Below are 111608 nucleotides of genomic sequence, written 5' to 3'. Positions count from 1 at the left end.
CCCACATGCCGCGCCCCGCGCGCAAGGTGTACCCCGTGGAGAAGGTCGCGTCGTGGGGGGGGGGGGGGGGGGGGGGCCCCCCCCCCCCCCCCCCCCCCCCCCCCCCCCCGCCCCGGGGCCAGGATTTTTACTGCCGGGAGTCTGGCAGTGGTTGCCCGGTCGGGGGGGCGCCCGTCAGTCGACCTGGTACCTGCCTATTTCCAGGAAGTGCCGCAGAACTTCGGGGGTGTTGTCGTCGAGAGCAGCATTGGCCGCCGTACGCAGCGCCGGGCTGATGGACGGGTCGGCGAGGATGCGCATGATGGTGACGCGGTCGTCCTCAGCCTGGGCAATCCGGTAGCCGGTCTCCAGCCAGGCGCGCATGGCATCGGTGTCGTTGGTGTCCAGGAGGGCGTTGACCTCGGCGATGACGCGCCGACCGCTGTCGGGGTCGGCCAGCAGACGCATGAGGGCGACGCGGTCGTCCTCACCCTGAGCGATCCGGTAGCCGGTCTCCAGCCAGGCGCGCATGGCTGCGGGGTCATTGGCGTCCAGGAGTGCGTTGGCCTCTCGTGTCACACGCCGGCCGCTGTCGGGGTCGGCGAGGATCCGGAGTATGGCCATCCTCAGGTCGTCGGCGTCCTGCAGGTCCGCGGACGAGGCCACAGCCACTGTCGTCGGCGCCGCCGTGGCGGCGACAGACGGGGTGGCGAGCAGGAGGGCCGGGACGAGGACGCCCACGGCGATCCCGGGTACTACGCGATGCAGTCGCAAGAGAGAATGCTCCTCTTCCGTTGATGCAGGGATGAGTTGAGGACGCCGGAGGGGCGCCCACACCGATGATGGTGTCATCAGGGTCTGACAATGGCGGTACCTCGCTGCTCACGAGCTCGTGCGCGGTTGGCGGCGGGATGCCGAAGGGTTTGGCGGCATCGGCGCTCACCTCTGTTGTCGACGGCCCAGGTCCGCGGTCTGCTGGTAGGAGCAGGCCGGCGAAGGTCTGGCCATGCCGCTTACTGGCTTCGGCTTGCCAGGGTGACACTGAGCCGCCCAGGGTCACCCTGGCAAGCCGAAGCCAGTGACAATGCACGAGCTCGTTTGCAGAGAAGGAGACGATGCCGAACGCCTGCGGGTGCGCAACCGTGTTGAGCACGCGTACGCCCATACGGAGCATTGCAAGATCCTCTGCGAGCGCCACTGGCGCGATGACGGCCTCCACCACGCGATCCAGACCGTCGCCCTCATGCGCGACCTCCCCCCCCCCGCATGGGCAGATCTGCCGTAACCCGGCTCTGACCTGCTCGGACAAGGACTTCTACGGTGTGCTGTACGGCTTCGTCGGGGGCAGGGGCGTCCGGTCGTGGTCGCCCGTTCTACGCTGGGGTTCAAACGTCCGCGATCTTCGTGGACGCCTTCGCCGGGGGTGGGTGGTCGTGAGTCTTTCGCTACGGAGTCGTTTGGTCCCGATAGGGATAGCCACGGGAGTGGTCTCAGCGGTTGCCGCGTTCGTGTGCTTCAACCTTTCGCGGGAGGGCTACCTGCCGGGTGATGGCATGTCTCGCGTCTGGGAAGCGCCGCGTGACCGGGACGTTCCGGCTCATGGCAATGCGAGCTGGCTGCACGGTGATGTCGTCGTCCGTGCCCGCTTCGACGCCCTTACTGGTTTCGACGTCTCCACCGGCCGCGAACGGTGGGAGTACACCGTCCCGGATGTGGCGGAGATCTGTGCCACCAGCGCCACGGCCGACCACGACGGCATCGCTGTCATCGCCTTCGGGTCCGAAAGCGGGGCGGGTACTGCGGCCGGCGGCTGTGCCACGGTGGCGGCGATCGACCTGGACACAGGCGAGGAGCTCTGGCGCGCCTCAGCCCCTTCCGCCTCCTCGCTGGGGGGCAACCACGATGTGGTGGCCGTCGGCGGGGGAGTGGCAGTCGTACACGAGACCCGTTCCGACGGGGGCACCGTGATCCGCGCCTTCGACGCGACCGCAGGCACGCCGCGATGGATCGCACAGGTGCCACCTGCGTGCGGCCCGCAGCAGGTGGGAGCGAGTGAACGCCGGGTCGTCGCGGTGCTGGAGTGCGAGGGGAGCGGTCTGCGGCTCGCCGCGTTCGGTATCACGGACGGCGCGCCTCAGTGGTCTGTCCCTCTCGACGCGCGTCGGCCGCTCGCACCGGACGCGAGGGTGTCGCTGCGCTCGGTCGATCCGCTGGTCGTCCAGGCCGAGGCGCCTCAAGAGCGGGGGACTCACGCTTTCCTGGCGTTCGCATCCGACGGCAAGCCGCGGGGGCGGATCGACTTCACGGGAGAGTACGGGGAGATCCAGAAGGACGATGCCGCGAAGGCCGTCGTCGCCGACGACCGGCTCATCGCCGTCGCCGAGTACCCCTACGAGTCCTACACCCGCGAACAGATCGTCGCGTTCGACCTGGCCACCGGACAGCCGGTCTGGCGCCATGGCCTCGAGCTGGACGAAGCCGCCGCGCTCCATGAGGGTGCCGGGAGGATCACGGCGGTCGTTGAACCGGCGGGCAAGCGGCGGGACGAGGACCTGTATGTCTTCGACACCCGTACCGGCGAGAAGAGGGATGTTCGCAGCTTCCGCGAAGACGTCGACCGCTCCTGGCTGCAGGCCCTGTACGTCCACGAGAACGGACTGGTGATAGCCGTCCGCTGGGGCTCCACGACCAACCCCTTCACGGCATACAGAACGTGGTGAATGGTGGCGCCGGCCATCGGAAGACGGCGGTCGGCCGGTAGGGGCGTACCGTCGGGCGGACTGGACCATGACGTAAGAAAGCACGGAGCCAGTGCAGCGCTGAAGGCAGTCCGCCCGACGTTCCAGGACCAATGACCTGATATGCGCTCTCAGGCCGAGACGGGCGTACGGGACAGGGCGGTGCGCAGCGCGAAGAAGCCGAGCAGGCCGCCGGCCGCGAACCGCTGGACGGCCGTCACGCGTGGCCGGGTGGCCAGGAATCCTGATACCCGTGCCGCGCCCAGCATGATCAAGCCGTTCACGGTGATCCCCACGATGATCTGTACGCCGCCGAGCTGGAGCAGCTGCGCCCAGTCCGGGCCCGCCTGGGGATCCATGAACTGCGGCAGGAGAGCGGCATACATCAGAGCGATCTTGGGGTTGAGCAGGTTGGTCAGAAGTCCCGTCGAGAACAGGCGGGCATCGGAGACAGGAGGCAGGTCCCCAGCCGGCGCGAAAGGCGAGCGGCCGCCGGGCTTGAGCATCTCCCAGGCCAGGTAGGCCAGGTAGGCGGCCCCAGCGAGCTTGACCACGGTGAACGCCAGCGGCACGGCAGCGAACAGCGCGGACAGTCCCGCGGCCGCAGCCACCAGGTAGCACAGGAATCCCACCGCGGTCCCGCTCAGGCTGACTAGACCGGCCCTGCGGCCCTGGGTGATCGCGCGGGAGGCGAGATGGATCATGTTCGGACCCGGAGTCAGCGCCATGCCCAGTTCGATCAGGGCCACTCCCCCCGCTGCGGCCAGGCTGATCACCGGTCAACTCCCGATCATTCGCCGTATACCCCGAAGAGGGGCAGCGCCCGTCTGCGACAAGCGGCTGCGACGCCTCGGCTGTGCCTGCGTCGCCGCCTAGAGAATACGACCCTGCCGTTCCGCGCCTTCGCGCCCCCCTCACTCTTGGTGTGCCGTGAGACAGCCGGGTGGCCCGGCCCGTCGATGAATCCGGCTGACGGCCCTTCACCTTGTGAGCGGGATCGCCTAGGATCATGGACACGGCATCGCGTGTCGGTCACCGTCTGGGTGAGGCATGGAGGCGCCCGTGAGATTGCCTTGCGGAGGCATTCCACACATGTCAGTCGAGTTCAATCACACCATCATCCACGCCCGGGACAGCCGGGAGTCGGCCGAGTTCCTTGCACACGTTCTGGGACTCGAAGTCGGTACGGAGTCGTTTCCGTTCATCCCCGTGGCCACCGACAACGGGGTCACTCTGGACTTCGCCACCATCCCGGCCGAGTCGATCGTCGTGCAGCACTACGCCTTCCTCGTCTCGGACGAGAAGTTCGACGCGGCCTTCACCCGTATCCAGCAGGCCGGGATCACGTACTACGCCGACCCGCAGCTGAAGCAGCCAGGACAGATCAACCACCACTACGGTGGGCGGGGCCTGTATTTCACGGATCCGGCCGGGCACGGCATGGAGATCATCACGCGGCCCTACGACAGCCACGTGCACACGCCCACGACCTGAGGCCGCACCAGAGCACGACAGCGCCCTTGCCGTCCACTGCGCAAGGTGAGGACGCAGAGGAGCCTGAAGCCGGCAGCAGGTGACCGGCAGCGAAAACATCTCGGCGAACCGGCCGACAAAGGCAGGGGCCCCTTCCCGACGCACGTCTCCCTCCCCGAGGGCCTGGCCGGGGCCCCTGCCGTCGCTCACCAGCTCACGGACCCTGCCGACAGGACAACTCCCCAAGGTCAGTCAGGAACAGCGAGCGGCCCGATGCCCCGACCAGCGCGCCCTTGGCGATCTGCAGACAGATGGCGAACCCGCTCACGGCCGACCCCGAGACCGGTGATGCCTTGAAGCCCTTCTCAAGACCGGTAGGCGGCGCGCAAGGACATGGTCACCGACTCGGCGGTGACCACTTCGCCGGGCCGGTGCGGGGTCCTCTGAAAAGCATGGTCGTAAAGACAAGCACGCTTCATATTCGACTCATGGGAGTGATCACATGACCGTAAGTTCCCATACCGCAGCGGAGCCACCTCGCTCGCGCGACAGCACCGTAAAGAATCCGGAACCACAGGACGGGAGAGCTTCACCTGCACACCCGGTACCACAGCTCCTGTCGGCTGCCGGCGTCGCGGCAGGTCCATTCTTCCTCACAGCATCCCTGGCCCAGGGCCTGACCCGGGACGGATTCGACTTCACCCGCAACGCCTTCAGCCAGCTCAGTCTCGGCACCCTCGGCTGGATCCAGATCACCGTCTTCCTGTTGACCGGCCTGCTGATCATCGGCGGAGCGATCGCGCTGCACCAGATGCTGCGCGACACACCTGGCGGCACCTGGGCACCCCGGCTTCTGGCCGTCTTCGGTGCCTCATTCCTGATCGCCGGGTTGTTCTCCGCCGACCCCGGGGCCGGGTTTCCCGCCGGCGCCCCCGAGGACCGGGCCACCTCACTGAGCACCCATGGCACGGTCCATCTGCTGGCCGGAACGGTGGGCTACCTCGCTCTGTGCGCCGCGTTCCTGGTGTTTGCCCGGCACTTCGCTGCGAGCCGACAACGCCGCTGGGCACTCGCCGCCCGCCTCCTGCCCGCCGGAGTCCTTGCTGGATTCGTCGCATCCACCATCACCGTCATGGCCTTCACCGCAGGAGCAGCACTCGGCTTGCTCGCACTCAGTGCCCTCATTTCCCACCTGGCCCTGCGCAGACGATGCTGAGCCTTTTTATTCTGAACTCGCCGGAGTGAAGCCCCGGTGCGTTTCCACAGTTCAGTGAGCCGTTTTCATCCTGTCTCTGCGGGGTGAAGTGGCAGGTCAGCGTGGGTGTGTAACGAGGCGAGGCTCCTGGTCGTTGCGGTGGTGTTCTCTACGCACCACGCATCGTCCGAGGAGCCTCGCCTGGTCCCGTATCGTGCCACGGTCGACGTCCCGCATGAGCTGGTCGAGTACGTTTCCCGGCTCATCTACGTATGAAGGTGTGAACGCCGTTCGCGGTGGCGGAAGCTCGGCTGCTTTCGCCAGGCCCTGCTCGTCCTGGTGCACCTGCGCAAGAACGAGACGCTGCCCGTCCTGGCGGCCGGCTTCGGCGTCTCCACAGCCACAGCCTGGCGCTACGTCGACGAGACCCTCGGCATCCTCGCGGCGTGGGCGCCGGGCTTGCACGAGGCCCTGACCGGCCTGGGCGAGGGTGACCACGTGATCGTCGACGGCACGCTGATTCCCATCGACCGCATCACAGCCGACGAACCGTACTACTCCATGAAACACCGCAAGCACGGCATGAACGTGCAGGTCATCGCCTGTCCCGACGGCACACCTCTGTGGTTCTCCCGCGCGATGCCGGGTCGCACCCACGACCTGACCGCAGCCCGGGCCCATGGCATCGTCCAGGCCTGCCTCACCAGAGAGATCCTCGTTCTCGCCGACCGGGCCTACCAGGGCGCCGGCGCAACCGTCCGCACCCCCTACAAGAACCACCGCGAACAGCCCGAGCACTACCAGCAGTTCAACCGCGGCCACGCCCGCCTGAGAGCTCCTGGGGAACGCGCCTTCGCGCAGCTGAAGTCCTGGCGCATCCTCCGCCGAGCCCGATGCTCCACCCGCCGCATCGGCACCATCGTCCAAGCCGTCCACACGCTCCTGACCTGCAGCTACTCAGGATGAAAACGGCTCAATCGAACGATTTACAGTCCCGTCAGACGGGTAGTGCGCCGCTGATGACGCTCCAGCACCCCTGGCACCTGCTCGCGGAAGGTCTGGCAGCACCTGCGCGTGGGACGCACCAGCGGCCGCACACGCACGCGGAGCACCACCCGCCTACCGTCGACCGACACATCGGCCACTGTCCGCCAGTGATACCCACGTACCTGTCCCGACGGCACCCCGCACACCGGGCAGGGCGCCGGTTCTCTCGGAGTCGGCGCCCTCACCACGACCCGCACCCCCTCGTCGGCCACATCCTCGATGACCAGCGGCGATATCCCCGAAAGCGCCATCTGTACAAGCTCGTTGACATCCATCACATCAACGACAAAGACCTCCGCCACTCAGCGTTACCACCGAATGCGAGACAGAGTCGTTTCTTTTACAGCCCCGCCACCGGCAGCTGATCCATGACCGGGGTGAAGCACCCTGTTAGACGGTGTGTCCGTTGTCGTAGGCTGCTGGCAACATCGCCTGTATGAACGCCATCCGCACCACTCCGCCACGTCCGCTCGACGTCACCGCGATCTTTCCTCGACTGGCGCCGCTGGCACGCCCTGCTATGCGCCTGCATCCCCGCCCCGGAGTTCCTTCGGTGTATGAAAGCTCGGCCGGTGGGCCCCTGCTCTGGCCCGCCGACGAGCCCTGGCCCCACTGCGACAAGACGCATCAGGGCGGAGAGGAAGCATTGGCCAGGCTGCGTCTGGAGCAGCGCATCCGGGCGAACAAAGCGATGTACCCGGACGGCGATCACCCTGTGCCGCAGCACACACCGGAGGAGCAGGTGGTCCTGGATCGGCTCCACTCCGAAGAGACCTGGCTCGACGACTCATGGCTTGATGCCCCGGTCGCCCTCCTGCCTGTGGCCCAGCTCTATATGCGCGACATACCCATCTTGCGCCCGCCCGTGCAGACCGGAGCGGATCTTCTTCAAGTGCTGTGGTGTCCCCTGGAACACTTTCCGGAACAGCACATGCCCAAGACCGTTGCCGTGATCTGGCGGTCCGCAGCCGCCGTCACCGATATCCTTGTCACACCTCCGGAGGCGCCCGTAGTGACCAAGGGATATGTGCCGGAGCCATGCGTGCTCGCGCCGGAGCAGATAACCGAGTACCCCAACCTCATGGAGTTGAGCAAAGATCTGCAAAATCAGATCAGGGACGGAAGTATCTGGCAGGCGAAAATCGCCGCTGCCGACAGCTCTTACGCCCCCTACCCCGAATCGTTCTATCACGACCACCTGTCCGTAGCCCCAGGCTGGAAGGTAGGCGGCTGGCCCCAGTGGGGGTACACCGATCCTGTTCCCCGGGACTGCTCGACATGCGGGACACCGATGGAACCTTTGTTGTCCGTCGACAGCTGCGAATGGGACAGTAGCACCACCAGTTGGATCCCGGACGAAGAAAAGACCGACGCATCGTTGAACCTCTGCGATCCGGATTTGGCTAATCCGGCTGCCATCCAGATAGCCGACAACCATAAACTACAGATCTATTTCTGCCCAGCAGCTCCGGGGCACCCCCACATGGAGCTGATGCAATAGGATGTGGATTTCACTGAGTTGATGACCTAAGAACTTCGTGCAGGCGGGGCCGGATTCCGGCCTCGGTCTAAAGGGTGTTGTAGAAGGTCGGGCTTCGGCAGGCTGAAGTGGCGTCTGACGTGGTGGTTCACTGTGTCATGGCGAGGTTGTGCATGGTGGCGACGGCGTGGTGGAGGCCGTCTCCCTTCTGGCGGCAGTCGCGAAGGATCTTCCAGTTCTTCATCCGGGCGAAGGTGTGCTCGACACGGGCACGGACGCGTCGGTGTTCTGCGTTGTCCTCCTCCTGCCCGCGCAGGAGGGGTCGTCCGGCTCTCTTGCGGTGCGGGACGATCAGGCCGGTGCCGAAGTAGGCGCCGTCGGCGATCACTGTCGTGCCTGCCGCCGTGGCGGGCAGGTCGGACTCGCGCCAGACATGTGCGTCGGCCTTGTTGCCCGGTGCCGGACGGGCCACCGCGATGACCAGGCGGGTATCCGCATCGATGATGACCCGCACGTTCGCCGAGAACCGGTAGTTGCGGGACGAGGCGCCGACCTTCCGGTCGCGGACCGGGATTAAGGTTCCGTCCACGATCCACAGCCGGTCGACGTCGGCGACCGGCCGCGCAGCCGGCTCGAGCGCCAGCAGCGGGCGGAGCCGTTGGATCACCCTGCAGACCGTAGCGGGCGAGATGCCGAACAGCGGCACGAGCTGCCGCATGGTGAGGTTCGTGCGGTAGTACACGGCCACCAGCAGCATCCGGTCCGGCAGATGACCAACCTGCCCGCCACCACACCCGTCACCGACCTGGTCCGCTGGGCAAAGATGCGCTGGCGCATCGAACACGACTACCGCGAACTCAAACACGGCCTGGGCCTGGGCCACTTCGAAGGCCGCACCTGGCGCGACTGGCACCACCACGTCACCCTCGTCACCGCCGCCCAGGCCTTCCTCACCCTGCGGCGGCTCGACCCAAAAGCACACACGCCGGCCTGTCCCTCTACCAGGTCCTCGACGCCCTACAGGACCTGCGGCAGTGCTGGACCGGCACCTGCACCACCTGCGGCTGACGCCTGCCCCGCAACAGAACCAGACTGAGAACCTAACGAAGCACTACTGGAACACCTCCGCACTCGTGTTCCATGAAGATCTCAAACGCGGTCTGAGGACCGTCTGCCCATGATGGGGGAGGGCCATCTGAAAATAGCCTATATGGGGTAGTACCGGGTGTTGATTGTTGGGAGTGTCAAGTGCCGGTGGCAGGGTAACGGTGAGACGTCCCGCCGCAGTAGACGGCCGGGACGTCCCACAGATACGGAGTGCTTCACCCATGAACCGCAGCGAGCTGATCGTCGCCCTGGCCGACCGTGCCGAGGTGACCCGCAAGGACGCCGACGCCGTGCTGGCCGCTCTCGCCGAGACCGTCGGTGAGGTCGTCGCCAAGGGCGACGAGAAGGTCACCATCCCCGGCTTCCTGACCTTCGAGCGCACCCACCGTGCCGCTCGCACCGCTCGTAACCCGCAGACCGGCGACCCGATCAACATCCCGGCCGGCCACAGCGTGAAGGTCTCCGCGGGCTCGAAGCTCAAGGAAGCCGCCAAGGGCAAGTAGCACTCGCCCCTCGCACCACCCGTCCCGGTCATGTGCCGTGCTGTCGGTCCACCGAACCACGCACGGGCGGGACGGATCCTGAGTGCCTTCCCACTGAGGGAAGGCACTCCTCTCAACCCGGCCGGACCCCCGGCTCGATCGAAGGACAGCAGCATGGCCAGCGGCACCGTGAAGTGGTTCAACGCCGAGAAGGGCTTCGGTTTCATCGCCCAGGACGGCGGCCCGGACGTCTTCGCCCACTACTCCAACATCTCCGGCAACGGCTACCGCGAGCTGGCCGAGGGGGAGACCGTCACCTTCGACGTGACGCAGGGCCAGAAGGGCCCCCAGGCCGAGAACATCGTCCGCGCCTGATCCGCCGGCTTGCACGAGCTCTTCTCCGATCTACCTCGCACCGGTGGTCGTGTACGGTGGTGTCACCGACGCGGGGTGGAGCAGCTCGGTAGCTCGCTGGGCTCATAACCCAGAGGTCGCAGGTTCAAATCCTGTCCCCGCTACTGGAATGGCATGAGGCCCGGATCCTGTGGATCCGGGCCTCATGCGCGTCCCGGCAACTCAGGTGGCCCGCCCCGCCGTCGGCCCGAGCCGGTCCGCCCCCGAGTGGTCGCACGGGCTGCCCGGTGACCGGGGCCACCGAGCGAGCGCTCGGCTCCCGGACGGTGTCGACGCGCGCCGCTCAGCCGTTCCGGACGCACCGCACGTGCGTCCAGTCGTACGTGAAGGGCGTGGGCTCCGGCAGGACGACGGCCGGCACCTGGCCGTTCTGGCCGTAGAAGAACGCGGCGGCCCCTGTGGGCGGCCTTGTCGAGCGGCGGGTTCCGCCGCGGCGGATGCGGCCGTTCGCGCTCCCGCCCGTGAGCGTGGAGGCGAGCGGCCCGGCCCGGCCGCCCCGTGCGCCGGCGCGGGGGGACACCACCTGCCGTTCGGCCCCGGCCCGCCTGCCGCACCCGGCACCACGTACGCCTGGAACGACGCCTCGAGGGCGGTTCACACCAAACCTTCGCAGGGCGGAAGGCCCCGGCCTGCTCTTCGCGGCGGTCCCGCTGGACAGTGGCCGCAACACCTGCTCGGGCGCGTGGACCGTCGCCGTCCAGAAGGATCAGCCTCATCCGACGACCGCCGCACCATATGGGGCGTGGGCCTACGGGTCGAGCGGATCCGGGGTGGGGGCGTGGGGGGTGAGGGTGATGACGGCGTCCAGGCCGAGGCGGTGGAGCAGGTCGTAGATGTTGGTGTTGACCCCGGTCAGACTCAAGGTGCCTTCGAGCCGGTTCAGGCGCTGGTACCAGTTGATGAGCAGAGTGACGCCGCTGGAGTCGAGGAAACTGCTCCGGGAGGCGTCCAGGGTGAGGTGACGGCAGCCTTCGTCGATCATGCGGTTTCCCACGGCGCGCAGCAGGGGGACGGTGTGGAGATCGACGCTCTCGGGCAGCAGGGCGGTGACCCCGTTGCCGGTGCGCATGGTGACGTGGAGCACAGCGGGTCCCTCTGCCTGGTGGGCCGGTGAACCTGCGGTCAGGTATTCCCGGTGCTGCGTCCTCCACTGTAATCGCGCGGGACCGGCATGTGCGCCCACCTTGACGTTCGGGTGCGGATCCAGGAGGCAACTTGCATCGGATAGGTGGATGCGGGACGGTTGCTGGACGACAACTTGTTTTCCAGAGCAGGAAGGTGGTGGGACACGCGCCGCGTGTCCCCGCTTGTGACTGCTTCCCGTGGTTTTCCCACCCGCCCCCGCAGCGCCGGTGACACGGCCGACGATGCCTGGGGACACGCCCCCTACCCCGTTGTGGTGGCCGATCGGCACGGCGGCCTGGTGTACCTCAACAACGCCGCACGACTGCTGTGGCCGGAGGCGTCGAGCGGCGACTGGTTGCACGAGGTGATGCCCTCGTGGCTGTCGGACGCGCATACCCGCATCAACGACGGATTGCGCAGCATGGACGCCGACGTACTGAGCGGACCCGTCCAGGGCCGGTTCTTCGAGGCGCATTCGACTCCGGGCGCTGACGGCGACGTGGTGTGGTGGCTGATCGATGACACCGACCGCCGCCTGGCCGTAACGGCCCTGCGTGCCGCGCAGGACCGTTCCGAGGCGCTGTCCGAGGTGTCGGCCGCGTTGCTGTCCACGCTGAACGTGCCGCGCTGCATGGAGGCAGCCGCTTTCATGGCCGCACAGCACCTGGCGGAAGCCGCCGTTCTCATCGCCCCCGTCCAGGGCCGGCGCCATCCGGTGACCTACGCGGTGCGGGGCGGTCCTGTCCTGCAGGTCTCGCAGCGGATCGACCCGCACGGCGTGCCGGGCCTGGCCGAGGCCCTGCAGGGCTTTCCCCCGGTGCCCGCGCGCTGGATCGATCCCGCCCGCATCCCCGACTGGGTTCTCCCCGACGGGTTCACCAAGCCGCTGGGTTCGGTGATCGTCACTCCTCTGCCCGGTCACGGGGTCCCCGCGGGCGCGTTGATCCTGTTGCGTTCCAGTACCGAGCAGAGGTTCACCGAGGGCGAGGAGGTCTTCGCACGTCTCTTCGCCGCCCGTGCCGGAGCCGCCCTGTCGGCGGCCCGCCTGTACACCGAGCAGGCAGACATCACCGCCACGCTCATGCGTGAACTGATGCCCCCCTCCCTGACCCGGGTTCACGGAGTCGACTACGTCGGCAACTACCGGGCGGCCAAGGACCACGAGCACGTCGGCGGCGACTTCTACGACGTCCATCCTGGTGCCGACCGCTCCCAGGAAACCCTCGTCGTCCTCGGGGACGTCGCGGGCAAGGGCCTGGAGGCAGCGGTTCTGACGGGCAAGATCCGCAACACCCTGCACGCCCTCCTCCCGCTGGCCGGTGATCACCAGCGCGTCCTGGAACTGCTCAACGGAGCCCTGCTCTCCTTCCACCACACCCGCTTCGCCACCCTCGTCCTGGCCTCGGTGCGCCGTCGCGGCGGCAAGGCGCACCTGCGGCTGACCAGCGCCGGGCACATGCCACCGCTCATCGTCCGGGCCGACGGCGAGGTGGAGGCAGCGGCCACCCGGGGCACGGTGGTCGGCGCCCTGCCGAAGGTGACCTCCCACACGGTGGAGGTGGTCTTGAGGCCGGGTGAGACGTGCCTGTTGTACACCGACGGGATCACCGAGGCCCGTGGCGGACCCCTGGGTGACGAGATGTTCGGTGAGGAACGTTTGAAGCGCGCTCTGGCGGAGTGCGCGGGGATGCCCGTGGAGGCCCTGGTGGAGCGGGTGCAGATGCTGGCCGCCCAGTGGCTGGGCACCGGGCAGCACGACGACATGGCGGTCGTCGCCATCAGCGCGCCCAAGACGGCCACTCTGTCCGTGGTCGACGGCCACGTCTCGGGTGAGGGCAAGGAGGAAAGGTGAGCACGAACACATCGGCGGCGCAGGACCTTCTGTGGCGGGCCGTGGCCGATGCGGACGAGAACGCGGCCATCGCCGTTCTGTACCACGCCATGGACGAAGGGCTGGACGAGGAAACCCTGCTGCTGGACGTCATCGCCCCCGTGCAGGAGAGAGTCGGCGTCGAATGGGCCGCCGACCGCATCACCGTCGCCCAGGAACACGCCGCCACCGCCATCAACGAACGCGCCATGGCCGCGCTCGCCCACCGCCGGTCGACCCGCCCGCCACGGTCGGCCCGCCGCGGCCGGATCACGGTCGCGTGCATCGACGGCGAATGGCATTCCTTTCCCGCCCGCCTCATCTCCGAGACCCTGCGCCTGCGCGGCTGGCACGTCGACCACCTCGGTGCCCAGACCCCCACCCCGCACCTGGTGGCCCACCTGCACCGCACCGGCTCCGACGCCGTCCTGCTCTCCAGCTCCCTCCCCACCCGCCTGCCCACCGCCCACGCGGCGATCACCGCCTGCCAGGCCATCGGGGTTCCCGTCATGGTCGGCGGCCGTGCCTTCGGTCCCGGCGGCCGCTACGCTCACGCGCTCGGCGCCGATCAGTGGGCCCCCGACGCCCGCACCGCGGCCACCGTCCTCGAAGCAGGACTGGACCGGCCCGTACCCGCGGCGATGCGGTTGACCATCGACGACCTGCCGCACCTGGACGACCAGGAGTACACGCTCGTCATCCAGAACCGCGCGCAACTGATCAAGCAGACCCTCGCCGAACTCGAAGGCCTCTTCCCGGCCATGCGCACCTACAGCACCGCGCAGCGTGACCGCACCACCGAGGACCTCGCCCACATCGTCGACTTCCTCGCCACCGCCCTCTACGTCGACGACGCCGAGCTGTTCACCACCTTCACCGCCTGGACGGCCGGCATCCTCACCGCCCGTAATGTTCCCATCGCCGGCCTGCGCCTGGGGCTGGACGTGCTGACCGGACAACTACGGGACTTCCCCCGTGCTCTGACCTTCCTGACAGCGGCCACCGACGCGCTGCACACCACCTCCGATCACACCGGCCCGGGAATCACCGCATGACCTACCTGCCCACCGACCTCACCGTCACCGTCCGCAGCACCCACCCGCACGTGCTGCACCTGGCCGTCGCAGGAGACCTCGACTACGAGAGCGCCAGGCAGTTCGCCCACGAAACCAACCAGGCACTGGACGCCCACCGTCAGGAGCACGGACCGGTCCTGCAGGACCTGCACCTGGACTTCAGCAGCCTGACCGGCATCGACTCCAGCGCCCTGAGCGCCCTGCTCCTCCTACACCGCCGCACCCACCCGGCAGGCACCACCCTGCACCTGGACCAGCAGCCCGCCCACATGACGCGCATCCTCGAGCTCACCGGCATCGCCGACCACCTCACCCAGGACGCCCGCGGCCTCCGCACCTCCGGTGGCGAACCGGATGGGCAGACGGAAACGGCTTCCGCTCCCTGAACGACCCCGGTCCGCGGACCGCTTGCGCGGATGCGAGAGCCGGGTGGCGTACCAGGCGCCGCAGGGCGGGCCGGCATCGTGCCCTCGATCACCCGTCGGGGGACCGGGACGTCACCACGGCCCGGACGTCACCGGTGGGACGTCGAACGGACCACGTCCTGGCTGGCCGACCGCTGCCGGCTCCACCGCCCCTACGGGCGCAAACCGGAACGCTTCCTCGCCGTTCCCGTCGCCGCCACGGTTGACGGCGGCCGGCCGGCCCTGGCCCCTACGCCGCGTCGGCGTCGGCCTCGCTGTCCTCGTTCCTGTGCATGAGGCCGAAGTCGAGGACGTCGGTCGCCTCGAGCCGGGTCTGCTCCGCGACGCGCGCCGCGTCGGCGACGACGTCGCCCCGTTCTGCTATCAGCAGGTCGTAGATCGGTGCGGTGCTGGTGACGGTGGCGTCCACGTGGGGTGTCCGTTTCCTTGAGGTCGGAGCAAGCGGGGAAGGCCGGCGGATCAGCCGGTGTTCAGGGCCGAGTCGTCCAGGGGCCGGGCGTCGGGCAGCTGGTGACGGGCGGCGATCAGGGCCGTGTCGATGTCCCGGGTTCCGGTGGACACGCACAAGGTGTAGGCGATGTCGTCCATGCGCTGACGAACCTGTGCGCCGTCCCCGTCGGCTGTGCCCACGGCCGTGAGGGCCTCGTACTGGTCGATCAGATCCCGCAGCACCGCGGGGTGGGCCATCAACATCACAGAACCGTCCTTTCACACCGGCACACATCTGGCGCAAGACCGTGCACCCGGCTACCCCGGTTTCCCCCTCTCATTCCCCGCCCCCGTGCAACCGCTCGGGAGAACGATCCACATGCCGCTGAGCTGCAGCCGCTCAGGAGGGAAACGGCTCACCGGCATCAGTTCTCGGGCCGGCTTCGTGAGAGGAGCACTCCATGCGCGTCCGGCTGACCGGGAGGTCGCGGAGAACGAACGGACACGCGTGCAACGATGCGCCGCTTTCCGGGCCTCCGCCGGGACGCCTTGTCGGGAACGGGTACGTTGACCGACATGTGCTGATGCCGAACCGTGACGGGGCTGGTGCGGGCGGGTGGTCGTACGGCGGTGGGGTCACATCCCGGCCGCCTGCCGTTCTCTCCGGCCGGAAGCGGCTGTCAGCCGGTCGTGGCGAAGCATCCACACGAACACGACGAGTACGTTTCCGGCATCCGCTCCAGCCTGTGGGACACGGATCGAACCGACTCCTCTCCGTCCGACCTCCACGGCAGCCCTTGCCGCTTCTGCCGGGCCCTGGGGGAAACCGACGGCGAGACCGACTCCCGAGGGCCGGTGCGCGGTACCGCCGGGTCCGTAGCGGTGCAGCCCTGGCGAGCGGCGATCCGGGGTGCCGGGCCGAACGAACTGTCCGTCACGGTTTGCCGCCCTGCCTTGTCCGGAGGGACGAGTCAGGGGGCAGCCGTTGACCGGGGGCCGCCGCGGTGGTGGCGGGCATGGTGGGCGTCTGGATCCGGGCGTCCCCGCTGCACGGGTCCGCGATCCGCCGGCCGCGGCCGGCCGGTTCCCTGGGCACGCGGGCGGCCGAGCCGCTCCTGGAGGAGAGCGTCGAGCGGGTGGACGGCCGCCGCCGTGACCGGACGGTGTTCCGGCGGGAACCGGCCGCCCGCCGTTCGAGCCCGCCCCCGCGCCGACCTGACCCGACCCGCCGGTCCGGGAGCCCCGGCGTACATCCCGCTGACGAGTCGTCGGCAGCCGCGTAGCACTTGAGGACGATTCCGCGTCCGTAGGGAGACGGACTTCCCGGCCGGGAGGGAACCCCGGCACGCGGTTGCCGTCTTGGTTCCCGTGTCGACTTGATCGGCGAGTCGAGACGAGGAGGAGTGTGATGGCAGGTCAGGTGCGAGGGACGGGACGGGCCAAGGCATCGGCGCCGGAGTACCAGGGCGCTCTCGAATCGTTGTCGGTGAATGCCTCACTGCCCGAGGTGCTGGCCCGGGGCATGGAGGAGCTGCGAACGGCGGAACGGGCCGGGAACCGCCGGGAGGAGGCGCGCTGCGGGCTGGCCGTGGCGGAGGCCTGCCGCAGGCTCGGGCGCGTCGAGGAGGCCGACCGGGCGTGGAAGGCGAGCTACCGGGCGGCGCGTTCGGCCGGTCACGAGGGGGCCATGGCGTGGGCCCTGTGGAGCGGCGGCACGCTGGCCCGACAGCGGGGTGCGTTCAGGCTGGCGTACCGGTTGCTGAGGCTGGCCGCCGAGACGGGCGAGCGGGGCGGTGACGTCGTCGTGCGCGGCTACTCGCTGGCGGGGCTCGCCGAGACCGGACGCATCCAGGGCGATTACGCGGCGGTGCGGAGGCTGCACGAGCAACTGCTTGCCGAGGCCCGCCGCCGGGGCGAGGCCCGGCACACGGTGTGGGCACTGGAGGGCATCGCGCAGATGCACCGCAACACCGGCGAGTACGACGAGGCCCTGGCCCTGTTCGAAGAGGCGGCCGACACGGCGTCCCGGGCCGAGGACCGGCGCGGGTGGGCATGGGCGCTACGCGGCATCGCGGACGTGGTGTCCGTGCGCGACGCCGACGTGGAACGCGCCCTGTCGCTGCTGTCCCAGGCGGAGGAGGCCTGCCGGGAGATGCGGCTGTCCAGCGCGCTCGCCTACAACCACAAGATGCGCGGCAACGTCCTGTACCGGGCGGGCCGACATCACCAGGCCCGTGAGATGTACGCGCTGGCTCTCGAGGAGTTCCAGGAGATGGACGAGCCGCGCGGGACGGCGCTGTCACGACTGGGGCTGGTCAAGGCCTCCGCCCACCTGGGCCGCGACGCCGCGCACACTGCCGCGGACCTGGCCGAACTGCGCTCTACGCTGGACCGCATCGGGCTGCGGTACGCCCGGGACATGGTGGACAAGGCAGCCGCCGAACTGGGGGTCGGACCGCTGCCGGACCACGGCGGCCACGAGCGGGGCGCCGCGAGGCCCGTGTCGCCGGAGGCCGGGGCCGAGGCGCTTCGGACCGTCGATGTGGAGGGCCTGCGGTGAGCGCCGTTCCGACACCGCTCTCGTCCGTGTGCTCGCCGGGCGCTGCGGTTCTGGCCACGACGCGTTCCTCTCACGACCACGACCACGACCACGACCACGACCACGACTACGACTACGACGCAGCGCCGGCCCGTGTCCTGGAGCGCTGTCGCGCGCTCGTCCGGCCTGCGCTGGTGGAGGCGGTGGGCAGCCTCCACCCCTGGACCGGTGAGATGGCGGCGTACGCGCTGGGCTGGTCCGACACGACCGGTACTCCGGACCCCGGAGGATCCGAGGGCAAGGGAGTGCGCCAGGCGCTCGCCGTGCTCGGGGCGGAGGCGGTCGGGGCTGATGGCGCCAAGGCCGTTCCCGGCGCGGTGGCCGTCGAACTCGTGCACACCTTCTCGCTCCTCCACGACGACATCATGGACGGCGACGCCCTGCGCCGACAGAGGCCCGCGGCGTGGAAGGCGTACGGGACCGGCCCGGCCGTTCTCGCCGGCGACGCGCTTCTCGCCCGGGCCGTGACCACCCTGGCCGAGGCACAGGGCCGACACGCGGCGGCCGCGGTCCGCCGGCTCTGCCGGACCCTGAACGCGCTGGTGTCCGGCCAGGCGCAGGACCTGCGCTTCGAGCACCTTCCGTGGTACGGCCCCGGCGCGGTCGGATCGGATCAGTACCGGTCGATGGCCGAACACAAGACGGGCGCCCTGCTGGGCTGCGCCGTTGCGCTCGGCGCGATCCTCGGCGGCGCCCCCGACCGGACCGCGACCACGCTCGAACGGGCGGGCCGCCATCTCGGCCTCGCCTTCCAGGCGGTGGACGACATCCTCGGCATCTGGGGCGACCCCGCCGTGACCGGCAAACCCGTCCACGCCGACCTGCTCAGGGGCAAGAAGACCTTGCCGATGCTCGCCGCACTGGCCGGCGGAGGCAGGGCCGCGCGCGAACTGGCGGCGCTGCTCGACGGTCCCCAGCCGCTCGACCACGAGGCCGCCGCACATGTCGCGGCACTCGTGGAGGAACTGGGCGGGCGGACCGCGACCCGCGACGAAGCGCGTCGGCACCTGGACACCGCCCGCCGCACGCTGCGCGACGCGTCCCTCACGCACACCGCCGTACAGCGATTGGACGTGCTGTTCACGTACCTGCTCGACCGGACCAGGTGATCATCGTTCCGCCTTCGTGATCACCCCGTCGGTGACGGCTCGACGACGGGAGCGGGTACCCGCGGCCCGAGCGCCTTCGGGGCAAGATCGCCACCGGCCCGGAGAAGGAGAAGCACGACGCGGCGCTCGCCGCGTGGGAGGCCCGGGTGGCGCGACCCCCGTCGCCGTTCACCGCTCCCCGCGCCGGCGGGGGCGGGTGTGGGGCGAGGTCGTCCACCGTGCGCCTGCCGGGCTGTTCCTCCAGCTCTCGGTGGTGAGTCGTGATCGGGTGGGTGCCGGTGCGTGAGGAAAACCGTGGACGGACCCGTGATGGATCACTTACTGTGTGGATCCACGCCCTGAGACGGATGGAAGGAGGCGAGTGCCGTGCGGTTCACACCTTTCCAGCGCTCCCTCTTTCCGCTGTCCCGGCGTGGTTCGTGAAGTTCTGACCGGGAGCGCTCCGAGCAGCCCGTATCCCGGAGGAATCCATGACCGATCTGGTCATCCGCGCGCTTTCCGCGAGCGACACCCATCTCTTCGACACGCTCCCCGACCCCCTGGGCGCCCGTGAGGGCCATCGGCGTACCCGCTTCCGTCCTGACTGGAAGCGCGTCGCCCTGCGCGACGGCCAGGTCGTCGCGCGCGGCGCGTGGTGGGGCGGCCCCGACGACTCGGAGCCCGTCAACATCAACTGGTTCGACGTGGCCGAGGGAGAGGAGGAGGCCGGGGCCGAGCTTCTGCGCTCCGCTCCCCGGCAGGTCGAACTGGAGATCAACCTACCGGGAGGCTGGCGGGAAAGGACCGACCTGCGCGCCGCCGCCGAAGCGCGCTTCGCCGCCGCACGGGCTGCGGGGTACGAACTCCTGGTGGAACGCTTCCTGTACCGCTGGACCCCGCAGCGAGGTCTGCCCGAGCGGCCCGGACGCCTGCGCTTCAGCGCCGAACCCGACGACGCCGTCTTCTTCGACGCGTTGCGCCGCATCCACTCCGCCACCCTGGACGCCCACGCGCTCAGGGCCGTCGAGGAGGGCGGCCTCGACCGGGCCGCCCGGGAAGAACTCGACTTCTTCCACTGGTGCCCCTCTCCACGGGAGTGGTGGCAGATCGCGCACACGCCGGACGGCGACTTGGCCGGCATCCACATCCCGGCCCACAACCCCTCCGGCCCGACCGTCGGTTTCATCGGAGTCGTCCCGGAACAGCGCGGTCACGGCTACGCCTACGACCTCCTCGCGGAGTGCACCCACCTCCTCGTCGAGCAGGGCGCGGAATTCGTCAGCGGAGCAACAGACCGGGGCAACTTCCCCATGGCCGCGAACTTCGCCAAGGCCGGCTTCCCCGTCGTCCGTGAACGGATCAACTTCCACCCGACGGGCCAAGCGGACCGGTAAGGAGCGGCAGCGCCGACGGAGCCGGTCCAAGGACAGCTCCTGACTCCTCGTCGGCGACATTCGGGATCTGCGCCGCGGCCAACGGCCGCCACCTCTGCCCGACCTGTCCCGCAGCGGCGCCCGGTGTCTCCGGGCCCTGCCGGCGAGGTGCTCGTACGACGGGCCCGGACCCCGTGAGTCGGAGGTGCGGGCCCGTCGCGGCACGGCCGAAGGCGCTGTTCGACTCGGCCGTCCTCGCGTCACCGCTCCGGCGGTCGGCCGCCTCGCCCGCGCCGGCACGCTCGCCCGCCCCGGTGGCGAGGTGGCCACCTCGATCAGACCCCTCTCGAGTGCGGTCATCCGGTCAGTCTTGCTCGGCCGTCGGTGCGCAGAAAGAATCGAGGCATGACCGGCGACCGTCTCATGAACATCCGCAGTGACGAGTTCCGGGCCATGGCCGACAGGGTCCGGGAAGTCACGGAGCTCACTTCCCGCCTGAACGTCCTGCCCTTCGGGGACGAGGTGGGGAAGGCGGAACTGCTCGAGCGGATCCTCGGCAGGCCGCTGCCGCCCAGGGTCGCGATCTATCCGCCCTTCTACACGGACCACGGCCTGAAACTCGACCTCGCCGAGCGTGTCTTCATCAACCAGAACTGCACGTTCCTGGACTACGCCGGCATCCATATCGGCGAACGCGTGATGATCGGGCCGAAGGTCACGTTCATCACCAGCGGCCACCCTGTCGATCCCGGAGAACGACGGTTGTATCTCACCGGCGCGCCCATCGACGTGGCGGAGAACGTGTGGATCGGTGCCGGTGCGACGATCCTGCCCGGCGTCAGCATCGGTCGTGACGCCGTGGTCGCGGCCGGCGCGGTCGTGGCCGACGACGTCCCGCCGGCGAGTCTGGTGACCGGCGGGAAGGCGACCGTGCACCGGAAGTGGTGACGGGGACGTCGGGGGCCGGGCCGAACCCGGCCGCAGGCTCGCCCCGTACGCGGTGGACCGAAGTGATGTTCTGTGCAGCCGTCGGCGGCCGTGCTCCGTGCCACCCCTGCCTGACGGCCGGCCTGCTCGCCACCACGTTGCGGATGGTCGGGCTCGCCGGTCCCGCCGGTCCGGTGCTGCGGCCGCTGCGGCTCCTGACCGACGCCCTCGCGGACGACGTCTTCCCTCGCCCGGGCCGGGCGCGGACTCCGGCCGTACGGGGGTCCTGCGGATCACAGGGCCCCCTCCCGGAGGGCCCGGACCGGCGTTCTCCCGCCGCTCGGCGGAGCCCGGGAGGGCTCTGAGCGTGTCGCGGAAAGCTCAGTTCCATCCCGGAACGGGGGAGTCTCCCCGGTCCCGCCGGGCGGGCCCCGGGACCGTGGACGCCGCCCGATCCACCGCCGTCACCCGACCGGCCGTGACGGTCGTGCCGACCGCGGCGGCCGCGGGGCGCCGGCCGGCCATCCGGCACCCCAGGCAGTCGGGGTGGCCCCGACGCGCCCCGGGGTCCCGCACCCGCCAGGGCCACTCTTGCCGGGAACGGGGGCCGCTCGGCTTGCCCCGCCCGGCGAGGTGCAGCAGCCAGGTCGTGACGCCGGCCAGGAGGCCGAGACCGGTGCCGAGCAGGAGCAGCGGCGCGGAGACGGCGACGACCGAGACGCCGAGGACGCCCAGGCCGACGACCGCGAGTGCCGTGCCCGTCCAGCCGGCCAGTGTATGGCCGAGGTCCACGTCACCGTGCGTGCTCATGAAAGGTTCCTTCCTGACGGCAGGGATAGGCTGACTCAAGAGAAGATTTATCTCACGAGCTAAATTGCTTAGACTGTAAGGGAAGCTTGCGTTGGCCGACAAGGCACGTCCTCCTGCCACCCGGGAGCAGGCGCACGCCCAGATGGACCGGCTCATCGCGCTGGGCATCGTGGCGCAGCACCACATGGCGCAGCGCCTGGGCCTGAACGTCACCGACCTCACCTGCCTCGGCTTCGTCCTTGAGGCCGAGGGGGCCGGGGAACCCGTCAGCGCGGGAGATCTGGCACAGAGGGCGAACCTGACCACCGGGGCGATCACCGGTGTCATCAACCGGCTCGAACGCGCCGGATACGCCCGACGCGAGAACGATCCGAACGACCGCAGGCGGGTGTACGTCGTATCCGACGCCTCGGCCGCCGCCCGCCTCTTCGAAGCGTACGGAGGCAATCACCGCCGCATGACCGACCTCTTCGCCGACTACTCCCCTTCGGAGATCGCCGTCCTCTCGGACTGGCTCACCCGCGCCACCGCGGTCCTGGGGGTCTCGCTGGACGAGGCGCGCGAAGCCGACTGACGGCGGTGGTGGAGCCCCGGGAGGTCACGGGGACGACCCCTTCGCGACCTCCCTGGACGAGGAACCGGCGTCCCGCCGCTCTTCGCGTTCGCGGGGACGGGCCCATGGAGAACGGGCGCGTCACGGCACGGCCACATACGTGTACGGGGCTGCGCGCCTCCTGCCCGGGCGCGGTTGAGCACCTGTGCCCTGATGCGGGCCGGGGGACGACGGGAGGCCGGGGGCATGACGAACGAACCGCGCAATCCCGCCACCCCGTGGACGACGACCGTGTCGCTCGCCGGTGCTGCGGTGGCGACGTGGGCTGTCCGGCTGGGGTGGGACCAGCGCCATGACGTGTGTTCCGACGGCTCTACGACCGGCCCGTACGAGGCGTGGCGGGTGATCGGGCTGGGTCTGACTCCGTTGGTACCGGTGTGCGGGGCGGCGTTTCGGGGGCACGGGGCGGCCGCGGTGCCGGGTGCCCCGGGCGGTCCGACCCTGGCCGCCGGTTACGACTGGTCGGACGACGACAGTGATCCGTTCGCGATCGGCGCGGGGACGATCACGATCGGGAGCGCGGCCGCGACCGCTCCCGCCGCCCTGACCTCCACTCCGCACGAGTCGGTGTCCGGAGCCGACCGCCCCCCGGACACCGACCGCGCCCTCCGGCCGACCCGGGTGTCGAGTGATCACCACGAACCTTCCGAGCGCACCCGCGCGCCCGGCATGTCCGGGGGCTCGTGCGTGGTGGGCGCCGCAACGCTTGTCCTCGATGCCCGATCATGTTCGCGTGATGGGGAACGAGCCCCGCCGGTCACCCGGGCGACCGTGGAACGGTCGACGCTGAACCAGCAGGCCGGCCGTCGGGGGGAACACCGTGGCGAAGGTGCACAGGGGTCGCCGGGAGCCGGTCGATGGAGGCCGGCCGGTGCTTCGCGTCGGCGCCGACGGCCCGCTTCCGCGGCCTGGACTCCGGTCTCGCCCGGCTGCTCAGTCCTGTTCGGGCGGGATCTCCCGCCGGTGCCGACCGCGGTCGGCCACGCACTCCTTGGTCCACTCCCTCAGCAGGTGCGCCCCTTCCGGGGGCCCTGCCGGCGTCCTTCCCGCCGCCGTCGGTGAACCACTGGACGAGAAGGCCGGCGGCCGGGCGGTCGGCGTCGCCGGTGTCGCAGACCGCGCACAGTTCCAGGCGGACCGGACGCCCGTCCTCGTCGTCCTCCGGCACCACCGCGCTCACGATGAGTTCGCCCCCGCAGTGCGAGCACCGCGGCAGCCGGGCCGAACGCCTGACCCGCTCCCTGCCCGGCTCCCTTCGACGCGGACGTGCTCCTCCACCCAAACCCCGCCGGTCTGCGCCGTCAACCGCGCCGACGCGGGAGCAGCACTCGCCGGCCACGTTCTCCTCCGTTCCGGAGCCGCCGGAAGTCCGGGCCTGAGCGGGGACACTCCGTACGTCGCACACGCCGTCCTCGGCCTCCTCGTAGCCCTCGCGGGATTCGGCCGCCGACGGACTGTACGTGACCGCCGACTCCCGCGCGCGGTCGTCCTGCACCCGGAAGAGCTCCACGCCCCAGGCCGATCCTCATCGCCCCATCGCCTTCGGCACGTCGGCCGAACCCGCTCAGGATCACACCGGCACCGACGGTCCGGCTCCGACTTGCGCGGACGCTTGCTTCTGTCCACAGGGCGGCGTGTCTTGACCGGGGGCATGAGCAACGACGAGCAGTAGCCGACCCCGAGCGACGGCAGTGTCCTGGCGGCCCTCGAACGCAGGGAGCGGAAGGCGTTCACCCAATCCGCGCCGAAATCCGCGACTGCCCAGGTGGAATTCCTCCTCACTCCGGTGAAGGGGGGAGACGACCGGGGCCCTGGCCGAGCGTTCGGACGCCCCGCGCCGCACGGTGGGGCGCCACCGCGCCGAGACACCGGCAACTCCCCGGAAGCTGATGCGTGCCGCTCTGGTGGAGGAGGGCGCGTCGCGGTGAGAGCCACAGTCCAGAGCACGGATGCGGCAGCGGGCGAGTGCCTCGGACGGCATGATGGCGCACACCGTTGCCCGCTGTGGTTTCGCCGCCTCCAGGTCCTACGGCGACGGCCGCCGGCGGTACGTCACCATCGCGATCCGACTCACCTGCGCGAAGTGGAACCTTCAGTTTCAGAAGGCCGGAGCGACGTAGGGAGAGCCGCGTCCGATCGTGGCGCAGGCCGTCGCCGAGTCCCGTTCCCCCGGCTGGAGCTCTCTTGGACGGAGGCGAGCCAGTCGGTCAGCAGCCTGTTGACCTCGTCGGGGCGTTCCTGCTGGATCCAGTGGCCGCAGTCGTCCAGGAGGTGGGAGGCGGACAGGGCGGGGAGGGTGGTGGGGTAGGCGTCGATGGCGTCGGCCATCCAGGTGGTGGAGGCGTCCAGCGCGCCGCCGATGAACAGGGCGGGCTGTGTGATGGGGGCGCCGCGGTGGGGGGCGAGGTCTTCCCAGTCGCGGTCCACGTTGCGGTAGCGGTTGAGGGCGCCGGTCAGGCCGGTGCGCTCGAACTCCCCGGCGTAGACGTCGAGGTCGTCCTCGCTCAGCCATGCCGGGAGGGGGCCGGTGGGAAAGCGGTCGCGCAGCCGGCCGCCGCGGGCGACGAAGTGCGGGTCGGGCTCGCCCTCGGCGGGCATGGTGTCGGCGGACAGGGCCGCGTAGAAGCCCGCGAGCCAGCCTCGGACGTCGGGCTCGATCTCCGCCTCGGCGCGGCCGGGCTCCTGGAAGTAGGAGACGTAGAACTCCTGCTCGGGGCCGCCGATCCGGCCGAAGACGTCGGTGGGGCGAGGGCCGCCGGGCGGCGCGTACGGGACGCTCAGCAAACCGACCGCGCGGAAGACCCCGGGGTGGAGCAGGGCGGAGGTGGCGGCGATGGTGGAGCCCCAGTCGTGACCGATGACCACCGCCTCCTCCTCGCCGAGGGCGCGCACGACGGCGACGTTGTCCTCCACCAGGTCGAACATGCGGTAGGCGTCGGTCGTCTCCGGCTTGGAGGAGCGGCCGTAGCCGCGTACGTCGATCGCCGCTGCCCGGTACCCGGCTGCGGCGAGGGCCGGAAGCTGGCGGCGCCAGGAGTACCAGGACTCGGGGAAGCCGTGCACGAGCAGGACCAGCGGGCCGGTGCCCTGCTCGACCAGGTGCAGGCGCCCGGCCGGGGCCTCGACGGTGCGGTGGCGGAGTACGGCGTTCTGCTCGGATCGCATGGGGGATTTCTCCTCTGCTCGCGGGCGGTCGGCGTGCACCCGTCGATCATGCGGCGCTGCGGTCGGTCGGCGCGATCGGCGTTGCCGTTCTGGCAAGGTTGCGGGGCAGGGCGGTGAAGTGTGGGAGGGGAAGGAACGAGGACGGTGGCCGGTGGCGACGTGGCCCGGACCCTGGCGGCGATGGGGCCGCGGCTGCGGGGCGTGCGCGAGCGCCGTGGCGTCACGCTCGCCGATGTCAGCCGCGCCACCGGCATCTCGCCCAGCACGCTGTCGCGAATGGAGACCGGCCGTCGCAAGCCCACCCTGGAGGTGGTGCTGCGGCTGGCGAAGGAATACGGAGTCGCCCTGGACGAGCTGGCCGGCACCGCCCCCGTCCCTGCGCCCGAGCCCCGTAGCACTGTGCCGCGCGGCTTCGGCGACGACAAGGCGGTGTTGCCGCTGACCCGGTACGTCGGCGGCCTGCACGCCCACAAGCACGTCCTGCCCGCTGTCGAGAAGCCGTCCGGACGGCCCCGGCAGGTTTCCCACGAGGGCTACGAGTGGCTGTGCGTCCTGTACGGGCGGCTGTGGCTCGCACTCGGTGATCAGGACCTCGTCCTGGCTGCCGGGGAGGTCGTCGAGTTCGACACCCGCGTCCTCCACGGAGTCGCGAACGCCGGTTCCGATGGACCGGTCGAGTATCTGATCATGTTCGGGCCTCAGGGAGAACGTCTGCGCCCGCGCACCCGGCCGTCCGCTGGTCGCGGAGCCGGTGGCAGAAGGACGACCGAACGAGTGCCTGCTGCGGAGCGGACGCCTCGCCTGTGACGGCCGGGCTGCTTCGACCGCCCCTGTTCGCCTGCTCAGCGGATCCCGCTGGTGACGGATCCCGTGCTTCGGCCCCGTCCGGCGGGCCGTCACGGTGGCGCTCCGGCGGCGCCCGCCCCCGGGATCCGCACCACGAAGGCGAGCCCGAAGACGACGGGGACGTGGCCGCCGAATCGCCGCCGCCCCTTCGCCCCGCACGGCACCGCGCCCCGCGAGCAGGCCGATCCCGCCCGGAGTGGTCGGTGGGCCGCGGGCCTGGTTGCCACACTGGACAGATGAACGGGGACTGCCGATCGGTGGCCGACCGTGGCGCGGTTCGACGCCCGGATCGAGGAACTCCGTCCTGAGGCCGGGCGTCACGTGGCCGGCCGCGCGTGATCCCTCGAATGCCGCTCAAGCGCTTCGCCACCCCGTTCGGCAGTGAAGGGCCTCGAACCCGCGCCTTTCCACCTCGACCGCTCGCACGAGATGGCGAGTCCGCGCGAATGCGGCGGGGGCCAAGCACTTCGCACGCTTCGCTTTCCCCCTCCCCGGAACGGATACGGGGCGAGCCCGGGACCGGCTGCGGATCGAGGCAGCACGGGACCGGGTCCGCATCAGGCCCCATGGCAACCAGGAAGCCTTCGTCCACAGCTACCTGAACCAGAAGAGCCGCATGACCGGGAAGTGGAGACCGGCACGTTCTCAGCCCTCCCCCCCCCCGGCAGCACGGGGAGTCGGCCGTCGGGCCGCGCGATCCCGGTCGGCGCCCCCTGCTTATCGCGGAAGCGCCGAGGAACCGAAGTGAACGGCACCACGACGTGGAGGGGGCCTGAGCGGCTTCCTCCACGGGTGATCCCGGCACGGCCGCGCTCACCCGGGAAACGCCCGGCCCTCCGGTCGCCCCCGCCGTAGCCACCGCCCACCATCACGAGGCCGGCTGACGATCGCTCAACGGCGCGTACGGAGTCCGGAACGGCCCGTCGCCACGGGGCCCCGCCGCCTCGCCGGTGACGGCAAACCTGTGGGCACGTCGACCGCCCCGATTCGACTGGTCCTCCGATAAGGACAAGCCGGGTTCGAAAAGGGGGCGGTAAGGGAATGGTGAAGGATTGGCGCGCCCTGTGGGGAGGGATCGGATCACATCGCCGCTTTTGGGACGGTGAATTCCTCATAATCATCCGGTGGGTGTCTCGTCGTATCGCCCGAACCCGTCGGTAAATTGTGACAGGGGCCACTTTCCTGGGCCCGCGAACGATGCTGACCAGGTGAAACTTCGGTTCGGTACTTGAGTGAAGGTCCCACTCATGGATTCACGACGGCGGGGTATGGTCGATCTCGTCCGGGCGTCAGGACGTCCGTCGGGCATCAAGTGCTGTGCATAGCCGCCGGACTTGAAGAGACAGGGGACAAAGCGCCGGGGATTTTGACGGGAAGGGAAAACGGGGCACATGCGGGTCCCGAGCACGAAGGCCGACCAAAAGACGTTCGAGGCGAGGCGAACCGATGAATGCTCCGACCACCACGTCGGCCGACGGGGACAGGTCCGGCGACGGTGCCGACGGCAGTCGGGACGCGGGCTGGTTCGGCCGAAACCCCCGGCAGCACCAGGGGGAGGTGTCCCGGGAAACGGCGAGCCGTGCACCCGGCCGCCCGGTCACACCGGTACATCCGGTGGGAAGCGGTACCGGCCGGACTCGCACGGCACACGAGTCACCCGCCCGGCCCCGGACCCGGCCTTCCGGGTCGGCACCCGCCCCGGGGGACATGTCCGACGCCGCCCTCCTGCGCCGCACCATGGCCGAGATCGAGCCGATCGCCGACAAGGTCACCTCGCACTTCTACGCCCTGCTCTTCCTCCGCCACCCCGACCTGCGTGCCCTCTTCCCCGCGGCGATGGACGCGCAACGCGACCGCCTCTTCAGGGCGCTCCTCACCGCCGCGACCCATGCGGAGGACACCGAGACCCTGACGACGTACCTGTCCCACCTCGGCCGCGGGCACCGGAAGTACGGAACCCTTCCCGAGCACTACCCCGCCGTCGGTGAATGCCTCATCGGCGCCCTCTCCGGCCATGCCCCCAGGAGCTGGGGGCCGCGAACCGAGGCCGCCTGGGTCGGTGCCTACACCACGATCTCCCAGATCATGATCGACGCGGCGGCCGAGGACGAGCTGCGCGCCCCCGCCTGGTGGCAGGCGGAGGTCGTCGCGCACGAGATGCGCACACCGGACATAGCGATCGTGACCGTCCGCCCCGACCAGCCCTATCCCTTCCTCGCCGGCCAGTACACCGCCCTCGAGACGCCCTGGTGGCCGCGCGTCTGGCGGCACTACTCCTTCGCCTCCGCGCCACGCACCGACGGGCTGCTCTCGTTCCACGTCAAAGCCGTTCCGGCGGGCTGGGTCTCCAACGCCCTGGTGCACCGCGCCCGTCCGGGGGACGTGATCCGCCTCGGCGCCCCCACCGGATCGATGACCGTGGACCACCACACCGACAACGGGTTGCTGTGTCTCGGCGGCGGCACCGGCATCGCGCCCATCAAGGCCCTCGTCGAGGACGTGGCCCGGCACGGCCGCCGCCGTTCCGTCCAGGTGTTCTACGGAGCGCGCCGTGGCCACGACCTGTACGACATCGAAACCATGCTCCGCATGCAGCGGTCGCACCCGTGGCTCTCGGTGCGGCCGATCGTCGACGACGGCCACGGCGGCGCCCCCGGCCACCGGCTCCCTGAAGCCGTCCGTGAGTACGGCCCCTGGCACACCTACGACGCGTACCTGTCCGGTCCGCCCGGCATGATCCGCCGCGGCGTCGACACCCTGCTGGGCATCGGTGTTCCCACCCACCGCATACGGCACGACTCCATCGAGGAACTGGTCGGAGCAAGGAATTGAGCACATTCGAACAGACCGAGCGCCGGCAGGCGACGCCACCGCCACCGCGCACCACCCGTCCGGGGAGTGACGGCGAGCATCTCGTCCAGCAGCTCACGGGCACCACCGAGCGGGCCGACAAGTTCTACGCCGAGCAGGTTCTCGACCGGCTCAACACTCGGATGCAGGAGTTCGTGGCGCGCCAGGAGATGTTCTTCCTGGCGACCGCCGACCGTCGGGGCGAGTGCGACAACACCTTCCGCGCCGGTCCGCCCGGCTTCCTCCACGTCCTCGACGACCGGACCCTGGCCTATCCCGAGTACCGCGGTAACGGAGTCCAGGCCAGTCTCGGCAACATCGGGGAGAACCCCCACGTCGGCCTCCTGGTGATGGACTTCCTCCAGGACCGCATCGGGCTCCACGTCAACGGCACGGCCCGGGTCCTGGACGACGGGGAGATGCGCGACGCGCACGCCGGACTGACGTGCGACCCCGTGCCCGGACGTCGGGCCCGGGTGTGGGTGCTGGTCGCGGTGGAGGAGGCGTACGTCCACTGCGCCAAGCACATTCCGCACCTGCGGAAAGCACCTCGCCGCGACTCCGGCCGCGCGTGGGGAACGGACGACTTCAAGCGCAAGGGCGGGGACTTCTTCGGAGCCGCGGCGGAAGCACCGGAGCGAGGCTCGTTCCTGCCGCCACCGCGCGCGGACGCGGCGACGTGGCGAGCGCAGGCCGAGAAGGCCCTGGAGCGGGCGGAGCGGCGCTCGGCCGAGGCGGGGGAGCAGGTGTTCAGCGGCTGGTTCCGCCGAAGGGTGACCGCGTGACCGGCACGGGGGAAGGGGCCGGCCGAGACGCCCGGGTTCTTCCCCCGTCGACGACGTCAGCCCCACATCGCGCGCGGACGCTCCGGTGTTCGCCGGGGCCGCTGCATCATCGACGGGTGAACCCCGTGAGCTTCTGATCAAGAGAAGCGCGGTCTGCGGCAGCGTCAGGCGCCGGTTACGCCGGGTGTCCTCCGACTCGCCCAGGGCGGGGGCGCGGATCTCCGGCACGTCGATCTCGAACGCGGCGAGGATCCGGGAGTCGGGGTCAGCCGGAGCCGGAAGTCGGCGGGTACCCGGGCGTTGTCGTGGATCGTCGTCCGCGGAAGGCCGAGATGACCAGCGGTGCCGTACGCCTCGTCCGCGACCGAGAGGCCGAAGCCCGTCCACGCGCCGGCCGCGGAGCCGTCCCCGCCCGCCAGTGCGGCCTCCGGCGGGCCGCGAACCTTGAGCCGGCTCCTCGGGGAGGGGTGGTGTCCTCGAGGTCCACTGGCGAGGCGTACCCGGCGAGCACGACCACGGGCCCGTGCCCGACCCCCGGGGCGGATGGGATCGGGTTGGTGGTGGTCCGTCTCCCCAGCCCGTCGAGCACGGGATCGTCCTCCGGTGAACACACCGCGACCATCGGGCTCCGGCAGCCCACCGGGCGCCACCCCTGAGCGGTCCGCCCCGGCAGATCCGAAGTCGGGACCACGACGAGTACCCGGCCGTCCGCGAACGGCTCCAGCGCGTACGTGCCGGCCATGAGCGTCTCGCCTGACCCGGCCGTGGAGGGTCCGCCACCCGTGGTGAAACCCTGGGCCCGTACCTGAACCCCGAAGACCAGGCCGGCCAAACCCGACTGCCCGGCATCTCCCCATCAGCCTGTCCGCAGCAGAGGACCGAAGCAGAACCGCGGACACGGTCGGAAGGAGCCGCCAGGGCGGGGAGTGCGGCGGACCCGTCACCTGCGGGCCGGAGCACAGCGAAAGGCCCCGACCCCCGGGCAACGGTTCTACGGCTGCGGTGAGCGCAGCGGACGAAGCGTCACCCCATTGCCCACCACCTCCTCGGCCCGTGCTTGTTTCCGTTTCTCACTCCGGGGCATCCGGCGGTCATGGACACCTCAGCGCACGCCGAAGAAGTGGTCGAGACCCAGGGCGACGAGCACCATGTCGTCCTCAGCGCCGACACCAACGGTGACGGCAAGCCCGACGTGTGGATGACCGACACCACCGGTGACGGGAAGGCCGATCTCTATCAGTTCGACACCACCGGCGACGGACAGGTCGACGTCACCATCGTCGAACGCGCCCGACAGTCCGGCACCGACCGCCTGGTCGTCGAAGGCGATGCCGGCCACCCGCAACAGGTCTGACCCGTCCCCGCCTCCCGTGCCGCTCTCGCACCCGACGGAACACCGCGGACACGCGCGTACGGCACTCTCCCGAAAGGACCCGCACATGCTCGGCATGGCCGCCGCCGTACTGTTCTTCATCTCCTTCCTGATCAACGCAGCCGACATCGGCACCAACGACGTCTTCTCCTCCACCAACGTCATGCTCCTCGGCCTCACCGCCCTGGCCCTCCACCTCGCCGGCATCGGAACCGCCCGCACCACCCACACCACCACCGGTAGACGCCGACCCTGGTCCCGCTCCTGACCCTGCGCAGGACCGCAGGAGGAACGGTTCCGTCCTCCCTTCGGTGGTGGCGGCGAGCCATGACAGCAGCGGGCGGGTCGGCGGCCAGGCAACCTCGGGCCGGCACCTTCACCACCGCGTCGGACACGAGCGGGTCCCTTCCGAACTGCTGCCGAAAGGCTGGTCTACGACGTGAACGGGCCCTGACGCACCCTGCCGTACTCCGGGGTGGCACAGGCGGCACCGATCATCCTGACGATGGCCGTGACCACGGCCGCGGGGACGCCGCCGCTGGCCCGGCGGGTGCTGCGGGGGACGGTCTCGTTCCGGGGCGGCCAGCCCGTCGCCCAGCCCACTCGCCCCCGCTTCGGCCGTGACCGGGACCCGCACGTCTTCACCTGCCCGAGCGACCTGGGACACCCACCCGCAGGGGTGCTCCCCTGATCCGTCCCGAAGGCGACAGCTCCGGTCGGCACGCACCGCTGCGAGCCGTCGGCACTGTTCCCGGATCTCGCCGGTACTTCCCACGGCGACCAGCCGTGACCGTTCCCGGAATCCGACTGCGACCATTCCTGCAAGTCGCCCATGTGGCCACCCCGGAGAGTGCTCCCCGCGCCCGCGGGACGGTCCCCACGTGCATCTCGCGGAGTCCGATGCGTGCTGCTGCTCTCCGCGCTTGCGGGAACAGCCGCCCTCGGTCAGCCGCGGCCGCGTCACGAGTGTCTATTTCGTGTAGTTGTAGACGGTTGCCCGGGAGACGCCGAGTCGGTCGGCGATGAGCTGTGCGGAACTGCGGGTCTCGAAGAACCCCTCGCGGTGCAGATGCCGGACCAGTTCGCGCTTCTGGTCGCGGTTGAGGCTGCGAGGGGTGCTGGAGTGCTGGGCGGCGAAGGCGTCGATGGCCGATCGGAGTTCGCGTCCGGTGCGGTCGCGCAGCGTCTCCAGTGTCCCACCCGAGCGCTCGACGTCCGTGGCGACGAGGTTGGCCAGGGTCAGCGCCAGTGGGGACAGCGTGCTGACGTCGAGGTTCAGGCAGAGGGCCGCGATGTAACGCCCGTCGGCGTTCTTGATGCCGATCGAGGTGCTCTTGGCCGGACGTCCGTCGGGGAACCGGTTGCTGTAGTTCTGGACGACACTGGGGTGGCCGGGATCAGAGACGCGGCGCAGTCCCAGCTCGGTGGCGGAGTCGCCGACCTGCCGTCCGGACAGGTTGTTCTCGATGGCGCGGATGGAGCTGTCGGGCCGGCGCAGATCGTGCAGGACGACTTCGCACAGGCCCGGGAACATGCGTCCGATGGCGACGGCGATGCGCTCGACTTCCCGTACGAGGTGCTCCTCCTGCGTCGCGGGGGACCCGTCCTTCCTCGCGGGGTGTTCGACGGTGGGACCGCCTTGGGAGTGGTCGGTCATCCCGCCCTCCTTTCTCGGTGCGGGTTCAATTCGCGGGTCCGGCGAATACAGCGGCCATCTTCTCGGCGGACTTCAGCCCCGCACCGGTGAGGACGACGACGGTCGTCTCGCCCGGTGCGATGTCGCCCGTCGCGAGGAAGTGGTCGAGGGTCGCTGCGGCGACGCTGCTGGTCGGCTCGGCGTACAGGCCCCGCGCGCTCAGTGCGCGGACCGCGGCGTGGATCTCCGCCTCCGGGACGGCGTAGGCGGATCCGTGGGAACGGCGGATGGCCTCCACCGCCTCGAGCAGCCGGACCGGGCGGGCGATCGACGCGCCTTCGGCGATCGTCGGTACCCGTTCGCCGCGGCTGGCCGGGTCGACGCCGTTGAACGTGTCGGCGATGGTCGCCCAGTGCTCGGGCTGTCCGACGAACAGGCGTGGGCGCCGGTCGATCTGGCCGACGCCGAGCAGCTCGCCGAAGGCGAGGTCGCACCCGATGACGTTGCTGCCCGCGCCGGCCACCAGGACCACGTTGTCGGGAGCGGTGAAGCCGAGGGCCTCCCACATCTCGTAGGCGATGGTCTTGGTGCCCTGGAGGAACATGGGGTGCCAGTTGTGGCTGGCGTAGGGGATCTGCTCCGACTGGCGGATCGCCTCGTCCGAGACCTCGTCGCGGGTGCCGCCCACCAGCTCGACCTCTGCTCCGTAGGCACGGGTCTGGAGGACCTTGGACTCCGAGGTGGCGGCGGGAACGATGATCTTGGCGTGGACGCCGGCGGCGGCGTAGGCGGCCACGGCGGATCCGCCGTTGCCCGAACTGTCCTCCAGTACGCGCTCGGCGCCGTGTGCCACGAGGTGGGACATCATCACCGATACGCCCCGGTCCTTGAAGCTGGAGGTCGGGTTGAACCACTCCAGCTTGAAGTGGACGCGTTGGCCCGCCCAGTCGACCGGAATCATCGGCGTGCATCCTTCGCCCAGGCTCACTCGGCGGGCGGCCTCGACGGGCAGTACCGCGTGATAGCGCCACAGGGACCGTTCGGTGGTGTCGATCTGCTCGGGACGCAAGCCGGGCAGTGCGCTGACGGCCAGAGGACCGCCGTCCTCGCCCCGCCAGCGGGGGTCATCCAGGGGGTAGCGCTTTCCGGACCGGTCGTGCAGACCGGGGGTGGTGGCGACCAAGCGCTGTCCGGCATTCATGGTCGGTTCCGATTTCTCCTCGTTCGTGGCCCTGTCGCCTGGGCCTACGGCCCGGCGGGCACTCTGCCCCTCCTGTGATAGATCAGACTTCCAATTTTAGACAGTGAGTCTAATCATTCGTCAACGTGCCACATCGCCGAGCGGTTCCGACCGTACTGTGTGCTCGTCACCTCGGGGTCGGCCGTTCGCGTCAGCTCGATCGACGGCGGTAGCGAGCCGTCCCGGGTCCGGTAGGGACCCGATCACGCAGAGGGTCGAGTCATGGCAGGGCCTCCCCCTTGCCCGCTTGAGCCGTGCCGTCATGCGGTGCGGACGGTCGCCGGGGTACGGCCCGACCGCGGCGTCGAGTGGGCCGTGATGAAAGCGGTCGCGTCCAAGCTCGCGAGCGGCACGACCGAGAAGCTGTGCAAGCGGGTCCGGCAGGACCGGGTCGACTCAGGCGCCCGGCCGGGCACGACGAGCGAGGAGCCGGCCGGGCTGAAGCAACTGAAGAAGGAGAACGCCGGGATGAAGCGGGCGAAGGGGATCATCGAGACCGCGGCGCTTTCTTCGCGGCCGAGCCCGGCCGGCCGCACACGCGCTCGTGGCTTTCATCGACACCACCGAAACCGCTCCGGTGGTGTCGAACCGATCTGCCGCGTGCTGAGCGCACACGACTGCAGGATCCCCTCCGGGTGGTAGTTGCGGCGGTGGACCGGAAGATGACTTCGTGGCTGGTCAGCGGGCAGCCCCGCCGGTTCATGGTGACGTGGGGGAAGAGCCGGTGCTCGATCTCTTTCTACTTCGATGTGCCCGGCGGCAGGTGCCGGACGGTGATCGTCAGTCCCGTTCCGGCGGCGAGGCAGGCGAGTTCGAGTTTCCAGGCCCGGGTGCGGTAGCCGTTGGAACCACCCGCATCCGCCGTGACCAGCAGCCGTGTTGCCTGCGGGTGGGCGACCTGGCCCTGGCCGTGCCACCAGCGGCGGATCGATTCCACCACGAACGCGGCGGTGTCGTGGTCCGTGCCGCCGCCGACCCGACCGGTGTTCGCCGCCGCTCGTAAATTCCGTACGGGATCGCCTTGCCCGGCTTCGGGCCGGCGAAGTCGTGCATGCTCACCGGCATGCCCGACTTCGCCCGGCACTCCAACGGCCTGCTGTGGCGCGACGACCTCCGGGACTGGCCGCAATACGACGACATCTGGACCGCCGAGACCACTCGCGTCGGCGCGGGCCGGGGATCTACGAGCAGATCGAGGCCGTCGGCAACGCCGGAGGCGCCGCCGTCGGCGACCTGATCGCGGTCGACGGCTCCGGCGTGCGGTGACTTCACCTCGGCAGGGGCGACGGCACGTTCGCCACGCGAGCCGAGGTGGGCACGGGCTGGCAGATCTACGACCGCATCACCGCCGTCGGGAACATCGCCGGCACGGCCGCCGGAGACATGGTCGCCCGCGACACCTACGGCATCCTCCGGCTCTACCGGGGCAACGGCCGCGGCGGCTTCGCCCCCCGCGTGAGGATCGGGGCGGGCTGGGGCGCCCACTCCCGGCTCGTCGGCGCCGGCGACCTCGACAACGACGGGCGCCCGGACCTGATCGCGTACGGGACGAGCGGCGCGTACGGCGCGCACGTCCACCGTTCGACGGGCAATGCCACCGCCCCCTTCAGCCGTCGGACGACGAGCCCGTACAAGTACCAGGGCCGCTACTGCAACCACGTCGCCTGAGCGCTGTCCGTGCTTCAAACGGACCGGTTCGCTCATGGCCCCCTCCTCGTCCCCGCCGGGGATCGGCGTCAGGACCGGAGCACGGATCCTCACCGACGCCGGCGACGGATCCAGCTTCCCGTCCGCCGCCCTCGGCGACCCGGGCCCACTACGACAGGAACATCACCCGGGGCAAACGCCACGCCCAGGCCCTGCTCTGCCTCGCCGGACGCCGGCCGACGTCCTCTTCGCCATGCTCCGCGACGAAAACCTTCCACGAACCCCAGTCGGCCGTTTCGGGCTGAACCTCAACACCCCCGCCACGCACCGGACGGTCACGCTCGTCGATCGAGTCCATCACGACCGGGTGAGCACAGAAGCCGTACGGACGCATGTCCTCACCGATCGACCCCCGTACCGACACGTCAGCACTCACGACAGCCACACCGCCAGACCCCCCGACACCGGCCCGATCGCCTCGACCAAAGAAATAGGGGCACGCGGATGCCCCGGCCACGGACATCCCGGACCCGCGCACAGCCACCCCGCCCGACTTCCACGTCCACTGATCACCTGCCGGGCCGAGCGCGGGTCCGGGCGCTCGTCTCAGCGCCGCTGCGGTCCGGGTAATCGCTGCCAGGCGTCCCAGCCGGCAGACGGCGGGCTGGTCCGACCGGCGTGCAGGGAGCTGAAGTCGACCGCCCGCTCCGCCATCCGCAGGCACTCGTCCGCCGCCTGCCGAACCTGTGCGGGCACGTCCCCCCATTCCCGCACCAGTGCCGTGTAGATCGGAATGCTGTCGGCTGCCGGGCCGGTGGACTCACGCTGGTGCACAGCCACCCCTTGGGGGAGAGGGAGATCGGTTGGCGAGTCTACGGACAAGCGGCCAGGCCCGTCCCGGGTTTCAAGACACCCCATGCACACGCCGGGGGTCTGCTCCATCCGCGCGAAGCCTCACGGGTACCGCCGGTCGGCGTCAGGCGACGGGGCATGCCGTACTCGGCGTGGGTGTCCTTGCGGCGGACCTACCGGCCACGAGCCCGCACAGGACATGCGCGACGACGCCGTCCTGCTTGCGCGACGCGCCTGGGGGGAAGGAAACCCGTGGACCCGGCCGCCCGCGCAGAGCGCATGGTGGACCCGGCCCGTGATCGACCCCCTAGCGAAACGGACCCTCCCGCGTGACGACCACTCCTCTGGAACCCTCGACCGCGCGTGTGCCCGGACGCGCCTGGACCGTCCGCCTGACCGGACACAGCGACCGCGCGGTCAGTGTCACCTGCACCTCGCCGTGCACGATGCCCGCCCGCTCCCGCGACCTGGCCTCCTTGCGCGCCTTCGCCGCGCAGCACGCCGCCGCCCACGCCAAGGCGGCCACCGTCCGGCCCAACGCCGCCTGTCACTGCCGCGCCGAACGCTGCGAAGCGCACCCGGGGGACAAGACGCTGTGCGCGGGCGAGGTGGTACTGATCCTGCGCCACGACCCGATCGTCGGACAGGTCTGGATCGTCGAAGAAGTCTGCGCGACGTGCGCACCCCACATCCCCCACGCCCGCATCCTGGCCCGCGCCGCAGCCCCCGCCCGACGCGCCACCGCCAAGCCGGCCACCCAGGGCCAGGACCGCGCGCAGGTACTCGCGCGCCCGGGGGCGTCCAGTCTGTTCTCTTCCGCCGGCACCGCCGAGGTGGGTACCGACACGGTCCGGCGCCCGCGCAAGCCCTACCGCCGTCCCCGCCAAAGCTGACACGCACGCTGCCGCGGTGGTGAACGGTGAGCGGGTGAAGACTCGGTTCTCCCGCCCCCTCGGCCGGCTGTTGTGACCGCGGACCCCGCAGCCGCTTCAGCTCCGGTCTCATCGGTCTCGTCCGCGCCCGGCCTGAGGGCCAGGCGGCTACGGAGACGAGACCAGCAGGGCCCGTTTCACAAGCGGATCACCAGCGAGCGTGCCGTTCGGCTGCGGCATGCCACCAGCCGGGCGGAGAGGGTGCTGTGATCCGGGCGGTCGACTGCTCGGGATGCAGCCCATGACGTCGCAGCGCGTCGGCGTGGGTGCGGACGTCGAACCAGCCGTGCCACCGGCCGTCGACGCCGGCACCGCAGGCCAGGTCCCAGCGGACCTCGGTCTGGTCGAACGGCATCCAGTCGATGCCCCGATCGCGCGGTCAAGCGCGAACGGCCGCCATCGGCCGGGGGCAGCCTGGCAGGTTCTCGTGGGCGGTGACGGTGATCCAGCCGGTGCTCGGTGTGGTCATGGTGCCCATCATGCCCGGCGCCGGTCCGACACGAAGGCCTACGGCCCTGTCAGAGCCGCTCGTTGATGACTGCGAGCGGTACGGTCGCCTCGTAACGGCCTCGAACGCGACCTCGTACACCTCACCAACCACCTCGCTGATCTGGCACGATCCCTTCCCGACACGCCTGCCTGCCGGGCCTTCACCCTCTTCGGTTCCCTGAGGGCGAGGACGGCCTGCTACGCCCCGGCGCCACCCTTCCCCGACTTCCGGATTTACGAGGGCGGCGAGCCGGCCGGCATCCGGCCGGCCCCCTTCGATTGCGTGCCGGACATCCGTACGTCCAGCTTCATGGTCACTGATTCCGCCTTGCCGTCGACCACCCGGCACGCGAGGTCGACCCCCTGCCGCCGGGTCGAGCGTCGACTGTGCCCGGGCACAGGGCGGCCCCTCGCTGTCGGTGCGTACGGGAAGGGGCCGCGCGGGTCGGTACCCGGAACCGCCGGGGTCGGTGGCGGCGGGGCGATCCGGGGAATCCGGTGTCAGGGTGAGGGGCAGGGGCCCGGGGTCCGGGTGAGGGAGGCGCGGGTGCCGCCGACGACGATGTCGGTGCCGTCGGACAGCCGGACGTGCAGGGCGTTGACGACGAGGCCGCGCCCGTCGCCGTAGACCCGCTGCTCGTTGAGGGTGACCGTGCCGAGCTGCGGGAGGGTGATGACGGTGTTCGGCGCCGGGTGGGCAGCGAGCGTGGTGTTGCCCACGCGGGCTCCGGTCAGGGTGGTCGCGCCGGTGACGGTGATCGTGCCCAGTGCCGTGGGTGCGGTCGCGGTGGCCGTGGCGCTCGCCGTGCCCGCGCTGATCAGGCCGCCGAGGAGGTGCAGTCCGTTGACGGTGGCGGTTGAGGTGGCCGTACGGGTGCTACCGGCGCCCGCGGTGCCCGCCGCGTGGGTCGTGGCGGAGCTGAACGAGCCGGTGGAGGAGCCGACGTGGGTGTTGCCGAGCTGGGCGCCGTCGGTGGCCGGGTCCTCGGTGCAGGTGACGTCCGAAGGGGCCAGCGGCGCGATCGGGGCGGCCGTGACGGCCCGGGCGTGCGCGTCCATGAGCAGTGCCACGAACGTCACCGAGGTGCAGCCGGGCGGGTCGATGCCGCGCCGGGCGGTGGTCGCCGCGGCGCACAGGGCGTACGTGCCGCTGCGGGCCGAGGTCACCCGGACCGTGATCGTGCAGGACTCCTGCCCGGCGGCGAGGTCGCCGCCGGAGGTGAGACCGTGCCCGCCGGGGTCGACGGTGACCGTGCCGGAAGGACAGTTGGTGGTGGCGGAGCCGGGGTCGGCGACGAGCCCGGACGGCAGCTGCTCGGTGAAGGACCAGCCGCGCTTCGCCGCCTTCTCGCTGGTGTTGGTGACGGTGAAGGTCAGCGTGGTCGGGTCGCCGGCGCCCACCGGGTCGGGGTCGAAGGCCGTACTGAGCCGCGGGGTGGCGTCCAGGATCCGGAGGTTGTCGATCGCACCGTCGTTACCGGTCCCGCTGGCCTGAGCGTTGACCATGCGGACACCGACCGAGGGGCCGGAGAAGAGCACGGCGTCGTCGCCCGCGTAGGTGCCGACGTGCGTGCCGTTCGCGGTGACCGTATCGGCGTCGGTGCACGTGTCGATGGGATCGGTGAACGCCGGGACGGCCCGCTCTCCGTCGAGCAGGGAGAACTCCAGCAGCGGGTGCGCGGCGAAGCAGTTGACGGCCGCCGCGTCCACCGAGAAGGTCAGAAAGCGGTCGGTCGCCGCCACCGGCACCGGCTGCACCGTCTCCAGCTGCGTCTTTCCGGCTCCCGGGTTTCCCGCGGTGTACGCGGTGACGGCGTGGTTGTCGGCCGGGTCGCCGCCGGCCCATTCGGCCAGCGCCGACGCCATGGCCTGCTGAGAGGGCCAGGACGCCCCGCAGCCGCTGCCGGCCGGGGCGGTGACGGGGTCGGCCGCCGAGACCAGCCAGCCGTTGCAGGCGGTCAGCCAGGCCGGATCGGCGGTGTACGTCTCGGCGAGCGGCGGAGCCCCGGTGTACGAGGTCAGCAGGCGGGGAGCCCCAGGGGCGTTCTCGAATCCCTCCTCGAAGAGCACGGTCGCCGCGCGGGGCACCGGCGCGGAGACGGCCGCGGTTCCGGTGGGCGCGGGTGCGGCGGCCGCGGGCAACGCGGCGGCCAGCACCGCCACGCACGCCAGGCCGGACGTCACGACGGCACGCAGGAACGGTACGGTCCGGCGCGGCCGACCCGGTAAGTGTCTGTACACGTCTTCCCCTCCTCGATCCGTCCCGCAGACCGCAACCGCAGCGTGCGGGGCGCCTGTCGTCGAACAGCGCGGGCCGCCCGACGGCCGCGGCCCGACCCGGCAGGCGATGCCCGGCCGCGAAACGGTCACCAGTCTGGCCGTCGCGCCCGGACCCGGCAGCAGCGCACACAGGAGGGCAGGGCGGCGCGCGCCGGGCGCACGCGCCGTCAGATCCTCTTCCGGCTACGCCGAGGGACTGCCGCCTCGGGCATCCGGCCGAGACGGATCCGCCGACGACCACCGTCCCGGCCGCATCAGCCCCGAGAGTGACCAGCCGCCGTTTCCCCGGGCTGCCGCCTCTCTCGCCTGCCCGGCCCCCGCACCGGTGCCGTCTTCGCCTTCGGGCGCAGCGCGGCGAGCGGAGAGCGCCTGCCCTTCCCGTCCCGGCGGAGCTCCTCCCGGTCGACCTCGGGGTGGAGCCCCGGACGGTCGGTCATGGCCGGGTGGTGGGGACCGCGTCTCGCGCAGTGATCATCGGCAACCGCCGGATCCCGGGGCTGTCGGCCGATGTGATCGCTGAACTCGTTTCCGAGTCGGGTCTGTTGTGGCACGGGCGTCACCAGGCCGGGCTTGTCTCCCGGCCGCGGCGGCGAGCGGTGGGCGCCGGTGCGAAGCACCGGTTCGTGTTCGCCGACCGGCTCCTGGCCGCTCCCGTCCATCTCCGCCACGGCGCCACTCGCGATGTGCCGGCCTGCTGGTTCGGCGTGGACCGTTCCACCGTCACCCGGGCCATCGGTGAGGTGCGGCCGCCACCCGCCGAACGGGGGTGCGCGATCAGCCCCCGACGTCCGGCTGCGAACGCTGGCTGGGGTCATCGATCGCCTCGGCGCCCGTGGGCAGACCGGCATCGCCGACGGCACCGGGGTCCGGGTTGGTCGGCCCGCTGTCGGCCGCAAGGATCGGAATCGCTTCATGTCCGGCAAGAACAAGCAGAACGTGGCGAAGACCGTGGTCTTCACCGATGGGGACGGGCGGCTGCCGTTCTGCAGCCCGACCAAACCCGGAAGCTGCGCGGACATCACCCACGCCCGCGAATCAGGCCTGGTCAAGCTCCTGGCCGACGGTCAAGCGGTCGAGATCCTTGCCGGCGCCGGCCACCGAGGACCCGGAGCACAGACCGGCGGACGCGTGGTGACGCCACCGCACCGCAAGTTCAAGAAGAACGATGTGCAGTCCCCATGCGGGACAGGGCCGTTTCTTACGGTGCCGGAACGGTTCAGGGTGTCGGTCTACCGGGGCGGGTTCGGTTCGGGTGTGGTGAGAGCGCGGTCGTAGAGGCTGAACAGATGGAGCCGGCTGCGGGTTTCGTGCTGTCCTGTGATGAGGGTGTTCCAGCACCGTGCCGCCAGTGCGCGGGCGTGGGTGCCGGGCCAGGGCTGGGGGAGCAGTTCGGGGGGCAGCAGCGGATCGGGGTCCATCGCGGTGGTGAAGGCGGTTGCCAGTTCGACGGTGTACGTCAGCCGCTGGGTTGCGGTGGGTGGGGCGGCTGGTTGGGACAGTCTGGTCAGGCGGTCCGTGGCGAGTGCCGCGAGTGTCTTGTGGCGCTCGGCGATCGACTGGAGCGGCCAGAGCAGGGCGGCCAACCGGGCGGGTTCGGTTTCTTCGCCCACTCGCAGATCGCGGCTGGTGAGGCGGGTGAGGGAGGGCAGGACGCCGAGGCGGCGGGCGTGGGCCTCGACGGTGTCACCGATTTCGTTGGCGCTGACGTAGAGGCCTCCTTGGAGGGGGGCCGCGCCGAGGTGGAGCAGGGTGTCGCGCAGGGTGTCGCGGGCCTGCCGCGAGGTCTCGGAGATGGCGAAGGCGAACAGGTGCCAGGTTCCGTCCCAGGGGGCGAGCCCCTGGTCCTGTCGGTAGGCGTGGCGCACGTACTCCACGTTCGGCGCGATGGAGCCGGTCGCGTCGGTGGTGGCGCGCAGCACCGCCTTGCGTCCCCGGCCTTCCCGGGTGAACCGCCCCTCGGTGACCAGTCGTTTGACGCACAGTCTGACCTGCTGGTCGGTCATGCCGAGCGTCTGGGCGACCGCGTACAGTTCGCCGGCGTCGACGGTGCCGTCCTCGCGGACGAGGCCGAACACCAGGGTCCGGGTGCTGATCCCGGGCGTGGCGGGATCCGCCGCGGAGGCGCCCGCGGGCCTGGTCGTCATCGCCGCTGCTCCAAGGTGTCGCCGGATGGGCCGCCGCTCGGGCGGCCCGGGACGGCGCGATGCATCGTAGTCACGGCGCCGAACCCCATGAGCCCCCTGAGGTACGGTGTCCGCTCGGTACGCACGGCGGTGAAGCCGTGCCGCTCGTACAGCGCGCGGGCGCGGGGGTTGACGTCGATGACGTCCAGGCGGACCCGGCGGCAGCCCTGTTCGGCCGCGATGGTCGCGATCTCGGCCAGCAGCAGGCCGCCGATGCCGGCGCTCCGATGGGCGGGGTCGACGGCGATGCCGTCCATGACCAGTTCCCCCGGCCCCGGGGTGCGATCGAGCAGGGCCAGCACGGCGAGCCGGGGCATCCCGCGCATGAGCCCGTAGGCGGAGAGCACGTCGCGTATGCCGCCGCCGGTCAGGCCGCGCCCTGAGAGCCGGTAGCCGGCCACGCCCACGACACGGCTTCCGTCGTGGGTGAGGGCGACGGCGGCGCGGTCGTGGTGGAGGTGACGGGCGATGAAGGCACGGCCGTGTTCCGGCGGGCCCAGAGCGGCGCCGAGCTTGCGGCCGAACGCCTCCCAGTACAACGCGGCCACCTGGTCCTCGGTTTGCCGGGGCACGACGCGCCGGATGGTGACTGCCGGGTCCATGTTTCCTCCTCGCACTCTTTGAACGATCATAGTACGGTCGAAAGGGAAACGATCGTTTCCGGTCTGATAGATATTTGTCTGGAGGGGAGATGGCACCGAAAGGCGCTCTACGCCGCCGGGTGGTCCGGATCGTGCTTGCGACGCTGGCCGCGCTGGCGGTCACGGCAGCGGGCCTGGGCGGGCTGGTGGTCTGGCAGAACACCTACGACGTCCGCGAAGAAGCCGTGACGATACGGCGGGGCGGCCAGGTCCTGGAGGGGGTTCTGGCCCTGCCGAAGCAGGGAAAGGGGCCCTTCCCGCTCGTGGTCTTCGTGCACGGCGACGGACCCGTCGATGCCACGCACGACACCTTCTACCGGCCGATCTGGGAGTCCTTCGCCCGCGCCGGCTACGCCTCACTGTCCTGGAACAAGCCGGGCGTGAAAGGCGCGCCCGGCGACTGGCTCGACCAGTCCATGGACGACCGCGCCCGGGAGGCCGTCGACGCCATCGCCTGGGCCCGGGAGCGACCGGACGTCGACGGCAGCCGGATCGGCCTGTGGGGCGCCAGCCAGGCCGGCTGGGTACTGCCCAAGATCGCTGCCAAGGACCTCGGGGTCCGCTTCGCCATCGTCGTCTCACCCGCCGTCAACTGGCACCGGCAAGGCCGCTACAACCTCTTTGCCGAACTGCGCCGTGACGGCGCCTCCGACACCGAGATCACCGCCGCCCTGCGCCGCCGCGAGACCGGGTTGGAACTGCTGGGGCGGGGCGCCTCGTACGAGGAGTACGTACGCGCCGTCGGCGATCCGCAGGGCATGACGGCCGCCCGCTGGAGGTTCGTCTCCAAAAACCACACCGCCGACGCGAGCGCCGACCTGCCCGCACTGCGCCGCACGCCCGTCCTGCTGGTGCTCGCCGGACACGACGTGAACGTGGACACCGCCGACAGCGAGGCCACCTACCGTCGGCTCCTGCCGGAGCCCGCGTTGCGCGTCGCCCACTACCCGGACGCCACCCACGGCATGGTCAAGCACGACGTGGAGAACTCCTCACTCCGCCTCACCCTGACCGCGCTGTGCGCGCCCAGAGCCCTGTTCGCGGACGGCTTCCTCGAAGACCAACGACAGTTCCTGGCCTCCGTCAGCGCCCAAGGAGCGAAACGATGACCGTCCGGCCCGCGGCAGGGCCCCACAGCGGGGCCGCCGGCCGAGGCGGCAGCACCGCGGCGCCTCTCCGACACCGAGTTCTACCCGCTCTTCGGCTACGGCTTCACCCTCCAGCCGGCCTCCGCGGACCGCGACGGTGCCACCTTCCCGCCCCGCTTCCCGCGGCGTTGCGCCGGCCTGTTCGGTCTCGGGCTCCGCCACGCCCTCCTGCTCCTCTCCGGCGACGTCCCCACCATCTACGCCGTACTCGGCCCTCATCCTGTTCGCCGTTCACCGGATCCGGCCGCGCACCGCGATACGCGCCGCCGTCGCCCCGTTCACCCTCACCGTCCGTCGCCGGCGAAGCCGCCGCCCGGTTCGACGCCGCACTGACCGCCCCCCTGGCCTTCCCCGGTCCGGTGTCTGCCGGCCGTTGCGCGCGATGCCGCATCCACCGGCCGACCGTGATCCGTGCGATGTCCACCGCGCCAGGAGGCGGTCGGCACGACGGCGAGCCCGGCTTCGACCAGGTCATCGCCGTCGTACATGGCCTTGTCGCCGATCTGCGGGCCGCTGAGGCCGTCGAAGGAGTCCTCCGGGCCAGGCGTGCTCGGGCCGGGGCCTCCGGCGTCCGCAGAGCTCTTCGAGTCCGCGCCGGTGTCGGCGGGTCCGCAGGCGGCGAGTGTGGTGACAGCGGTCGATATGAGTATCGCCGCGACGACGCGGCGGTTGCCGCAGTACTTCATGGTGCGAGGCTCCCTCCCCTGTTGAACCCGCTCTGTAGGGGGTGGGTGCGACATAACAGCTGGTGGTGCGGGCCTGGAGCGCGTTTCCGTGAGGTCGAGCCCGGCACGGAACCGGAGTGAGGGGGGCGAGTGCGGCCGTAGCGTGTTTGAAGATGGCCACGGGAGAGGCCTGGGTGACGTCGTGAACCTCTATGAGCTGTCCGGTCGATCATGTGGCGAAACCGGTCGGTGATCTCGGGTACGGCCTGGCAAAGGGGGCTGTCGATGTGTGATCGCGACCGCACGCGATACGAACATGTCTGCGATGTCCTCTGTGATTCCGTCATGATCACGTCGTCCATCGACCCCGACTCGCAGAGCTTCGCCGCCGGCCAGGCGATAGGGGCGCTCCTGGTCACCGCGGTAGCCGTGGCCGTCATCCGGGTCACCACCAAAGCCTGGCGCCGCGGCCCGGTGCCGACCGGCGCGGTCACCGCCGAGCAGGCCGTGGCTCTTGCCATACGTCGCGAGAACATCGTCCGCGGCGTTCTGCCGGCTGTTGCGGCCGCGGGTCTGATACGGGCGTTCAGCTACGAGGGAGAGCCGCCTGCCGCCGAGGCGGCCCCCGTCCTCCAAGCGCCCGCAGTCCAGGCCCCTTCCGGTGCGGCAGCGTCCCCGGAGACCGAGCGCGCCGTCGATGCCGCCCCACGCGTCGGCGGATACCGGCTGCTGTCCGGCGCGGAAGCCACCGAGTACGAGCAGATGACCTCCGGGAAGGAGCCGTCGGGCGAACGATGGTTCCACGACGGCCCCGGGGAAGGCCCGGTGGGCGCCGTGCTCCAGATCGGCACCGTCGAATGGGTCGCGGAGTCGGCCGAGGCGAATCGCTCGCACACCATGGCCCACGAGATGCGCAACGTCTTCGCCGGGGCACGGGCGACGGAGGTCGCCGCGTTCGAGGCGGGCCCCTGGGGCGGTCGGCTGAGCTGTGGCTCCATGGCATCGGCCACCGGACGCCCGATCCTGTGCGCGTGGACCGACTCCGGCACATCCGCCCGGGTGATGCTGGCGGACGAGGAGAGCCTCTCCGGGGCCGCAGAGATCGCCCTGCGCTTCCGTAGCGGTTCGGACAAACGGGATTGAGCACGTTTCGTCCGGGATGGTTGCAGGTCGACGGGGTGTGGACGGCTTGGGCGATGGTGCCGACGGCGGGTGGGGCATCCGGCTCGGCGGAGGACGTGCCAGGGCTTCAGCCGTGCGAAGGCTCGTTCCCCCGGAGCCCTCAGCCGTGTGCGGCCGCAGATGAACCGCTGGTGGTGCTCGGGCTGTTCGTGGCGGTAGGACGGGGTGCGCAAGACGGCGTCGGCGCCCTGGTAGGCGGAGTCCGCGGGGTCCGCGGGAACGAGGGCCTGCCGGGTGAGGCAGGACCGGACGACGGCCGTGGGACCGGGCCGCGGTCAGGTCGTGGGTGCGGTCCGGTCCGGTGCCGCACGGGAGAACTACAGCGATGTGCCGTCGGGGCGGGCGGTGACCTGCACGTTCATGCCGTGCTTGCGGTGTTTCGCCGAGTGGTACGGCTCGCCCGCACGGATCCGGTCGGTGGGAATCAGGGCGGCTGTCAACGATGACGCGGTCGCCTTCACCGAGGCCGGTGGGGGTTTCGTGGAAGCCGGGTGCCCGGCCGGCCAGGACGTCCGGGGTCTCGTCCACGTATCGCCAGGCGGTGGCCCCGGATATTCCGAAACCTGCTCCGGGCTGCGAGAACGCCTCGTTCTTGCGCAGGCGGACGAGGGTGAGCAGGGCCTGCTGGAAGCAGGTGAGCTTGCGTCGGCGCGTGTGGCGGGCCTGGCGGCGCTCGTGCGGCAGCCAGGCGACATGCTCGACGAGCTCGTGCGGGACGCCGGGCGTGACAGGACACGGAGACCTTCAGGGCCCCTTCGGGCGCCGGTGTGAGAGTGGAATCGTCCCGCCGACGACAAGGGGCCCTGCCTCGTTGCCCCTCCTGCCGAGAAGCCCGCTTCATCGTCCGACACGGGCGGAACGAGGTTGACCGATCTGTTCGACGTGCGCTGGCGGCAGGACTCCTTGCCCCAGGAGTCGGATGAGACCCAGGAGACTCTCGACTCCCTCGAACACAAGGCCGTCCAGCTGATGGCCATCGGCCTCCTGGACGAAGCCATCTCCCGGCAGGGAGGACTCCCGGTCCGCACCACCCGCTGGATTATCGGCAAGCCGCCCCGGCGCCTGGGCGCGAGCAGCGGGTTCCGGGCGGGCGTTTCGGCCGACCGGAACGGCCGGATCCGCGCATGAGGTCCCGCATCGGGGGCAGCGCTTACTCCAGGCCGCATCAGTCTGTGCGGGTTGCTCCCGACCGATGCGATTTTTCCCCTCTCGGCCCTCCCCGGCCCGACCCATGAGGATGGCGACATGTTGCAGGTCTGCCTCAACGGCCCGCGCGGACGTGCCGAATCACCCGCTCTTCCGGTCACTCCCGGCCAACTGGCGCAGGCAGCCCGTGCCGCCGTCGCCGCCGGGGCTGAGAACATCCATCTGCACCCCAAGGACAGCGAAGGCCAGGACACGTTGGAGGCGGCCGCCGTCGCCGCCGCCGTCAGCGCCGTGCGAGCCGCCGTCCCCGGCGTCCCCGTCGGCGTCACCACCGGCTCTTGGGCCAGCTCCGACCCGGGAGAACGTATCGCGCGGATCGCCGCATGGACCGTGCTGCCCGACCACGCCTCCGTCAACTGGCACGAAGACGGCGCCCGCGAAGTCGCCGGGATTCTGCTGGAACGCGGGGTCGGCGTCGAGGCCGGCATCTTCTCGGGTACAGGGGCGGCACGCGCGTTTCTGAACTGGCCGGATGCCCCACGTGTGCTGCGTGTCCTCGCCGAGGTCACCGAGACCGGGGCGCAGGAGGCGGTGGAGGTCGCGAACCGTCTGCTGGCAGAGCTCGTCCCCACGCCCGCGCAGCTGCTGCTGCACGGCCAGGACGGCTCCGCATGGTCCGTGCTGAGGCTCGCGGCGGCCCGCGGCCTGGACACCCGGATCGGCTTCGAGGACGTCCTGCACCTCCCCGACGGTACTCCGGCGCCGGACAACGCGGCCTTGGTCCGTGAGGCCCGTGCCCTCTTCACCCATCCGGGCCTCGGCCCGGCACGGACCGGTTAGTACCCCCGGAACGGGCCAGGGCAGGGTGCGCGAGGCATTTCGCCTGGAGTGCGGGGCACGCACGGCCGCGCTGGCGGGTCTCGCCCCCGGCGGACGGGGAGCCGCCGACCCGGTACACTCCATGGACCGTGCGCGAACCGCTCGGGCACCTGTGCGTTGTCCCGGACTGGCCGACGCCGTCTGCGGAGCCGGACCGAGGCCGGCTTCCGGCCGCGCCCGCACGCCGTTCTGCCGGCCGAGCTCCGCCACGCGGACTCGTTGAACCTGGACGGCTGCTCCGCGGGCGGCTCTCATGTCCGTGCTCTCGAAAGGCGGATCATGTCGGCCCCTCGCCCGTCGACCGTGCCCGCCTGGATTCCAAGCACCACCTGATCGTCGACCGCTACGGAGCCCCGCTCGCCGTCACCCTCACCGGCGGCAACCGGCACGACGTCACCCAGCTCCTGCCACTCCTCGACGCCGTTCCCCCGATCCGGGGAATGTCTGGACGTTCCCGCCGCGAGACCCGGCGCCCGTCGCCGACCGCGGCTACGACTTCGACGAGTACCGCCGCCCGTTGTCGAGGCGTGGCATCAAACCGATGATCGCCCGCCGTGGCGTCGCCCGCGGCTCCGGGCCGGGCAAAGCGCGGTGGGTCGTCGAGCGAGCCTTCGCCCGGCTGCACCAGTTCAAGCGACTCCGCACCCGCTACGAACGACGCGCCGGTCTCCACCAATGCCTGCTCGAACCGGCCTGCGGCTTCATGTGCTCGCGTCGGCTCCGACGGGCGGTCGATCGCGCCGGTAGCGGAGACGGGCCTCAGACCCGTCGATACGCACGGTGCAGTCCTCGAAGAGCTGAAACGGAGGTAGGCCGCCAACTGGAGCCGGCGCGGGCCCCAGCTCGCGCAATGGCCTGGCCAGGGCGACGAACCCGGGCCCATCAGGGTCAGGGCCCCGGTGGGCCGCCCATGCCGTACCGAGTGACGGCTCGGGGTCGAGGGTTTGTCCGTGATGCGGCACGGTGCACCGGACCCGAAGACGCGAGGCATCAACATGAAGCCCCGGACTCCGGAAACGCGGCGCGCTTGCCGCACACCAGAATGTACGAACGTACCTTCTGGGGCGTACGATCGTACGCATGGAGACGGACTACTTCGCCGGCGATCCGCGCACCAACCTGGAGCGCATGCTCGCGGGCGACCTCTACATCGCAGACGATCCCGAGATCACCGGCAGGCAGCACCGCGCGATGCGGCTGGCAGCCCGCTACCAGGCGGCGTATCTCGACGATCCCGCAACGGCCCGGCCGCTCCTCGGCGAGCTGCTCGGCTTCGCGGGCGAGGAGGTCGAGGTACGACCGCCGCTGTACGTGGACTACGGCAGCAACATCACCATCGGCGCCCGGACCTTCGTCAACTACCACCTGACCGCGCTGGACGTGGCCGCGATCACCATCGGCGAGGACTGCCAGATCGGCCCGAACGTCCAGCTCCTCACCCCCACCCATCCTCTGGAGCCGCGGCCCCGGCGCGACAAGCTCGAAGCCGCGCTCCCCATCAGCATCGGCAACAACGTCTGGCTCGGCGGAGGCGTCATCGTCTGCCCCGGCGTGAGCATCGGCGACAACAGCGTTGTCGGCGCCGGATCGGTCGTCACCAAAGACGTCCCCGCGAACGTCGTCGCGGTCGGCAGTCCCGCCCGCGCTGTCCGCGATCTCTGAAAGCACCCCTTCCTTCGATGGCTACCGGGCACACCGACCCGCAGCGGCGTCAACGCATCCTCGCCGCCACCCTTGACCACATCGCTGCCGAGGGCGTCGCCGGCGTCTCCCACCGCAAGATCGCCGCTCGCGCCGACGTACCGCTCGGCTCTATGACCTACCACTTCACCGGCATCGACGACCTGCTCCGCGAGGCGTTCACCGGCTTCGCGGACCACATCGTGAGGGTCTTCGAAGAGCACCTGGATGCTGCCGGCGACACCGAGCAGGCGCGCCGCGCCGCCGTCGACCTCATCCACGCAATCGCCGAAGGCCCCCAGCGCGACCTCGTCCTCGCCCAGGAGCTCTACACCCTCGCCGCCCGCCGCCCCGAGTACCGCGAACTGACCGGAACATGGATGCGCCGCAGCCGCGACCTGCTGCAGAGGCACTTCGACGCCGACACCGCCCGCCAGCTCGACGCACTCATCGAAGGACTCGCCCTCCACCAGGCCCTCGACACCACACCGCACGACCGCGACCTGACCATTGAAGCGGTTCGGCGCATCACCACTGCCTGACAGCAGCCCTCCGGCAGCCTGCGGGGGCGTGAACCTGCCGATCGACCGCATCGCCACGAACCGGCCGGTCCGCTCCGGCGAGCACAAGGGGCACGGCATGGACGTGCAGGTTCTCGCCGATCCCTTCGGCCGACTGCTAAGGGCTACCGAGGTGCCGACGGCACGATCCGCATCCCGCACCGGGGGAGAACCTCTCCGCGGGCCGGCAGGCGGTGAACCGGTCCCATGCGAAGGTCCGGTCCCTCGTCGAGCAGGCCGTCGCCACCCTGGAGTCCCGGCGGCTCCTGCGTGAACTGCGGTGCTTGACCACCCCGATCGCCAGTCTCGTCCAGACCGTCCTCGCCCCGCATCCGACCGGCTCAGGGTAAGGATGGGAAAGGCCCAGGGGTTGGCACGGGGCTTCCCGTCCACCTGCCTCTGAAGGGCTGTAGGCCTCGTCGGCTGGGGCGGTGGCGTGGCAGAGCCCCCGATCGTCGGTGGTGTGGATTCCACTCGGCACTGCCGACAAACCGGGGGCCTTGAAGGTTTCCGCATCCTGTCACGCTCGGCGTCCCGTACGGGCTGGTCGAACACGTTTCCTGACCGATCCACGCTCGAGGGCATGAACTGAACTCGCCGTGGAGACGGCTCGGCTGCTTCAAGCAGGCTCTCCTCACACCGGCTCACCTGAGGAGGAACGAGACGTTCGCCCAGCTCGCGGCCGGGTTCGGGGTCTCGACCGCAATGGCCCGGCGTTACGGCGACGAGACGCCGGGCGTCCTGGCCGGCTGCGCGTCCGGTCTTCACGAAGCACTCACCGGCCCCGGCGAAGACGACCACGTCATCGTCGACGGCATCCTGATCCCAGCGACCGCATCCGTGCGGACGAGTCGTACTACTCGATGAAACACCGCCGACACGGCATGAACGTGCAGATCGTCGTCCGTCCCGACGGGACACCTCCCGCCTGAGTCAGACACCGGCTCCGCACCGACCCCGCCCGTGCTGATGAACCTTGAGGTCAACCGCTGACCGATGGTCTTCCCCGCAGGCTCCCGCCCGCGGCCGGCGCGAGTACCCGGGGCCGGTCACACCAGCCCTGCGACCCGCGGATTCAGGTTGGCGGGGGCTCAGTGCACCCGTGCCGGGTAGGGATGACGCACTTTCCGTGCTTCTCTCTGTTGAGAAGTGAGGAGAGGAGCAGGGTGAGAGAGGGCCGGAAAGCGTGTCACTCCGTCACCCTCTCGCCTCCCTCATACACAAAGGACCGGATCCGGTCATGTCATGTGGTGATCGGAGTGCGTCACCACGTGCGGCACTCGTACGGCATCCCTTGTCCTCTGTCAGGTGATTTCGACGGATCGCCAGGCGTCTTCGACCGGTCAGAGCGCGTGGGGGTGGAGCGCCGCCTCGTCCGCTTCGACGCTGCCCTCCACCCAGGCGTTGTCGGGCGGCGGCGGTGAGCCCGCATCGGACAGCACCTGCGAGTCGCCCACCCGAAGGACAGCGGTGCCGTCTCCGGTGAGCTGGAGAAGTCCTCGTAGGACCACCTGGTCGGCCTCCTTGCTCACCCCCGGTTCGGCGAGCACGAACGACCGCGTGTTGCGGCCCAAGAGGATGTCCCCGGCAACGGTCCATTCGGCGCGGTGCCGGCCCACCACGTTGTCCAGGCCGCCTCGCCACACCGCCACGGTGCTGCCGACGGGCCCGCTGCGAGCAGACACCCACTAAGCTCCTGATCATGGAGTTTGCTGCTGGCACCCCCTCCGCGTGGCACGTGACGCCGCAAAACGGCGCGTTGGTCGAACTGTGGGCCGACGCGTACACCACGGAGGAAGGCGCCTACGTCTTTTGTCCTGCTCCACAGCCGTAGCTCCCGGCCGGCGATCCATCGGTCAAGACCACCCGGCAACCGGTCGGGAAAACCTGTCAGAGGACGGTCGGAGGCGGACGGGGTTCCGTTCGGCCCGTGCCGATACGGCGTGCGCGGGTGGGGGGCGGCGCCCGGATGCGCTCTGGGACGCAGTACCGCCGGGCCGCCCCCGCTGCTCTTCCCTCTGTCCCCGGCGACGGCGACACGGCGCGGGAAGCAGACGGCCACTCGGGATCTACCTGGGCGGCCGTTCTGCCTTGTCGTTCGCGGTGTGCTGCGGATCAGGAGTGCAGGGCTCGGGCGAGGGCGGGGTGGCAGGGGATGATGGTGTCGACGCCGACGAGGGCCAGGACGCGCCGGACGGACCGGTTGGCACCGGCGACGCGCAGCCGGCCGCCGGTGGCGTGGATACTGCCGGTGGGCGGGGATGAGGACGCTGACGCCGCTGGAGTCCATGAAGCTCACGCCTTCGAGGTCTGCCGCGACCCGCGATACCGGTAGCCTCTCGTCGGGCAGCAGGGCCTTGCTCAGGGTGTCCTTGGCCGTGCGGCCGATCTCGCCGTGCAGGGTGACGGCGCGGACGCCGTCGACCGTGCGGGTCACTGCGGACAGCCGGCCCGGCCGGTCCGCTTTCTCGCGGCCGCTCATGGTCTCCTCGCCGGCGTTCACGCCTGCCCCCGGTTGGGGCATGCGCGGGTGATTCCGCCTCACCGCGCTGTTCCGGACCCATTCCGGTGGTGGTGCCGGGTTCCTCCGCCGCGTAGGGGAGCGCGGGACGGGTAGTGGCGCCGCGTGGGCGGGAACGAGGACCAGGTTCATGCAATCCCAGATCGGTGGGGGCGACCGTAGCGGGCCAGGCATATGTCTGATGTGCGGCGGCTATGCCCTCGACGCGACGGGCGGCTGCATCTCCGACGCCCGCCATCACGCCACCGCCTTTCTGGACAGGGCCGGCGCCGAGCATCATCTACCGGTGTCGCAGCGTGTGGGGGATCTGACCGAGCTGGTCGTCAGCGGACTGGTTACCAACGTGGTCAAGTGCGCTCCCGGCCCCGTGCTGAGGGAACTGCGCGTCGCCACCGGCATGGTGGACGTAGTGGTGTGTGACAGCGATCCCGCCGTTCCCACGGTCCGCCCGGCCGATCCGGGGCGGGCCGGCCAGCACGGCATGGAGATCGTCCAGGCCGTCACCGAAGAACTGCTCATCGAGCAGGAGCCGGTCGGCACACGCATCACCGCCCGCATCGCCCCGACCGACACCCACAGCCCGACGTAGAAGCAGACACGTGGCGACGCCGGATCCTGCCCCGAGGCTCTCGTCCGCCAAGTGCATCGCACCGGACGCCTCCGGCGGTAGTGACCGTAGAGGCATGCGGCCGGGCGGCTGCAGGCCGGGACGGTGACTGTTCTACGCTGACGAGCGTTTCGTTCGTCGGGCGGAACAGTCGCGCCGGGCGGATCACAGTCATTGATGGCGGCAGGGGATGCGTTCTGACAACGACGGGCCCAAGAGCGGCGCGGAAGACGGCGTGAAGGACTCTTCCGCGTTTCTCGAGCAGGTAGGTCTTGAGACTGTTGCGGATGCGGGGATGGACCGGTTCGCCCGCCTGGCTGCAGGCATGCTGGACGTGCCGACGGCGGTGGTCGCCCTGGTCGGCCGGGACCGGCAGTTCCTGCCCGGGGCGGCAGGGCTGGGTGAGCCGTGGTCCTCGAGCAGGCAGGCGGACCTGGCCGGTTCACCGTGCGAACACATCGCCGCTTCGCGTGAGCCCCTGGCGGTCACCGATGCGCGTACTGATGCGCGAGTGCGGGACGTCGCTTCGAGCGCCTGGTTCGGCGCGGTCGCTTGTGCGGCGGTGCCGCTGACGGACGATGCGGGAACGGTGCTGGGAGCCCTGTGCGCCCTCGACTTCACGCCTCGTACCTGGAGCGAGCGGGACATGGAGGCTTTGGAGGATCTGGCGCAGGCATGCAGCGTGCAGCTGCGGCTGCGGGTGTCGGCCCAAGAAGCCCGGCGCGCCGGGGGCCAGGCCGCCACGCTGCTGAGGAACTCGCGGTTGCTTTTGCGCGCCGCGGAGACCATGGCCCGTACCTCCGGCCTGGAACAGGTGCGCCGCCAGGTCGGTGATCTGGTCAGCGGAGATCTGCGGCCGGCCTACGTAGGCCTGGTTCTGCGCCAGGAAGGCGCCCTGCGGCGGGTGCCCGACCGGATGGCGTCCTCCGTCCCGCTGGAGAAACACTTTCCGGTCTACGACTTGCACGAGCAGTGGCCCAGTGCCCAGGCGGCTCGGGAGAACAGGATCGTACTGATTTCCGACCGGCAGACCCTGGTGGACCACTACCACCCGGACACGGTCGCCGAGTTCGACGCCATGAACCTGCGCTCGGCCGTGTGCGTGCCCCTGCCCGACACCTACGGCCGTGCGCTGGGCACCCTCATCCTGGCCTGGAATGTTCCGCGCACGATCGACATCTCCGAACGGGCGGTGCTGACCGTCCTCGCCCGCTATACCGCCGACGCCGTCGAACGCGCGTTGTTCCTGGACGGACGCATCGACGTGGCCCGCCAGCTCCAACAGGCCATGCTCACCGACCTGCCCACCGTTCAGGGTCTGCGCCTTGCCGCGTTGTACCGGACGGCCGCCGATCAGAACATGGTCGGCGGCGACTGGTACGACGCCTACCGGTTCGGCTCCCCCCGCTCCGACGCCGACGTCCGCACCGGTACCACCAGGCTGGCGCTGACCGTGGGGGACATCACCGGGCACAACATGCAGGCCGCCACGCTGATGGGGCAGGCCCGCAGCATGCTGCGTCAGGCCACCCACGACCACTTCCGCAGCGGACCGGCCACCGCGGTCGACGCCCTGTACAGCGCGGTTACCGATCTGGGCATGAACATCTCCGGCACCCTCGTCCACGCCCACCTCGCCCCCACCGGCGGGGGTGCCTGGAAATTCACCTGGACCAACGCCGGCCACCCGCCCCCGCTCCTGGCCCGCCCCGGACACCCCGTCCGACAGCTCCAGGAACACGACCTGCTGCTCCACCCCGGCCTGCCTGCCCGCCGCACCCAGCACCGTGTACGCCTGGAGCCGGGCTCCACCCTGCTGCTCTACACCGACGGCCTGGTCGAAGCACCCGGCACCTCCACCGAGCAGACGATCGAAGAGGTCTCCCGGCTGCTCGCCGCGAACAGCAGCGCCCCGGTGGAAGGCCTTCTGGAGCAGATCGCCGACCAGATCGCCGGCCGTGCCCACGACGACGACATCGCCTTGCTCGCCGTCAGCGTCGACACCTCAGGAGCGGCTCAGACCGAACTGTCATGAGACGGAGGGCCCCTGACTGCCTGCTCTTCGTGACGAGGGAGCTCAGGAGTGAACGCGATGCCTGCTCAGGCGCGCGGAGAGGTGGTGTCCAGGACGACCTGGATGGTCTTTCCCGTCCCGAGGGGGGTGATGGTGACCTGGCGGCTGAGCTTTTGGATCAGCGGCCAGCCGAACCCGCCGGGCGCGGTGGGGTGACTGTCCGTCCTCGTCTGCGGGGTCACGGTGGAGGCATCGGTGGCGCACACGGTGAGGGCGCCGTCGACGAGGTGGGCGGTGAAGCCGGTCAGCCCGCCGCCGTGCCGGTAGGCGTTGGTGACGAGTTCAGAGACGACCAGCAGGATGTCGTCGCTCACCGCTCGGGGCGGGGGAGCGCGGCCGGTGGTGTGCAGGAGGTCACGAACCTGATCGCGGGCCGCGCCCGCAGTGGCGGGCAGAGTGTGCCGGCTCGCACGGGGTTCCGTCGTCGTCATATCTGTCCACCCTTCTCCTCCACATGGTCACCTTCGCGTTTTCCCGCGCAGGCGGGTTGTACGCGGTTCACCGCCGGCGGGGCAGGGGGATGCGCGCACGGACGAGGTGCGTGGCCGCAGGCAGGTCGGGGGCGATGGTGAAGGCGCGCGTGAGATCGGTCAGTTCCAGCATCCGTTGCAGGAACGGAGTCAGCCCAGCCAGGACCAGGGGGACGGCGGCCCGCGCATGGCGCTGCTGAGCGGTGAACAGGGTGTGCAAGAAGGAGGAGTCGGCGAAGGCGACCCCGGACAGGTCCACGACAGTGCCGAGCGGAGAACCGCCGGGGAGCAGGGCGAGGGCGTGGGCCAGGACGTCGGCCTCGTCGGTGTCGAACTCTCCTGCGACCCGCACGGTCCGTATGCCGTCGGCTATGGCGACAGTCACTTCCACATCGTCGTTCATCCGGGCATTTTTACAGATGGGAGCCTCTGCGAACCAGCTCAGGCATCCTTCACTGCGGTCTTGTTGGCATCGCCGGACGGGTAAATCGCAAAAGAGATCGATCTCACTGCTTCACATGTGAGGACCAGTACTACTGGGCCTGCGAGAAGGGGGATACGTGGCTGATGGTGTGGGGAAGTGGTGCTGGCTTTGGCCTGAGATTGCGTGGGACCGGCAGATGCGAGACGGTTGCTGTCAGGCAACTGTTTTCCAGCGGCAGAAAGGTGGTGGGGTGCGCACGATGCGTCCCCTCCCATGTGATTCCCTCCCCGGGTACCCCTGACAGTCCGCGCGGTGGTGGCGTTCACGTCGGTACGGCGTGGAGCAACGCCCCCTATCCCGTTCTCGTCGCCGACCGCGACGGGAACATCGCCGAAACCAACGAGGCCGCCCGCCACCTGTTCACCGAGGCCGGTGAGGATCCGGCGACCGGCGCACTGCCGGACTGGCTGGCTTGCGTCCACCGGCACCCGGCACCGGAGACCACCCCGCCTCAGACCGTCTCCGGCACGGTGGCGGGCCGCGTGTTCGAGGCGCATCCGTCGCCGGGCGAGGACGGCTACACGGTGTGGTGGCTGGTGGAGAACACCGACCTGCACTTGGCCGAGCAAGCCCTACGAGGCGAACGGGCGCGCACCACTTTGCTGGTGGACATCTCCAGCGCCCTGTTCTCCTCGCTGAACGTCGAGCGGTGTACGGAGGTGACAGTGCGCATGGCCGCCGACCATCTCGCGGATGCCGCCGTCATCGTCGCCCCCTCCCAGGGCCGCCGTCACACCCTTACCTACGCCCAGGTCGGGGGCGAGGTCACGCAGAAGACCGCGGCGATCGACCCGCACACGGTTCCGGGCCTGACCGAGGCCCTGCAGGGCTTTCCCCCCGTGCCCACACGCTGGATCGATCCGGGGGACATCCCCGACTGGGCCGTCCCGCCCGGTTTCACCGGCCTGATCGGATCGGTCATCGTCACGCCTCTTCCCGGCTACGGCATGCCCGCCGGTGTCCTGATCCTGCTGCGTTCCGGCACCCGTCAGGCCTTCACCGACGGCGAGGAGGTCTTCGCGCGGCTGTTCGCCGCCCGGGCCGGCGCCGCCCTGTCGGCCGCCCGCCTCTACGCCGAGCAGGCCTCCATCACCGCCACGCTGCTGCGCGAGCTGCTGCCGCCGAAGCTGGAACGCGTCCATGGCGTGGAGTACGCCGGCATCTACCGGGCCGCGAAGGACCACGAGCGTGTCGGCGGCGACTTCTACGACGTCCACCCCGGTACCGACGCCACGAAGGAGACCTTCGTCGTTCTGGGCGATGTGGCGGGCAAGGGCCTGGAAGCAGCCGTCCTGACGGGAAAGATCCGCAGCGTCCTGCACGCGCTGCTGCCACTGTCGGCAGACCACCGGCGGGTTCTGAACCTCCTCAACGATGCGGTCCTCACCTCCCATCACACCCGCTTCGCCACCCTGGTGCTGGCCTCCGTCCAGCGCCGCCAGGGCCAGGTGCGGATCAGGCTGACCAGCGCCGGGCACCTGCCCCCGCTCGTCGTCCGCACCGATGGCCGGGTGGAGGAGGCCACCACCCGCGGGACCCTGATCGGTGCCCTGCCCGACATCAGCACGCAGAGCACGGAGGTGGTGCTGGCGCCGGGGGAGGCGTGCCTGCTCTACACCGACGGCATCACCGAGGCCCGCGGCGGCCCGCTGGGCGATCAGCTCTACGGCGAGGAAAGGCTGCGAGCCGCGTTGCGGGAGTGCGTGCGGATGCCGGCGGAGGCGGTGGTGGAGCGGGTGCAGATGCTGGCCTCGCAGTGGCTCGGCGGCCGCGAGCACGACGACATGGCCACCCTGGCGATCACCAACCCGGCCAGTGGCCACGGCGCACTGCACATCGTGGGCGGGCACAACGACTCCCGTACGTACACCAGGGAAGGCTGATGACCACCATCACTGCGCCCCGCCCTCTGCCTGAGCTGCCGGAGTTGTCCGAGCAGTTGTGGGAGGCGGTGATCGGGCGGGACGAGCCGGCCGCGATGCGGCTGGTGACGGCGGCGGCCGACGCCGGAGCGGACACCGAAGCCCTGCTGCTGGACGTCGTGGCCGGCGTGCAACAGCGGGTCGGCGTGGAGTGGGCCGCCGACCGCATCAGCGTGGCCGACGAGCACGCCGCCAGCGCGATCACCGACCGCGTCCTGGCCGCCCTCGCCCACCACCGGGTCCCCCGGCGGCTGCACACCCGAGGACGCGTCACCGTGGTGTGCGTGGAGGGCGAGTGGCATGTGCTGCCCGCCCGCCTGCTGGCCGAGGTCCTCACCCACCGGGGCTGGCAGGTCGACTTCCTCGGCGGCCACACCCCCACCCCGCATCTGGTGTCCCACGTCCACCGGACCAACCCTGCCGCGGTGCTGCTCTCGGCCTCTTTGCCGACTCGCCTGCCCGCCGCTCACAAGGCGATCAGCGCCCTGCAGTCCATCGGCGTCTCCGTCATGGTCGGCGGCCGTGCCTTCGGTCCCGACGGCCGCCACGCCCGCCGCCTGCACGCCGACGCCTGGGCCCCCGACGCCCGGGAAGCGGCCGACTACCTCGACCAGGGCCTGGCACGGCATCGTGCGGGGCGGCGTCAGCAGATCGAGGACGATCTGCCCCACCTTCTCGACCAGGAGTACACCCTGGTCACCACCCGGCGCGCTGCTTTGGTGAAGCAGAGCCTGGAGGCGTTGGAGGAACGCTGGCCCGCGATGCGCACCTACAGCACCGCGCAGCGTGACCGCACCACCGAGGACCTCGCCCACATCGTCGACTTCCTCGCCACCGCCCTCTACGTCGACGACGCCGAGCTGTTCACCACCTTCACCGCCTGGACGGCCGGCATCCTCACGGCCCGTGGTGTCCCCGCCGCCGGTCTGCGCCTGGGCTTGGACGTACTGGCCGGACAACTGCGCGACTTCCCCCGCGCGCTGACCTTCCTCAAGACTGCTGCCGACAGCTTGCAGCTCAGTTCCGATCACACCGGTCCGGGAATCACCGCATGACTTATCTGCCTGCCGACCTCGTCGTCACCGCCCGCAGCGCTCAGCCGCGCGCACTGCATCTGGCCATTGCGGGGGACCTCGACTACGAGACCGCCACCCGGTTCACCCACGAGGTGAACCAGGCACTGGACGCCCACCACCAGCAGTACGGGCAGGTCCCCAAGGACCTGCATCTGGACTTCAGCGGCCTGGCCGGCATCGACTCCAGCGCCCTGACCGCTCTGCTCGTTCTGCGCCGCCAGGCGTATCCCGCGGGCATCACCCTGCACCTGGACCAGCAGCCCTCCCAGATGGTCCGAATGCTCGAGCTCACCGGCATAGCCGACCACCTCACCCAGGACGCCCACGCCTCCCCTCCTGCTGCCGACGAAGTGGACGAGCAGACGGAAACGGCTTCTGCTCCCTGAAGGACCCCGGCCTTCGCCCCGCTTGCCCGTGCGCCGATGCGAGAGCCGGGTGGCGTACCGGGCGCCGTGGGGCGCGCCGGGTACGGCTCTTGACCGTGCACAGTGGCATCCCCAGCCGGATGGCGATCTCCCTGGTGACCGTATCCGTGCGTGCTGACAGGCCAGGTGCGGCACCCGACGCTGCGAGGAGGGCAGGGACTGCAAGAGCTCGTCGGCGTGCGGGCGTCCGGCAACCGCCTGGGCCGTGGTGTCGTCCACGTGCTCCGGAAGGGTGCGCTCGATCAGCCGCTGGTGGCGGGCCTGCCGACGGTGGTACGCATCGAGCGCCCCATGAACCTTGTGATTCGTCATACCGAACAGCCGGGCCCTGACCGCGCCACGGCCCGCACGGTAGGCGCCCTGGAACTGCCGGGCAGCGACAGAGACCTGCTGGACGACATCTTCCGCCTCGTGTTCGTCCTGCGGTTGACTGCCCGGGACCGTACTTCTGAACGTCAGCGGGTGTAGAGGGTGCTGAGGTCTTCACCATCACTCACGCACGGCCACCTGTCGTCGTTGCGGACCACTGATGATCGGCTGCCCCGGACGCCGGGATGATCCACGGCGACCCGGTCGAGCAGCGCGTTGCGGGCGGCGGAGCCCTGCACGCTCGCCGCGGTGACCAGCACGGCGACCGCTTCGCACCGGTCCACGAGGCTCGGACCGGTGGGTCCGCCCCTTTTCCGTCCTGACGCGGGCGGAATCGAGGGCGGCGCGGGACAGGTCGAGCAGGCCGGTGTCATCGAGGCGGTGCAGGATCTCCTCGTGCAGTCGGCCCCGCACTCCGGCCCATGACCAGATCGGGAACCGGCGGTGAGCGGTGGACCTCGATATGCCGAAGCACGGTGGCAGTGACCGCCGGGCGCACTCGCTGACCAGGACGTAGATGATCGCGGCGGACAGCGTCTCATCAGGCGCGTCCTGCGTCCCGCCGCCCTGCGGCCGCGCACTGGACGGCGGGATCAGCGGCTTCGCGATCTCCCGCAGCCCGTCCTGAACGATCCCACTTCACGTATCCCGCCCCACGACCAGCCCAATGACCGCCTCACCGCATAGGACACGGTCTGAGGACCCCTGGTCCGGCCCAGCCGAATCGGGGGGTTCCCGCATGTCCGGGAACGCCCGCCGGTGAAGCGGCGATCGTTCGGGAACGGCCGGATGCCCCACTGGCGCGGGCGGCCACCCGGACGGCCCCACCCTTTGCGCACCGGCCGGGGCGAAGGCCGCGGGCTCGACCGCATCCGCGGGACACGGCGCCGGGGCGGCCGGGCAGGAACCCACGCCATCCCGCTCGCGGAGGCGCCGGCGGGCGGCGGGAGTCGTATGTATGCGGTTTTCCACAATGCCTGTACGTAGCAATGACATGCCATTCTGTGACCGCCACCGCACTTCGCGGTCCGGGGGTCCGGCGGCACACGAGCCGCGGGCGACCGATCGCGACCACGGAACGCCCAGGAAGGGATCGTTATGCGAAGAGGAATTCGGAAGGCCGCGGTCAGCGCCGTGCTTGCGTCCGCTGTTCTGATCGGCGGAACCGCTCAGGCACATGCCGCCACGGCATCGGTCGGCAATACCGACCGGACGAGCACCTCCGCCGTACCCGCCGGCCGGGAAGGCCTGGCAGCGGCGAACATCTGGATCTATGGCGGAAATTACCCCTCGTACTTCGCGGCGATGGCCGCGTACGCCACTCTGGTGGGCTTTGGAATGGCCAGTCAATACATGATCGAGGCCACCCCGTACGAAACATACGACCTCTACTACCAGTGATCCCCTCCGCGTCGGGCCATGAGCCCGTGCGTAGTGAACCTGACCGGAGCGGCGCACTCCCCGCCGTTCGAACAGAACGGGTGAAACCATGAAGAGAATGACTCGCATCACTGGTGTGCGCCGCGCCGCGGCGGGCGCTCTCACCGCCGTCCTGATGGCGGCCGGAGTGGTTGCCCTGGCCCCGGCGGCGCAGGCGGTCGACGCGCGGCCCGGAACTCGGGCAGCGGCTGTCGAACAGCGCGCCACGGAGGCCGAGGACGAGTCCAAGGGCCAGGTGGGCGTCGCCGCGGCCCGCTCCACCCAGGTCGAACTGATCAACTATTCCGGAACCAATCTGGTCAAGACGTGGGACGAACTGCCCCACGGCTGCTGGACGACCGACATGCTGCCGCCCGACACCGTAGCCAATGGCGCGCAGCCCATATGGCAGAGCGAATCCTGCGGTTTCATGACCGGAACCGAGGGGAAGGTGACGTACGCGATTCCCGGGGGCGGAGAGGTCCGCATTCACTGGAAGAACCCCTACTCGGGATCCAACAGCTACAGTTGCGTCGTCCCTGCGGCGTACCAGTGCGACAAGTACGGCGGCAGTGGGAACAACGCCTCGGTGAAGTTCGACCTCTGGAAGAAGGCGTCGGCTGCGAAGAAGGCGTCCGGCGCGACCAAGGCCCGGGGCGTGGCGGCCAATCCGCTCAGGGCCAATGCCGCGCGCAGCACCAACGTCACCCTGACCAATGTCTCGGGCCGGCTGCTCACTCGCTCCACCTCGCAACTGCACTGGGGCATCTGGTCCACCAACATGCTGCCGCCCTCCATCATCCAGTCCGGTGTCTCCGGCAACTGGCAGAGCGAGTCCGACGGCTTCATGACCGGCACGGAGGGCGAGGTGAGTTTCAATGTGTCCGGGGAGACCAACAAGGTCAAGGTGTACTGGAACAACCCCTACTCGGGCAGCAACGGGTACTCCTGCACCGCTCCGTCCGGATTCGATTGCACCCGTCAGGGCGGTAGTGGGAACAACGCCACGGTCGCCTTCACTTTGACGAAGCTCTGACCGTGCCGGTCCGGGTGGCCCCGTCCAGGGGATGAGCGCGGCGGCCCCCGCCCCGCCACCACCCGGACCACTCACGGACGCGATCGACCGTTCATGAGGCCTCCGCGCCCCGCCGGATCACCGGCGGGGCGCGGTGCGGTGTGCGGCGGGGGCCCGCACACGGCAACCGGTGGCGAACGGGGTGTCACTCGCCCGCGGGGCGCGTCTCCCGCGCCAGCACCGCCACGAGTTGGGTCCGCCGGGCGATCCGCAGCTTCCTGTAGGCGTTGGTGAGATGCATTTCCACGGTGCGGCGGGTGAGACACAGCGAGGAGGAGATCCGTGCGTTGGTGTGCCCCGCGGCGGCCAGTTCGGCGACCCGCCGTTCGGCCGCGGTCAGCGCCTGTCCGCCGTTGGTCTTCCGGGCGCCGCCCCGGCGCAGCGCCTCCTCGGTCAGATCCAGGAGACGGCGGGCTCCCGACTTCTGCGCGGCGAGCCGCAGCGCCACGGCGTGCGCCTCGCGCAGGGTGTCACGGCCCTTGCGGCCGTTGCCGGCGTCGAGGCGGGCACGGCCGAGAGCGACGAGGGTCTCCACGAGTTCCACCGGCGCGGGGGCCGAGCCGAGCAATTCCGCAGCCTCGGTGAGGGATTCCAGGGCCAGTCGGCCGCCGAGGGCGGCTGCGTGGGCGCGCAGCGCCCGGCCGATGGTGCGCCCGGTTCCCCAGACGCGGGCGTGGCGGAGTTCCTCCTCGGCGAGCTCGCGCGCCTCCTCCCGGCGTCCGAGCCGCGCCAGGGCGAGCGCCGCCCCCGAGCGCCATGGTGTGGCGACCGGGCTGACGAAGTCACGAGCGCTCTGGCCGACTCCACAGGCCAGGTGACCTTCGAGGGCGGCCCGCCAGTCGCCGTCCGTCTCGTGGAGCCGGGCGCGCGCGTAGCCGAGTTCGCTCCACTCCCAGGAGGTGTCGGCGCCGGACGGCCCGGCGACGGTCACCGCCTCCCACGCCTCGGCGCGCGCCCCGGTCTCGGACCGGGCGAGCGCCACCATGGCCGCCAGATGGGGCAGCCGGACGCCCTGTCCGGCGGACAGCTCCACCCAGGCGACGTTCTCGTCGATGACGCGGCCGAACTCGCCGGCCCAGAGCGCCGCCTCGGCCCGTACGCTGAGCAGGCACTGGAGGCCCATGTCCGTCAGGTCCGGGGGGACCGGCGAGGAGGGCAGACACCGGGCGGCGAGTGCGCGCGCCTCCTCCAGACGGTCAGCCCACTGCAGAAGCGTGGCCGCGCTGCCGAGCCAGGCGGTCCGCAGGCGCTGGTCCACCGGTGCCCCCAGGCGCCGTTCGACCCTGGCCACCGCCTCCGCCGCCGAACAGAGTCCGGCCCCGGCCTCGTACTCGGTGATCAGTCCGCACACCAGGGGCTCGACGGTGGGCGGAGCCACCGGGGCGAGCGCGCGCAGCGCGGAGACGGCGTCGCGCCAGGCTTCGGCGTCGTGCGAGGAGACGAGGGCGCCGAGCGCTTGCAGCACATGGACGAGCTCGTCGTCGTCGGCGGCCCGGCCGACCTGGCGCAGGATCCGTAACGCGGCGTCGGGGTCCCGCCCCGCGACCAGGCCGGCGCTGAGCGCGCTCGCGGCGCTCGCGCGTTCCCGGAGATCGGTGTGGAGCTCAAGTCCGGTGTGCAACCAGCGGATTCCGGCGGTCACGTTGCCGGGAAGCTCCAGCGCGCCGAGGCGCATCGCGAGACCGGCGCGGCGGTCCGGGGCGAGCGGCCCGCTCAGGGCATGGCGCAGATACCCGGCGGACTCGGCGGGCCGGCCCGCGCGCAGCGCCTCGTCCGCCGCCTCCTCCAGGGAGCGGACCATCCATGCCTCCCCGGGCCGGTCCACATGCAGGAGCCGGGCGGCGACGGCGGTGGCGGGCGCGCCCTCCTCGGCCAGCACCTGGGCCACCCGGGTGTGCAGCACGGACAGCTCCTCGGGTTCGGCGGCGGCGAGAACGGCCTCCCTCGCGAGAGGGTGGCGCAGCAGGATGCCGAGGCGCTGGCCCATCGACGGGGAGCCGGATGCGGGCCGGGTCGGGCAGAGGCCGGTGACCCGGTCGGTGAGGCCCGAGGTCGTCCCTCCCCCGGCCGCCACGGCAAGGGCTAGGCAGTCGTGACGCGAGCGCGGATCGGGGAGACTCCGGATCCAGCCGGTGATCGTCTCCCGGTAGCGGCTGCGCACCGGGGCCGGGGACGAGCGGGGAAACGGTCCGTCGCGGAGATCGGCGACCAAGGCGCGCACCAGCGCCGGATTGCCCGCACCCGCCTCGACACAGGTCGTGATCTCCTGGGTGCTCAGACCCGCCGCCCTCGCGATACGGACGACCGCAGGGTCGCTGAGCGGGCGCAGCTCGACGGATGTGCCCGTGTCCGCAGGAAACGCCGGGGGGTCGGTGTAGCCCGCGCAGGCGGTGGTCACCAGGAGGACGGGAAGTTCAGCGATGCGGCGCGCCAGATAGCCGATCCAGCGCCGGGACGGTTCGTCGGCGTGGTGCAGATCATCCACCGCGAGCAGCACCGGGCGCCCGGTGGCGAGGCGAGCCAGCCGGGTCAGCAGCCGGTGGTACAACCATTGCTCGCCGTGTCCGGTGGGCGTGGCGAAGGGGACGCCCCCGAAGTCCTCGGTGAAGAGCCGGCGGACGAGTCCGTACGGGAACGCGGCCTCCTCCGGCGTGCCGCGCGCGTGCTCGACACGCATGCCGTCGGCGGTCTGCCGTCGCACGACCTCGTCGAGCAGGGCGGTCCTGCCCATGCCGGGCACCGCCCCGGTGACCCGCATCCAGCGTCCGTTGCCCGCCCGCGCGGCTTCCCCCGCCGTGGCGGCCGTGTCCAGTACCTCGTCCCGCTCCCACAGCACTGATCCCCACTCTCCTCTTTCTCGGCGACAGGATCCCTGTTCGGTTCCGGTTACGTCGTTCTGGTGTGCAGGAGGTGTTGTGGAGCGGATCGGTTGGCGGGACGGCCGCCCGGACGCGGAAATGGCCGTAAGGCGTCGTACGGGATCACTTCGCTCCTCCCTCGCTGTTCGGCGTCGCCGTGGGCGCCGGGTGGGCGCTCCCCCTTCCTGCCCGTCCCCGTGCGCCGCCAGACCGGCGGACGATCTTTCGGCCGGTATGCCACTCCTCGCCCGCGCGGGAGTGTCGGGGTGATCGCGAGGCGGGGGAGGGAGTGCGGTGAGGGCGATCCTTCGGAGTGGACATCCTGACGATGGTTCTTGACGGTCCGGGGAGGGACGTCTGCGTAGGACGCAGGTCCTCGTATCCGGAGGAGTCCAGGAAGGACGTGGGCGCGCTCCACCGTGCCGCGGCAGCGGCCGGAAGCGGACGTACGGGGCGGTGGCCGCGGATCTGGGCATCACCGCGGAGTCGCTGCGGACGTGGGTGCGCGAGGACGAGAACCAGGCCGTGCCCGGACGCCGTGACACGGGCGGCGAGGTGGATGGGCCGACCCGGCTGCGGGCGGGAAACGCACGGCTGCCGAAGGCTGGGGAAGAGTGGCACCGACCTCGTCCCGGCCGCGCTCCTCCTCGGGTTCGTGCCGATCCTGCTCACCGCCTTCGCCTTCCGCGGGCCCAACCGAGAGACGCCCGACTGCGGCACCACCTTCGTCTGGAACACCCGCGCCTTCGGCCCCGGCCACCGGCTGGTTCGCCGGTGGCCGGGTGCCACGGACAGCCACCCTCATCGCCGTGGCCGCACTCGCGCGGGTCGGTTCCGGCTGGTGCCCGGCTCGACACCAGAAACGGCCCTGACCTTCGCGCCCCGCCGAGTGGTGCTCCAGTCAGGGAGAACACGGTCGGCTGGAGGGTTCTCGACGACGGGCGCCATGTCGGCCTGGTCCGACTCGAGGGCGAAAAAGGTGATCTGACGGGCCGCCACGCTCCGGCCGGTGTCCCGCAACCCGCTTCCCGCGGTCGATTGCGGGCCTCCTCCGGCTGTGCGGGGCGTACCGACCCGGACGCGTTCCGGATCCGGGCGTCCGAAACGGTGATCCGACGCCCGGCCTCGGCTGGGGCTTCTGTACGTGCGGGCACCGGAGCCCGATGCCCCACGTGCGCTGCACCTGTTCGTTTCCCGGTCGCCGGGGCTGCCGGCAGCCCCGGCGACCTCTGACGGCCGGGGACCGATCCGTCGTTCGTCGGCTCAGGCCGCGGTGGTGAGCTTCACCGGTTCGATGCCGGTCGCGCTGTGCCGTTCGGCCCAGCTCTCCAGCGCTGTGCGACAGGCGTGGTCGAGGTGGTGCAGCCCTGACAGGTCGAGCTCGACCGGGCGGTCCTGCGGGAGGGACTCCAGCGTGTCGAGGATCTTCGGCAGGCGGAGGAACGTGGCGTTGCCCGTCAGGTATGCCTCGATGGGGCCCGCGCCCTTGTCGATGACCTCCAGTCTGACGTGCGAGGCCTCCCACGCGGTCTTCACGATCGCCAGGGCCAGGCCGATCAGGACGCCCTCGAACATGTTCACCACGACGATGGCGAGGGCCGTCACCACCAGGATCGCCGCCTCGCCCCTGTGTTCCCGCCACAGCGCGGCGACCTGGCGGAACGGGATCAGTTTCCAGCCCGCGTGCACGAGGATGCCGGCGAGCGCGGGCAGGGGGATCAGCGCCAGGGCGAACGGGAGCGCGGCGGCGAACAGCAGCAGCCACACGCCGTGCAGGACGCGCGACGCCTTGGTTTTCGCACCGGCGTTGACGTTCGCCGAACTGCGGACGATGACTGCGGTCATGGGCAGGGCACCGAGCAGGCCGCAGACCGTGTTGCCCGTGCCCTGGGCGACCATCTCCTTGTCGTACTCGGTGCGCGGACCGTCGTGCAGCCGGTCCACGGCGGCCGCGCTGAACAGGCTCTCCGCCGAGGCGATCAGCGCGAACGCGATGATCGTGCCCCAGATGGCGGGACTGGCCAGTTCACCGAAGGCCTCGGCACCGGGCGGCTGGACGACACCGAACAGGCCCTCCACCTCGACGGTGGCGACCGGTAGCCCGAGGCCGAGGGTGATGGCCGTCGCCAGCACCACCGCGGCGAGGGCCCCGGGCACGGCCCGCACCCGCTTCGGCAGCCTTCCCCACAGCACGATGACGGCGATGGTGCCCGCACCGATCGCGAGGGAGGCCAGGGCCTCGGCGCTCCCGAGCGCGTCGGCGAACGCGCGGGGCAGACCGATGATCTTCCCGATGCCGGTCTCCGGGGCCTTCAGGCCCGCCGCGGCGTAGATCTGCCCGGCGATGATCACCAGGCCGATGCCGCAGAGCATGCCCTCGACGACGGAGACGGATATGGCCCTGAACCAGCGGCCGATCCGGAAGAACCCCATGGCGAGCTGGAGCAGGCCGGCGACCAGCACGATCACGCCGAGCGTGCTCACCCCGAACTCGCTGACCGCCTCGAAGACGATCACGGTCAGGCCGGCGGCCGGTCCTGACACCTGGAGACTGCTGCCGCGCATGAGGCCGGTGACGAGGCCGCCGACGATGCCGGTGACGAGTCCCAGCTCGGCCGGGACGCCGGAGGCGACCGCCACTCCCACGCACAGGGGCACCGCGACGAGGAAGACGACGACGGAGGCGAGGAAGTCCTGACGTAAGTGGGGGAACTTGGACAGCATGGCGTTCACCTCTTCCCTCAGAGCGCTTCGAACGTGTCGGTGTCCGCGTGGTGTTCGCGTACGAGTCCGGTGTGGACCTCGTAGTACCAGCCGTGCAGGCGGAGTTCGTCGGCTCGCAGGCGCTGTTCGACACAGGGGTAGGAGCGCAGCCGCAGGAGCTGCGTCAGGACGTGGTTCTGCACGGCCTCGGCGACCGTAGGGTCGGTGGGGTCGGAGCACTCGGGTTCTTTCGCGGCGTGCGCGAGCCAGTCCCGTACGGCGGGAACCGAGTTCAGGTCGTCACCACGCACCACGGCACCGACCGCGCCGCAGTGGGAGTGGCCGCACACCACGATGTCCTTGACGCCGAGGACTTCCACGGCGTATTCGATCGTGGCCGCCTCGCCGGTGGGGGTGGTGGAGGCGTACGGGGGAACGATGTTGCCGGCGGTGCGCAGCTCGAACAGCTCGCCGGGCCGGGCGCCCGTGATGAGGGCCGGTACGACCCGGGAGTCGGAGCAGGTGATGAACAGGACCTCGGGGGACTGGCCTGCGGCGAGGCCCGCGAAAACCTCGGGACGCCGTCCGAAGGTACGCGCGTTGTCGATGAGAGGCTGCATGGTGTGGTGATTCCTCCTGGCGCGCCGTGACGGCGCGTCGGGTGTGCATGACGGAGACATGGGGACGGTCCACCGGATCAGTGGTGGAACATCTGAAGCGCGGCCCCGGAAGGAGCCGTGGATCTACTCGACGCGCGGCCGTGCACGGCCTTGAACGCGGCGCGGTCGAGCCCGGCCGCCGGTCCTCGGTTCGAGGCCCCACTGCGCGGCTTCGGGCCGGGAGGGGTGGTCCCGGCCTGGCCGCCGGCGGGACAGCCAGAGGGGTGAGCGTGCGTGAAGGAAGCCGTGGCGGCGAGGAGCGGGGACGTGGGCAGCGGGACGGAAAAGAACTCCGACACGCTCCGGGTCGTCGTGGCTCGCGGCACGTTCTTCCCTTCGGCAGGTTCACGCCCGTGGCCCAAACCAAGAGATCGTCAACCATTGGTCAAGAACACCATAAGCAAGTAAAGTTGCTCGCAAGGTTAACTGCACGTGTCGACCGGGAAAGAGCCCAAAAAGTGAGGGCTGTTTGGCCGGATCCGCGTTCACGCGCTGGGTTCGCCCCGCCGGTCGCCTCGTCGCCGACCGCGCCGTCATCGGTCGTTCCGTCGGCGTCACCACCGCGTGTACGAGGAGAAACGCCCGCTTCGCCGACTTCTGCGACTCTCTTCGGGAGCCCGTACCGGATTCACGGTGCGGCGCTTGAGTCATATGCCTCGGCTTCGCGGGCGGTCCCGATGTGCCGTCACGGCCGGGTCGTCCGGCGGCGGGTCGGTTCGGGGTGCCCCTTTTCGCGTGGGCGCGAGAGGCCTCCACGCGTACGCGAATCCCGTCGAGTTCGCGGGCCGCACTCGGCTCGAAATGGCGCGAGGTGTGCAGTTCAGGTCAATCGGCAAGCCAGGACTTGACGTCTGATTGACCATCTCTTTACGTTCGATGCCGATGGACGGCCGTCGCGAAACCGTCTTTTGACGAACGTGTACCCCTCTCTTCGATTCCAGGAGGTCTCACCATGGATCAGCTCATCAAGCGCATGACGCAGGAGCCCGTGTGGCACAAGTGGGTCGCCGCCAACTCCACCCAGACCACCAAGGACGGCTGCATCAGCACCACCACCAAGAGCGGTTGCATCTCCTGACCCGCTGACGGCCCGGGCCGTCAGCGCGGCCGTCGCCGCGTCGGCGGTCCTCGCCCGCCACCCGCCGCCGACCCGCCCCGGAGAGCCCCCGTGAAGCGCCTGCCGAGTGCCGACGTCCTGGACAAGGTGCGTGACGTCCCGATCTACCGCGCCTCCGTCGAGCGCGGTCACTTTCCGATCCTGGAGAAGCCGGAGATAGCCCGCGGGTTCCCCGACAACTGGATGACTCCCGCGCTGGCCCGCGCGCTGGAGTCGGGAGAGGCCGAGTTCGTGCTCTCCACCGGCACCAACCACGCCCGCATGCAGCTCATCCGGCCGCCCTACTTCCTGCTCCGCTCGTACTACCACCTGTGGAGCGAGCACCCCGATCTCGGCACCTCGTGGCACGAAGGCGCCCGACGGGTCTCCCTGACCACCGTCCTCGCCACCGAACACGTGGCCCGGGTGAACGCCCGCAAGCCCGGCACCACCCCCGGCGAACGCTGGCTCGACGACCGCACCTTGTACCTCAACCGCCGCCTCGAACCGGCCGACTGGGACCGAGACGAGGTCGAGCGCATGCTCACCGAGATCCGCGAGGCGGCCACCGCCCACCCCGGCGGCGCCTATCTGCTGGACTGTTCCGGCTACCACCTGGCGCACCTGGTCCGCAAAGTCTCCTCATGGGGCCTGTGGAGCGACTTCCCCCGTCCCGCCGGCATCGTCCACGCCTACGAGTACACGCCGTCGAACGTCCGCGCCCTCCTGCGCGCCCACTTCGACTGCCCGGTGGTCGACCTCTTCGGCAGCACCGAACTCGGCTACCTCTTCTACAGCGACGCCGAAGGCCGCTACCAGCCCTATCTGCGGGACATGAGCGTGGAGCTGATCCCCGTGGAACCGGGCAGCGGCATCCACAGCCTCATCGTCACCAGCACCCGCAACCCCTACATGCCGCTGATCCGCTACCGGTCCGGCGACTGCGTCCGTACCCGCGACGGCAGCGCCGATCCGGAGAGGATCGTCTCCTTCTGCGGGCGGGAGAAGGAACTGCTGCGCACACCCGACGGGCCCGTCTCCCAAGCCGACCTGGACGCCCGTATCACCGGGGTCTGCACCCGTGTCTTCCTGTACCAGCTGCACCTCGTCGGCGAAGGCCGGTGCCGCCTGGCGTACACGACCTTCGACGACGCGCCGCTCACGGCCGGCGAGACGGCCGAGCTGGCCGCATCCGTCGGCGCCCTGACCGGGCGGGCCTGTCAGGTGGAGCACCGCACCGCCATCCCCGTCGGACGCTCCGGCAAGTACGCCTGGCTGACCGCGCACAACCCTTCCTGACCCAGCCCGTCGCCTCCCGCGCGCGGGGCCCGCTCGTACGGGTCGTACCCGCGTACGCGACGGCCCGGCGCGCCCGACGACGACCCCCGGAGGAGCCCATGTCCACGTCCGCCGCCCACGCCTCCTCGGCCCACGCAGCCGACAGGGCGCCCACCGCCGAAGAACTGCTCGGCCCGACTCTGTACGAGGAGGTGGTGCGTCACTTCTCGGCCGAGCCAGACGCCCCGTCCGTCACGGTCGTGCGACACCGGGTCCGCGAGTGCCTGCGCTACCTCTACCTCGTCTCCCGCCACCCCGACCGCCTCGGCGGCCTCTTCCTCCCCGTCGAGCAGGACATCGACGAGATATGGCATTACCTCATCCTGCAGACGCGCGAGTACCGCGATCTGTGCGAACGGCGGCTGCCCGGCGGACACTTCATCCACCACCGGAGCATCTCCTACGGCGCCTACCAGGAGGCGCCCGGACGGGAGACCGCCGCCGAGGAGGCCCTGCGCTGGATCCCCCTCTACGCGGCCGAGTTCGGCTCCTTCGACGCCGACGCCCTGCCGCACTGGACGATCGTGCGGTTCCTGCACGACGAACTGCACATGTCGCTGGCGGAGATAGCCGGCCTGGCCGACGAGGCGGGAGCGCCCGACGGGCCGAGGGCGGCTCCCGCGCGGGATCACACGTGACCCAGACGGCCTCCCCGGCCACCAGGGCGGGGTTCTCCCGTGAACAGCGCCGCGCCCTGACGGTGCTCTGCATCTCGCAGACGCTCGGCGGCGCGGGTATGGCGGCCGGCATCACGGTCGGCGCGCTCCTCGCCCAGGACCTCCTCGGCTCGACCGGTCTGGCAGGCCTCCCGGCCGCGCTCTACACCGCCGGTGCGGCCTTCGGAGCGGTGGGTCTCGGGTACGTCGGCCGACGCTTCGGGCGCGGTCCGGGACTGGCGCTCGGCAACGGCATCGCCGTGCTGGGCAGCGCGGGCGTGGTCGCGGGAGCCGCGGCGCGCTGGCCGGTCCTGCTCCTGGCCGCCCTCTTCGTGTACGGGGCGGGCACGGTCACCGGGCTCCTGGCACGCTACGCGGGCGCCGACCTCGCCCCGCCCGAACGACGCGGCCGGGCCGCCGGAACCGTCCTGTTCGCCATGACCCTGGGAGCGGTCGTGGGCCCGAACCTGACCGGACCCACCGGCGACCTCGCCGACACCTGGGGCCTTCCGCGGCTGACGGGCCCCTTCCTGCTGGCGGCGGTCGCGTACGTGGCCGCCGCGCTCGTGCTGGTGGTGTGGCTGCGCCCGGACCCGCTGCCCCCAGCCCCACCCCAGGCGTCCGCGGTCTCCCCCGCGGGGCGCCCCGCCCCTGGCGTCGTCACCGGTGCCACCGTGATGATCACCGCGCAGCTCGTGATGATCGCCGTGATGACCATGACACCCGTCCACATGGCAGATCACGGCCACACGGCACAGGCGGTGGGCCTGGTCATCGCCCTCCACGTGGGCGCGATGTTCCTGCCGTCACCGCTGAGCGGCCTGCTGGCGGACCGGATCGGCGGGCGGCGGGTCGCCACCACGGCCGGAGCCGTCCTGCTGGGCGCGGCTCTGCTCGCCGGCCTCGCCCCGCCGACCTCCGTCCCCCTCCTGGCCTGCGCGCTGGTCCTGCTCGGAGCCGGCTGGAACCTGGCCCTGCTCGGCGGCACGACCATGCTCACGAACGCCGCGCCCGCCGAGAACCGGGCCGCGGTGCAGGGCCTCGCGGACGTGGGCATGTCCGTGGCGGGCGCGACCGGTGGCATGGCCTCGGGGCTGGTGATGGGCGGCACCGGATATCCGGTCCTGGCGGTGGCCGCCGGGGCCCTCGCCCTCACGGTCGTCCCGGTGGTGGCGATGAACGGCCGCCGCCCCACCTGACGGGCGACCGGGCGGCCCGCACACGGGAGGACGACCCGGCACCCGCCACGACACCTCCCGCCTCCCCACCACCCCGTCCGTGATCCGGTAGAACAGGAGCCCGCAGATGAGCCGTCCGACGAGTTCTCCGACGAGCGCCCCGACGGTGCCCGACGGCCGCCCGTCCGCCGCCGACCAGGTCGACGCCGTGGTCGTCGGGGCCGGACCCTCCGGCCTCTACCAGCTCCACCGGCTGCGGGAAATCGGCCTGACGGCCGTGGCCTTCGAGGCCGGCGACGACATCGGCGGAACGTGGTACTGGAACCGGTATCCCGGGGCCCGCTGCGACATCGAGAGCATGTCCTACTCCTACTCCTTCTCCCCGGAACTCGACCAGGAGTGGGAATGGAGCGAACGCTACGCCACCCAGCCGGAGATCCTGCGCTACCTCCACCACGTCGCCGACCGGTTCGACCTGCGCAAGGACATCGTCCTGCGCACTCGCGTCACACGAGCCGTGTACGACGGACGAGATCACCGCTGGCGACTGTCCACAGACACCGGACGGGCCCTCACCGCCCGCTTCGTGATCCTGACGACCGGCTGCATGTCGGTCCCCAAGGACCCGGAGACACCCGGTGGCGACAGCTTCGACGGCGCCGTCCACCACACCGCGCGATGGCCGCGCGAGGACGTCTCCTTCGCGGGGAAGCGGGTCGCCGTGATCGGCACCGGGTGCTCGGGCGTCCAGGTCATTCCCGTCATCGCCGCCGAGGCGGCCTCCCTGACCGTCTTCCAGCGCACCCCGGCCTACGTCCTGCCGGCCCGCAACCGCCCCCTGCGGGCCACGGAACGCTCGGCACTCAAGGCCCGTTACCCCGAGTTCCGGGAAGCCCAACGGCGCTCGCGGGGCGGCACCGTCTTCGCACCCCCGACCCGCTCGGCCCTGGAGGCGGACGAGGCGGAGCGCACCGCCGCCTACGAGGCCGCCTGGGACGAAGGCTTCCTCAACGGGATGCTTCGCACCTACACCGACATCCTCACCGACGAGAAGGCCAACGGGACCGTGGCGGAGTTCGTCCGGTCCAAGATCCGGTCGATCGTGACCGACCCCGCGACGGCGGAACTGCTCTCCCCCCGCACCTTCCCGTTCGCGACCAAGCGCCCCTGCCTGGGAACCGACTACTACGAGACGTACAACCTGCCGCACGTGGGGCTTGTGGACCTGCGCACGACTCCGATCGAACGGATCACCCCCCGGGGCATCCGGACCCCGGACAGGGAGTACCACCTCGACGCAATCGTCTTCGCCACCGGCTTCGACGCCCTCACCGGCTCCCAGCTCGCCATCGACATCGTGGGCAAGGGAGGCGTGACACTCCGGGAGCGGTGGGCCGAAGGCCCCCGTAACCACCTCGGACTCGTCTCGGCCAGCTTCCCCAACCTCTTCACCGTCCTCGGCCCACTCAGCCCCTCCGTGCTCACCAACATCACGGTGTCCCTCGAACAGCAAGTCGAGTGGATCACCGGCTGCATCGACCACCTGCTCCGGAACGGTCTCACCGAGATCGACGTCACCCCGTCCGCCGAGGCCGCCTGGGGGACACGCGTGGCGGACATCGCCGCCCGTACGCTCTACCCGGCGGTGGACTCCTGGTACACCGGGGCGAACGTCCCGGGCAAACCCCGCGTGTTCCTCGCCTACGCGGGCGGGCTCGACCGGTACCGAGAGGAATGCGACGCCGTGGCCCGCGGCGGTTACACCGGCTTCGTCCTCTCTTCCTCCGCAGGAGGGCCCACCACCCCATCGGCTCGCCCTGTGACGAGGTGAACGCGGACGATCTGCGGGCAGCGACACCCGGCATCCTCGCCGAACCCGACATCAGCGCCGTTCTGCGCGCGGCGACAGGTACCACCCTCGACGACAGCATCCCGGAAGCATCGCGCCGTTTTCCCGAAGTCGGTCGGTGAGACCCTTTCATCTTGAACAGCTGCGGCTCGGGAGCGTTCGGGCGGCCTGGACGATCGTGCTGATGCGGTGAGCGGAGCATCGGGCCCGGCGGAGGACGCGCCAGGACTTCAGCTGCGCGAAGGCGCGTTCGCCGGGAGTCCTCAGGCGGGCGTGGTCGCGGTCGAACCGCCGGTAGTGCTCGGGTTGCTCGCGGTGGTGGTGGTACGGGGTGCGGACCGTGGCGCCGGCGCCCTGGTGGGCGCGGTCCGCCAGGGACAAGGAGCGGCCTGGTGAGGCAGGCCTGGATGCCGTGGGGGCGGCCCGGCGCCGCGCGGGAGAACCACAGCGGTGTGCCGTCGGAACGGGCGATGACCTGCACGTTCACGCCGTGTCGGCGGTGCTCCGACGAGTGGTGCGGCTCGTCGTCTGCGATCCGGTCAATGGTGATCGGCGTGCCGTCGGCGATGACGTGGTCGCCTTCGCCGAGGCCGGTGGGCGCTTCGTGGAGACCGGGTGCCCAGCCGGCCAGGACGTCCGAGGCCTCGTCGACGTAGCGCCAGGCGGTGGCCTGCGATATCCCGAAATCCGCTCCGAGCCGCGAGAACGTCTCGTTCTTCCGCAAGTGCGCCAGAGTGAGCGGGGCTTGCTGGAGGCAACCGAGCCTGTGTCGGCGGGTGTCACAGGTCTGGCGATGCTCGTGCAGCGGCCAGGCGACGTGCTCGACGAGCTCGTGCGGGACGCCGAGCACGGCAGGACACGGAGACCTCCAGGGACCTTTCGGCCGCCGGTGTGACGAGTGGGGTCACCCCGCCGAAGACGAGAGGTCCTGCCTTATCAACACCCCCGCTGACCGGTCCGCTTCACCCTCTGGCGCAGGATGGAAGAGGCTCGGTGGTCCCTTCCGGGGACGGACCGGAATCGTCGAGCTCGACCAGTCAGGACTGCCGCCCGCCGGCTTCCGAGCTCGGCCCGACCGAATACAAGGCCCCTGGAACCCCGCCGCCAAGCACATCTGTCTGGCGGTTCGAGCCCCCGACACCTCTGCGGGCTGGATCTACGAGTACGCAGGGATCGACACAGCGGCGGACGGCTGACGCGCGCTCCGCCACCACCAGGGGTACCCCGACAGCTCGACCGAAGAGACAGGGGCACCCCCCCCGCGAGGCGCCCGGCCGGGAATCCCTCCCCGGCCGTCGCCGCGCACGTGACCGACCGGAGGCCGCCAGGAATGCGGCGAGGGGCCGGGGGATCTCACCGTCGTCCGCCGCCGGACCCCCGACTTGCCTGCAAGGAAAGTCAAAGGTTACTTTCCTCGTAGGAAAGTAATCGAGTGCGGGAGGGTGACGACCGTGAGCACGCCGGTGGATGCCGAACAGGCATGGAAGGATCTCCAGCGCATCCGCGTACCGCAGGAGCGGGTGTACGACGAGTTCGAGCGCTCCACGTCCGGCGGGCGCGGCACGACCTACGGCACGGCCGCGCTCATGTGGGTGTTCCTCGCCGGCGTCGGCATGGATCTGCCCGGGTGGGGCGTCGCACTGTTCGTGGCCGCCTACGTCAGTCTGTTGAGCGCACTGGTGGTGACGCTCGGCCGCAGGAGGCGGATGCAACTGCACCACACCCGCTACCCCGGGCGGGTGTGGGCCGCCTTCGGCGCGACGGCGGTCCTGGTCGGCGGCACGACCGTGCTGTCGCACCACCTGAGCCAGTCGCTGGCGCCTGTCTGCGCCGGTCCCGTCCAGGCCACGGCCGCAGTGGCCGTGTACCTGCTCTCCCTCGGCCACGCCAACCGCTGGGCGGCCGCCTCGGTGCGCGGCGGCGAGCCGGCGGCCGGGAAGGAGTCGGGCCGATGAGCACCCCCGCCGGCTTCGACGACCTGATCCACCCCGCCACCCGGCTTTCGGTGGTCGCACTCCTGGCCGCCACCGAGTGGGCGGACTTCGCCTTCGTCCGAGACAGCCTCTCGCTGAGCGACTCCGCGCTCTCCAAGCAGCTGCACACCCTCGAGGGGGCCGGGTACCTGGAGACCCACAAGGAGGGCGGCGGCCGCAACCGCCGTACGAAGGTGCGGCTGACGGACCGCGGCCGCGCCGCCTTCGAGGGGCATGTGGCGGCGCTGCGGGCCATCGTCGACAGCGCCGCGCCCGCTGCCGGGACGGCACGGCAGCGGCCTCGTGCACAGGTGGCCCGATGACGGCGCCCGGGCGCACCTCCGGCCGGCCCGTGATCCGGGTGCGCGGTCTGACCATGGCGTACGGCGACGCCGACGTCCTGCGCGGCGTCGATCTGGACATCCACCGCGGCGAGGTCTTCGCGCTCCTCGGGCCCAACGGCGCGGGGAAGACCACCACCGTCGAGATCCTGGAAGGCTTCCGCCGGCGCTCCGGCGGGGAGGCGAGCGTCCTCGGTACGGATCCCGAGCGGGGCGGCGACGCCTGGCGGGCCCGGATCGGCCTGGTCCTGCAGTCCTGGCGCGACCACCGCCGCTGGCGGGTCGCCGAGCTGCTGACCCACTTCGCGGCCTACTACCCCGACCCGCGCGACCCGGCCGAACTCCTGGACCTGGTCGGCCTCACCGGCCAGGCCGGCCGGCAGGTCGGCCGGCTGTCCGGCGGCCAGCGGCGCCGCCTCGACGTCGCGCTCGGCATCGTCGGCCGTCCCGAACTCCTCTTCCTCGACGAGCCGACCACCGGTTTCGACCCCCGGGCCCGGCACGACTTCCACCTCCTGGTCGAACGGCTGGCCCGCGACGAGGGCGTCACCGTCCTGCTCACCACCCACGACCTGGCGGAAGCCGAGCGGCTCGCCGACCGGATCGCCATGCTGGTCGGCGGCCGGATCCGCGCCTGCGGCACACCCGTGGAACTGGCCGGGCGGGCGGCCGCCCAGGCCGAGGTCCGCTGGACAGCCGGCGACGGGACGCCCCGCCGCGAACGCACCCAGGACCCCTCACGGCTGGTCTGGGAACTCCACCGGCACGCGGACGGCCCGATCGCCGGCCTGGAGGTCCGCCGCCCGACGCTGGAGGACACCTACCTGCGCATGGTGCACCGGCAGGCCGGAGACACGGACGAAGCCCACGGCACGGGCGAGGCCGGGGGCGGGGACGAGGCAGGCGGCACGGACGGCTGCGCGCACGAGGAGGCACCGGCGGCATGAGGGGGACGGACGTGACCCACAGGAGCAGCAGTTGGCGTGTCGGACTCCAGCGCGGCGCAATCGAGCTGCGGCACCTCCTGCGCAACGGCAAGGAGATGTCCGGTCATCTGGCCAACGTGACCGTCGCGTTGCTCGTCGCCGCCCACTTCGGCGACGACGTACCCGGGACCAGTACCCCGATGACCCATCTGGTCCTGGCGGGCTTCGCCGCCTACCTGCTGTTCCAGGTCGGACTGATCAACCTCCCACAACTCCTGGTGACCGAACGGGAGGAGGGCGCCCTGCTGCGGCTGCGCGCCACGCCCGGCGGGATCCCGGCCTACCTCGTCGCCAAGTGCCTGCAGGCGGTCGTCCTGGCGGTCGGCACCCTGGCGCTGCTCCTGGCCGCCGGCGCACTGCTGGTGGACGGGCCGCTGCCGCACGGGCCGGGCGACTGGCTGACGCTGCTGTGGGTCACCACCCTCGGCCTGCTCGCCGTCGTCCCCCTCGGGGCGGCCATCGGCGCCGTACTGCCCAACCCCCGCGAGGCCCTGGCGTTGATCATGCTGCCGACGATGGGGCTGCTGCTCGCCTCGGGGGCGGTGTTCCCGATCACCGCACTGCCCGTGCCGGTCCAGCAGACGGCCGCGGTCTTTCCGCTCAAGTGGATGGCGCAGGGCCTGCGCTCGGCCCTCCTCCCGGACGCGGCACGGGCCGCCGAGCCGGCCGGCTCCTGGGAACTGCTCACGGTCGCCCTGGTCCTCACGGCCTGGACGGTCCTCGGCTTCCTCCTCGCGGTACCGCTCCTGCGCCGCGCCGCCCGCCGCGAGTCCGGCTCGCGGATGACCGCCCGCCACCACAAGGCGGCACGGAGCGGCGCACCGGCCGCGTAGGCGCTGCACGGCCACCGGACCCCTCCGCGGCCCGGCGACCGGCCGCGGAGGGGTCCGGCGAACGCGCTCCCCGTCGCCGGGCACGCACCGTCCGTGCACCGGATCCGTGCCGACGGGACCTTGCCAGCGGCTCACGCGGCCCGGGAGGCCGCGTACGTTCCCGCACCGCCGGCAGGAGCGCGTGAACGGCCGGGCCCCGCGCAGGCGCGCGGCCCGAGGGCCGGTCTCACGGCCGATTCCGGCGAATCTCGTCGTGGCCCTGCGCCGCGAGGCGGCGGCCGGCGTCCCGAAGACGCGGGTCGCTCAGCGCCTTGCCGTCGGCCTCCCGCTTCATGCCGCGGATGACTTTGAACGCTCCGCCGAGCTTGCTCACGATGTGTCCCTTCCCGGTGTAGGTACCGCTCGGTCGCGCCGGGAGCGACCGGCGCCCCCGCTCGATTCCCGCCTCCGAAAGCCGCAAAACATACAAAACGGAAAAAGCGGTTCTTTCGGGGGTGCGCTCGGCCCACGCTGGCGGCGGAGGAGGCGACAAGCCGGGCTGCGGAGAGAGGGAGGCGGACGGCCCCGCCGATGCGCCGGCGCGCGGCCCCGGTCGGCCGCTCGGTGAGTGCGTAGACGGCTTCGGTGACCTGCTGGGCACACAGGAGGTGCGCCCCGACGCGGAGCAGCCACAGGCGGCTGGTCGGGTCGGCGGGTTCTTCGACGGTCGGCCCTTCGCCGGCAGAACGCCGCTCGGCGGCTCGCTCGAGTTCTCGCACGAGTGCGAAGAACCGGATGAGGGCGTTCTCGCGCTCGCTCCGAAGACGGGGAACGGCCGCGTGCCACTCCTGCTGCTCCGTCGACCGTGAGCGCCGGCGCTCGCTGAGGCGACGGCCAGGTGAACGATGACCTGCGGGGCGAGCGCGGCCTCTGGGCCCTTCGCGTCACACGATCGGCAGGCCCGGCCTCCTCCCGCGAAGCCACTGGCCCGGCAATCGCCAGAGGGCCGCGCCGGTGCCGCTCGGCTGACGAGTCCCACGACGCCTGCACCGGAACGACTGCCGGGCGGCAGCGCCACACAACCTCGCGGCCGGTGCCGGGCCGGCAGTACCTGCAGGGCATCCTCTACGTGCTGATCAACGACACCGCCCGGCAACTGCTGCCCCCGGAGTTGGGGTTCGGCTCGGACCAGACGTGCCGGCGGCGGCTGGACCGGTGGCAGCAGGCCGGGGTCTTCGACCGGCTGCACCCGATCCTGCTCGCCGGGATGAACGCGGTCGGCGAGCTGGCCTGGTCCCGGGCATGCGTCGACGGTCCCCGTGTCCGCGAAAAAAGGGGGGTGCCGATACCGCCAGGAGCGTCGTCGAGAAGAACCGTGAGGCGTTCCGGCTGGAGGACGGTAGGTGTCTGGCCGACCTGAGCGACGTCGAACTCGCGGCACTCATCGAACACAACCCGGACCTGGACGTACAGCTGAGCGCCCACCACCTGGCCGATCCGCGCGATCAGCCGTACGGCGGGAAGGAGATCTCCCGGGGCATGACGAAGGCCCGGACCACCCGGTCCGGGCCTCTCCACTTCTCCTTGGACCCGTCAGACCGCCGAGCTCCTCACATCCGTCGGGCGACGAGCCGTCCGGCGCGGCCCGACCGCGAAGACCACGGCCCGACCGCGCCTTGGCGTATCGCCGTACCGGCAGCCAGAGCCCAGGGGATTCCCTGCCGGTCCTGCCGCCCGCCCACCGGCTGAGGTAGACGCGTGGTCCCCATGCGGACTCGAGGTCGTTGAGGAAGACGGTCTCCAGCGACTTCTTCCACGGACCGCGCAGGAGCATCGGCGAGGTCTCCATCCGCTCCAGGGCGACCGGGGTCTCGGGCTGCCCGATCAGCGTGCACCGGCCGTGCGGTGGTGCATCCCCCGCTTCTCGGCCTGGCTCACCCGAGCCTTCGGTTTCTCCTCCTCGGTGGCGGGGGTGATGCCGGGGACGTGTTCGCACATCCGCTGCCGCACGCTCGCCGGCTTGTCGAACCCGAGGCGCCGCGCCCGCGCCCACCGTCCCAGGACCTCGCCCCGGCGCACGACCTCCCCGGCCGCCAGCGACAGCGCTCCGCCCTCGTCCAGGTGCCGGCGGACGAGGTGGAGGGCGCGCTGCCACTCCACCGGCCAGGTCGGGCACCAGGACGGGGCGATCTCCTCCGGCTGCTCGCGCCGCGCCTGCGACAGCGTCCCGCCCACGACGCCACGGGTAGTCCCTCGGCCTGGCGCTGCTCGGGCTCGGCCGCGCGCCGGGCGGCGGCCCGCGCCTTCTTCAGCCAGATCCCCACCGCCGCCCCCTGGAACACCGCGTCCAGCGGCGCCGGGAGGTGCCCGCTCTCCTGCGCCCACCGCGCGCGGAGGGTCAGGCCCTCCTCCCGGGCGACGTCGTGGCGGGGGCCAGACCACGCCGGGCTTCTCCAGCTCCCGGGTCCGCTCGGTGGCCGTGTTCCCGCGGGTGTGTGAGCCCGGGGCGTCGGCGATCCACTGCCCCGGCGGGAAGCCCGCGAGCGGTCGTCGGCCACCCCTCACTCCGCACCGTCCGGCTCTCCGCACCGTCCGGCCCTCCTCCCCGGCCGGAATGCGGAAGGCGAACGGGACGCGCAGGTCCCCGTGGAGCCGGTGGTGAGGGAGACGGTCTCGATGCCGCGCCACCGCCGCTCGTGCTCGGGGTTGAGTACTCGCAGCCGGATGAACGCCGCCGACTGCGCCGGATCGCGGGGGCGCGGGGAACTTCAGCAGTGCCCGGCCGGGGCGCTGACACCCTTGGAGTCCGTACTGTTCCACGCGTGTTCGCCCGGTCTCTTCCTGGCCGATGGGCCCGCGGCGGCTCGGCCTCTGCTGTTCAGGCCTCCGGTCCGGTACGGATGACGGCCTGGTCGCCGTGCGGGCCGAACAGATGCAGGATCTCGACCGCGCTGTCACCCGCGGGCCCGAACCAGTGGGGTTCGCCGGTGTCGAACTCGGCGACCTCGCCGGGGCGCAGTACGACGTCGGAGCCACCCAGGATCAGCCGGAGTTCGCCGGCGAGGACGTAGAGCCACTCGTAGCCGGCGTGGGTGACGAGCTTCGGTTCGCGCGGGGCGAGCACCTGTTTGAAGACCTGCACGCGGCCCGGGTACTGCGTGAGCGGTACCAGCACGCTGCCGCGGTCCTTGCGGTGCGGGCGCAGGTGCACCCGCGGGTCGCCGGTGGCCGGGGCCGCGACGAGCTGGTCCAGGGCGACACGGTGGGCGCGCGCCAGGGGGACGAGCAGGTCGAGGGTGGGGCGCCGGATGCCCGACTCCAGGCGGGAGAGGGTGCTCACGGAGATGTCGGTGTCCCGGGCGAGCGCCTCCAGGGTGAGGCCGCGGTCACGGCGCAGGGCGCGCAGCCGGGGTCCGATGCCGTCGAGGATCTGGGCGAGTTCAGCGTTCATGGCCTCTATTTTGCGGTCTTCGCAAAGACGCTGGGTGGAGGCGGCCGACCGGTCCGAGCATGGCGGCACATGATCCCGACGGAAGGCGGTCGCCGATGACCACGACCTCTTTGCCAGCAGAAACCGGACTCGGCGCGCGCCGGCGCTGGACGGTCCTCGCCGTCTGCACGTTCAGCATGTTCCTGGTGGGGCTGGACACCACCATCGTCAACGTGGGACTCCCCGCGATCGGGGAGGGCCTGGGTACCGGCACACGGGGCCTGGAGTGGGTGGTGGACGCCTACACCGTCGTCCTGGCCGCCCTCCTCATCACCTCCGGCGCGCTCGCCGACCGCTTCGGACGCCGGCGGGTGTTCCGCGTCGGCCTGGTCGTCTTCGGGGCCGCGTCGCTGGTCTGCGCGGTGGCACCGTCGCTGGGGGTCCTGATCGCGGCGCGGGCCGCGCAGGGAGTCGGTGCGTCGATGCTGAGCCCGGTGGCCCTGGCGATCGTGGTGAGCACGATGCCCGACCCGAGGGAGCGGGCCAGGGCCATCGGGATCTGGGCATCGGTGTTCGGTCTGAGCATGGCGGCGGGACCGGTCACCGGCGGGGCACTCGTCGCGGCGTTCGGCTGGCGGTCGGTGTTCTGGGTCAACGCCCCGGTCGTCGTGGTCGCGCTGGTGCTGGTCGCGGTGTTCGTGCCGGAGTCCCACGGGCAGCGCACACGCCGTCTGGACCTGCCCGGGCAGGTGCTCCTCGTACTGGCCCTGGGGGCGAGCGTCTGGGTACTCATCGAGGGCCCGCGCATCGGCTGGGCCTCCACCGTGGCCGTGTCCGTATATACGCTGATCGCCGTCACCACGGCCGCGTTCGTCCGGGTCGAGACTCGCCGGAGCGAGCCGCTGATGGACCTCGGGCTGTTCCGGCGGCCGGTGTTCACTACGGCGGTGCTGGGAGCCACCGCCGTGTTCGTCGCCCTCAGCACGGCCCTGCTGCTGAACACGCTCTACCTCCAGCACGCCCGCGGCTGGACCCCCCTCGCAGCCGGGCTCGCCACCCTGCCCATGGCGTTCGGCGCCACCTTGTGCGCGCCCTGGGCCGGCAGCCTGGTGGGCCGCCTGGGACCACGGCGCCCGCTGCTGCTGGCCGGTGCGTTCACCGCGGCGGGCGGGCTGTGCCTGGCCGACCTCGGCCAGGACACCGACGTACGCCTCCTGCTGACGGCCCAGTTGCTGCTCGGGATCGGGTTCGGCTTCGCCAACGCACCTCTCACCCATGCCGCGATCAGCGGTCTCCCCGCCTCCCGGGCGGGCGTGGCCGGGGCCATCACGTCCACCGCCCGCCAGGTCGGCTCCGCCGTCGGGGTGGCCGTCGCGGGGGCCCTGGTCGCCGGGGCCGACCCGGACGAACTGGCCCGGGCGGCACGTCCCGGCTGGCTGCTGGTGGCGGCCTGCGGACTGTTCCTGCTGGGCGTGGCGCGGGCCGCCCCGCCGGTGCGCCGGGAAGCATGACGGCCGAGGCGCCGGCGAAGGGGCACCCTGGGGTACCAGTCCGGCTTCGGACACCGGACCTGCTACTACTGCCCCGGGTCCGGCTGGAGGTCCGCGACCGCGCCGACCACGTCGTGGGGGTACGGGACGAGGAGACCTGACCACCGGAACGCGCCCGGTGGACCCCCCCGCGCACCTCACGGCCCCGGGGCCTGCCGCCGACTCGCCGATCGCTCCGGGATCGCTTTCCTACGACGTCCGCCGGGCAGAGGCCCGGTTCGGCTGGACGGTCACGGTGGACACCGAGCTCACCGGACCCATGGCCACGGCGCCGCGGCCGTACGTCGAACTGCAGGACGCCGACGGCATGGACCTCGTCGTGGGCGTCGAGGAACGGGGCGCAGGCCGGTTCGTCCCCCTCGAAGGCCCCCTACGGGTACGGCCGCGACCGCGCTGCCACCGGATGGCGGAACCTCGCCCTGCGGGCACTCGACACCGACCGGTCGTGCCCCTTCGAACCCGTGCCGGCCCGTCTGGTGCGCGGACCCGTCCCGGCGGGGGAGGTGGGACATCCCCGCCGACATCGCGCTCGGTGCCTCCCCCGGCCTCGGGGTGATCCCCGGCGCGGCCGCGGGCACGGCCGCGGTGACGGCCGCCGCCCCGCGGCTCCCGGTCAGCAGCGTGGTCCCGATCGTCCTGGTCCCCGGCAACTCCGAGACGATCCCGGTGGTGATCCTGGCGGCCGTCACCTCCTTCGTCGTCGCCGAACTCCTCCTTCCGGGCCCGCCGCTCATGCCGCGCCGTCCGCGCGGGGCGCGCGTCAGGAGCGGCCCCGCCTGAGCGGGCCCCTGACGCCCCCGGCCCGCTCGCGGACGTCCCCCACCGCTTCGCGGGCCCCGGCCTTCGCCCGATCGGTCCTGCCCTCGGCCTCGAGCGTCCATGGGCTCCGTGGCCGACGGCTCGGACGCGGGCGGCGAAGCGCCGTACACCCGCTGGGGTGCCGCTGCGGCCCGCACGTTCTCGTACACGATGCCCCCGGAGTCGCCGGGTTCGAGGGTTCCGGCCGCCTCCCGGGGACCGTCCTGGCCGAGCGGGCCCGGGAACGAGTCCTCGAACACGGCGAGGTCGAACTCGCCGTCGTCGTTCGGGTCGGTGAGAGCGAGCGCTCTGACCGAGCCGTTCTCGCTCTTGCGGACGAAGGCCCGGGACCGACGGGGAGAGCAACCGGCTGCCGGTCCCCGCAGAGGACCGGCAGCCGCGCGTGCTGCGGCGCGTCGACCGAAGCCCACAGGCGGATCCCATGGGTCCCGGTACCCCTGCGAGGACTCCCGCCCGATCGCCACGGGCCTCCGGCGTCAAGCAACGAGCTGGTAGACGCTTCGGGCCGTCAGCCACACGCCGGCGGTCAGGGAGAGGGCGACGACGAGTTGTTCCTGATGTCCGCCCAGCCAGCTCCGCAGGGCGTTGAGCCGGGCGTCGGCGGCCGCGGGCGCACGGACCACGTACAGCTCCATGGCGATGAGGCTGAGGGTCGCGAGAAGGCAGTAGCCAGCCAGTGCGAGCCAGTCGGAGAGGGTGGAGAGGTCCGCGTCGACGACGGTGGCGGCGCCGGCGGCGACCAGGCCCCAAGGCTGCAGCAGCCATGCCAGACCCGCCGCCGTGGCCGGGGAGGCGTTATCGACCCGGGCGGCCCAGCGGGGCGGGCCGTGCGGACGGGGCGGCCTGCGGTGCCGGTACGCCCCGTACAGCGCCAGCGCCAGGCCGATGACCAGTTTCGCGACGATCGCGGCGGTTGAGGGGGTGCTGTGGCGCTCGGGAGGCCGACCGCCGGTCAGCAGCACCACCACGGCGATCACCGCGACCAGGTTGGCCAGCCACGACAACAGGAACGCCAGGCCCTGACGGACACCTCGCCGCGAGAACAGCAACAGGATGAAGGCGGTGTTGTGCAGGGGGCCCAGAGTGATGGCCGTTCCGATCACCACCAGGTCGAGGACCACCGAACCAGTCACTCCTGGATGTCAGGGCCGTCCACCACGAGTGCGGGAAGGACCGGCCGACAGGGGACGCGGCGCCGTCCCGGTGCCGCGTCCCGACTCTGCACGCGCTGGTTCGGCCGGTCAAGCGAGCCACGCCCATGAGACCCGCGGGTCCATCGGGGAGGTCCGCCGGCGGCGACTGCGGCAGGGCCGTCGACGTCCCCGTCCCACCGCGCACGAATTCTCCGGGAGCCAGTGGACGAGGGGAGCCGGCGGGTGGTCCCGAACTGCCGTCCAGGAACTCGCGGATCGCCGGACACACCAGGACGATCACCACCGTCCACACCACGACCGCCGTCGTCGGGTGGCTCCGGGTGAGCAGGACCACGGCGGCGCCCACCAGGATGAGCACCCCGATCCAGCGCTTGGAACGATGTACGAACCGGCCGACCGCTCCGAGGCGAAGTCCTGCCGACGTGGCCACGTCGCGCAAGGCGCCGATGCCTCTTCGGCAGGCGGTGCGGGTGGGGACGGCGATCCGGAACGAGCCGCAGAGGAAAGCGCCGACGGCGGTGAAGAGGGCGATCGCCGCGAGGGTCCGCACGCTGGCGCGCAGGAATTTCACCAGCGCGTCGTACACGGTTCCTGCCGCGGCCTGGGACGCACCGGGAGGCAGGCGGTCCGGGTAGACGTCGCGGAAGACGGTGAGACCGATTCCGAGGACCGCCATGGCGACGAACACGGCCAGTCCGGCTCCGCCGACCGCGTACCACCGGTGAGACGCCAGGCACACTCCGGCCGCCGCGACCAGCAACGCGACGACGGGCAGCCAGCCGCCGAGGATCTCCAGCACCCTCACGTAGGTCCTGACCTTGCCCACGTCCTCCGACGCGAACACCACGGAGTTTGTGTGAACGGCCGGAACCTTCGCGGCGGACGAGAAACCGGCCTCGACCAGCCGGTCCCTCACCTGGGCGACGACCGGGCCGAGATCGATGACGGCCTCGTCGTCCTTCGGCTCGACCACGGTGTCGGACCGGCCTGTCAGGGCCTCGTCCAGTGCCGAATGGGCCCTGCGGTCGGCATCCACCCAGACCGTCTCGAAGGCACTGCTGATGACCACTTTCTCCACCGCGTTCCTGACCAATCGCTCGAGACCGTCCGAGACCGTCCGAGACCGGACCGTCCAGATCGCCGAGCAGTGTGGCCAACCGGGGTGGGACGCCCTGATCCCCGGCGGCGTCCGTCAGCTGCCCGACGAGTGTGCCCACGTCGACCCGGGCCGGTACGACGTCGGTGACGCGGTCGGTGACCGGCTCCTGGACATCGGGATCGCTCGCCGGCGGTCCGACGGTGGCGACGTAGCGGTCCGTGTCCCGCACGATGCTGTCCGCCCACACGGTGACAACGGACAACACCGACAGCAGCGCGGCGAGAAGGACGAGCAGGACCGAGCCGGACGAGCGGAGCAGACGGCGCCTCGCGGGCCGCGACGGCCCCGTGCCCTCCAGGGCGTTCGCCCGCCGCCGCAGTTCGTCCAGCTCGCCGCGCTTCTCGGCCGGGGATCGTCCGCCGTCGCCCGTGGCAACCAGCGAACTGACGGGGTGCACAGCACGCGACCCGGGCGAACCGGGCGGGCGAACGGCACGCCGGGCGGTCTTGGGGACGGTGCTCACAGCGGTGGCGGAGTCGGCCACGGCCGCTCGGCCGGGACACGGAGTTCCCCTCTCGCGCATCCGTCGCCGCGACCGGCCCCCGACCCGTACGGGCCGGCGGCCGGGAGGAGCTCAGTAACCGGTGCCGCGCTTGACCCGGGCCCGTTCGGCATCGTGCGTCGTGCCCTTGTCGTCCAGGGTCCGGCAGGCGTCGGTGATGTCCTGGCTCAGGCGGTCGATGTGTTCGCGGCTCAGGGTCTCCTTGACGAGGGCGCGCATGATCTTCACCCGCTCCGCGTTGGGCGGGAGGGTGTACGCGGGCACCATCCACCCGCGCTCGGCGGAGAGCTGCCAGGCGATGTCGGACTCGTCGTAGGAGTGCTTCTCCGCGAGACGGAACGCGACGAGCGGGAGCTGTTCGAGGTCGCTGCCGATCACCTCGAAGCGGCCGCTGCTGCGCAGGTTGTCCGCCAGTACGCGCGCGTTCTCCTGCATCATCCTCATGACGTACGTGTAGCCCTGGCGCCCGAGCCGTACGAAGTTGTAGTACTGCGCGAGCACCATCGACGCACCGGTGGAGAAGTTCAGTGTGAACGTGGCGTCGGTCTTGCCCAGGTAGTTCTCGTAGAAGACGAGGTCCTTGGCCAGGTCGGACTCCTCGCGGAAGATCAGCCAGCCGATACCGGGGTAGACCAGGCCGTACTTGTGGCCCGAGACGTTGATCGAACGGACCTGTTCGAGCCGGAAGTCCCATGCGGAGTCCGGGTAGAGGAAAGGCCACACGAAAGCGCCGCTGGCGCCGTCGACGTGGATCGGGATGTCGAGGTCCCGCTTCTCGCGGACGCCGCGCAGGAGCGCGTCGATGCCGACGACGTCGTCCTTGTGTCCGGTGAACGTGGTACCCAGGACGGCGACGACACCGATCGTGTTCTCGTCGAGATGGGGTTCCACGTCCTCCGGGCCGATCGTGTACTTGCCCTCCGCGAGCGGTACGATCCGCGGCTCGACGTCGAAGTAGCGGCAGAACTTCTCCCACACGACGTGGACGTCCCCGCCGAAGACGAGGTTGGGCCGGTCGGCCGTCAGGCCGGCGGCCTCGCGGCGTTCGCGCCACTTCCACTTCAGCGAAAGCGCGCCGAGCATGATCGCCTCGGACGATCCCTGGGTCCGGCACCCGGCCGTCCCGCCCGGCGCGTGGAAGAGGTCGGCGAGCATGCGCACGCAACGCCGCTCGATCTCGGCGGAGATGGGGTACTCCGCGTGGTCGATGAAATTGCGGTGGAGGTTCTCGGCGATCAGCCGCTGCGCCTCCGGCTCCATCCACGTGGTGACGAAGGTGGCGAGGTTGCGCTGCGGGTCTCCCTCCATGGCGAGGTCCACGTCCACGAGCCTCATCGCGTCCGTCGCGGCCATGCCCTCCTCGGGAAACTTCTCCGAAGGGGCGGGTGCGGTCAGGAACCGGTTGCCGAAAAGAACCGCATCATCACGCTTGGTCATGCGGGGATTCAAGCAGCACAGGTTTCCGGCTCGGCAAGGGACACGCCGAGCCGCAGTTGCCCGGCGTACGGCACGAACGGCGCAGCGCGTGCAAGGCCCGCCGGGCATCCACGCCGGTGAGGGCGGACTGTCCGTTCCGATACACGGGTCGGTGCGGGTTCCGCGGCGAGTTCGCGGCACAGCCCGTCGGGCACGGTCCGGTGGGTCGCCGTCCGGAACCCCTCCGGCAGGGCTTCGCGGTCACGCCTCGGGCGGCGGTGCCGAACCGGTCGGCTGGAGGTCCGATCGGCGGGTAGCCGGCGTGTCCAGCCCTCCGCACACACTCGACCGGGGCGGACTCGCGGTCGGAAAGGCATTACTGAGCCTCTTTCACCTTGAACACTTTCAGGTCCGTAGGGTGTGGACGGCTTGGACGATGGTGTCGGTGCGGCGGGTGGAGCATCGGGCCCGGCGGAGGATCCGCCAGGACTTGAGCTGTGCGAAGACGCGTTCGCCGGGTGCTCTCGGGCGGGCGTGGTCGCGGTTGAACTGCTGGTGGTGCTCGGGTTGTTCGCGGTGGTTCTTGTACGGGATGCGGACGGTGGCGCCGGCGCCCTGGTGGGCGCGGTCGGCCAGGACGAGGATCTGCCGGGTGGGGGAGGCCTGGACGACGCCCTGGGCCCGGGCCGCGGTCAGGTCGTGGGGGCGGCCGGCGTTGCGCGCGAGAACCACAGGGGGGTGCCGTCTGGACGGCCGATGACCTGCCCGTTCATGCCATGCCGGCGGTGCTTCACCGGATGGTACGGCTCGTCCGCACGGACGCGGTCGATGGAGATCGGGGTGCCGTCGACGATGACGTGATCGCCTTCACCGGCCAGGAAGGTGTCGTCATCTGGGATTTCCTGTGCATTCGCCGTCATCGTTCCGGATGCTCCGGCAGGTGTACGGGCCGGTGCCGCTTCGGAAGGCGGGGCTTGTCGCACTGGTGTCGTGGTGCCGGGAGAAGCGGGCGGTGAAGAGCCGTCCGTGCCGTCGCTGCCGCCTCCAGAACCCAGGATGCCGATCAGTACTCCCACCATGATTCCATCGAGGGCCGCGAGACAGTGCGTCAGGACGGGCCGATGCCTGGCATGCGTTGCGGCCGGGGCGGACTGTCCCCACTGAGGCCCTCGCGGCGGTCCCGACGGGGTACTGCGATCCGGCATACGTCCAGGGTGCGGCCTGAGACGACCACCCGCATCCTCGGCGCATAGTCGGCTCGGTACCGCTCCGACTATGACGGAGTGGTACCGAGCATGACTTCCTTGTACTAGACCACGGTCGTACGGCCGGTGATCAGCGCGCTCGTCGTCACCCCGAGACAGTGGCAGTGAGTACGACCGCCGCACCGCCTCCATGACCGGCCATTTTTCCAGACTTCCCCACGCTCGCGTCGCCGGTCTCGCTGTCGGCGCCGTAGTACTGAGCTCCCGTCGCCGTCCCTCCCTCGCCCTGTTCGCCTTGGTCGTCCTCAACACGACATGCAGAACCGGCAGCCCGGACTGTCACGGCCATTCGCCGATCGTGGTGATCGGGACGGTGGCCTCGAAGCGGACCGCGAGCTTGTCGAACCGGGTGGCGAGCGCCCGGGTTGCGCTTGAGCCGGTCGATCCCGCACTCGACCGCGTACCGGGCCGGGTAGTCCTCGCGATCGAAGGCCGGAGGCCGCCCATCGGCCCTCGACCGCCTTTTGCGGTCGGCGACCTGGTCAGCCGTCTCCGGTATGGGGAACCCGGATGCCTTCCAGCACAGTGAGGAATTGAGGACTGTCACCGGGTTTGCTCACGGTGACCATCGACGACAGCGGTCGCTGACCCTGTTCACGGGCCGGATGAATCTCGGCGGTGAAGCTTGCCCGGGACCGGCCCAGCTCGTGGTCGTCCGGTTCGGTACGGGTGCCTCCGAACGGTTCCTTCTGGGGCTGACCGTCGCTGCGAGCGTCTGCGGAGTGCTGACGGGCCCGGCAGATCGTGGAGTCTGCGTTGACCTCCCACGTGATCGGTCCCGTCGCATCCGCCCGGACCTGTAGTCGGGTCAAACGGCTCCAGTACCGCTCACTGCTCGTCAGAAAGATCGCCTCACCCCACACACGCAAGAGAAATACCCGCTTCGCAGGCTTCTGCGGCACTTTAGGTGGAGTGCTGGCCGCCTACGCAGGCACGGCCCTTTCCGGGGCTGTCGGCCGCGTGAAATGGCTGCTCGGTGCGACGGCGCACTGCCACTTCTCGACCTCACGAGACCGACCTGCTGGTCTTTGCTCCGGCGACCGCCCAGGTACCTTTTGCGCCTACTTTCATGATCGGTCACCCTCTCGACAGCCCCCAAGGCATGATCACGCGAGATATCGATGACGGTGCACCGGATGGTGCCGAAGGAGAGGAACGAACGGGTGAGTGTGAAGGGATTCCGGTTCAACCCGCCGCCGAACTGGCCACTGGCCCGGGGCTGGGTCCCTCCGGCCGACTGGGAACCCGATCCGTCCTGGCCGCAGCCCCCGTCCGGCTGGCAGATGTGGCTGCCCGACGAGCCCGACGGAACGCCGCCGGTGGCCACTGTTTCCCATCAGCACACGCCCCCGCCCGGCGTTCCCACCAGGCGCAAGAGGGGTTTGTTCGGCCGTTGGCGGCGGGACGAGGCGAGCGAGCTGGAGGAACTGAGACAGTGGATCGCGCAGGCCCATGGCGCGGACGCCGCCCAGGTCGCCGCACTGGTGCAGCGCACACGCCAGGAAGCGGCGCTGCTGCGGACACAGGCCCAGGAACAGGCCGAGGCGATCGTCGAGGAAGCCCGCCAGGCCGTCAAAGACATCAAGAGCGAAGCCAAGCAGGTCGCCAAAGACGCGGAGAAGACCCGTAAGGAGACCGAGCGGCAGCGCCATGAGATCCACCAGGCCGAGAGCCGCCTGACCGAGCTGCGCGCGCAGATCGTCACCACCGACGAGACCGTCCTGCTGCAACAAGCGGGCATCTACGCCTACCACCACCAGCTTCACGACGCAGTCGCCTACCGCAGCCGCCTGGACTCCCTCAAGGCCGAGATCAAAGACCTCGCACGCAACAACCAGGCGGTCCTGGCCGCCACCGACTGGACCGTCAACGGCTCCGCACGCGAGGGCCGCAAAATGATCCGTGACTTCTCCAAACTGATGCTCCGTGCCTACAACGCCGAAGCCGACTACGCCGTCCGCACCATGCGCCCCCACCGCCTCACCTCACTGGTCGACCGCCTCTACAAGAGCCGGGAGACCATCGCCAGACTCGGCGCCACCATGCACATCCGCATCTCCGACGCCTACCACGACGCCCGCGTCCGCGAACTACAACTGACCGCCGACTTCCTGCAGAAAAAGGACGAGGAGAAAGAAGCACAGCGCGAGGCGAGGGCCCGCGAACGAGAGGAGGCAGCCGCCCAACGCGAGCTGGACCGCGAGCGGGAGAAGCTGAACAAAGAACTCAACCACTACGAGGCCGCCATCGAACGCATGCGTGCCCAGGGTGACCACGACGCCGTACGCGACATGGAAGCCAAACTCGCCGAGATCCAGAAGGCACTCCAAGACGTCGACGCACGAGCGGCGAACGTTCGCACCGGCTACGTCTACGTCGTTTCCAACATCGGCGCCTTCGGCGACAGCATCGTCAAGATCGGCATGACCCGACGCCTCGAACCCCTCGACCGCGTCTACGAGCTCAGCGGCGCCGCCGTTCCCTTCCGCTTCGACGTCCACGCCCTGATCTTCAGCAAGGACGCCGTCGGCCTCGAAACCCGCCTCCACCAAGAGTTCGCCGACCGCCGCGTCAACCGTGTCAACAGCAGGAAGGAATTCTTCTACGTCACCCCTGCCCAGGTGCGCACCGCCCTGGAGCGCTTCGCGGGTGAACACCTGGTGGAGTTCACCGAGACCCCTCAAGCACTGGAATGGCGCGCCGGCAGGACAGACTGACGGATCGAAGAGCCCCCACCGACGGCGGGCACACGGGAGCCGGCCAGATCACGACATGCCGAAGGCCTCGTCGATACGAAGGACGTACGCGCGCCGCTTCTCAACCCCGACCCGTGACATTTCGCCAGCCGGACAAGAGACCGGGACCGAACAGCGAGGGCTTCGCAGATGCCGGGCCGGCAGTGTGGCGTGTAGACGGTTGGTGCTGCCGCCACTGTCGGGCCTGCCGCCGGTCGGGAAACCATGCCTGATCAGTCGGAGCATCCAGGCCGATCAACTCGTCGAGCCGGCTCGAATGCCCGTCCACATCGGCCGTGCCGGAGCCGAAAGCCGAGATCCGGCGGTCGACCTCGGCATGGAGCCGCCGGTGTGCGCAGCCGGGGGAGTGGGCCCAGCCCTGGAAACGGTCATACGTATCCGTGGTGTACACCTGCGCAGAAGCGAGCACCCTCAGAGGAAGGCCCGAGCCGTCGGGCCAGTCCTGGTTGTCGTCTCAGGAAAAGGGATCCAGGTCCCCCTGCTCCATCGCCGGCAGACCGTGCCGCACAGCCGCGCCAGGACTCGTTCGCCTTCCGCCGCTCTCAAGCTCCGGCCGAACGTATCCTCCTCCGCAGGCGTACCGGGAACCGGTCGACGTGCTTCTCGACCGGCACCCCGCCATCCGGCGGCGTGATGTCCGTATACCGAGCGGTGAACATACCGAGCGGTGAACTGGATGCCCGGGACGTCCGCCAGATCCTGGTGGCAGCCGCCTATGAACTGCGCCGGGCCGACGCAGGGCCTCTCGTCAACACACGCCAGTGGCGCGACACGCTGTTCGGACCCTGCAGGACGACGCCCTCCTCGGCTACGACGAGCAGACAGCACGCCGTCCGGCGTCACGGATCATGAGCGCAGCCGAAGGCGAATTCGCAGTGGTCGTCCCGGAGGGGGCCGGGACCATCGGCTTCGCCCCCGCGTTGTCGCCGAGCAGCTGTCCGGCGAATACCTGGTCACTCTGCCCCTGGCAGGGCAGAAAGATGTCATCGCGCCCGGCCGGACAGCCGCGCGTGGCGGGACGTACTGCCGGCACCGCTGGCCGGGCAGGGACGGCCGAGCGACGTCACCGAGCTGCTCGACGCCGCTATCGGCGCTTCTGCTCAGAACACGCAGCAGGGCGGATACGAACTGGCCGCACGAGTAGTGGCCGCCGGCATCCGGATGCCGGCGCGCGACGTCGAGCGCTTCACCCGACCCGTCATCGAACGTATCGAAAAGCACCCGTGGATGCCTCATCGAGCGCGACTGCCGGCCTCCCTCACCGCTGCGTCGGCCGACACGACAGCACGGTGAACCCTGATTCCCTGGTTCACCCGCAAAGCCATCGCGCCCACCAGCGCACCCAACGCCTACCGTGCCCTGCACAGCGAAGGCGTCGCGGCACCGGCAGCCCGGAGCATCCTGTTGCAGGCGCTGAGCGACCCATCCGAAGAAGTCCAGCACGCGGCCGCCGCCGCCCTCGCACAACGCTTTGCCGACAGCGAAGAGTTGGCACATGCCTTGGGCCGCCTCGCACTCCGGGAGCCACAGAACCGCCGAACTGGTCAGCGAAGCAGTCGTAGGCGACACATCCATACGCGACCTGTGTTCAGACATTCTGTCAGGCAAATCAGGCCGGTCCGACGTCCCCGGATCACAAAGCCTTGCCTGGCGGGTACTGCTCACTTCTCTGATGAGCAGGCACTTGCTGCGGAAGCGGTCTCCTCAGCCGAAGGCATGTCACGTTCGAGCCCTCTCAGGGCTTTAGGTCTCAGGAGCGGGCCACTGAGCCCCGCAAGGACCGAAAGGCAGCCCCCGTGGAACCGATGATCATGCTGGTGCTGGTAGCCGCCACCTCGCTGCTCGACTCGCTCACTCGCCTGGGCTACAAGGCGATCACAGCGCGCGCGGAGACCCGTCACGCCGAAGTGATCCAACAGGGGCTCGCAGAGCAGGTCCGCTTCCTGCCCCCGGTCAGCCGCTTGCGGGAGCGGACCACGGACCGCGAGATCGAGATCGTCCTCGGCCACCCGGCCGGCACCCACGGGGAGAGGCGCTGGTGACCGAAACTTCCGCGCCTGCCACCGCGCCACCGGCTCGGCCCCGCACAGCTGCGCAGCATCCCGGTGATTTCGCGGCCTTCTACACCACCGAAATGACCAGGGTCACGGTGTTCCTCATGAACCTGGGCGCCAGCCCCTATGAAGCGGCTGATGCCACGCACGAGGCGTTCTTGATCATCCTGCCGGACAGATGGAGAACCCTGGAGCATCCCAGGGCCTATCTGCGTACGGTCGCCTATCGGAAGTACCTGCAGCAGATCACCAGCCGGACCCTGCCCACCGACCCGGTTCCCGACCGGCCGGGCGGGACATGCCCGGTGGAACTGCTTGTACTCTCCGACGAACAGCAACATCTCCTCGACTTACTCGCGACGCTGCCGCCGGCGGAACGAGAAGCCATGGCCTGGAAGCTCGACGGCTTCAGTCACGAGGAGACCGCGGTCTTCTTGGGGAAGAACCCCGCCGCCGTACGACAGGCCTACGGGCGGGCGCGCACACGACTGAAGAAGGCACTCGGGCTGAAGGAGGCAGCGGCCGATGTATGACCACCGCGGACACCTCGACACCGGTGCCGTCCTCGACGCCCTCCTGGCCGCGTACCAAAGCGGCCTGCACACAGCGGTCTCGGCCGTCCTCGACACCGAAGCAGGACTTGCGGAGATCGTTCCCCCGGAAACCATGTGCTCGTTCCCCGAAGTGGCCCGGGCCCCGGCCGGATCCGACGCCCCCAAGGCGGAGACCGGTGAGAACCGCGCCTCCTCCGACGGGGAAGACGGCTCACCCCTCGCACGCGTCGTGTCTTTGCTGCAAGAAGAGGTGCTTCACCTCGCGAGCCTCACATCCCGATGCGACAGGTTCGCGGCTCCTCCCGGAATCACGACCACTCCTTCCGCAGCATTGGCATCCGTTCACGTCATCCTGGCGGACATCAAGACGGCACTGCTCGCCCAGAAGATCACGAAGGAGAGGGCCTCGCTCAAGTTCCGCCTGGCGGAGAAGGCTCTGCAGCAGCAGAGCACCCTCTGGACCGTCGAATACGGGAGGACGCAGTCTGCAGACGCGTACTCGATGGTGGAACTCTTCACGGAGCGGCGCCATGTTCTCCACGCCTTGCATGCCCAGGTCGTCAAACTGTTCGAAGATGCGAACGAGTGCTTGCTCCAGTTCAACTGACCGGCCCTGCTCTGCTCCAGGACCACCACAGCTCTCCTCGGCAGTACCACGGCCGGAGCCGCGCGGTTCATGGCCGACGCCCAGGGGCCGCGTGGCCGCACCGGGCTGAGCAGGCCGCTGAACTCGACGGCCGGGGACACCGCAACCTCATCCGCCGTTTCCCCGGCACGGCCGCGAGCCCGCACACCTGCCGGGCCGGCCCTGTGCACCGACAGCAGGCGATGCCCCGCCGGACCGTTTTACCGCCTATCACGGCCAGCACGGGCAACCGCACGATGACACAGGTCACGCGACCAGGACCGCCCTGTTCCATGGATGGGTGATGCCGACGGGTTTGGGAGGCGCGGGGGTTCTTGCCCGGGCGGCATCGGGATGCTCCTGGCGGAAGGCGCTGTTCATGTCGCGGATGTCGAAGGCCGAGCTGTACGCGGCGGTCCGGCGTGACGTGGCGGGCGGTGTGGAAGGGGTTGGACCCGTCGTGGCCGGAGCGGTGCAAGAGGCTGCCGGCGCGGACGACCGGAGTGGATCGCTGCAAGCCGGTGATCGGCGAGGTCCTGTGGGCGGACCTGGACGCGCCGTGCAAGCGGCGGCATGCGGTCGCCCGGATCTTCCACCGGCTGGTCGGGGAACGCGGCGCCGACGTCTCCTGCGGGACGGTCAGCTACTACGGTCGTGGCCCGGGAGCCCGAGGTTTTGGCCGAGTCGGGCGAGGCTTCGCCTGTTGTGTTCGGGCAGGGCCGTCCACCGCGTGTTCGCGTTCTGCGGCCAGGAGGCGTTCTTCGAAGGCCACGTCCATGCGTTGCGGACGCTGGACGGGGTCGCGCGAGCCAGGGTCCGTAACGACGGCCTCAAGGCGGCCGTCGCCCGCGTGTGGCGGGGCGGGACGCGGGTCGGCGTGTGCGGATCGGGATCCTGACGAAGGTGTCCACCGCTGAGCCGGTCGACGCGGCGATAGCCAAGCACGACCGAGTCGAGCAGCGCCGTCGCCTGCTGTCGGCGTGGCCGGTCGTGTACTCCGTTTCCGGCGGACGGCCGACCCGGTCACCACTCCGACCACGCCCGGCGAGTGGTGGCGCGGTTTGGCCACTCGATACGGCAAGACTGCCAGCGTCTACCTCGCCAGACTTCACATCGCCGCCACGGTACTCTGACCGTCACGCTCGCCGATATCGACCCGGGCGCCCGTGAGGGGCATTCGCCGGCCACTGCCGAGGACACCAAAGTGTTGGGGCAGATCGCCCGCCAGAAGAAATCCTCGCCCCGCCGCGTGAGACCCGGCCGGTCCGGATGAAATAAGAGACGGATTTCATGACAACGGGGACGGAGGCGTGGGAGGCCGCGCACGGGCAGGAGTACGGCGAGGGGCTGTGGGTCGAAGATCTGTCCGATGCGTGGCCGGTATCGACGAAGGAGGACGTGGACGATGCCGGGCCCGTCGTCGCTCGTTGAAACCACCGTACGGGGGAGGCGGGATCGTCGCAGTGGTGGTGCGGCGGGCGGCCCTACGCGTCTCCCGACCCGCGCGGTGTCGGGCCCTTCCCTAAGGGCCTGCCTCTTCGGCTTCCGGATGCAGCGCACCCTCCGCCGGTGGATCAGCCGCGTACGGCCTTGAGCAGTACCTTCACGTCGTGGCCCTTGTGCCAACCCGTGTTCACTAGCGGGCTGTGGTGGCTCTCATTGCCCCAGACGTAGAACTTCTCCCACGACTGGTGCCACCGGCCGTTCAGGTTGGAGCCGGTGGCCGTGTAGACCTGGGCCACCTTGCCGTCGTGACGGTTGTCCCAGATGTAGAACTCCGCCCTCGTCTGGGTGTTCAGCCCGCTGTACCGGTCGCACTCGCGGTACTTGACCCCTGCGGCGTTGTTGTTGACCTGGATGACCCGCCACCCCGTGCACGCCTCGGTCGCGCTTGCCGGGGCGGCAGCGGCCGAGGGGACCAGCGTGGCGGTGACCGCCGCGGCGAGTGCCACCGCCGCCAGCACCATGCGCTTGCCCGAACGCATCGTGCGTACGCTCGCGTCGTGCTCCGTGGTCCCGCGTGCGTTCTGTTTGATCATGTTCACCCCGTGCCTTCCGTTTCGATGCCCATGAGTTGGATACCCCTGCCCGGCGCTTGCCCGGCGCTGCGGTTTCCCTCAGCGCCTCGGCCGCGGTGGTCGTCGACCCGGCCCGGCCGGGGCTGATACAGAAACGTACGGGGATGCGGACGTCACGTCGTCCGGTGCTGGTTTGACATCGCCGCTCCACCTACAGCGGTACGTACACGCCATCTGCAACTCCTGCGGTAACCGGGGCCCGCTCACCGGATTCCTTCGCTTCCTCCCGCCGCTATGGGGACACACCCGGCCCTGGCCGCCGCCATCGCACAACAGGCCGACGACGCCGTCCGCGTTCCGCGATCCTGCGGACTCGCGCTGAACATGCCGGACAACTGGTGCCGGCCGCCGCACCCACCCTGCGTCAAGCCGGGGTTTCTCCCTCTACGCGGCTCAGCCGCTTCGTGCCTCGGTCCTGCCGCTCTCGCCACCACCGTCGATGTCCGCCTCGGGTGACCCGGTCGTCGAGGGCGATGGTGACGCGCTCGCCCGGACCGGGGCCAAGGCGGGCCAGACGCCGCTGGATCCGGTCGTAGAGCGTGGCGGCGTGCAGGCTGATCAGCAAGGCGATCAGGGAACTGTCGAACAGCGGGGGGAAGACCAGCTTGTCGACCTTGTCGATGACGCATGACGGGCGCGCGGAAGTGGGGTGGCCGGTGATGCGGCTGCGGACCGCAGCCGGGCGGCGCGTTCCTCGCTCACCCGCACCGGCTCGGAGGTCTCGGCGGAGCAGGCCTGGAGCTCGTCGACCACCGTACGCGGCCCGGCGATCTCCTGCGCCAGGGAGGCGAAGCCGGCTCAGGTCTCCTTCGGCACGGTGACAAGTCACTCCCTGACCTGGTCGGCGGCCTCGCGGACGACCAGACGCACGGACTCCTCCGAACGCCAGACGCCTACGAGCCGATCGCGGACAGCAAGCGGATCCGCGACCGCCCCTGTCCAGTCCGCCACCCCGGATCCGGGGCCGGGCTCGGGGCCTCCACGTGCTGGGCCGTCACCGCCGCCCTCGGCCTGGCGCTCCATCGGATTCCCGGCCCGCTCCCTCTGGTCGATGCCGTCGGCTCGCTCGCCGGAGGGACCAGTGCCCTCACCACCGTGATCCTTACCGGCACCGCCGGTGACCCTGCCCGGCCGACGTGAACGTGCGGGGGAGCACACCTTCAGGCGTAGTCCCCGCACGGCCGGAGCGGGCGATCACCCGCCGTCCACGCCCCAGCCCGGGTCCTCGGTGGTTCCCCAGTTGACGTCTTCGTGCTTCCATCGGCTGCCGTGGCTCATGCCCGTTCCCCTCTCCGTCGTACGCGGCGCCGTCCAATGTGCCGTGGGGCCGACCGTATGCGCAGGTCACATACCGTGTCGCCCCCTTTCGCCGGCGCCGGGCGAAGGCAAGGAAGGGGACGTACCCCCTGCTCGTATCCGGCTCTGTGTTCTTGTGGCCCGCGCTGTAGCCTGGCTTGTGCCTGCCCGTTTTTCCGGCCCAGCGCGCAGCCCCCACCGGATCACCGGTGGGGGCTTTCGCCGCGTACCCGCACCGCTGCGGAGCCCCGCGTCCATGCCTCGTACGGCCGGGGCACTGCCGGCACCGTCCGCACGAAGGCCGGACACGGTCCGTCGGGCCGGACGAACCTGCAGTCCACGGTAGCCGGGGGCGTTCCGGAAAGGATTCCGTACGACGCCCGCGGCCTGGAGGGGGGAGGGCGCAGGGTGGTCCGGGGGGCTTGTTCTCACGCCGTGGGGGGAGGTCCGGCCGCGCCGAGACGGCGGTCTGCGCGCTGTTGTTCCCTCTCCCGGATGCCGCCACGATCGCCGGTGCGGTGCGGTGCGGTGCGGTGCGGTGCGGTGCGGTGCGGTGCGGTGCGGGATCGGGCTCTCGCGCCGGCGCGGCGACGGCTGATCGCAGGGGGGAGGGGAGTGAGCCCGGACGAGGCGCGCTCTTTGACGGTGTTCTTCTGCGCTCTGCGCGATCCGGGCAAGGCGTCGCGGTTCCGGCAGCGGGAGGCTCGTCCGTGGGCCCGGGCGGGTGACGCGCCGCGGGACGGATGTCCGCGGGTGGAGGCGGGGTGCGTCATGAGCGGGTGTCCATGCCCGCAGTGCTTCCCCCGCTGGCCGGGGCCGGTCGCGGGTCGGACCGTTCGGGCAGTCCGGCGGTGTGGGTGGTGCGGGTTGTCGGTGGTCGTCACGGGCGGGTTCCTCGGGCTCGGCCCCGATGGCGCCGTTCGGTTTCCTCGGGCGCGGACCTCGCGGGGAGCCTGGCCGTTCGCCACCTGCGATCGGCCGGCCCCGTGTTCTTGCATGGGCACCGCGGGCCGGCCGCTTGGCGTTGTCCCCGTGCCTGACGGCCGTACGGACCTCGCACACCGGATGCGCGGAGGAAGACGCCTCCCGCGGGCCGGTGCCAGGCGGCGCCGGCCCGGCGGTGGGGACCGGCCACCGGGCCGCAGGCTGTGCCGCACCGGCTGCACCCGTATGCCGGCGGGAGGCCGAGGCCCGGACACCGCGGCGGTGACGATCGCGGCCAGGGCTTCCCAGGGCGCTGCGGCAACGGCTCGCCACAGCACGTCAGCGCGGTCCTCCCAAGGTGTTCGGCGCGCCGGAGGGGAGGGAGAAGAAGGCGCGCGCAGGCGGAGGCAGCACGCCCGTCATGTGCGCGACTTCCCACTGGCAGCCCGGCTGCAACCGGTCGAGTTCGGCGAACTGCGCGCGCTGCAGCAGCAGTGCCAGAGCCGACACAGCGGTTGAGCCGGCCTTCTCGTGGCGGGTGCGCAAGGCGTCCAGCAGCCACAGCCCGGCCGGCAGCTGCCTGCTGATCCACCACTGCGTGGTGGCATCGCCGGGCGCCCGGCCGGCAAGCTCTTCCTCGGCCCGCGCGCACAGCTCCAGCGCCCAGACGCGAACCTCCCGGGCGGTGTGCCAGGCGGCGGCAAGGTCTTCTGGCGCGACTGTCGCCGCCAGAGTGCGCAGGACGTGCCGGACGTCGCCGCTCGACATGGTCAGGCTCTCATCGGGTCCCAGGACGGGGGAGTGCGGAACTTCGCGCACCGTGGTCTCCACGAGGGAGGCGATCGGGTTCACCTCCGTTTCGGGCATCATTCCCCGCAGCAGCGCGCCGATCATGGGCATGGGCGCCCTGCCCGTGAGAAGCGCATCGGCGGCGAACAACGAGACGCCGTGCGGGCTCATGCGCTCCCCGCCCGTGTTCTCGTCCCACTGGGCAAGCTCCGGCGGCGGCCAGGGGACACCCGCGGACTCGAAGAACCCGACGATCTGCTCGTCCACCCGGCGTGCCCGCGCGGGAACCATGACCACCGCCCGACCGCCCTGGCCGATGGAGGAGCCGACGGCGTTCAGATGCTCATCGACGTCCCGACCGGGCTCGGTGCCGCCCGGGAGGCAGACGGCGTCGACGGCGGCCCGGAACGCCGCCCGGACCGTCGGCTCGGGTACCGGCAAGCCTTCACCGAACAGGAGCAGGGCCACGTCTGTCGGCCGTTTTCCCCGCCCGGACAGCCGGGCGAGAGCGAGCACCAGATCGAAGCTGTCTGCCGCCGGCCGAGAAGTACTGCCCCGCCCGCGGCCCAGCCCTCCGCCCTGGACGTTCGGCAGGAGGAGCCCGTGGCGCCGCCACCCGGACAACTGCTTGCCTGTCACCTCGAAACCGTACGTGCGGGCATGGTCGATGAGCTGCTGGTCCGCCCGGCTGGGCGCCTTCGTGCCGTCCACCCCGTGACCGTACGGGCACCACTCCCGCCAACAGAGCCTTTTTGGAGCCCCCCACCTTCGCCCGGTCGCTGTGCTACGGGTCCGCTGCAATAGGTGAGCCGCCCCGCGCGGCAGACCGCACCCGGTCGGTCCTCCGGACCGCACATCCGACACGAAGGGACCCGGTTCACCCATGACGCACAACGACGAACACCGCGAGCTGCGCACACTCCTGATGCTGCTGGCCATCGTGGTGGGCCTGCTCATCACCGCGGCAGTCGTCTGCCTCACGTTCGTCTGTCCCCGGCTGGCCCAGCCCCTCGCCGTAGGAGCCGCGGTCCTGACCTGCCTGGCCGGCCTCGCACGGCTGGTCGTCAAAGGCTCAGGGGAACCGCGCTGACCGTGGCGCCCCCCACGCCGGGGTGCAGAACCCGGTAGCCGAAAATCCCGTCCACGGACCATGCCGGCGGCATGGACCACGACTTTGCGGACGTACTGAACCTCCCGCGGCCGCCTCGTGCCCACCGCGAGTACGTACGGCGGCGGAATCCCCCCGGGGACACCCGGCGCAGTGCCGTACAGGAACGAAGCGCCGTGCGAGCCGGCTGGCCCGGCCGACGTTGCGGCCGCCGCCGACGCCACCGCGCCAGTCTTCCAGCAACTGCGCGCCGACCGGTGGGCGACGGTGAGCAGCGGAGCACACGACCCGGGACGCGGGGTGAGTCCGGCGTTCGGCTGTGCTGCCGCCTGGAACTGCGCCGGCTTTATGCCCTCGACCTCCTCGGCCTGGAACCGGCGCATCCCACCGGCCACAGACCCCAACGAGCTACCCGTGGCGCACCAGGGACCCTCCTGAAAGCGTTGACAGCGCAGTCCACAATCAGGGGTGTGCCGCCCGTACGGGTGCGCGTCCTTCCCTCGGCGCCGGCGGGTGTACGGAGGATGACCAGGCGGCCGCCGGAGATACGTGACCTGTGCCAAGCTCCTCTCCCAGGGAGAGGAACGACCGATGAACCGTTACCGATGCGGATCGTGCTCGTATCAGAGCGACCAACTCGGCGAGGCTCGACAACACTCGCACCAGACGGGCCACGTTTGCATCGGCAAGGACGGTACCGGGCCGGCCGGAGGCAGGTTCGGCAAAGCCAAGGTCGCGGTTAAGGCCGGCGCCGGCATTCTGGCCGCCACCACCATCGGGGTCCTCATCTGGAAGTACAAGGAGCTTCAAGAGGAGCACAAGGAGCTTCAGGAGGAGCACGAGGAACTCCAGACGAAGCACGAAGGGCTTCAGGAGGAGCACGAGGGGATCCTGTCCATGGCTGCCGGACTGGTCGTGCAGTTGGCGGAATCGGCGGCAGAGAATGAGAGCCTGAAGTCGGAGAACGACTACCTGAAGTCGGCCACCGGTGCCTCCAAGACGCTCAAGAGCTACGACTGCTGAGTGCGGACGTACTACGGGCGGTGCCGCTGGCGGACGGGTGCCCCGGAGCCCGACGCCGTTGGAAGACCGAGCGGGAGCCGCCCCGGCCCGATGCCGAGCTGTCCCCGCGGGCCACCCATTCGAGAAGATCGACTGATCGCAGCGGGCCGGCCACCGGTCAGCGCAGCATTCCGAGTCGCAGAACAACGCGGGAACGGCCGCTCAGGCCGGGAGCCGGGGCCTGGCGCCGGGTCCGGCGGGCGGCGAGGGCGCGCTATGCGCGTACCGCATGGAAGGCACCTCCCCACTGCGTCAGGCCGACCACCCCTGGCTCGAACAGCACGGGACCCGACCTCGACACCCCGGACAATCACCGATGCGGCACTATTGGAGCAGCCAGAGTTCGATGCCGTGAACAACGCGGCGGCGGCCGCCGCGCCGAAATCCGAACACCGCAGCCTGTACGGCAAGGCCGATGCCGACCGGGCGCCCCGCTGGTCCACGCTCCTGAGCGGATCAGGGCCGGGACTGCAACCCGCCTGGTCGACCAGGGGCGACGGCGACGGCGCCGGTGGAAGAGGCCGCGGACAGCTTCGTCGCCTTCTGCGCGGCGCCCGCGCCAGCAGTGGAGAACTGGCTGTTGCTGACTGGCGACCTCCCCGAAGAGGCACGGATCTAGCCGGACCGGCACATCCGGCAGACCTTCCCCGCCGCCGAACCAAGCCACTTGGGTCCGATGCCCGCCCCCCCACGGCCTTCAGCCGGGCGGACTCGACCCCCGTCTCCTGGCCGGTGCACCGTTCGTCCGCGCCCACGATCCGGACCATGACTCGCACCGCAGTAGCGCACCCCGGTCCAATTCCACCGGCCCGCGTCCGGAGACCCGGCACTGCAGGGCGCTGCTGCCGCTGACCCTGCGGAGCCACGAGATCCTGTATGCCGATGAGGCGCTCTGCGCCGATCGCGGTCGCAGATTCGGACTGTACCCAAACCATCTGCCCACCACCTTCCAGGCCTACGAGGGCCATAACGGCAGGCAGGAGCAGGCCGAGGTCCGCGAGACCGGCACCCTCCACGTCGCCCAGGCGCAACTCCCTCGCCAGTAAGCCTTCTGCTTCACCGTGGCCGCAACAGGAGGGAGCATCTCGTATCTCTAAGCCGGTACGGGCGACTGGAAGGCTTCCTTAAGGGCCCGGACGGCCGCCCCGGCCCTGGGTGCCGCGCCGAACAGCCGCTCACCTGCACACAGCGGCAGAACCTGCACCACGCCGGCCACACCGCCGCCTCACTCTCGCCCCCAGCGAGGCCACGGCCCTCATCCGCCTGCTGCACCGCACCACCCCCCGCCTCGCCCCCGGCCTGCCGCCGATCCGATCCCGCGCCCGGCCAACCGGCGTCTGCTCCCCCGGCCGGAAAGCAGCCCACTGCCCACCCGGACGTGCTGTTCGTCCTCGGCCTGGCCACCCACCCCCTCCTGGACGCCCCTGACCCCGACAACCCCGACAACCCCGACGACCACGCACCGGCCGCCACGCCCTCTGCCGTCCCGCACCGCATCGCGGCGGCCCTGTGAGCACACGACCCCGCCGGGCCCCGGTGGAGAACCAACCCCGGCACCTCTGCCCTGGCCGCACAGCCGGGCGCACACCCCCCGGCGGGCATCCCGCCTTCATGACCTTGACCGGCCCGCCGCTCAGTTCCCCCGGCGACCTCCCCCGGCCCGGACCGAGCGTCTTCTGGCCGACTCGCTACAGACCCGCCTGCTCCGGCAAACCGGCCGACTTGCTTCTCGACTTGTTGCGAAGCCACTCGGAGCAGAGGTAACTTCGCAACAAGTCAAGAAGTTCCCTCCCGGGAAAGGGGCAGGCGGAGTGCTGCAGATCCAGCTGGGGGCCGAACGAGCCGCCGACGGGGACGACCGCCTGGGCCGCACGACGATCGGATGCCGCCCCGGCATGTCGGAGGACGAAGCCTGGCAGGCGGGGCGCGGCGTATGGAAATTCAACGCCGACCGGGCCCTGTCCCAAGACGAGGCGCAGATCATCAGCACCGACGGCACCGTGCTCGCCGTCGCGAAGATCACCGGCATCACCAAACACGGCGACCGCTACGCCCTCGAAGGCGACCTGCTGCACGGCGACGCGCGAGTAGGCCGCCCCACCCCGAGCCCGCACCTGTCCCGCAACCCCGTCACCTACATCTGAAAGCCGCGGTGTGATGAGCGACTTCGACGCGATCGACTCGCTGCTCGCCTCCGTGGGCCCCGAGACGAAACTCCCGGAGGCCGAAGTACGCCGAGGCCTGCGTGAGCAGGCCGGTCTGTCGAAGGCGCAGGTAGCCCGCGCGCTCGGGATCAGCGCCTCCACACTGAGCGCGTGGGAGGCGGGACGGGACCCGTCGGGCGAGACCCGGACGAAATACGGCTACTTCCTCGACGGCCTGGCCGCCAAGTTCGATACACCCGCGCCCGCAAAGACACCCGCGCCCACAAAAAAGCCGACGCCGCCGAAACCCGCGTCCGGCAGCGCGGACAAAACCGAACCCGACGAGGGCGTGATCCAGCTGGCCGACAGCGAGCCATGTGTACTCTGCGGCCACCCGGCGACCTGGCGGATGGCTGGCTTCACCCAACACCTGGACGCCGCCGAATGCCACGCCGCCGCACCCCCGCCCGCATCCGACGACACAGTACAACCCACCCCGCACCAGCCGGAGCCCCCCGCCCCGGCGCCACAGCACCCCGCCGCCGACCGCCACCGTTCCGCAGCCCGGCACGCCATACGGCTCCCCAGCGAGCCGACCGACCTGATCAGCCGATCGGTACGGGCCGCACTCGAAGCACACGACGGCGACGCCGAAGCGGCGACGGCGGCACTGGTGAAGAAGGCGATCCCCGACGCGATGACCCTGCTCGACGAGACACGCAAAGGCGGCAGGTACGACGTCATCGCCCATCCATGGATGCCGGACATCCTCAAAAAACAGTCCGCACGCGGCCCCGACCAGGTGTGGGAAGCCCGGCCCAAGTGGACACGGACCGAGCTGCCACCCGGCGAGCACAAGGTGACCGCCCTCGACATCAACGGCGCCTACCTGTCCGCCCTCAAGACACACCTCCCACTGGGCCAGCTGGAGCACTCCACAGGATCCGACCACGACCGCCGCCGCGCCGGCGTCCACCTGATCACCCCACCGCCCTGGGACCACCAGGACGTACTGCCGAACCCGATCGGACAGCGCGACGAACCGGGCCCACTATGGGTCACCGAACCCACACTGCGCCTCCTGCTGCGCCTGTCAGGCCCGAAGCACGGGCTGTGCGAACCACCCGAGATCCACGAGTCATTCACCTCCGGAGCCACCGAGGGACTGCTGGAGAAATTCCGCATCACGCTCAAGGACGCCCGCGACGCCGCGATCGCCACGGATGACAAGGTGACACTGGAGTACGTGAAGGCGATGTACTCCAAGTTCGTCTCCACGATGGGAACCTCGAACTACAACCGGGAACTCTACCGCCCGGACTGGATGCATCTGATCCGCTCCCAGGCGTTCGCCAACCTGTGGATGAAAGCCCTCAAGGCCCACGACGAAGGCCTGACCGTCGTCCGGGCCATGGGCACCGACGAACTCCACGTCATCGGTGACTGGCGCAAGATCTTCCCCGAGGGCCGCGGCGTCGCCGAAGTGAAGGTGAAAGACGAATACGCTGCCCATGGCGTAAACACGGCGGGAGGAGCAGCCTGATGCCGGACCGGAACCACGAGTTCGGAAGACTCGGCGCCCGCGGCACCAAGGGAAGCGAACTCGTCGCCCGCCGCCTGGACGCACTGGTCGACTTCATCATCACCCCCGTCACCACCTCGCGCGGTCTGCTCGCACGCCTCCACTACCTGACGACGTCACCCAAGGCGCTGAAAGCCGCCCGCGCAGCCGGGCTCACCGTCACCGACCGCACACTGAAGGCATGGCTCGCCGGCACACGGAACCCCTCGAAGGCCAACCTGGAACGCATCGAACAGGCCTACCGCACGGTGCGCCGCCACAACGTCGCCCGCCACCTCCTGAAACGCCTCAACTCCTCCGGCGGCACCCGGGTGGAGATCCACCCCCTCGACCAGTCCCAGGTCTCCACACCCCACCGGCGCACCCTCGAGTACCGGCACATCAACGTCCGCCGCTGGGACCACATCGTGACCGCCTGGACCACCAGTGACAGCCACGCCCTCGACGACGCCTGGACCACCAGCGTCCTGCCGGACCTGGGCAGCCAGTGGGGCCAGTACGAATACGTGACGAACATCGGCTTCGCCGCCTGACAACACCGGCACTCCGGTATATCCGCCAGCGCCATCACGGCAGTTGACACCCCATCCGACTCTCCCCGAACGGCACTGCCAACCAGAGAGGACTCCCGCGGGCGGCACCGGCAGACCTCACACCCTGCCCACACAGACAGGAGACGCTCCTGGCGACGCCACGCCCTGGAGCCCGGCAACGGCGGGACAAACTCCTACCCCGGAAGGCATCCAGGCCCCGCAGCCTGAAGATGCCCTCGGCGAACCGTTCTCGGATCTCACCGGCCTCGTGACACGAGAACTCATCCGACTGGCCACGACGCCCGAAACGCAACACGCGAACACCGGGCTACAGCCCCGACACCCCGGACACGACGCTCGCCCCACGCCCTTGAACCCCGTCTGAACCGAACGGCCGACACCTCTGATCCGCGCAGCGATGCGACGCGCAGGCCGCCAGCTGGGATGGCGCGTCCAGACGCTCGGCCAGGAGGGAGAACACGTTGCCCTGGTGCTCATCCACGACACGAGGCAGACACCCCCCGAGTTCGCGGATGCCGTAGAGGAAGACCGTATGCAGCGCAGCATAGAGGCGATGGACCTCGTGTCAGCGGCCATGGACAGAGACAACAGGAAAACCCCAGGCACGCTGAAGTCCAGCCCGGTAGAGCGCCAGACTCGAGCGTTTCTGGCGGCTGCCCAGGCCGCGATAACCGCAAACACGGAGTCCTGGAGCTAGAAGGCCGCACCGGGCCGCCACCCGGCGTGGCCGGCCCGGTTACCGCCTGCACCAGAAGGCCGGCGGACAATACACCACCACCCGCTGCCGCGTCGAGAAACGTGGCAGCGCGGCCGTACTCGGTCTTGCGGACGGCCACCGAGAGGAGCACCTCGGCGACCTGCCGGCCGCGGACGAGGCCCTGCCCGGTGACCTCGGACAGGTGGCGACCGGAGCCCCCAACACCACCTGGACGACACCACCCACCGCCTGATCACCCGCCGGTTCCGTTGGCCCTCAGCCGGCGCGGTGTTGTTTCCGCCCCGCCGCGCGGGCCTGGGCTGCCGCCACCCGTTACCACGCCGAACACGGCCATCTGAAGGTTCCGGCCGGCTACACCGACATCTACGGCTACCACCTGGGAGCCTTCATCGCAGGCCAGCACACCGCCCACCGCCGCGGCACCCCGACTACCGATTGGATTGCCGAACTCGACGTACTCGGCATGATCGGGGACGAGCACGAAGCCTCTTTCGAGGCCAACATGACCCTCATGCCGGCGTACGGACTTCTCTCCCCAGCTGCGTACGGACGAACGTCCCCAGATGTTTCTGATCCTGGTGCGCCATGCCGGCTCCATGACAACTAAGGGGTGGGGCATAGCAGCCATGGCCTGGAGCGTACTGGCTGTGCTGTTTCTGGGGGTAACGATGTGGGCCGGGACTCTCGGGCTCGTGCGGCTGGGACTGGCTGGGAACGAAACCCAGGTTTGTCCGGTCGAGGGAAGAGGCAGGCCGCGCCAAGTACCTCGTGAGACTCTTATGCCACTTCCGTCTCTCGCTCGATGGCCTTGAGGCGGTTCTTCAGCCGGTAGCTGGGGCCGTTGATGGAGATCACTTCGCAATGGTGCAGGAGCCGGTCGACGATGGCGGTGGCGAGAACCTCGTCGCCGAAGACCTGGCCCCACTCGCTGAAGGTCTTGCTCGAGGTCAGGACGATCGAGCCCTTCTCATAGCGCTTGGAGACGACCTGGAAGACCAGGTTCGCCTCGGCGGCCTTGAGGTGGCGGCCATGTCGTCGAGGCTGGTGAAGTAGATCGAGTAGCCGACCCGGCAGGCCGCGACCGCCAGGGCGATTAGGGCGACGTGGCGTCGGACGACGGTCTTGGTCCGGTCGTAGACGATCGTCATCGGCACCCCGCCGAAGTGGACGAAGGTCCGATGGTGGCAATCGAAGAACGTCTGAAGGTCTTGGCTGGTGGTGAAACAGCAGAACGGGTCCCGCGAGTACGACAGCGTCATGTGGAAGAAGTAGACCTTCCCAATCCCCATGTGAGCGAGGATCTTTCCCTCGTCACCCCAGTCCACCTGGGCCTGGGCGCCGGGGACCACCTCGAACCGGCGGTGCACGCCGGCAAGCTCCTTCGGCGTGATGCCGAGTTCCTCGGCGACCCTCGGGCGGGCTTCCTGAACGTAGAGCTTGACGCGCTGCTAGTTGCCGGTGAACCCGTACTCCTGGACGAGCCGCTCGTGGATCACCACGGCCTTCATCAGGATCTCGGCCCGCAGCATCGAGTCGACCAGCGGCGCGAACGCGTCGATCACCCTCGCCTTCGACCGCCCGTTCGGCGACCAGCGCGGCGGGGTCGCCGACCCCGGTGCCAACAGACATTTACGGACCGTCTTCCGGTCCAGCCCGGTCTCCCGGGCCACCTCCGACAGACTGATCGCTCCGGAGACCAACAGACTGCGGAAACACCCCAGTTCCAACCAACGATGCGGATCCAGGACCACCACCGACCGCTTTCCGCTGCCTCGCACCGACCACGCAGCAGAGTGCCGGGACAGCAGGCCTCACCGCATCAACAACTGCCCCTTTTCATCCGTACGCAGGTGGGGACGTTCACGTGTACGCCGACACCTCATCGAGACCTTCTACGCCGAACACGGCCACCTCTCCAAAGCCCGCCACACACGTCTGACCGCCCTCGACCCCGACTGGCTCTTACCACACGGACCCGACTGGCACCGCAAATACCATTACCTGGCCCGACACCTCCAGGCCGGACACAATCCTGGAACTCTACGCCGCAACAACGTGATTGACGGCGTGAAAGCCGGCACCTAGCTGCACCGCCAACTCACCACCTGGAACACTCTCGACGATGGCCAACGCCACCTCCTGGCTCGCCTCGGCCTCACTCCCAATCACATCACCCTGACCACGGCGAAGACCGCCACCCCCAGAACCAGGAAACGCCGTTCCTTCGAGCAAACAGCCACCCTGCTGCGCGCCTTCGTGGAACGGCACGGCCGTCCTCCTGGAGCCCGGGAGGGGATCGACGTTGAGGGAGAGCGCGTGATGATCGGCCCCTGACTCTCCAAGACCCGCACGCCCAGAGCAACGACCAACAACCCTAGAAAAAAGCCAGTTGATCCAAAGCATCCTCCGTGAATCCGACGTCGACTCTCCGGAAGAGGAGGCCCCCGGATTCTCAGAGAGCCCGTAACCTTTCTGCTCACAACCCCACCCAGGAAGTGCTATCGGGGAGGGACCATGCCTCGTATCCGTGTGGCCCCCGTTGACACGAGCAGTCCCGACAGCTCGGGCCTTTGTAGCCAGCCCTAAGAGTTCGCGGAGCGAACTCTTTTGAGAGACCGCGGAGCGGGATCTCAACAGGCCACGAAGTGGCCTTTCTACGTCACGGAGTGACGTAGAGCCAGTGATGCGGAGCATCACGATGTATCCGTCGCGTAGCGACGGCGCGTCGTCTTCGCGGAGCGAAGCGCGCG

At 70.5% G+C, this 111608-nt stretch carries 95 protein-coding genes, 1 tRNA gene and 17 pseudogenes; 71 read left to right on the top strand and 42 right to left on the bottom strand.

Translation table 11 applies throughout. The features are described from left to right. Positions 1 to 174: 174 nt before the first annotated feature. A complete protein-coding gene (locus tag ACIQD7_RS06410; protein WP_402439910.1) occupies positions 175 to 753 on the bottom strand; it encodes an ALF repeat-containing protein in 579 nt (192 codons plus the stop codon). 710 nt (positions 754 to 1463) lie between these two features. Between ACIQD7_RS06410 and ACIQD7_RS06405 the strand changes: the two genes are divergently transcribed. Further along, the gene (locus ACIQD7_RS06405; RefSeq protein WP_402439908.1) at positions 1464 to 2699 is read left to right on the top strand and encodes a PQQ-binding-like beta-propeller repeat protein; all 1236 of its coding nucleotides are present in this window, start codon (positions 1464 to 1466) and stop codon (positions 2697 to 2699) included. 149 nt (positions 2700 to 2848) lie between these two features. On the opposite strand, the gene ACIQD7_RS06400 is transcribed toward ACIQD7_RS06405, so the two are convergent. Beyond that, positions 2849 to 3493 (bottom strand): LysE family translocator, encoded by a 645-nt coding sequence (locus ACIQD7_RS06400; protein ID WP_402439906.1) that lies wholly within the window; start codon positions 3491 to 3493, stop codon positions 2849 to 2851. 316 nt (positions 3494 to 3809) lie between these two features. Between ACIQD7_RS06400 and ACIQD7_RS06395 the strand changes: the two genes are divergently transcribed. The 3 genes and pseudogenes from ACIQD7_RS06395 to ACIQD7_RS06385 all read left to right on the top strand — a co-directional run bounded on the left by ACIQD7_RS06395 (position 3810) and on the right by ACIQD7_RS06385 (position 6351). Beyond that, positions 3810 to 4211, top strand: a complete 402-nt coding sequence (locus ACIQD7_RS06395; RefSeq protein ID WP_402439903.1) for a VOC family protein — start codon at positions 3810 to 3812, stop codon at positions 4209 to 4211. A gap of 481 nt (positions 4212 to 4692) precedes the next feature. Next, positions 4693 to 5406 carry a DUF998 domain-containing protein gene (locus ACIQD7_RS06390; protein ID WP_402439900.1) on the top strand — a complete coding sequence of 238 codons (714 nt, stop codon included), beginning with the start codon at positions 4693 to 4695 and terminating at the stop codon, positions 5404 to 5406. A 180-nt stretch (positions 5407 to 5586) separates the two neighbouring features. Beyond that, positions 5587 to 6351, top strand: a pseudogene (locus ACIQD7_RS06385) (transposase family protein). Positions 6352 to 6380: 29 nt separating this feature from the next. Here ACIQD7_RS06385 and ACIQD7_RS06380 read toward each other — a convergent pair. Further along, a pseudogene (locus ACIQD7_RS06380) lies at positions 6381 to 6707 on the bottom strand (transposase family protein); the annotation flags it as partial. Positions 6708 to 6868: 161 nt separating this feature from the next. Between ACIQD7_RS06380 and ACIQD7_RS06375 the strand changes: the two are divergent. Then, positions 6869 to 7933 carry a hypothetical protein gene (locus tag ACIQD7_RS06375; RefSeq protein ID WP_402439898.1) on the top strand — a complete coding sequence of 355 codons (1065 nt, stop codon included), beginning with the start codon at positions 6869 to 6871 and terminating at the stop codon, positions 7931 to 7933. 127 nt (positions 7934 to 8060) lie between these two features. On the opposite strand, the pseudogene ACIQD7_RS06370 reads toward ACIQD7_RS06375, so the two are convergent. Next, positions 8061 to 8714 (bottom strand): annotated as a pseudogene (locus tag ACIQD7_RS06370) (transposase); the annotation flags it as partial. Here ACIQD7_RS06370 and ACIQD7_RS06365 point away from each other — a divergent pair. The 4 genes and pseudogenes from ACIQD7_RS06365 to ACIQD7_RS06350 form a co-directional block, all read left to right on the top strand. Next, a pseudogene (locus tag ACIQD7_RS06365) lies at positions 8598 to 8942 on the top strand (transposase); the annotation flags it as partial. The pseudogenes ACIQD7_RS06370 and ACIQD7_RS06365 overlap by 117 nt on opposite strands. A gap of 298 nt (positions 8943 to 9240) precedes the next feature. Beyond that, complete coding sequence (locus tag ACIQD7_RS06360; protein ID WP_402439895.1) at positions 9241 to 9522, top strand: HU family DNA-binding protein; 282 nt, start codon at positions 9241 to 9243, stop codon at positions 9520 to 9522. Positions 9523 to 9675: 153 nt separating this feature from the next. Then, positions 9676 to 9876 carry a cold-shock protein gene (locus ACIQD7_RS06355; RefSeq protein ID WP_402439892.1) on the top strand — a complete coding sequence of 67 codons (201 nt, stop codon included), beginning with the start codon at positions 9676 to 9678 and terminating at the stop codon, positions 9874 to 9876. Positions 9877 to 9945: 69 nt separating this feature from the next. Beyond that, positions 9946 to 10019: transfer RNA gene (locus ACIQD7_RS06350), tRNA-Met, on the top strand. Between the two features lie 179 nt (positions 10020 to 10198). Here the strand turns inward: ACIQD7_RS06350 and ACIQD7_RS06345 are convergent. Then, on the bottom strand, positions 10199 to 10435 hold the full coding sequence (locus ACIQD7_RS06345; protein ID WP_402439889.1) for a hypothetical protein: 237 nt from the start codon (positions 10433 to 10435) through the stop codon (positions 10199 to 10201). 228 nt (positions 10436 to 10663) lie between these two features. Next, positions 10664 to 10999, bottom strand: a complete 336-nt coding sequence (locus tag ACIQD7_RS06340) for an STAS domain-containing protein (protein WP_402439887.1) — start codon at positions 10997 to 10999, stop codon at positions 10664 to 10666. A gap of 225 nt (positions 11000 to 11224) precedes the next feature. Between ACIQD7_RS06340 and ACIQD7_RS06335 the strand changes: the two genes are divergently transcribed. Genes ACIQD7_RS06335 through ACIQD7_RS06325 form a run of 3 tightly spaced genes read left to right on the top strand, consistent with a single transcriptional unit; the run spans position 11225 to position 14372 of the window. Further along, a complete protein-coding gene (locus ACIQD7_RS06335) occupies positions 11225 to 12892 on the top strand; it encodes a PP2C family protein-serine/threonine phosphatase (RefSeq protein WP_402441363.1) in 1668 nt (555 codons plus the stop codon). Beyond that, the gene (locus ACIQD7_RS06330; protein ID WP_402439884.1) at positions 12889 to 13965 is read left to right on the top strand and encodes a B12-binding domain-containing protein; all 1077 of its coding nucleotides are present in this window, start codon (positions 12889 to 12891) and stop codon (positions 13963 to 13965) included. Before ACIQD7_RS06335 ends, ACIQD7_RS06330 begins: the two co-directional genes overlap by 4 nt. After that, positions 13962 to 14372 carry an STAS domain-containing protein gene (locus ACIQD7_RS06325; RefSeq protein ID WP_402439881.1) on the top strand — a complete coding sequence of 137 codons (411 nt, stop codon included), beginning with the start codon at positions 13962 to 13964 and terminating at the stop codon, positions 14370 to 14372. Before ACIQD7_RS06330 ends, ACIQD7_RS06325 begins: the two co-directional genes overlap by 4 nt. Before the next feature lie 268 nt (positions 14373 to 14640). Here ACIQD7_RS06325 and ACIQD7_RS06320 read toward each other — a convergent pair whose 3' ends face one another. Together ACIQD7_RS06320 and ACIQD7_RS06315 are read right to left on the bottom strand one after the other, a co-directional pair. Next, a complete protein-coding gene (locus ACIQD7_RS06320; protein WP_402439879.1) occupies positions 14641 to 14820 on the bottom strand; it encodes a hypothetical protein in 180 nt (59 codons plus the stop codon). Between the two features lie 50 nt (positions 14821 to 14870). After that, positions 14871 to 15104 carry a DUF5133 domain-containing protein gene (locus ACIQD7_RS06315; protein WP_402439877.1) on the bottom strand — a complete coding sequence of 78 codons (234 nt, stop codon included), beginning with the start codon at positions 15102 to 15104 and terminating at the stop codon, positions 14871 to 14873. A 1144-nt stretch (positions 15105 to 16248) separates the two neighbouring features. On the opposite strand from ACIQD7_RS06315, the gene ACIQD7_RS06310 reads away from it, so the two are divergent. From ACIQD7_RS06310 to ACIQD7_RS06295, 4 genes are all read left to right on the top strand, one after another. After that, positions 16249 to 17400 (top strand): tetratricopeptide repeat protein, encoded by a 1152-nt coding sequence (locus ACIQD7_RS06310; protein ID WP_402439875.1) that lies wholly within the window; start codon positions 16249 to 16251, stop codon positions 17398 to 17400. A 137-nt stretch (positions 17401 to 17537) separates the two neighbouring features. After that, the gene (locus ACIQD7_RS06305) at positions 17538 to 18548 is read left to right on the top strand and encodes a polyprenyl synthetase family protein (protein WP_402441362.1); all 1011 of its coding nucleotides are present in this window, start codon (positions 17538 to 17540) and stop codon (positions 18546 to 18548) included. 470 nt (positions 18549 to 19018) lie between these two features. Beyond that, positions 19019 to 19921, top strand: a complete 903-nt coding sequence (locus ACIQD7_RS06300) for a GNAT family N-acetyltransferase (RefSeq protein WP_402439873.1) — start codon at positions 19019 to 19021, stop codon at positions 19919 to 19921. Between the two features lie 384 nt (positions 19922 to 20305). Then, positions 20306 to 20848: a DapH/DapD/GlmU-related protein gene (locus ACIQD7_RS06295; protein WP_402439870.1), complete on the top strand. Its 543-nt coding sequence runs from the start codon at positions 20306 to 20308 to the stop codon at positions 20846 to 20848. A 360-nt stretch (positions 20849 to 21208) separates the two neighbouring features. On the opposite strand, the gene ACIQD7_RS06290 is transcribed toward ACIQD7_RS06295, so the two are convergent. Then, complete coding sequence (locus ACIQD7_RS06290) at positions 21209 to 21637, bottom strand: HGxxPAAW family protein (RefSeq protein ID WP_402439868.1); 429 nt, start codon at positions 21635 to 21637, stop codon at positions 21209 to 21211. Positions 21638 to 21779: 142 nt separating this feature from the next. Here ACIQD7_RS06290 and ACIQD7_RS06285 point away from each other — a divergent pair, with 142 nt between their 5' ends. After that, positions 21780 to 22211: a MarR family transcriptional regulator gene (locus ACIQD7_RS06285; protein ID WP_402441361.1), complete on the top strand. Its 432-nt coding sequence runs from the start codon at positions 21780 to 21782 to the stop codon at positions 22209 to 22211. Between the two features lie 796 nt (positions 22212 to 23007). Here ACIQD7_RS06285 and ACIQD7_RS06280 read toward each other — a convergent pair. Both ACIQD7_RS06280 and ACIQD7_RS06275 read right to left on the bottom strand, forming a co-directional pair. Next, a complete protein-coding gene (locus tag ACIQD7_RS06280) occupies positions 23008 to 23430 on the bottom strand; it encodes a DUF6300 family protein (RefSeq protein ID WP_402439867.1) in 423 nt (140 codons plus the stop codon). An 890-nt stretch (positions 23431 to 24320) separates the two neighbouring features. Next, positions 24321 to 25415 carry an alpha/beta fold hydrolase gene (locus tag ACIQD7_RS06275; RefSeq protein WP_402439865.1) on the bottom strand — a complete coding sequence of 365 codons (1095 nt, stop codon included), beginning with the start codon at positions 25413 to 25415 and terminating at the stop codon, positions 24321 to 24323. A gap of 144 nt (positions 25416 to 25559) precedes the next feature. Between ACIQD7_RS06275 and ACIQD7_RS06270 the strand changes: the two genes are divergently transcribed. From ACIQD7_RS06270 to ACIQD7_RS06245, 6 genes are all read left to right on the top strand, one after another. Further along, complete coding sequence (locus tag ACIQD7_RS06270) at positions 25560 to 26222, top strand: helix-turn-helix domain-containing protein (RefSeq protein ID WP_402439863.1); 663 nt, start codon at positions 25560 to 25562, stop codon at positions 26220 to 26222. 1485 nt (positions 26223 to 27707) lie between these two features. Next, positions 27708 to 29093 (top strand): globin domain-containing protein, encoded by a 1386-nt coding sequence (locus ACIQD7_RS06265; protein ID WP_402439861.1) that lies wholly within the window; start codon positions 27708 to 27710, stop codon positions 29091 to 29093. Continuing rightward, positions 29090 to 29896: a pyridoxamine 5'-phosphate oxidase family protein gene (locus ACIQD7_RS06260; RefSeq protein WP_402439859.1), complete on the top strand. Its 807-nt coding sequence runs from the start codon at positions 29090 to 29092 to the stop codon at positions 29894 to 29896. Before ACIQD7_RS06265 ends, ACIQD7_RS06260 begins: the two co-directional genes overlap by 4 nt. Positions 29897 to 30989: 1093 nt before the next feature. Then, the gene (locus tag ACIQD7_RS06255) at positions 30990 to 31250 is read left to right on the top strand and encodes a hypothetical protein (RefSeq protein ID WP_402439857.1); all 261 of its coding nucleotides are present in this window, start codon (positions 30990 to 30992) and stop codon (positions 31248 to 31250) included. 85 nt (positions 31251 to 31335) lie between these two features. Continuing rightward, positions 31336 to 31536: a hypothetical protein gene (locus ACIQD7_RS06250; RefSeq protein WP_402439856.1), complete on the top strand. Its 201-nt coding sequence runs from the start codon at positions 31336 to 31338 to the stop codon at positions 31534 to 31536. A gap of 237 nt (positions 31537 to 31773) precedes the next feature. Then, entirely contained in the window at positions 31774 to 31959 is a 186-nt protein-coding gene (locus tag ACIQD7_RS06245; protein WP_402439854.1) for a hypothetical protein, read from the top strand. Between the two features lie 279 nt (positions 31960 to 32238). Here ACIQD7_RS06245 and ACIQD7_RS06240 read toward each other — a convergent pair whose 3' ends face one another. Together ACIQD7_RS06240 and ACIQD7_RS06235 are read right to left on the bottom strand one after the other, a co-directional pair. Next, positions 32239 to 32925: a transcriptional regulator gene (locus ACIQD7_RS06240; protein ID WP_402439852.1), complete on the bottom strand. Its 687-nt coding sequence runs from the start codon at positions 32923 to 32925 to the stop codon at positions 32239 to 32241. 25 nt (positions 32926 to 32950) lie between these two features. Continuing rightward, positions 32951 to 34105 (bottom strand): pyridoxal-phosphate dependent enzyme, encoded by a 1155-nt coding sequence (locus ACIQD7_RS06235; RefSeq protein ID WP_402439850.1) that lies wholly within the window; start codon positions 34103 to 34105, stop codon positions 32951 to 32953. Positions 34106 to 34411: 306 nt separating this feature from the next. On the opposite strand from ACIQD7_RS06235, the gene ACIQD7_RS06230 reads away from it, so the two are divergent. Further along, positions 34412 to 34786 (top strand): hypothetical protein, encoded by a 375-nt coding sequence (locus tag ACIQD7_RS06230; RefSeq protein ID WP_402441401.1) that lies wholly within the window; start codon positions 34412 to 34414, stop codon positions 34784 to 34786. Here the strand turns inward: ACIQD7_RS06230 and ACIQD7_RS06225 are convergent. Beyond that, a pseudogene (locus ACIQD7_RS06225) lies at positions 34770 to 35203 on the bottom strand (ISAzo13 family transposase); the annotation flags it as partial. The gene ACIQD7_RS06230 and the pseudogene ACIQD7_RS06225 sit on opposite strands and share 17 nt — an antisense overlap. Positions 35204 to 35242: 39 nt before the next feature. Here ACIQD7_RS06225 and ACIQD7_RS06220 point away from each other — a divergent pair. Then, positions 35243 to 35410, top strand: a complete 168-nt coding sequence (locus tag ACIQD7_RS06220) for a hypothetical protein (RefSeq protein WP_402441400.1) — start codon at positions 35243 to 35245, stop codon at positions 35408 to 35410. 45 nt (positions 35411 to 35455) lie between these two features. Next, the gene (locus ACIQD7_RS06215) at positions 35456 to 35812 is read left to right on the top strand and encodes an FG-GAP repeat domain-containing protein (protein ID WP_402439848.1); all 357 of its coding nucleotides are present in this window, start codon (positions 35456 to 35458) and stop codon (positions 35810 to 35812) included. 585 nt (positions 35813 to 36397) lie between these two features. Here the strand turns inward: ACIQD7_RS06215 and ACIQD7_RS06210 are convergent. Continuing rightward, positions 36398 to 36625: a hypothetical protein gene (locus tag ACIQD7_RS06210; RefSeq protein ID WP_402439846.1), complete on the bottom strand. Its 228-nt coding sequence runs from the start codon at positions 36623 to 36625 to the stop codon at positions 36398 to 36400. A 347-nt stretch (positions 36626 to 36972) separates the two neighbouring features. Between ACIQD7_RS06210 and ACIQD7_RS06205 the strand changes: the two genes are divergently transcribed. Beyond that, on the top strand, positions 36973 to 37536 hold the full coding sequence (locus tag ACIQD7_RS06205; protein ID WP_402439844.1) for a hypothetical protein: 564 nt from the start codon (positions 36973 to 36975) through the stop codon (positions 37534 to 37536). A gap of 187 nt (positions 37537 to 37723) precedes the next feature. Here ACIQD7_RS06205 and ACIQD7_RS06200 read toward each other — a convergent pair whose 3' ends face one another. Continuing rightward, a complete protein-coding gene (locus tag ACIQD7_RS06200; protein ID WP_402439842.1) occupies positions 37724 to 37930 on the bottom strand; it encodes a hypothetical protein in 207 nt (68 codons plus the stop codon). Positions 37931 to 38565: 635 nt separating this feature from the next. Beyond that, on the bottom strand, positions 38566 to 40248 hold the full coding sequence (locus tag ACIQD7_RS06195) for a choice-of-anchor P family protein (RefSeq protein WP_402439840.1): 1683 nt from the start codon (positions 40246 to 40248) through the stop codon (positions 38566 to 38568). On the opposite strand from ACIQD7_RS06195, the pseudogene ACIQD7_RS06190 reads away from it, so the two are divergent. Together ACIQD7_RS06190 and ACIQD7_RS06185 are read left to right on the top strand one after the other, a co-directional pair. Then, positions 40188 to 41051, top strand: a pseudogene (locus ACIQD7_RS06190) (hypothetical protein); the annotation flags it as partial. The gene ACIQD7_RS06195 and the pseudogene ACIQD7_RS06190 sit on opposite strands and share 61 nt — an antisense overlap. Before the next feature lie 205 nt (positions 41052 to 41256). Then, on the top strand, positions 41257 to 41619 hold the full coding sequence (locus ACIQD7_RS06185; protein ID WP_402439838.1) for a hypothetical protein: 363 nt from the start codon (positions 41257 to 41259) through the stop codon (positions 41617 to 41619). On the opposite strand, the gene ACIQD7_RS06180 is transcribed toward ACIQD7_RS06185, so the two are convergent. Beyond that, positions 41574 to 42488, bottom strand: a complete 915-nt coding sequence (locus ACIQD7_RS06180) for a PaaX family transcriptional regulator C-terminal domain-containing protein (RefSeq protein WP_402439836.1) — start codon at positions 42486 to 42488, stop codon at positions 41574 to 41576. The genes ACIQD7_RS06185 and ACIQD7_RS06180 overlap by 46 nt on opposite strands. Further along, positions 42485 to 43129 carry a GNAT family N-acetyltransferase gene (locus tag ACIQD7_RS06175; protein WP_402439835.1) on the bottom strand — a complete coding sequence of 215 codons (645 nt, stop codon included), beginning with the start codon at positions 43127 to 43129 and terminating at the stop codon, positions 42485 to 42487. The genes ACIQD7_RS06180 and ACIQD7_RS06175 overlap by 4 nt, the downstream gene beginning before the upstream one ends. Before the next feature lie 131 nt (positions 43130 to 43260). Between ACIQD7_RS06175 and ACIQD7_RS06170 the strand changes: the two genes are divergently transcribed. After that, complete coding sequence (locus tag ACIQD7_RS06170; protein WP_402439833.1) at positions 43261 to 44277, top strand: alpha/beta hydrolase family protein; 1017 nt, start codon at positions 43261 to 43263, stop codon at positions 44275 to 44277. A gap of 323 nt (positions 44278 to 44600) precedes the next feature. Here ACIQD7_RS06170 and ACIQD7_RS06165 read toward each other — a convergent pair whose 3' ends face one another. Then, positions 44601 to 45002 (bottom strand): hypothetical protein, encoded by a 402-nt coding sequence (locus tag ACIQD7_RS06165; RefSeq protein WP_402439831.1) that lies wholly within the window; start codon positions 45000 to 45002, stop codon positions 44601 to 44603. A gap of 324 nt (positions 45003 to 45326) precedes the next feature. Here ACIQD7_RS06165 and ACIQD7_RS06160 point away from each other — a divergent pair, with 324 nt between their 5' ends. After that, positions 45327 to 46124 carry a hypothetical protein gene (locus ACIQD7_RS06160; protein ID WP_402439829.1) on the top strand — a complete coding sequence of 266 codons (798 nt, stop codon included), beginning with the start codon at positions 45327 to 45329 and terminating at the stop codon, positions 46122 to 46124. A gap of 10 nt (positions 46125 to 46134) precedes the next feature. Here ACIQD7_RS06160 and ACIQD7_RS06155 read toward each other — a convergent pair. Beyond that, positions 46135 to 46911: pseudogene (locus ACIQD7_RS06155) on the bottom strand (transposase family protein); the annotation flags it as partial. A gap of 116 nt (positions 46912 to 47027) precedes the next feature. Between ACIQD7_RS06155 and ACIQD7_RS06150 the strand changes: the two are divergent. The 7 genes and pseudogenes from ACIQD7_RS06150 to ACIQD7_RS06120 form a co-directional block, all read left to right on the top strand. Further along, complete coding sequence (locus ACIQD7_RS06150) at positions 47028 to 47291, top strand: hypothetical protein (protein ID WP_402439827.1); 264 nt, start codon at positions 47028 to 47030, stop codon at positions 47289 to 47291. Between the two features lie 117 nt (positions 47292 to 47408). Next, the gene (locus tag ACIQD7_RS06145) at positions 47409 to 48149 is read left to right on the top strand and encodes a 3-keto-5-aminohexanoate cleavage protein (RefSeq protein WP_402439825.1); all 741 of its coding nucleotides are present in this window, start codon (positions 47409 to 47411) and stop codon (positions 48147 to 48149) included. 174 nt (positions 48150 to 48323) lie between these two features. Further along, positions 48324 to 48912: pseudogene (locus ACIQD7_RS06140) on the top strand (IS5 family transposase); the annotation flags it as partial. A gap of 356 nt (positions 48913 to 49268) precedes the next feature. After that, positions 49269 to 49850: a sugar O-acetyltransferase gene (locus tag ACIQD7_RS06135; RefSeq protein WP_402439823.1), complete on the top strand. Its 582-nt coding sequence runs from the start codon at positions 49269 to 49271 to the stop codon at positions 49848 to 49850. 17 nt (positions 49851 to 49867) lie between these two features. Next, positions 49868 to 50410: a TetR/AcrR family transcriptional regulator gene (locus ACIQD7_RS06130; protein WP_402439821.1), complete on the top strand. Its 543-nt coding sequence runs from the start codon at positions 49868 to 49870 to the stop codon at positions 50408 to 50410. Positions 50411 to 50435: 25 nt separating this feature from the next. Continuing rightward, a pseudogene (locus tag ACIQD7_RS06125) lies at positions 50436 to 50778 on the top strand (IS5/IS1182 family transposase); the annotation flags it as partial. A gap of 111 nt (positions 50779 to 50889) precedes the next feature. Then, positions 50890 to 51351: pseudogene (locus ACIQD7_RS06120) on the top strand (transposase family protein); the annotation flags it as partial. A 420-nt stretch (positions 51352 to 51771) separates the two neighbouring features. On the opposite strand, the gene ACIQD7_RS06115 reads toward ACIQD7_RS06120, so the two are convergent. Together ACIQD7_RS06115 and ACIQD7_RS06110 are read right to left on the bottom strand one after the other, a co-directional pair. Continuing rightward, positions 51772 to 52113, bottom strand: coding sequence for a hypothetical protein (locus ACIQD7_RS06115; protein WP_402441399.1), 342 nt, complete (start codon positions 52111 to 52113; stop codon positions 51772 to 51774). A gap of 608 nt (positions 52114 to 52721) precedes the next feature. After that, positions 52722 to 52910, bottom strand: a pseudogene (locus ACIQD7_RS06110) (anti-sigma factor antagonist); the annotation flags it as partial. 169 nt (positions 52911 to 53079) lie between these two features. Between ACIQD7_RS06110 and ACIQD7_RS06105 the strand changes: the two are divergent. Both ACIQD7_RS06105 and ACIQD7_RS06100 read left to right on the top strand, forming a co-directional pair. Then, on the top strand, positions 53080 to 53538 hold the full coding sequence (locus tag ACIQD7_RS06105) for an ATP-binding protein (protein WP_402439819.1): 459 nt from the start codon (positions 53080 to 53082) through the stop codon (positions 53536 to 53538). Between the two features lie 208 nt (positions 53539 to 53746). Continuing rightward, entirely contained in the window at positions 53747 to 55591 is a 1845-nt protein-coding gene (locus tag ACIQD7_RS06100) for a SpoIIE family protein phosphatase (protein WP_402439817.1), read from the top strand. 65 nt (positions 55592 to 55656) lie between these two features. Here ACIQD7_RS06100 and ACIQD7_RS06095 read toward each other — a convergent pair whose 3' ends face one another. After that, positions 55657 to 56061, bottom strand: coding sequence for an ATP-binding protein (locus ACIQD7_RS06095; RefSeq protein WP_402439815.1), 405 nt, complete (start codon positions 56059 to 56061; stop codon positions 55657 to 55659). Positions 56062 to 56128: 67 nt separating this feature from the next. Continuing rightward, positions 56129 to 56485: an STAS domain-containing protein gene (locus ACIQD7_RS06090; RefSeq protein WP_402439813.1), complete on the bottom strand. Its 357-nt coding sequence runs from the start codon at positions 56483 to 56485 to the stop codon at positions 56129 to 56131. 182 nt (positions 56486 to 56667) lie between these two features. On the opposite strand from ACIQD7_RS06090, the gene ACIQD7_RS06085 reads away from it, so the two are divergent. From ACIQD7_RS06085 to ACIQD7_RS06070, 4 genes are all read left to right on the top strand, one after another. After that, positions 56668 to 58467, top strand: coding sequence for a PP2C family protein-serine/threonine phosphatase (locus ACIQD7_RS06085; protein ID WP_402439812.1), 1800 nt, complete (start codon positions 56668 to 56670; stop codon positions 58465 to 58467). Then, the gene (locus ACIQD7_RS06080) at positions 58467 to 59561 is read left to right on the top strand and encodes a B12-binding domain-containing protein (RefSeq protein WP_402439810.1); all 1095 of its coding nucleotides are present in this window, start codon (positions 58467 to 58469) and stop codon (positions 59559 to 59561) included. Before ACIQD7_RS06085 ends, ACIQD7_RS06080 begins: the two co-directional genes overlap by 1 nt. Next, positions 59558 to 59968, top strand: a complete 411-nt coding sequence (locus ACIQD7_RS06075) for an STAS domain-containing protein (protein WP_402439808.1) — start codon at positions 59558 to 59560, stop codon at positions 59966 to 59968. Before ACIQD7_RS06080 ends, ACIQD7_RS06075 begins: the two co-directional genes overlap by 4 nt. A 150-nt stretch (positions 59969 to 60118) precedes the next feature. Then, on the top strand, positions 60119 to 60475 hold the full coding sequence (locus tag ACIQD7_RS06070; RefSeq protein WP_402439806.1) for a hypothetical protein: 357 nt from the start codon (positions 60119 to 60121) through the stop codon (positions 60473 to 60475). A 74-nt stretch (positions 60476 to 60549) separates the two neighbouring features. Here the strand turns inward: ACIQD7_RS06070 and ACIQD7_RS06065 are convergent. Continuing rightward, positions 60550 to 60642: pseudogene (locus tag ACIQD7_RS06065) on the bottom strand (IS5/IS1182 family transposase); the annotation flags it as partial. Positions 60643 to 60651: 9 nt separating this feature from the next. Continuing rightward, a pseudogene (locus ACIQD7_RS06060) lies at positions 60652 to 61009 on the bottom strand (transposase); the annotation flags it as partial. 465 nt (positions 61010 to 61474) lie between these two features. Between ACIQD7_RS06060 and ACIQD7_RS06055 the strand changes: the two are divergent. After that, positions 61475 to 61777, top strand: a complete 303-nt coding sequence (locus ACIQD7_RS06055) for a hypothetical protein (RefSeq protein ID WP_402439804.1) — start codon at positions 61475 to 61477, stop codon at positions 61775 to 61777. 97 nt (positions 61778 to 61874) lie between these two features. Continuing rightward, positions 61875 to 62831 (top strand): Crystal protein ET79, encoded by a 957-nt coding sequence (locus ACIQD7_RS06050; protein ID WP_402439803.1) that lies wholly within the window; start codon positions 61875 to 61877, stop codon positions 62829 to 62831. Between the two features lie 184 nt (positions 62832 to 63015). On the opposite strand, the gene ACIQD7_RS06045 is transcribed toward ACIQD7_RS06050, so the two are convergent. The 3 genes from ACIQD7_RS06045 to ACIQD7_RS06035 all read right to left on the bottom strand — a co-directional run bounded on the left by ACIQD7_RS06045 (position 63016) and on the right by ACIQD7_RS06035 (position 69051). After that, the gene (locus ACIQD7_RS06045; RefSeq protein ID WP_402439801.1) at positions 63016 to 65706 is read right to left on the bottom strand and encodes a LuxR C-terminal-related transcriptional regulator; all 2691 of its coding nucleotides are present in this window, start codon (positions 65704 to 65706) and stop codon (positions 63016 to 63018) included. 1285 nt (positions 65707 to 66991) lie between these two features. Next, positions 66992 to 68452 (bottom strand): SulP family inorganic anion transporter, encoded by a 1461-nt coding sequence (locus ACIQD7_RS06040; protein ID WP_402439799.1) that lies wholly within the window; start codon positions 68450 to 68452, stop codon positions 66992 to 66994. A 17-nt stretch (positions 68453 to 68469) separates the two neighbouring features. Continuing rightward, entirely contained in the window at positions 68470 to 69051 is a 582-nt protein-coding gene (locus ACIQD7_RS06035) for a carbonic anhydrase (protein WP_402439797.1), read from the bottom strand. A gap of 991 nt (positions 69052 to 70042) precedes the next feature. Here ACIQD7_RS06035 and ACIQD7_RS06030 point away from each other — a divergent pair. The 6 genes from ACIQD7_RS06030 (at position 70043) to ACIQD7_RS06005 (ending at position 75329) form a co-directional block, all read left to right on the top strand. Then, positions 70043 to 70168: a hypothetical protein gene (locus tag ACIQD7_RS06030; protein WP_402439795.1), complete on the top strand. Its 126-nt coding sequence runs from the start codon at positions 70043 to 70045 to the stop codon at positions 70166 to 70168. Positions 70169 to 70258: 90 nt separating this feature from the next. Beyond that, positions 70259 to 71485, top strand: a complete 1227-nt coding sequence (locus tag ACIQD7_RS06025) for a hypothetical protein (protein WP_402439793.1) — start codon at positions 70259 to 70261, stop codon at positions 71483 to 71485. A 98-nt stretch (positions 71486 to 71583) separates the two neighbouring features. Continuing rightward, on the top strand, positions 71584 to 72162 hold the full coding sequence (locus tag ACIQD7_RS06020) for a hypothetical protein (RefSeq protein ID WP_402439791.1): 579 nt from the start codon (positions 71584 to 71586) through the stop codon (positions 72160 to 72162). After that, entirely contained in the window at positions 72159 to 73379 is a 1221-nt protein-coding gene (locus ACIQD7_RS06015; RefSeq protein WP_402439789.1) for an MFS transporter, read from the top strand. Before ACIQD7_RS06020 ends, ACIQD7_RS06015 begins: the two co-directional genes overlap by 4 nt. Positions 73380 to 73485: 106 nt before the next feature. Beyond that, on the top strand, positions 73486 to 75189 hold the full coding sequence (locus ACIQD7_RS06010) for a flavin-containing monooxygenase (protein ID WP_402439787.1): 1704 nt from the start codon (positions 73486 to 73488) through the stop codon (positions 75187 to 75189). Beyond that, entirely contained in the window at positions 75186 to 75329 is a 144-nt protein-coding gene (locus tag ACIQD7_RS06005) for a hypothetical protein (protein WP_402439785.1), read from the top strand. Before ACIQD7_RS06010 ends, ACIQD7_RS06005 begins: the two co-directional genes overlap by 4 nt. Before the next feature lie 7 nt (positions 75330 to 75336). Here the strand turns inward: ACIQD7_RS06005 and ACIQD7_RS06000 are convergent. Continuing rightward, a pseudogene (locus tag ACIQD7_RS06000) lies at positions 75337 to 76115 on the bottom strand (transposase family protein). 543 nt (positions 76116 to 76658) lie between these two features. Between ACIQD7_RS06000 and ACIQD7_RS05995 the strand changes: the two are divergent. Genes ACIQD7_RS05995 through ACIQD7_RS05980 form a run of 4 tightly spaced genes read left to right on the top strand, consistent with a single transcriptional unit; the run spans position 76659 to position 79340 of the window. Continuing rightward, on the top strand, positions 76659 to 77162 hold the full coding sequence (locus ACIQD7_RS05995) for a hypothetical protein (RefSeq protein ID WP_402439783.1): 504 nt from the start codon (positions 76659 to 76661) through the stop codon (positions 77160 to 77162). Further along, positions 77159 to 77503: a transcriptional regulator gene (locus ACIQD7_RS05990; RefSeq protein ID WP_402439781.1), complete on the top strand. Its 345-nt coding sequence runs from the start codon at positions 77159 to 77161 to the stop codon at positions 77501 to 77503. The genes ACIQD7_RS05995 and ACIQD7_RS05990 overlap by 4 nt, the downstream gene beginning before the upstream one ends. Next, on the top strand, positions 77500 to 78468 hold the full coding sequence (locus ACIQD7_RS05985) for an ABC transporter ATP-binding protein (RefSeq protein ID WP_402439779.1): 969 nt from the start codon (positions 77500 to 77502) through the stop codon (positions 78466 to 78468). Before ACIQD7_RS05990 ends, ACIQD7_RS05985 begins: the two co-directional genes overlap by 4 nt. Next, positions 78465 to 79340, top strand: a complete 876-nt coding sequence (locus ACIQD7_RS05980) for an ABC transporter permease (protein WP_402439777.1) — start codon at positions 78465 to 78467, stop codon at positions 79338 to 79340. Before ACIQD7_RS05985 ends, ACIQD7_RS05980 begins: the two co-directional genes overlap by 4 nt. 226 nt (positions 79341 to 79566) lie before the next feature. On the opposite strand, the gene ACIQD7_RS05975 is transcribed toward ACIQD7_RS05980, so the two are convergent. Continuing rightward, entirely contained in the window at positions 79567 to 79713 is a 147-nt protein-coding gene (locus tag ACIQD7_RS05975) for a hypothetical protein (RefSeq protein WP_402439775.1), read from the bottom strand. Positions 79714 to 80217: 504 nt separating this feature from the next. On the opposite strand from ACIQD7_RS05975, the gene ACIQD7_RS05970 reads away from it, so the two are divergent. Next, complete coding sequence (locus ACIQD7_RS05970) at positions 80218 to 80739, top strand: transposase (protein ID WP_402439773.1); 522 nt, start codon at positions 80218 to 80220, stop codon at positions 80737 to 80739. A 464-nt stretch (positions 80740 to 81203) separates the two neighbouring features. Here ACIQD7_RS05970 and ACIQD7_RS05965 read toward each other — a convergent pair whose 3' ends face one another. Together ACIQD7_RS05965 and ACIQD7_RS05960 are read right to left on the bottom strand one after the other, a co-directional pair. Then, positions 81204 to 81554 carry a hypothetical protein gene (locus ACIQD7_RS05965; RefSeq protein ID WP_402439771.1) on the bottom strand — a complete coding sequence of 117 codons (351 nt, stop codon included), beginning with the start codon at positions 81552 to 81554 and terminating at the stop codon, positions 81204 to 81206. A gap of 643 nt (positions 81555 to 82197) precedes the next feature. After that, on the bottom strand, positions 82198 to 82770 hold the full coding sequence (locus ACIQD7_RS05960; RefSeq protein ID WP_402439769.1) for a helix-turn-helix domain-containing protein: 573 nt from the start codon (positions 82768 to 82770) through the stop codon (positions 82198 to 82200). A gap of 95 nt (positions 82771 to 82865) precedes the next feature. On the opposite strand from ACIQD7_RS05960, the gene ACIQD7_RS05955 reads away from it, so the two are divergent. Next, the gene (locus ACIQD7_RS05955; RefSeq protein ID WP_402439767.1) at positions 82866 to 84260 is read left to right on the top strand and encodes an MFS transporter; all 1395 of its coding nucleotides are present in this window, start codon (positions 82866 to 82868) and stop codon (positions 84258 to 84260) included. Between the two features lie 591 nt (positions 84261 to 84851). Continuing rightward, positions 84852 to 85079, top strand: a complete 228-nt coding sequence (locus ACIQD7_RS05950) for a hypothetical protein (RefSeq protein WP_402439765.1) — start codon at positions 84852 to 84854, stop codon at positions 85077 to 85079. 515 nt (positions 85080 to 85594) lie between these two features. Here ACIQD7_RS05950 and ACIQD7_RS05945 read toward each other — a convergent pair. The 3 genes and pseudogenes from ACIQD7_RS05945 to ACIQD7_RS05935 form a co-directional block, all read right to left on the bottom strand. Then, positions 85595 to 86239 carry a GAP family protein gene (locus ACIQD7_RS05945; RefSeq protein ID WP_402441360.1) on the bottom strand — a complete coding sequence of 215 codons (645 nt, stop codon included), beginning with the start codon at positions 86237 to 86239 and terminating at the stop codon, positions 85595 to 85597. A gap of 1766 nt (positions 86240 to 88005) precedes the next feature. After that, complete coding sequence (locus ACIQD7_RS05940; protein ID WP_402439763.1) at positions 88006 to 89370, bottom strand: glutamate decarboxylase; 1365 nt, start codon at positions 89368 to 89370, stop codon at positions 88006 to 88008. A gap of 384 nt (positions 89371 to 89754) precedes the next feature. After that, positions 89755 to 90221: pseudogene (locus ACIQD7_RS05935) on the bottom strand (transposase family protein); the annotation flags it as partial. A gap of 1529 nt (positions 90222 to 91750) precedes the next feature. Here ACIQD7_RS05935 and ACIQD7_RS05930 point away from each other — a divergent pair. From ACIQD7_RS05930 to ACIQD7_RS05910, 5 genes are all read left to right on the top strand, one after another. Beyond that, positions 91751 to 93331 (top strand): DUF4041 domain-containing protein, encoded by a 1581-nt coding sequence (locus tag ACIQD7_RS05930; protein ID WP_402439761.1) that lies wholly within the window; start codon positions 91751 to 91753, stop codon positions 93329 to 93331. Between the two features lie 1850 nt (positions 93332 to 95181). After that, positions 95182 to 95412: a hypothetical protein gene (locus ACIQD7_RS05925; RefSeq protein ID WP_402439759.1), complete on the top strand. Its 231-nt coding sequence runs from the start codon at positions 95182 to 95184 to the stop codon at positions 95410 to 95412. Beyond that, positions 95409 to 95957: an RNA polymerase sigma factor gene (locus ACIQD7_RS05920; protein ID WP_402439757.1), complete on the top strand. Its 549-nt coding sequence runs from the start codon at positions 95409 to 95411 to the stop codon at positions 95955 to 95957. Before ACIQD7_RS05925 ends, ACIQD7_RS05920 begins: the two co-directional genes overlap by 4 nt. After that, on the top strand, positions 95950 to 96585 hold the full coding sequence (locus tag ACIQD7_RS05915) for a hypothetical protein (RefSeq protein WP_402439755.1): 636 nt from the start codon (positions 95950 to 95952) through the stop codon (positions 96583 to 96585). The genes ACIQD7_RS05920 and ACIQD7_RS05915 overlap by 8 nt, the downstream gene beginning before the upstream one ends. A gap of 870 nt (positions 96586 to 97455) precedes the next feature. Next, positions 97456 to 97773, top strand: coding sequence for a transposase domain-containing protein (locus ACIQD7_RS05910; protein WP_402439753.1), 318 nt, complete (start codon positions 97456 to 97458; stop codon positions 97771 to 97773). Positions 97774 to 98177: 404 nt separating this feature from the next. On the opposite strand, the gene ACIQD7_RS05905 is transcribed toward ACIQD7_RS05910, so the two are convergent. Together ACIQD7_RS05905 and ACIQD7_RS05900 are read right to left on the bottom strand one after the other, a co-directional pair. Beyond that, the gene (locus ACIQD7_RS05905; protein WP_402439751.1) at positions 98178 to 98642 is read right to left on the bottom strand and encodes a hypothetical protein; all 465 of its coding nucleotides are present in this window, start codon (positions 98640 to 98642) and stop codon (positions 98178 to 98180) included. 2598 nt (positions 98643 to 101240) lie between these two features. Beyond that, on the bottom strand, positions 101241 to 102401 hold the full coding sequence (locus ACIQD7_RS05900; RefSeq protein WP_402439749.1) for a hypothetical protein: 1161 nt from the start codon (positions 102399 to 102401) through the stop codon (positions 101241 to 101243). Between the two features lie 172 nt (positions 102402 to 102573). Here ACIQD7_RS05900 and ACIQD7_RS05895 point away from each other — a divergent pair, with 172 nt between their 5' ends. The 7 genes from ACIQD7_RS05895 to ACIQD7_RS05865 all read left to right on the top strand — a co-directional run bounded on the left by ACIQD7_RS05895 (position 102574) and on the right by ACIQD7_RS05865 (position 109465). Next, positions 102574 to 102780 carry a hypothetical protein gene (locus tag ACIQD7_RS05895; protein WP_402439747.1) on the top strand — a complete coding sequence of 69 codons (207 nt, stop codon included), beginning with the start codon at positions 102574 to 102576 and terminating at the stop codon, positions 102778 to 102780. Positions 102781 to 103389: 609 nt separating this feature from the next. Next, positions 103390 to 103821: a hypothetical protein gene (locus ACIQD7_RS05890; protein WP_402439745.1), complete on the top strand. Its 432-nt coding sequence runs from the start codon at positions 103390 to 103392 to the stop codon at positions 103819 to 103821. Between the two features lie 1417 nt (positions 103822 to 105238). Next, positions 105239 to 105373: a hypothetical protein gene (locus ACIQD7_RS05885; protein WP_402439743.1), complete on the top strand. Its 135-nt coding sequence runs from the start codon at positions 105239 to 105241 to the stop codon at positions 105371 to 105373. A 298-nt stretch (positions 105374 to 105671) separates the two neighbouring features. Further along, the gene (locus tag ACIQD7_RS05880; RefSeq protein WP_402439742.1) at positions 105672 to 106004 is read left to right on the top strand and encodes a hypothetical protein; all 333 of its coding nucleotides are present in this window, start codon (positions 105672 to 105674) and stop codon (positions 106002 to 106004) included. A 13-nt stretch (positions 106005 to 106017) separates the two neighbouring features. Continuing rightward, positions 106018 to 107547, top strand: coding sequence for a helix-turn-helix domain-containing protein (locus ACIQD7_RS05875; RefSeq protein WP_402439740.1), 1530 nt, complete (start codon positions 106018 to 106020; stop codon positions 107545 to 107547). After that, the gene (locus ACIQD7_RS05870; protein WP_402439738.1) at positions 107547 to 108119 is read left to right on the top strand and encodes a transcriptional regulator; all 573 of its coding nucleotides are present in this window, start codon (positions 107547 to 107549) and stop codon (positions 108117 to 108119) included. The genes ACIQD7_RS05875 and ACIQD7_RS05870 overlap by 1 nt, the downstream gene beginning before the upstream one ends. Positions 108120 to 109192: 1073 nt before the next feature. Continuing rightward, on the top strand, positions 109193 to 109465 hold the full coding sequence (locus tag ACIQD7_RS05865) for a hypothetical protein (protein WP_402441359.1): 273 nt from the start codon (positions 109193 to 109195) through the stop codon (positions 109463 to 109465). A 170-nt stretch (positions 109466 to 109635) separates the two neighbouring features. Here ACIQD7_RS05865 and ACIQD7_RS05860 read toward each other — a convergent pair. The 3 genes and pseudogenes from ACIQD7_RS05860 to ACIQD7_RS05850 form a co-directional block, all read right to left on the bottom strand. Then, a pseudogene (locus ACIQD7_RS05860) lies at positions 109636 to 109866 on the bottom strand (ATP-binding protein); the annotation flags it as partial. A gap of 85 nt (positions 109867 to 109951) precedes the next feature. Beyond that, positions 109952 to 110609 (bottom strand): annotated as a pseudogene (locus ACIQD7_RS05855) (DDE-type integrase/transposase/recombinase); the annotation flags it as partial. Between the two features lie 289 nt (positions 110610 to 110898). Continuing rightward, positions 110899 to 111126 (bottom strand): hypothetical protein, encoded by a 228-nt coding sequence (locus ACIQD7_RS05850; RefSeq protein ID WP_402439736.1) that lies wholly within the window; start codon positions 111124 to 111126, stop codon positions 110899 to 110901. Positions 111127 to 111608: the final 482 nt, after the last annotated feature.

It is taken from the genome of Streptomyces sp. NPDC093071 (assembly GCF_044754545.1).
In the GTDB taxonomy this organism is placed as follows: Bacteria; Actinomycetota; Actinomycetes; order Streptomycetales; family Streptomycetaceae; genus Streptomyces.
Note: the sequence above shows the minus strand (reverse complement) of the source record. Positions and strands in the feature narration are given on the sequence as shown.

What these genes read in the sequence shown, in the direction of transcription:
- ACIQD7_RS06050 (WP_402439803.1), top strand. Translation starts at nt 61,875, where the DNA reads ATGACTCGCATCACTGGTGTGCGCCGCGCCGCGGCGGGCGCTCTCACC.
- ACIQD7_RS06095 (WP_402439815.1), bottom strand. Translation starts at nt 56,061, where the DNA reads ATGACGACGACGGAACCCCGTGCGAGCCGGCACACTCTGCCCGCCACT.
- ACIQD7_RS06325 (WP_402439881.1), top strand. Translation starts at nt 13,962, where the DNA reads ATGACCTACCTGCCCACCGACCTCACCGTCACCGTCCGCAGCACCCAC.
- ACIQD7_RS06275 (WP_402439865.1), bottom strand. Translation starts at nt 25,415, where the DNA reads ATGCGATCCGAGCAGAACGCCGTACTCCGCCACCGCACCGTCGAGGCC.
- ACIQD7_RS06235 (WP_402439850.1), bottom strand. Translation starts at nt 34,105, where the DNA reads ATGAATGCCGGACAGCGCTTGGTCGCCACCACCCCCGGTCTGCACGAC.
- ACIQD7_RS06010 (WP_402439787.1), top strand. Translation starts at nt 73,486, where the DNA reads ATGAGCCGTCCGACGAGTTCTCCGACGAGCGCCCCGACGGTGCCCGAC.
- ACIQD7_RS06100 (WP_402439817.1), top strand. Translation starts at nt 53,747, where the DNA reads ATGCGTTCTGACAACGACGGGCCCAAGAGCGGCGCGGAAGACGGCGTG.
- ACIQD7_RS06145 (WP_402439825.1), top strand. Translation starts at nt 47,409, where the DNA reads ATGTTGCAGGTCTGCCTCAACGGCCCGCGCGGACGTGCCGAATCACCC.
- ACIQD7_RS06355 (WP_402439892.1), top strand. Translation starts at nt 9,676, where the DNA reads ATGGCCAGCGGCACCGTGAAGTGGTTCAACGCCGAGAAGGGCTTCGGT.
- ACIQD7_RS05985 (WP_402439779.1), top strand. Translation starts at nt 77,500, where the DNA reads ATGACGGCGCCCGGGCGCACCTCCGGCCGGCCCGTGATCCGGGTGCGC.
- ACIQD7_RS05875 (WP_402439740.1), top strand. Translation starts at nt 106,018, where the DNA reads ATGAGCGACTTCGACGCGATCGACTCGCTGCTCGCCTCCGTGGGCCCC.
- ACIQD7_RS06135 (WP_402439823.1), top strand. Translation starts at nt 49,269, where the DNA reads ATGGAGACGGACTACTTCGCCGGCGATCCGCGCACCAACCTGGAGCGC.
- ACIQD7_RS06035 (WP_402439797.1), bottom strand. Translation starts at nt 69,051, where the DNA reads ATGCAGCCTCTCATCGACAACGCGCGTACCTTCGGACGGCGTCCCGAG.
- ACIQD7_RS05940 (WP_402439763.1), bottom strand. Translation starts at nt 89,370, where the DNA reads ATGACCAAGCGTGATGATGCGGTTCTTTTCGGCAACCGGTTCCTGACC.
- ACIQD7_RS05905 (WP_402439751.1), bottom strand. Translation starts at nt 98,642, where the DNA reads ATGATCAAACAGAACGCACGCGGGACCACGGAGCACGACGCGAGCGTA.
- ACIQD7_RS05925 (WP_402439759.1), top strand. Translation starts at nt 95,182, where the DNA reads ATGCTGGTGCTGGTAGCCGCCACCTCGCTGCTCGACTCGCTCACTCGC.
- ACIQD7_RS06130 (WP_402439821.1), top strand. Translation starts at nt 49,868, where the DNA reads ATGGCTACCGGGCACACCGACCCGCAGCGGCGTCAACGCATCCTCGCC.
- ACIQD7_RS06185 (WP_402439838.1), top strand. Translation starts at nt 41,257, where the DNA reads ATGTCCGGCAAGAACAAGCAGAACGTGGCGAAGACCGTGGTCTTCACC.
- ACIQD7_RS06360 (WP_402439895.1), top strand. Translation starts at nt 9,241, where the DNA reads ATGAACCGCAGCGAGCTGATCGTCGCCCTGGCCGACCGTGCCGAGGTG.
- ACIQD7_RS05960 (WP_402439769.1), bottom strand. Translation starts at nt 82,770, where the DNA reads ATGAACGCTGAACTCGCCCAGATCCTCGACGGCATCGGACCCCGGCTG.
- ACIQD7_RS06295 (WP_402439870.1), top strand. Translation starts at nt 20,306, where the DNA reads ATGACCGGCGACCGTCTCATGAACATCCGCAGTGACGAGTTCCGGGCC.
- ACIQD7_RS06310 (WP_402439875.1), top strand. Translation starts at nt 16,249, where the DNA reads ATGGCAGGTCAGGTGCGAGGGACGGGACGGGCCAAGGCATCGGCGCCG.
- ACIQD7_RS06300 (WP_402439873.1), top strand. Translation starts at nt 19,019, where the DNA reads ATGACCGATCTGGTCATCCGCGCGCTTTCCGCGAGCGACACCCATCTC.
- ACIQD7_RS05890 (WP_402439745.1), top strand. Translation starts at nt 103,390, where the DNA reads ATGAACCGTTACCGATGCGGATCGTGCTCGTATCAGAGCGACCAACTC.
- ACIQD7_RS06175 (WP_402439835.1), bottom strand. Translation starts at nt 43,129, where the DNA reads ATGGACCCGGCAGTCACCATCCGGCGCGTCGTGCCCCGGCAAACCGAG.
- ACIQD7_RS06200 (WP_402439842.1), bottom strand. Translation starts at nt 37,930, where the DNA reads ATGCCGTTCGACCAGACCGAGGTCCGCTGGGACCTGGCCTGCGGTGCC.
- ACIQD7_RS06080 (WP_402439810.1), top strand. Translation starts at nt 58,467, where the DNA reads ATGACCACCATCACTGCGCCCCGCCCTCTGCCTGAGCTGCCGGAGTTG.
- ACIQD7_RS06030 (WP_402439795.1), top strand. Translation starts at nt 70,043, where the DNA reads ATGGATCAGCTCATCAAGCGCATGACGCAGGAGCCCGTGTGGCACAAG.
- ACIQD7_RS06240 (WP_402439852.1), bottom strand. Translation starts at nt 32,925, where the DNA reads ATGACCGACCACTCCCAAGGCGGTCCCACCGTCGAACACCCCGCGAGG.
- ACIQD7_RS06250 (WP_402439856.1), top strand. Translation starts at nt 31,336, where the DNA reads ATGCTCGGCATGGCCGCCGCCGTACTGTTCTTCATCTCCTTCCTGATC.
- ACIQD7_RS06160 (WP_402439829.1), top strand. Translation starts at nt 45,327, where the DNA reads ATGATCACGTCGTCCATCGACCCCGACTCGCAGAGCTTCGCCGCCGGC.
- ACIQD7_RS06075 (WP_402439808.1), top strand. Translation starts at nt 59,558, where the DNA reads ATGACTTATCTGCCTGCCGACCTCGTCGTCACCGCCCGCAGCGCTCAG.
- ACIQD7_RS06040 (WP_402439799.1), bottom strand. Translation starts at nt 68,452, where the DNA reads ATGCTGTCCAAGTTCCCCCACTTACGTCAGGACTTCCTCGCCTCCGTC.
- ACIQD7_RS06390 (WP_402439900.1), top strand. Translation starts at nt 4,693, where the DNA reads ATGACCGTAAGTTCCCATACCGCAGCGGAGCCACCTCGCTCGCGCGAC.
- ACIQD7_RS05930 (WP_402439761.1), top strand. Translation starts at nt 91,751, where the DNA reads ATGGTGCCGAAGGAGAGGAACGAACGGGTGAGTGTGAAGGGATTCCGG.
- ACIQD7_RS05990 (WP_402439781.1), top strand. Translation starts at nt 77,159, where the DNA reads ATGAGCACCCCCGCCGGCTTCGACGACCTGATCCACCCCGCCACCCGG.
- ACIQD7_RS06285 (WP_402441361.1), top strand. Translation starts at nt 21,780, where the DNA reads ATGGACCGGCTCATCGCGCTGGGCATCGTGGCGCAGCACCACATGGCG.
- ACIQD7_RS05895 (WP_402439747.1), top strand. Translation starts at nt 102,574, where the DNA reads ATGACGCACAACGACGAACACCGCGAGCTGCGCACACTCCTGATGCTG.
- ACIQD7_RS05915 (WP_402439755.1), top strand. Translation starts at nt 95,950, where the DNA reads ATGTATGACCACCGCGGACACCTCGACACCGGTGCCGTCCTCGACGCC.
- ACIQD7_RS06375 (WP_402439898.1), top strand. Translation starts at nt 6,869, where the DNA reads ATGAACGCCATCCGCACCACTCCGCCACGTCCGCTCGACGTCACCGCG.
- ACIQD7_RS05980 (WP_402439777.1), top strand. Translation starts at nt 78,465, where the DNA reads ATGAGGGGGACGGACGTGACCCACAGGAGCAGCAGTTGGCGTGTCGGA.
- ACIQD7_RS06255 (WP_402439857.1), top strand. Translation starts at nt 30,990, where the DNA reads ATGGACACCTCAGCGCACGCCGAAGAAGTGGTCGAGACCCAGGGCGAC.
- ACIQD7_RS06165 (WP_402439831.1), bottom strand. Translation starts at nt 45,002, where the DNA reads ATGAAGTACTGCGGCAACCGCCGCGTCGTCGCGGCGATACTCATATCG.
- ACIQD7_RS06105 (WP_402439819.1), top strand. Translation starts at nt 53,080, where the DNA reads ATGCAATCCCAGATCGGTGGGGGCGACCGTAGCGGGCCAGGCATATGT.
- ACIQD7_RS06395 (WP_402439903.1), top strand. Translation starts at nt 3,810, where the DNA reads ATGTCAGTCGAGTTCAATCACACCATCATCCACGCCCGGGACAGCCGG.
- ACIQD7_RS06020 (WP_402439791.1), top strand. Translation starts at nt 71,584, where the DNA reads ATGTCCACGTCCGCCGCCCACGCCTCCTCGGCCCACGCAGCCGACAGG.
- ACIQD7_RS06180 (WP_402439836.1), bottom strand. Translation starts at nt 42,488, where the DNA reads ATGACGACCAGGCCCGCGGGCGCCTCCGCGGCGGATCCCGCCACGCCC.
- ACIQD7_RS06245 (WP_402439854.1), top strand. Translation starts at nt 31,774, where the DNA reads ATGGCCGTGACCACGGCCGCGGGGACGCCGCCGCTGGCCCGGCGGGTG.
- ACIQD7_RS06055 (WP_402439804.1), top strand. Translation starts at nt 61,475, where the DNA reads ATGCGAAGAGGAATTCGGAAGGCCGCGGTCAGCGCCGTGCTTGCGTCC.
- ACIQD7_RS06290 (WP_402439868.1), bottom strand. Translation starts at nt 21,637, where the DNA reads ATGAGCACGCACGGTGACGTGGACCTCGGCCATACACTGGCCGGCTGG.
- ACIQD7_RS05870 (WP_402439738.1), top strand. Translation starts at nt 107,547, where the DNA reads ATGCCGGACCGGAACCACGAGTTCGGAAGACTCGGCGCCCGCGGCACC.
- ACIQD7_RS06315 (WP_402439877.1), bottom strand. Translation starts at nt 15,104, where the DNA reads ATGTTGATGGCCCACCCCGCGGTGCTGCGGGATCTGATCGACCAGTAC.
- ACIQD7_RS05955 (WP_402439767.1), top strand. Translation starts at nt 82,866, where the DNA reads ATGACCACGACCTCTTTGCCAGCAGAAACCGGACTCGGCGCGCGCCGG.
- ACIQD7_RS06265 (WP_402439861.1), top strand. Translation starts at nt 27,708, where the DNA reads ATGAATGCTCCGACCACCACGTCGGCCGACGGGGACAGGTCCGGCGAC.
- ACIQD7_RS06085 (WP_402439812.1), top strand. Translation starts at nt 56,668, where the DNA reads ATGGTGTGGGGAAGTGGTGCTGGCTTTGGCCTGAGATTGCGTGGGACC.